The 85,154-nt window shown below is 54.2% G+C and carries 66 protein-coding genes and 1 pseudogene (1 of these 67 only partly in view); 36 read left to right on the forward strand and 31 right to left on the reverse strand.

Going from position 1 to position 85,154, the window contains the following annotated elements:
- The 4 genes from AC2T28_RS19110 to AC2T28_RS19125 all read left to right on the forward strand — a co-directional run.
- A protein-coding gene (locus AC2T28_RS19110; RefSeq protein ID WP_486750244.1) for an ABC transporter ATP-binding protein crosses the window boundary here: on the forward strand, nt 1-1,188 show its 3' portion. It extends 330 nt beyond the left edge of the window; only the last 1,188 of its 1,518 coding nucleotides appear in the window; its start codon lies beyond the left edge, outside the window; the stop codon is at nt 1,186-1,188.
- A gap of 66 nt (nt 1,189-1,254) precedes the next feature.
- A complete protein-coding gene (locus AC2T28_RS19115) occupies nt 1,255-2,337 on the forward strand; it encodes an ABC transporter permease (RefSeq protein ID WP_486750245.1) in 1,083 nt (360 codons plus the stop codon).
- Between the two features lie 295 nt (nt 2,338-2,632).
- Nucleotides 2,633-3,553, forward strand: coding sequence for an ABC transporter permease (locus tag AC2T28_RS19120; protein WP_486750246.1), 921 nt, complete (start codon nt 2,633-2,635; stop codon nt 3,551-3,553).
- A 95-nt stretch (nt 3,554-3,648) separates the two neighbouring features.
- A complete protein-coding gene (locus AC2T28_RS19125; protein WP_486750247.1) occupies nt 3,649-4,722 on the forward strand; it encodes a BMP family ABC transporter substrate-binding protein in 1,074 nt (357 codons plus the stop codon).
- A 133-nt stretch (nt 4,723-4,855) separates the two neighbouring features.
- Here the strand turns inward: AC2T28_RS19125 and AC2T28_RS19130 are convergent, their stop codons facing one another.
- Nucleotides 4,856-7,420 (reverse strand): CHASE3 domain-containing protein, encoded by a 2,565-nt coding sequence (locus AC2T28_RS19130; protein ID WP_486750248.1) that lies wholly within the window; start codon nt 7,418-7,420, stop codon nt 4,856-4,858.
- On the opposite strand from AC2T28_RS19130, the gene AC2T28_RS19135 reads away from it, so the two are divergent.
- From AC2T28_RS19135 to AC2T28_RS19145, 3 genes are all read left to right on the forward strand, one after another.
- Nucleotides 7,419-7,772: a hypothetical protein gene (locus AC2T28_RS19135; protein WP_486750249.1), complete on the forward strand. Its 354-nt coding sequence runs from the start codon at nt 7,419-7,421 to the stop codon at nt 7,770-7,772. The genes AC2T28_RS19130 and AC2T28_RS19135 overlap by 2 nt on opposite strands.
- 223 nt (nt 7,773-7,995) lie before the next feature.
- Nucleotides 7,996-9,393, forward strand: coding sequence for an MATE family efflux transporter (locus AC2T28_RS19140; RefSeq protein WP_486750250.1), 1,398 nt, complete (start codon nt 7,996-7,998; stop codon nt 9,391-9,393).
- Nucleotides 9,394-9,858: 465 nt separating this feature from the next.
- Nucleotides 9,859-11,988 carry a hybrid sensor histidine kinase/response regulator gene (locus tag AC2T28_RS19145; protein ID WP_486750251.1) on the forward strand — a complete coding sequence of 710 codons (2,130 nt, stop codon included), beginning with the start codon at nt 9,859-9,861 and terminating at the stop codon, nt 11,986-11,988.
- A gap of 63 nt (nt 11,989-12,051) precedes the next feature.
- Here AC2T28_RS19145 and AC2T28_RS19150 read toward each other — a convergent pair whose 3' ends face one another.
- The 4 genes from AC2T28_RS19150 to AC2T28_RS19165 all read right to left on the reverse strand — a co-directional run bounded on the left by AC2T28_RS19150 (nt 12,052) and on the right by AC2T28_RS19165 (nt 15,340).
- The gene (locus AC2T28_RS19150) at nt 12,052-12,837 is read right to left on the reverse strand and encodes an alpha/beta hydrolase (RefSeq protein ID WP_486750252.1); all 786 of its coding nucleotides are present in this window, start codon (nt 12,835-12,837) and stop codon (nt 12,052-12,054) included.
- A gap of 124 nt (nt 12,838-12,961) precedes the next feature.
- Complete coding sequence (locus AC2T28_RS19155; protein WP_486750253.1) at nt 12,962-13,573, reverse strand: CDP-alcohol phosphatidyltransferase family protein; 612 nt, start codon at nt 13,571-13,573, stop codon at nt 12,962-12,964.
- Between the two features lie 68 nt (nt 13,574-13,641).
- Nucleotides 13,642-14,877 (reverse strand): HlyD family secretion protein, encoded by a 1,236-nt coding sequence (locus AC2T28_RS19160; RefSeq protein ID WP_486750254.1) that lies wholly within the window; start codon nt 14,875-14,877, stop codon nt 13,642-13,644.
- Nucleotides 14,870-15,340, reverse strand: coding sequence for a hypothetical protein (locus AC2T28_RS19165; RefSeq protein WP_486750255.1), 471 nt, complete (start codon nt 15,338-15,340; stop codon nt 14,870-14,872). The genes AC2T28_RS19160 and AC2T28_RS19165 overlap by 8 nt, the downstream gene beginning before the upstream one ends.
- A gap of 198 nt (nt 15,341-15,538) precedes the next feature.
- Here AC2T28_RS19165 and AC2T28_RS19170 point away from each other — a divergent pair, with 198 nt between their 5' ends.
- Nucleotides 15,539-16,615, forward strand: a complete 1,077-nt coding sequence (locus tag AC2T28_RS19170; protein WP_486750256.1) for an NAD(P)/FAD-dependent oxidoreductase — start codon at nt 15,539-15,541, stop codon at nt 16,613-16,615.
- Complete coding sequence (locus AC2T28_RS19175) at nt 16,615-17,271, forward strand: DUF938 domain-containing protein (protein ID WP_486750257.1); 657 nt, start codon at nt 16,615-16,617, stop codon at nt 17,269-17,271. The genes AC2T28_RS19170 and AC2T28_RS19175 overlap by 1 nt, the downstream gene beginning before the upstream one ends.
- A gap of 17 nt (nt 17,272-17,288) precedes the next feature.
- Here AC2T28_RS19175 and AC2T28_RS19180 read toward each other — a convergent pair whose 3' ends face one another.
- Nucleotides 17,289-17,882 carry a hypothetical protein gene (locus AC2T28_RS19180; protein WP_486750258.1) on the reverse strand — a complete coding sequence of 198 codons (594 nt, stop codon included), beginning with the start codon at nt 17,880-17,882 and terminating at the stop codon, nt 17,289-17,291.
- A 178-nt stretch (nt 17,883-18,060) separates the two neighbouring features.
- On the opposite strand from AC2T28_RS19180, the gene AC2T28_RS19185 reads away from it, so the two are divergent.
- A complete protein-coding gene (locus AC2T28_RS19185) occupies nt 18,061-18,399 on the forward strand; it encodes a carboxymuconolactone decarboxylase family protein (RefSeq protein ID WP_486750259.1) in 339 nt (112 codons plus the stop codon).
- Nucleotides 18,400-18,423: 24 nt separating this feature from the next.
- Here the strand turns inward: AC2T28_RS19185 and AC2T28_RS19190 are convergent, their stop codons facing one another.
- From AC2T28_RS19190 to AC2T28_RS19205, 4 genes are all read right to left on the reverse strand, one after another.
- Nucleotides 18,424-20,106: an alkaline phosphatase family protein gene (locus AC2T28_RS19190; RefSeq protein WP_486750260.1), complete on the reverse strand. Its 1,683-nt coding sequence runs from the start codon at nt 20,104-20,106 to the stop codon at nt 18,424-18,426.
- Nucleotides 20,107-20,274: 168 nt separating this feature from the next.
- Entirely contained in the window at nt 20,275-20,901 is a 627-nt protein-coding gene (locus tag AC2T28_RS19195; protein WP_486750261.1) for a class I SAM-dependent methyltransferase, read from the reverse strand.
- Between the two features lie 4 nt (nt 20,902-20,905).
- On the reverse strand, nt 20,906-21,652 hold the full coding sequence (gene pssA, locus AC2T28_RS19200) for a CDP-diacylglycerol--serine O-phosphatidyltransferase (RefSeq protein WP_486750262.1): 747 nt from the start codon (nt 21,650-21,652) through the stop codon (nt 20,906-20,908).
- Between the two features lie 3 nt (nt 21,653-21,655).
- The gene (locus AC2T28_RS19205; RefSeq protein ID WP_486750263.1) at nt 21,656-22,348 is read right to left on the reverse strand and encodes a phosphatidylserine decarboxylase; all 693 of its coding nucleotides are present in this window, start codon (nt 22,346-22,348) and stop codon (nt 21,656-21,658) included.
- Between the two features lie 265 nt (nt 22,349-22,613).
- Here AC2T28_RS19205 and AC2T28_RS19210 point away from each other — a divergent pair, with 265 nt between their 5' ends.
- Together AC2T28_RS19210 and AC2T28_RS19215 are read left to right on the forward strand one after the other, a co-directional pair.
- A complete protein-coding gene (locus tag AC2T28_RS19210; protein ID WP_486750264.1) occupies nt 22,614-23,099 on the forward strand; it encodes a hypothetical protein in 486 nt (161 codons plus the stop codon).
- The gene (locus AC2T28_RS19215) at nt 23,053-23,715 is read left to right on the forward strand and encodes a Hint domain-containing protein (RefSeq protein WP_486750265.1); all 663 of its coding nucleotides are present in this window, start codon (nt 23,053-23,055) and stop codon (nt 23,713-23,715) included. The genes AC2T28_RS19210 and AC2T28_RS19215 overlap by 47 nt, the downstream gene beginning before the upstream one ends.
- 99 nt (nt 23,716-23,814) lie before the next feature.
- Here the strand turns inward: AC2T28_RS19215 and AC2T28_RS19220 are convergent, their stop codons facing one another.
- The 3 genes from AC2T28_RS19220 to AC2T28_RS19230 form a co-directional block, all read right to left on the reverse strand.
- Entirely contained in the window at nt 23,815-24,747 is a 933-nt protein-coding gene (locus AC2T28_RS19220) for a GGDEF domain-containing protein (protein WP_486750266.1), read from the reverse strand.
- Nucleotides 24,748-24,939: 192 nt separating this feature from the next.
- Nucleotides 24,940-27,438, reverse strand: a complete 2,499-nt coding sequence (locus AC2T28_RS19225) for a GcvT family protein (RefSeq protein WP_486750267.1) — start codon at nt 27,436-27,438, stop codon at nt 24,940-24,942.
- 230 nt (nt 27,439-27,668) lie between these two features.
- Nucleotides 27,669-28,040: a hypothetical protein gene (locus AC2T28_RS19230; RefSeq protein ID WP_486750268.1), complete on the reverse strand. Its 372-nt coding sequence runs from the start codon at nt 28,038-28,040 to the stop codon at nt 27,669-27,671.
- 358 nt (nt 28,041-28,398) lie between these two features.
- Between AC2T28_RS19230 and AC2T28_RS19235 the strand changes: the two genes are divergently transcribed.
- Complete coding sequence (locus tag AC2T28_RS19235; protein WP_486750269.1) at nt 28,399-29,580, forward strand: hypothetical protein; 1,182 nt, start codon at nt 28,399-28,401, stop codon at nt 29,578-29,580.
- A gap of 373 nt (nt 29,581-29,953) precedes the next feature.
- On the opposite strand, the gene AC2T28_RS19240 is transcribed toward AC2T28_RS19235, so the two are convergent.
- The 5 genes from AC2T28_RS19240 to AC2T28_RS19260 form a co-directional block, all read right to left on the reverse strand.
- Complete coding sequence (locus AC2T28_RS19240) at nt 29,954-30,955, reverse strand: VOC family protein (protein ID WP_486750270.1); 1,002 nt, start codon at nt 30,953-30,955, stop codon at nt 29,954-29,956.
- A gap of 100 nt (nt 30,956-31,055) precedes the next feature.
- Nucleotides 31,056-32,459, reverse strand: a complete 1,404-nt coding sequence (locus AC2T28_RS19245) for an FAD-binding oxidoreductase (RefSeq protein WP_486750271.1) — start codon at nt 32,457-32,459, stop codon at nt 31,056-31,058.
- A 172-nt stretch (nt 32,460-32,631) separates the two neighbouring features.
- Nucleotides 32,632-34,416: a gamma-glutamyltransferase gene (gene ggt / locus AC2T28_RS19250; protein ID WP_486750272.1), complete on the reverse strand. Its 1,785-nt coding sequence runs from the start codon at nt 34,414-34,416 to the stop codon at nt 32,632-32,634.
- A gap of 133 nt (nt 34,417-34,549) precedes the next feature.
- Complete coding sequence (thpR, locus tag AC2T28_RS19255) at nt 34,550-35,098, reverse strand: RNA 2',3'-cyclic phosphodiesterase (RefSeq protein WP_486750273.1); 549 nt, start codon at nt 35,096-35,098, stop codon at nt 34,550-34,552.
- A gap of 13 nt (nt 35,099-35,111) precedes the next feature.
- Nucleotides 35,112-36,098 carry a 2-hydroxyacid dehydrogenase gene (locus tag AC2T28_RS19260; RefSeq protein ID WP_486750274.1) on the reverse strand — a complete coding sequence of 329 codons (987 nt, stop codon included), beginning with the start codon at nt 36,096-36,098 and terminating at the stop codon, nt 35,112-35,114.
- A gap of 280 nt (nt 36,099-36,378) precedes the next feature.
- On the opposite strand from AC2T28_RS19260, the gene AC2T28_RS19265 reads away from it, so the two are divergent.
- The 5 genes from AC2T28_RS19265 to AC2T28_RS19285 all read left to right on the forward strand — a co-directional run bounded on the left by AC2T28_RS19265 (nt 36,379) and on the right by AC2T28_RS19285 (nt 40,382).
- Nucleotides 36,379-36,837: an SH3 domain-containing protein gene (locus AC2T28_RS19265; RefSeq protein ID WP_486750311.1), complete on the forward strand. Its 459-nt coding sequence runs from the start codon at nt 36,379-36,381 to the stop codon at nt 36,835-36,837.
- Nucleotides 36,838-37,079: 242 nt separating this feature from the next.
- The gene (locus AC2T28_RS19270; RefSeq protein WP_486750275.1) at nt 37,080-38,099 is read left to right on the forward strand and encodes an ABC transporter substrate-binding protein; all 1,020 of its coding nucleotides are present in this window, start codon (nt 37,080-37,082) and stop codon (nt 38,097-38,099) included.
- Nucleotides 38,100-38,174: 75 nt separating this feature from the next.
- The gene (locus AC2T28_RS19275; protein WP_486750276.1) at nt 38,175-38,942 is read left to right on the forward strand and encodes an ABC transporter ATP-binding protein; all 768 of its coding nucleotides are present in this window, start codon (nt 38,175-38,177) and stop codon (nt 38,940-38,942) included.
- Nucleotides 38,935-39,744 (forward strand): ABC transporter permease, encoded by an 810-nt coding sequence (locus AC2T28_RS19280; RefSeq protein ID WP_486750277.1) that lies wholly within the window; start codon nt 38,935-38,937, stop codon nt 39,742-39,744. Before AC2T28_RS19275 ends, AC2T28_RS19280 begins: the two co-directional genes overlap by 8 nt.
- Before the next feature lie 29 nt (nt 39,745-39,773).
- Nucleotides 39,774-40,382, forward strand: coding sequence for a carboxymuconolactone decarboxylase family protein (locus AC2T28_RS19285; protein ID WP_486750278.1), 609 nt, complete (start codon nt 39,774-39,776; stop codon nt 40,380-40,382).
- A 70-nt stretch (nt 40,383-40,452) separates the two neighbouring features.
- Here the strand turns inward: AC2T28_RS19285 and AC2T28_RS19290 are convergent, their stop codons facing one another.
- A complete protein-coding gene (locus AC2T28_RS19290) occupies nt 40,453-41,145 on the reverse strand; it encodes a nitroreductase family protein (protein WP_486750279.1) in 693 nt (230 codons plus the stop codon).
- Between the two features lie 179 nt (nt 41,146-41,324).
- Here AC2T28_RS19290 and AC2T28_RS19295 point away from each other — a divergent pair, with 179 nt between their 5' ends.
- Nucleotides 41,325-42,101, forward strand: coding sequence for a helix-turn-helix transcriptional regulator (locus AC2T28_RS19295; protein ID WP_486750280.1), 777 nt, complete (start codon nt 41,325-41,327; stop codon nt 42,099-42,101).
- An 18-nt stretch (nt 42,102-42,119) separates the two neighbouring features.
- Here the strand turns inward: AC2T28_RS19295 and AC2T28_RS19300 are convergent, their stop codons facing one another.
- Together AC2T28_RS19300 and nrtS are read right to left on the reverse strand one after the other, a co-directional pair.
- The gene (locus tag AC2T28_RS19300; RefSeq protein WP_486750281.1) at nt 42,120-43,400 is read right to left on the reverse strand and encodes an adenylate/guanylate cyclase domain-containing protein; all 1,281 of its coding nucleotides are present in this window, start codon (nt 43,398-43,400) and stop codon (nt 42,120-42,122) included.
- A complete protein-coding gene (gene nrtS / locus AC2T28_RS19305; protein WP_486750312.1) occupies nt 43,390-43,650 on the reverse strand; it encodes a nitrate/nitrite transporter NrtS in 261 nt (86 codons plus the stop codon). The genes AC2T28_RS19300 and nrtS overlap by 11 nt, the downstream gene beginning before the upstream one ends.
- A gap of 433 nt (nt 43,651-44,083) precedes the next feature.
- On the opposite strand from nrtS, the gene AC2T28_RS19310 reads away from it, so the two are divergent.
- The 4 genes from AC2T28_RS19310 to AC2T28_RS19325 all read left to right on the forward strand — a co-directional run bounded on the left by AC2T28_RS19310 (nt 44,084) and on the right by AC2T28_RS19325 (nt 53,337).
- Nucleotides 44,084-45,976: a methyl-accepting chemotaxis protein gene (locus tag AC2T28_RS19310; RefSeq protein ID WP_486750282.1), complete on the forward strand. Its 1,893-nt coding sequence runs from the start codon at nt 44,084-44,086 to the stop codon at nt 45,974-45,976.
- 290 nt (nt 45,977-46,266) lie between these two features.
- Nucleotides 46,267-48,480: an NADP-dependent isocitrate dehydrogenase gene (locus AC2T28_RS19315; protein ID WP_486750283.1), complete on the forward strand. Its 2,214-nt coding sequence runs from the start codon at nt 46,267-46,269 to the stop codon at nt 48,478-48,480.
- Nucleotides 48,481-48,815: 335 nt separating this feature from the next.
- Nucleotides 48,816-51,170 (forward strand): methyl-accepting chemotaxis protein, encoded by a 2,355-nt coding sequence (locus tag AC2T28_RS19320; protein ID WP_486750284.1) that lies wholly within the window; start codon nt 48,816-48,818, stop codon nt 51,168-51,170.
- 220 nt (nt 51,171-51,390) lie between these two features.
- Complete coding sequence (locus tag AC2T28_RS19325; RefSeq protein ID WP_486750285.1) at nt 51,391-53,337, forward strand: methyl-accepting chemotaxis protein; 1,947 nt, start codon at nt 51,391-51,393, stop codon at nt 53,335-53,337.
- 843 nt (nt 53,338-54,180) lie between these two features.
- Here AC2T28_RS19325 and AC2T28_RS19330 read toward each other — a convergent pair.
- The gene (locus tag AC2T28_RS19330; RefSeq protein ID WP_486750286.1) at nt 54,181-56,385 is read right to left on the reverse strand and encodes a methyl-accepting chemotaxis protein; all 2,205 of its coding nucleotides are present in this window, start codon (nt 56,383-56,385) and stop codon (nt 54,181-54,183) included.
- A 604-nt stretch (nt 56,386-56,989) separates the two neighbouring features.
- On the opposite strand from AC2T28_RS19330, the gene AC2T28_RS19335 reads away from it, so the two are divergent.
- From AC2T28_RS19335 to AC2T28_RS19370, 8 genes are all read left to right on the forward strand, one after another.
- On the forward strand, nt 56,990-57,394 hold the full coding sequence (locus tag AC2T28_RS19335) for a rhodanese-like domain-containing protein (protein ID WP_486750287.1): 405 nt from the start codon (nt 56,990-56,992) through the stop codon (nt 57,392-57,394).
- 190 nt (nt 57,395-57,584) lie between these two features.
- On the forward strand, nt 57,585-59,291 hold the full coding sequence (locus tag AC2T28_RS19340) for a methyl-accepting chemotaxis protein (RefSeq protein WP_486750288.1): 1,707 nt from the start codon (nt 57,585-57,587) through the stop codon (nt 59,289-59,291).
- A gap of 222 nt (nt 59,292-59,513) precedes the next feature.
- Nucleotides 59,514-62,354 carry a DUF2339 domain-containing protein gene (locus AC2T28_RS19345; RefSeq protein WP_486750289.1) on the forward strand — a complete coding sequence of 947 codons (2,841 nt, stop codon included), beginning with the start codon at nt 59,514-59,516 and terminating at the stop codon, nt 62,352-62,354.
- Nucleotides 62,355-62,520: 166 nt separating this feature from the next.
- Entirely contained in the window at nt 62,521-62,991 is a 471-nt protein-coding gene (locus tag AC2T28_RS19350) for an OmpA family protein (protein ID WP_486750290.1), read from the forward strand.
- On the forward strand, nt 62,988-63,644 hold the full coding sequence (locus AC2T28_RS19355; RefSeq protein ID WP_486750291.1) for a hypothetical protein: 657 nt from the start codon (nt 62,988-62,990) through the stop codon (nt 63,642-63,644). The genes AC2T28_RS19350 and AC2T28_RS19355 overlap by 4 nt, the downstream gene beginning before the upstream one ends.
- A gap of 2 nt (nt 63,645-63,646) precedes the next feature.
- Nucleotides 63,647-65,335, forward strand: a complete 1,689-nt coding sequence (locus AC2T28_RS19360; RefSeq protein WP_486750292.1) for an ABC transporter substrate-binding protein — start codon at nt 63,647-63,649, stop codon at nt 65,333-65,335.
- 105 nt (nt 65,336-65,440) lie between these two features.
- Complete coding sequence (locus tag AC2T28_RS19365) at nt 65,441-66,172, forward strand: vWA domain-containing protein (protein WP_486750293.1); 732 nt, start codon at nt 65,441-65,443, stop codon at nt 66,170-66,172.
- Entirely contained in the window at nt 66,169-66,777 is a 609-nt protein-coding gene (locus AC2T28_RS19370) for a hypothetical protein (protein WP_486750294.1), read from the forward strand. The genes AC2T28_RS19365 and AC2T28_RS19370 overlap by 4 nt, the downstream gene beginning before the upstream one ends.
- Nucleotides 66,778-66,872: 95 nt before the next feature.
- Here AC2T28_RS19370 and AC2T28_RS19375 read toward each other — a convergent pair whose 3' ends face one another.
- Nucleotides 66,873-67,652 (reverse strand): HalD/BesD family halogenase, encoded by a 780-nt coding sequence (locus tag AC2T28_RS19375; protein ID WP_486750295.1) that lies wholly within the window; start codon nt 67,650-67,652, stop codon nt 66,873-66,875.
- 111 nt (nt 67,653-67,763) lie between these two features.
- Here AC2T28_RS19375 and AC2T28_RS19380 point away from each other — a divergent pair, with 111 nt between their 5' ends.
- The gene (locus AC2T28_RS19380) at nt 67,764-68,702 is read left to right on the forward strand and encodes a LysR family transcriptional regulator (RefSeq protein WP_486750296.1); all 939 of its coding nucleotides are present in this window, start codon (nt 67,764-67,766) and stop codon (nt 68,700-68,702) included.
- 145 nt (nt 68,703-68,847) lie between these two features.
- On the opposite strand, the gene AC2T28_RS19385 is transcribed toward AC2T28_RS19380, so the two are convergent.
- The 7 genes and pseudogenes from AC2T28_RS19385 to AC2T28_RS19415 form a co-directional block, all read right to left on the reverse strand.
- Nucleotides 68,848-70,227 carry an ATP-binding protein gene (locus tag AC2T28_RS19385; RefSeq protein ID WP_486750297.1) on the reverse strand — a complete coding sequence of 460 codons (1,380 nt, stop codon included), beginning with the start codon at nt 70,225-70,227 and terminating at the stop codon, nt 68,848-68,850.
- A gap of 5 nt (nt 70,228-70,232) precedes the next feature.
- On the reverse strand, nt 70,233-70,454 hold the full coding sequence (locus AC2T28_RS19390) for a histidine kinase dimerization/phospho-acceptor domain-containing protein (RefSeq protein WP_486750298.1): 222 nt from the start codon (nt 70,452-70,454) through the stop codon (nt 70,233-70,235).
- A 132-nt stretch (nt 70,455-70,586) separates the two neighbouring features.
- A complete protein-coding gene (locus AC2T28_RS19395) occupies nt 70,587-71,048 on the reverse strand; it encodes a hypothetical protein (RefSeq protein ID WP_486750299.1) in 462 nt (153 codons plus the stop codon).
- The gene (locus AC2T28_RS19400; RefSeq protein WP_486750300.1) at nt 71,009-71,509 is read right to left on the reverse strand and encodes a molybdopterin-dependent oxidoreductase; all 501 of its coding nucleotides are present in this window, start codon (nt 71,507-71,509) and stop codon (nt 71,009-71,011) included. Before AC2T28_RS19400 ends, AC2T28_RS19395 begins: the two co-directional genes overlap by 40 nt.
- A gap of 124 nt (nt 71,510-71,633) precedes the next feature.
- On the reverse strand, nt 71,634-72,599 hold the full coding sequence (locus AC2T28_RS19405; protein WP_486750313.1) for a response regulator: 966 nt from the start codon (nt 72,597-72,599) through the stop codon (nt 71,634-71,636).
- Nucleotides 72,588-72,872, reverse strand: a pseudogene (locus tag AC2T28_RS19410) (ATP-binding protein); the annotation flags it as partial. The gene AC2T28_RS19405 and the pseudogene AC2T28_RS19410, both read right to left, overlap by 12 nt.
- Complete coding sequence (locus AC2T28_RS19415) at nt 72,776-73,822, reverse strand: sensor histidine kinase (RefSeq protein ID WP_486750301.1); 1,047 nt, start codon at nt 73,820-73,822, stop codon at nt 72,776-72,778. The gene AC2T28_RS19415 and the pseudogene AC2T28_RS19410, both read right to left, overlap by 97 nt.
- 796 nt (nt 73,823-74,618) lie before the next feature.
- Here AC2T28_RS19415 and AC2T28_RS19420 point away from each other — a divergent pair.
- From AC2T28_RS19420 to AC2T28_RS19430, 3 genes are all read left to right on the forward strand, one after another.
- Nucleotides 74,619-75,686, forward strand: a complete 1,068-nt coding sequence (locus tag AC2T28_RS19420) for a TIGR03032 family protein (protein ID WP_486750302.1) — start codon at nt 74,619-74,621, stop codon at nt 75,684-75,686.
- A gap of 128 nt (nt 75,687-75,814) precedes the next feature.
- Nucleotides 75,815-79,639, forward strand: coding sequence for an autotransporter outer membrane beta-barrel domain-containing protein (locus AC2T28_RS19425; RefSeq protein ID WP_486750303.1), 3,825 nt, complete (start codon nt 75,815-75,817; stop codon nt 79,637-79,639).
- Between the two features lie 470 nt (nt 79,640-80,109).
- Nucleotides 80,110-80,862 (forward strand): substrate-binding periplasmic protein, encoded by a 753-nt coding sequence (locus tag AC2T28_RS19430; protein WP_486750304.1) that lies wholly within the window; start codon nt 80,110-80,112, stop codon nt 80,860-80,862.
- Between the two features lie 49 nt (nt 80,863-80,911).
- On the opposite strand, the gene AC2T28_RS19435 is transcribed toward AC2T28_RS19430, so the two are convergent.
- On the reverse strand, nt 80,912-83,620 hold the full coding sequence (locus AC2T28_RS19435) for a hybrid sensor histidine kinase/response regulator (protein WP_486750305.1): 2,709 nt from the start codon (nt 83,618-83,620) through the stop codon (nt 80,912-80,914).
- Nucleotides 83,621-84,298: 678 nt separating this feature from the next.
- On the opposite strand from AC2T28_RS19435, the gene AC2T28_RS19440 reads away from it, so the two are divergent.
- Nucleotides 84,299-85,123, forward strand: coding sequence for a tyrosine-type recombinase/integrase (locus tag AC2T28_RS19440; protein ID WP_486750306.1), 825 nt, complete (start codon nt 84,299-84,301; stop codon nt 85,121-85,123).
- Nucleotides 85,124-85,154: the final 31 nt, after the last annotated feature.

Raw genomic sequence — 85,154 nt, forward strand, 5'->3', positions numbered from 1 at the left:
ATGGCCGATCTCGCCTCGCGTATTCGCGAAGTGTCGGAAAACTACGGCCTGCCGCTGGATCCGTATCGCACTGTTGGTGACCTGTCTGCCGGTGAACGCCAACGGGTCGAGATCATCCGCTGCCTGCTGCAGGATCCCAAGCTGTTGATCATGGACGAACCCACATCCGTGCTGACCCCGCAAGAGGTTGAGATCCTGTTCCAAACGCTGCAGAAACTGCGGTCCGAGGGCACCTCGATCCTGTATATCTCGCACAAACTGGAAGAGATCCGCACCCTGTGTGATCATGCCACCATCCTGCGACTGGGCAAAAACGTCGGTGAATGTACACCTGCTGAAACATCAGCCCGCGATATGGCTGAACTGATGGTTGGCTCCACCCTGCACACCCCTGAAAAATCAGGTCGTGAGTTTGGCGAAGTTGCGCTGGATATTTCCGGACTGTCGGTCCCGTCACCGTCTGAATTTGGCACCGCGTTGAAAAACGTGCACTTGAGCGTGCGCAAAGGCGAAGTGCTGGGCATTGGCGGCGTTGCTGGCAACGGTCAGGATGAATTGCTGAATGTGCTGTCGGGTGAAACCACCACCCAAGCAGATGCTGTCAAACTGAACGGTGCACCAATTGGCAACCAAGGGCCCGTCGCCCGCCGCCGTCTTGGCGTACTGGCCGCGCCCGAAGAACGTCTGGGCCACGCCGCCGCTCCGGACATGAGCCTGACCGAAAACGCCATGCTGACTGGATCAGTGCGTCAAGGGCTGGAAAACAACGGCTTTCTCGATTGGGGCAAGACCCAAAGCTTTGCCGAAAAAATCATCGAAGCCTTTGATGTACGCACTCCTGGCCCCGAAAACGCTGCGCGGTCGCTATCCGGCGGCAACTTGCAGAAATTCGTAATTGGTCGTGAGGTGCTTCAAGACCCTGATGTGTTGGTGGTGAACCAGCCAACCTGGGGTGTTGATGCCGCTGCGGCTGCTGACATTCGCCAATCCCTGTTGGATCTGGCTGCCAAAGGCGCAGCAGTAATCTGCATCAGCCAGGATCTGGACGAGTTGATGGAAATCTCGGACAGCTTTGCGGCGTTGAACGAAGGTCGGTTAAGTGCGTCACGCAGTGCCGTTGGCCTGACAGTGGATGAGATCGGCATGATGCTGGGCGGCGCCCATGGCATGGAGGTGGCGCATGTCTGATCTGTCACCTGCGACAATCGCCTTTGGCGAGAGTATTTTTAGCAAAAAGAAGCAAGGGGTCGCGATATGATCGTGCTTGAGAAAAGGCCGCAGCCATCGCGCGCCTGGTCACTGGCGACGCCGCTGGTGGCGGTGCTTGCCACGATGGTGTTTGGTGGATTGCTGTTTGCGACACTTGGCAAGAACCCTGTAGAGGCCATCGCGACAATTTTCTGGGAGCCGCTGTTTGGCGAGTTTTCATTTTACTATCGCCCGCAATTGCTGGTCAAAGGCGCACCACTGGTGTTGATCGCCATTGGCCTAAGCCTTGGCTTCAAGGCTGGCATCTGGAACATCGGCGCCGAGGGGCAATACATCATGGGCGCCATTGTCGGCGCTGGTATTGGCCTGGCCTTCTACCCGATGGAAGCCTGGTACATTTTCCCGCTGATGGTAATCGGTGGCGCACTGGGCGGCTGGATCTGGGCAATGATCCCGGCCATTCTGAAAGTGCGGTTTGGCACCAATGAAATTCTGGTATCCCTGATGCTGGTCTATGTCGCCGAACAGCTGCTGGCCTCGGTCTCGCTTGGTCTGCTGAAAAACCCCGAAGGCTTTGGCTTTCCGGGCAGCCGCAACCTACAAAGCTACCCCAGCGCCTTTAACGCCGACCTGATCGAAGGATCCGGTATGCACTGGGGCGTGGTCGCAGCGCTGATCGCGGTGATCTTTGCCTATATCCTTCTGAACCGTCATATGCTGGGCTTTCACATCCGCCTGACCGGTGAAGCACCCCGCGCCGCCCGCTTTGCTGGCGTGAACCCTTCGCGCCTGATCCTACTGTGTTTGGGCATGTCGGGCGCACTGGCCGGATTGGCTGGCTTGTTCGAAGTTGCTGGACCTGCAGGGCAAATCAGCATCGACTTTAACGTCGGCTACGGTTTCACTGCTATCATCGTAGCCTTTCTGGGCCGCCTGCATCCTGTTGGCATCCTTCTGGCCGGTGGCCTGATGGCGCTGACCTATATCGGCGGCGATATTGCGCAATCTAATCTGGGCCTGCCTTCGGCGGCGATCCAGGTGTTCCAGGGCATGCTCTTGTTCTTCCTGCTGGCGCTGGACCTATTGACCAATTACCGCGTGACTTTGCGCAAATCGGAGGTGGCGTGATGAAGGCCATCTCTCAACGTTTCGCGAAAGCCGCTGCTATCAGCTTTGTAGCCCTAGCTGTTCTTTCACTAACTCCCCTCGCGTTTCTTCCGGCTTTTCTAGGCACCGCCGGATCTAGCTGGGGAGGTTTCGCTTTCCTACTCGTGGTATGTGGAGCCCCCTTTGCCGGTTTCCTGTTCGCCGCAATCTTCTCTCGCTCAGGTGAACGACTTGGCGAAAGGGCTGCTCTGGCCGGGACCTGGACTGGGGTAATCACCGGCTCGCTATTCGGTATAAAATTCTTGGGAGCCGTGTAATGGACCTTTCTGCAATTAATCCCGTCCTGCTGATCGCCTCGCTTATGGTGGCAGCAACCCCTATCCTGCTGGCCGCAATTGGCGAACTGGTGGTGGAAAAGTCCGGGGTGCTGAACCTTGGTGTCGAAGGCATGATGATTGTCGGAGCGATCAGCGGCTTCGCCATTTCCGTGGAGAGCGGCTCACCTTGGCTTGGGTTCCTCGCCTCGGCCGTGGCAGGCGCCGTGTTTTCCCTGCTGTTTGTCATTCTGACTCAGTTTGCACAGGCCAACCAAGTGGCCAGCGGCCTGGCGCTTACGCTGTTTGGTCTAGGCCTGTCAGCCCTGATGGGGCAAAGCTATGTGGGTATTCGCCCGCCACAGATGGGCACCCTGGATATTCCGGTGATCAGCGACCTGCCGGTGATTGGCCCCATTCTGTTCAGCCATGACCCGATCCTGTACCTTGGTATTGCACTGACCGCTGCGGTCTGGGCTCTGCTGAAATACAGCCGGGTCGGACTGGTGCTGCGGGCTGTGGGTGAAAATCACGAAGCCGCCCATGCGCTGGGATACAAAGTGATCCGCATCCGTACCATGGCCATCCTGTTTGGCGGTGCCTGTGCTGGTTTGGGTGGTGCCTATATCAGCCTGATCCGGGTACCACAGTGGACCGAAGGCATGACTGCCGGTGTGGGCTGGATTGCCCTGGCCTTGGTGGTGTTTGCCAGCTGGAAACCATGGCGCGCACTACTAGGTGCCTATCTTTTTGGCGGTGTTACAGTTGTGCAGCTGAATCTGCAGGCTGCAGGCGTTGCCATCCCGGTCGAGTATCTGGCAATGTCGCCCTATGTGATTACAATCATTGTGCTTGTCATCCTTTCGGCCGACAAGAGCAGTGCGCCCGCCTCGCTGGGCCGCAACTTCCACGCCTCGCGATAAGAGGCCCGAAATTCCCACCCTCCGACCTGTTCGGGGGGTGTTCCAAACTGCCCCACCACTTGGGGCCAACTAAAAACCAACCTGGGAGACTTTTGATGAAACTAACCAAACTTCTGACAAGCGCTGCGATGGCTTTAGGCCTGGCAACTGGCGCAATTGCCGAAGACAAAACCAAAATCGGTTTTGTTTACGTTGGCCCCGTGGGTGACGGCGGCTGGACCTATGAGCACGATCAGGGCCGCAAGGCTGTTGTTGCGGAATTTGGCGACAAGGTTGAAACCTTCTACGTTGAAAACGTAGCAGAAGGCCCCGACGCCGAGCGTGTGATGACTCAGATGGCACTGGAAGGTGCAGACCTGATCTTTACCACCTCGTTTGGCTATATGGATCCAACCATCAACGTTGCGAAAAAGTTCCCGAACGTTCGGTTTGAGCACGCTACCGGTTATAAAACCGCACCAAACGTGTCGACCTATTCGGCTCGTTTCTACGAAGGTCGCGCCGTTCAGGGCACCATCGCGGGCAACATGACTAAAAGCAACATTGTTGGCTACATCGGCTCGTTCCCGATCCCCGAAGTGGTCCGTGGCATCAACTCCGCCTATATCCACGCCAAAAAGGTCAACCCTGATGTAGAGTTCAAAATCGTTTGGGCCTTTACCTGGTTCGACCCAGCCAAAGAAGCAGATGCCGCCAAGGTTCTGATCGAACAGGGCGCTGACGTGATCCTGCAGCACACCGACTCCACCGCTCCACAGGCTGCGGCGCAGAAGGCTGGCAACGTGATCACCTTTGGTCAGGCCTCCGACATGGCCGAATACGGTCCACTGCCACGCGTGTCCTCAATCATCGATGACTGGGGCCCCTACTATGTTGCCCGTACACAGGCTGTAATGGACGGCTCATGGGAAACCGTGATGACATGGGACGGCATCGGCGCTGGCATGGTTGGCATCGGCGAAATCTCTGACGCGGTTCCGGCTGACGTCAAAGAAGCTGCTCTGACTCTGAAAGCCTCGCTGGCTGATGGCTCCTACCACGCCTTTACCGGCCCGATTAACAAGCAGGACGGTTCTGCCTGGTTGGCCGAGGGTGAAGTTGCTGATGACGGCACACTGGCTGGCATGAACTTCTTTGTCGAAGGCATAGAAGGCGACATCCCGCAGTAAGCGGATCGCTTGTGAAATACACAAAGGCCCGTCATTTTGGCGGGCCTTTTCTATTTAAACAAATGGGCAAAATACTCTGCGCGCTGCAAACATTGGTTGGCAATCGCTTCTGCTGGTCCCAACCTCTGGCATGCTATTGAGCGATGACCCTTGGTAGTTCACTTCGCCACAAAGGAACGGATTGTCCGCCATTGCCTTCCCTTGCTGACCAAAGCGAAATCACGTCCAGCAAGTCCCCTTTTCTAACGGGTTTGCTCAGATAATCGTCCATTCCATTATCAATAAACTTCTCCCGGTCTCCGGCCATAGCGTTTGCGGTTAATGCGATAATCGGACAGCCCGGCAACCCATGTTCCGCCTCATAAAACCGGATCTCCTTGGTCGCCTCTATACCGGTTAATTTTGGCATCGAAATATCCATAAAAATAAGGTCTGGATGATGGGCCACAAATTGCCGCACAGCATCGCTGCCATCCTCAGCAATGATAATTTCTGTATCGGGGAGCTTCAGCATCTTTTGAAGTACAAGCCTGTTGGTACGGTTATCATCTGCAATCAAAATCTTTCGAGGCACCGACTTCGCTTTATCTTCAGCCATAGCCAGGTCGTGCTTGATTACCGCCGGTGCTTCACAATCCTCATTCTGCGAAAAGAGCTCTATGTTTTGCGCAATTTTGAATCCGCATCTGAAGGTGAAGGCTGACCCCTTGTTCACTTCGGATTGCACCTGAATATCTCCGCCCATCAAGCGCGACAGGTCAGACGCAATTGCCAACCCTAGTCCGGTCCCACCAAAGTTTCGACCGTCACCTTCATTCACTTGTGCAAACCTGTCAAAGATGTGGCGCAGCTTGTCTTCCGGAATGCCGATCCCGGTATCCCGTACCGCGATTTCTAACGCTGCGATCCCTTGTTCCGTTGTACCAGTGACTTGCACTGTGACGCTGCCATCTGAGGTGAATTTCTCGGCGTTTCCAACCAAATTGGTAATGATTTGCCTGATGCGCCCTTCATCTCCAATCAGATGCCTGGGAAGTTCGGCATCATAATCCATCACCAACTTTACATTCTTGTTTGATGCCCGCTGTGATAGCAAATTTAGAACACTTTGTACCAAACGCTCGAGATCAAAGGCCCCTTCATCCAGCTCAACTTTTCCGGCCTCAAGCTTAGAAAAGTCCAAGATATCATTGATAATCACCAACAGAGACTGACCAGAATCTGAAATAGTCTGAACAAACAGCTCTTGCTCCTCGTCCAATTCAGTCTCCTTTAACAGCGACGTCATTCCCAACACGCCGTTCATTGGAGTGCGGATTTCATGGCTCATAACCGCAAGAAATTCGGACTTGGCCTTGTTACCGGCCTCGGCAGCAACCGTGCGTTCCTTTACTTCCTGCTCCAGCTCTCTTTCGCGTATCATCGCCTCACGAAAAACGCCCAGAGCCCTTACCATCGCGCCAATTTCATCGCGACGCTCTTGTCCTGTGATAGGGTTCGAGGTTTCACCTTTTGCAAGGTGCCCCATGGATCGGGTAACGGACCTGATTGAATTGGCAATGCGAGACCCGATGAACCATGCCAAGCTGGTACCAAGGATCAAAGCTATCATAACTGAAATCGAAAGTGCCGCTTTAGTGGTCTGGGCAGTACGCTCGTTCTGAGAGCTCCGTATTTCCATCAGTCTGGCTTCCACGGTCGTAAAGGCGGCCATGATCTCACGGAACTGATCAAAAAACATTTTCCCGCGGGCCTCGCCGACATGGATTGCCATATCATCCATGGTCTTAGCAGTGCCAATCGCGCGACGCAGGTCCAGCGCGGGTTCAACGATGTTGCTACGCCACTCGGTATTGAGACGTAGAATTTCTTTAACTCGGACGGCCTGCGTTCGATTTTTTTGAACGGCCAAATACAGTTCATTCACAAGCCGATGAAAAACCACCTGCCCTGCTTCAAAAGGTTCAAGAAATTCCGGATCGCCCGCGAGAAGAAACCCGCGCATACCAGTCTCCATGTCAACGGCCGCCGCTAGGGCGCCCAGTGCCATCTCTATCACGTGGTGGCTTTGTTCAGCCAACTTAGCCACCTTGTCGGCAATCTCGGCATTGGTTAACCCCTGAGCGCTTTGGCGTGAAAGCACTTTGATTCTCTTTTGCAGAAGCACCTCCTCTGCGGCGATGAAAACCCCGACCTGCAGGCGAAAGGTATCAAAATACACCTTGCCTTCGCCCTTCCTGACCATTCTTGCCATTGTGTTCATTGTTGCGGCAGTATCGATTTCACGCCGCAGCAAAATTTGCTGTTCAGCGACCTCTGTTTGCCATTGCTTCAACACCTGCTCTGCCTCAAGTAGCCTTGCCACTTGGTTCGGATCATCGCTGACTTGATCTCTCAGCTGGGCCATGGCTGCGTAGGCCTCATTTAAACCCTGCTCGTACGGTTCCAGAAAGGTTTCTTTGCCTGCCAAAAGGTAACCGCGCATGCCGGTTTGCATATCCACCGCTGCCGCAATAATTATTTGGGCCTGTGCCATTGCCGCCTGACTGTGATGCACCCAGCGGGCAGTTTCTGACATTCGGTTCAGGTTCAGACTGGCAACAATGCCAATCCCAATCGTAAGGAATAGAGGGGCCGCAGCCACCATCATAACTTTGGTCTTGGTGTTAAAATTTGAAAATGAAATTAGTTTCTTCATGCCCAAAGGGTATTTTCCGTCAATCATTGATGCAGATTCCTTTTTAGGCTTCGACGACAAACAATGTACCCAAACATTAACTATTCCATTTACAGCCAAGGAACGCATCGCGCGCGTCACCCGCACCATAAACCGGATTTTTGATCACCATTTCAAAATGATAGTCGGATTGCATAATGCTTACGTCAATTTTGGAACCCAATGTCCTTTTACATTTATTGGATTTTTTACACTTCCCCTAATGATCGCTGCATTCAATCTGTTGTTGATCGCTTTAATGGGTACCGTTGACGTTATACTCCCACCGGATGTCAAAGGGTTCCTCATGAACCACCCGTCACGGACAAAGTGATTATCTTCACTTGATCCGCCAGTCGGGCATAGCAGCCAATCGCTTGACAGCCTGCTGCCAATCCCGCATCAAACGCGCACAGGGACTGAGCCCCTGCCGCTCGCGGGTCTGTCCCTTGGTGAAGCCTCAATCACACAAACAAAACCAACTTCCGTTTCTTGCGGTCTGTTGAAATGCGAGCACCAGCCTGAAATCCGCACCTGAACACTGAACGAGGTTTTAGATGTCTGAAAAATTACCCCCCGCACCCGCTGCGGGGCCAGATCACGACGGTCCGCAGGTTGATAATATCTATCTGTCCGGGCCGATCCTGCCACTATTCCTGAAAACCGCGCTGCCTATCGTGTTGGTCATGGTGGTGAACGGGCTGTTTACCGTGGTTGATGCCTATTTCCTGGGGATTTATGTCGGCAAAGATGCCGTTGTCTCGGTCACGCTGATGTTTCCGCTTTATGTGATGCTGGTGGCGCTTTCGACCCTTGTGTCCAACGGGTTTTCATCAATCTATGCGCGCCGCATCGGCGCAGGCGAACACACCGAAGCACAGGTAATTTTTGGCAGCGCGCTGCAACTGGCGCTGCTGGTCTGTGCGGTTCTGGTTATCGGGTTTTCAGCATTTGGATCGCAACTTGCCCTATGGATCGCAAATGGATCACAGACCCTTGCCGATCTGGGCTGGGGCTATATGGCAATTTTGATCTTCTGCTCGCCGCTGGCCTTTGTGCTGGCAATCAACATTGATGCCCTGCGCGCCGAAGGCTTGCTGCCAGCGATGGCTGCAGTCACCTTGCTTGCGGCGCTGTTGAACATCCTGTTTGATTGGTTGTTTGTGGTGAAGTTTCACTGGGGAGTGAACGGATCGGCCTATGGTACGGTGCTGTCGCAGATCTGTGGCCTGGCCGCGATCTTGATATTCCGCGCCCGGACCGGCACCGGCCAACGCTGGTCGATAACAAAACTGGTGCATCGCTACTGGCCTGAACTGCTTGCCCTCGGTGCACCCTCTAGCTTGGGATACATCGGTCTGTCTTTGTCGGCAGGCATCACCCTGTACAGCCTGCAGGTTTGGGCCGGCGATCAGTTTGAACCGATCAGTGGCGCCTTTGGTATCCTGACCCGTTTGCTGACATTCACGTTTCTGCCGTTGCTGGGCCTCAGCTTTGCCTATCAGTCAATCGTCGGAAACAACTTTGGTGCCAATCGACAGGACCGGGTTCGGTCCACGAATAAGTTGGTGATTACAATTGCGTTTGGTTACTGCGTCGTGGTGCAGCTGATGTACCTAACAGCAGCCCCGTGGCTAGGGGGCGTGTTTGTTGATGACGCACAGATCCAACGTGAACTGGCGCGCATTCTGCCAATCGCAACCCTCACCACGGTTTTGTTTGGCCCGTTGATGATGATTGCCACCTATTTTCAGGCCATCGGAGACGCCGCTCGGGCCGCAGTTCTGGGGCTTTCCCGGACCTATTGCTTTTCGATACCTTTGATCCTCGCGCTCCCCTACCTACTGGGAGAGCCTGGCATCTGGTACGCCGGAGTCATAGCCGAGTGTATGGTTCTGATCCTGACCATCACTGTGCTGGTCCGGTTACCGCGAAAATCCACGGCGCTGTCATAACTAACCCCGTCAGGCCTCGTAACTGAGGCCTGATAACCCTGCCAAAGCCACCCTTTCACACAGTATTTAGCCAGTGTCGAAGAGTGCTTTCCTTCCTTGATCTCGTGCAGCCCACGCTCACTTGGGATGGCCCCGTTATGGGTGGTACGGCAAGCCCTAGGTAAGACTGCAGTTGACAGCACGCTGGCGGGTTCTTTTTGTTTAAAAGCTGGGTGTGCGAAACAATCCCCACACAACGGTAATTGTCCAAAAAGTTCGACGATGGCACCCGTCATGCAAAGCATATGCTTGAACGCCCAGTTGAAAAAACGGCGCCTTTTGCGACACAATTTTCAAACAAGCCTATGTAATAGGTGAGCCATAGTGCCTTGTTGAACTGCAAGAAATCCGGGTGCCGCACCAATAAGTTGAGCTCGTGCGCCTTCGGCTGTTCGGACCAGCAGTTGGTCGACAGAGTGTCAAGCAATGCAAACGTATGTAGACGAACAAAATATCCAGGAAGCCGAGTTGAAACGGAGCATCAACTTTGGTCGTTTCATGGCACTTTGCAATATTGTCTTGGTCGTCCCTTGGACCATCTACTTCCTTTACCAAGGTGACTGGATCAGCCTCAAGCATGTAACGCTGACAGCAATCCCGGCGTTTTGCTTACTCGGTATGATGTTCACCAGTTTCCACTACCTCGGCCGTTTACTCTGGTTAATCATGCTCGTCGTGTTCACCATGCAGCGGTCTTATTTCCTCGGCATCTATGTTGATGTCGAGCTGACCTCATTGGCGCTTCTGGCACTGCCCTATATGCTGTTTTCATCGCTTAAAGAGCGCAGAACACAAATCATTATGTCGGTCGTGGTGGTTCTCTGTGCAACTGTATCGCTGAGCTTTGATTTGTTGGGATGGCATCCCAACCGCCCCATACTGCCAAACGTCGTGCCGGAACAAAGCGATTTTGGTATTCGGATAACCATAATCGCGCTGCTCATGGCGCAGTTGTCTTACTTTGTGTACCTCAATCGCAAACTAACCGAGGGGCTGCCAGAAACACTGCGCAAAGCCGACCAAGCCGCCAAAGCAAAGAAGCAATTCCTTGCCAATATGAGCCACGAGATCCGAACGCCAATGAACGGTATGATCGGCATGCTTGAGGCGCTGGAAGTAGAGGGGCTACGAGAAAGTCAGCGCCCGCTTGTCGGCACCATTCGAAATTCTGCTCTCTCACTCTTGCGCATAATTGACGACATTCTGGACGCCAGCAAGATCGAAGCCGGCAAAATGGATGTTGCCCAATCCAGGATGGAGCTCGTTCCTATTGTCGAAGGCGCATCGCAAACACTGCGGGTGATGGCCGATGACAACAATGTACAAATTATGCATTATTTTGACACCAACCTCCCCCATTGGATCGTCGGAGACTCTGGCCGTTTGCGGCAGATATTGCTGAATATGCTCAGCAACGCAGTGAAATACTCCTCGTCAAAGCTGACCAATCGCCACGGCGTCATCTGGTTTCTGGTTGGTCTAAATGGTGATGGAGATTTGCAGTTTTCTGTCCGCGACAACGGTATCGGTATGAATGCCGAGACGCTTGACGCTATTTTTGATCCCTTTGTGCAGGGAAAAAAGCAGACGAGAATGCAGGTTGTGGGAACCGGTTTGGGTTTGGAAATCACCCGCAATCTTGTCACACTAATGGGGGGAACAATCACCGCCGAAAGCACCGAAGGCGAAGGATCAGAGTTTATTGTTGTCTTACCTCTGATCAGGGCAGAAGGACCACCAAGCTACCCTGATATCGCAGATCGCAAAATTATCTACTTCCAAAATGAGCGCGACACTTCCCAGAGCTTTTTACGGGACTTTTTCCAGGCGTGCAAAGTAGAAGCGACACTTGCTCGGTCATTTGCTGACGCACTCGCAATAGGCCATCAGCAGGAACGGCCATTGTTTTTGCTGCGACCCAATGATCTGGACGCCTCTCAAAGTACCCACGAAGCCCTGCGCACAGAACTACCAAGCGCTCGGTTTCTCATTCTGTCTGCGTCGCGTGCAGCTCGCTATGGCCACGTTTCGGATGATACATACCGGATTCAGGTCCGGCCAATTATGGTCTCAGAATTCGTTAAGGGCATCGACGTGATGACCCGGCCGGATACATACAACGGAGAACGTTCTGAACAGTCAAAGCCCAATGAACACACTGGGACTAATACACTTGATCTGAACATGCGGGTCCTTGCAGTCGAGGACAACGAAATTAATCAGGCCGTGTTGTCCAAGCAATTAGAGCTGCTTGGTATTTCCTTTGACATCGTCTCCAATGGCCAGGAAGGGTTCGATCACTGGAAGGCAAAAGATTATGATTTGATCATCACAGATTGCCAAATGCCGATTATGGATGGCTTTGAAATGACCGAAGCAATACGAACCGAAGAGGCGCAAACAAAATTGCCTCGAACCCCCATTATCGCCATCACAGCAAATGTAATGGAGGTTAATGCAGAGGCATGTCGGCAAGCAGGCATGGATGGGACACTACGTAAGCCAGTTGAATTGAACGAACTCCGACGCAAGCTAACCAGATTTCAGCAGGTCTGATCTGCCCGTTGGCCAAGTCTCACGGCTGCTATGGCGCCGATCTATGATCCAGCAGGCCCGCCACTACCCATCCACACAATACTTGGCCAAGGTCGAATAGTGCTCGCCATCCTTGATCTTGTGCAGTTCACAGTCACCCGGGATCGTGTCGGCCAGGGCCAGTGACATTTCCAACGGTGCCCAGCTGTCCTTGGTGCCGTGCCACAGATCCACCGGGCATTTGATTTGCTCCAGCACCTCGGACCAGTCGCGCACATAGGCCTTAACGATCCGGCGATAGTCCCAGGGGTAGCGGCGATAGCTGTTGTCCAGCGACTGTTTCAGCGCCTGCCGAAACGCAGCATCTTTGAGCAGTTCCTTTTCCTGCCAGCCGCATTTGGCAAACAGGGACTTGATCAGGAAATCAGGGAACATCCAAAAGATAAGCCCCTGCAGCATGGTTGCCCCGGCAAAGACCAGCGGCAGTTTACTCGCCATTTTAAACACCGGTGCCCCGGCCATATGCGGCAAGAACTCTCCCATCTGCAGCGGAGCCGCAGGTGAGATCAGGCTCAGCCGTTTGACCCTTTCGGGGCGGTTTGCGGCGATATGGCAGGCCACCATCGCTCCAATAGAAAACCCGATCAGGTACACGGGCGCATCATTATCCGGCACCATCTCGTCAAACTGGGCGGTCACGGTTTTGCCCAGATCATTCCAGCTCTTGGTGCCTTCGAACAAATTGGGAGTCAGCAGCTTGGCCCCACTTGGCAATCCATCAACAACCAGTTCCGCATCAGCCGGACTGCCCGGTACACCGTGGCAAAAATAGTAGATTGGCGCGGATGGCTCCCGGGTGACTGGGCGCATGGTGCATTCCTTAGATGGTTGGTGCCTACAGCCTTGCTAAAATTTTCACCAAACCGCAAGCCATTGTCCTGCGGCTTTTTTATGTGGTGCTCATAAACAGGCCGTGATGACCTTGGACCTGGGGTCACTCGGACCTAAAAACCTGCCAGGCCAACAGGACCCGCGACGCTGCAGTGACAAAACATAGGCCCCCAAAGATCCAAGCGAGTACCGAGAAGGACGCAGGCCAGAGCAACAGGATCGTGAAGAACAGGATTGTTTCCGCACCTTCCAGCAGCCCACCCGTGAAATACAGAGTTTTCACACCGCGCGCCGTGCTGATCATTTTGCGTTTTTCGGCCAGCACCGCATAGCCCAAAAAGCTGGCCCCATTCACATAGAACGAAGTCAACAGGAACGCGCCTGCCGCCCCATTAGTCACCGGGTCCAGCAGGACAAAGGCTAACGGAACCGCGCCGTAGAACAGGAAATCGCAGGTGATATCCAGATAGCCACCAAAATCGCTGGGCGCAGTGGCGCGGGCAACCGCACCGTCCAGACCATCGGCCAATCGCGACAGAAGCATCGGAAGCAATGCCCAGAATGTCAGCCCCTTGGCAATCAGCACGGCTGAGAACAGACCAAGACACAGCCCGGCCAGCGTCACCTGATTGGCACTTATGCCCACACGGGCCAAAGCGCGTCCCTGAACATTCAGGACAGGGTCAATAAGGGGGCGGATCTGCGCGTCAAACATGGTGTCTGGTAGCCCAAATCAAGGTCAGGCCACCAGACACTTTTTTGCACGCAGCGGGCACGTCTGCGTCAGTGACCCGAGAACACCAGGGTCTGCACCGGTAGCATGAGCATCTGAATACGCAGCAGCAGCGCGTGAACAATGCCCACCGTGTCAACCATATGTAGGAACAGCCACTCGCCCGTCTCAAGCTCAGGGTTGTCCAGAATATCGTGGTTGTTGGTATAGGCATTGGCCAGACATTTGCTGCCCGGAGGAATATCGTCAGCCTGCCCCTCGTAGAGCGGTTCCATAAACACGGTTATCGTCCCCGGCCGGGCGGTGTCTTGCACATCGCGCAAAGAATCCGACGGCCGCATCTGACCGGCAGAAATGACATCCTGAACGCCAACCACAACCATCGGGATGATTGTGAAAGGCTTCGACAAGCAGCCCATCTCTGCATACATGCCCGGCTTGATCACATTGGCTGTCAGTTGGCCAAACCCGGCAGCAAAACGTTCCCGTTCAACAAACTCGGTTGGCACCAGAATACCGGCAGGCCGCAGGATAGGATTGATATAATCCCCTTCCTGCAGCTCAAATTGTTCGACTCGCCCTGGAACACTTGCCTTGACCACAGTTTTTGCCAGTTCAGCCTCGGCCTGTTTCAACGCGGCCTCGGCACTGGCCATCTGGGCTGGGATCAGAACCGAGATGTTCTCCTGAACAGACGCTTTACTTGCTTCGGCGGCATCCAGTTCTGCCTCACGCTTGTTGACGAGATTCTCCAGTCGGTCGATCTCGGTCTGACGCACAGCGCTGGAACCGCGTTCCTTCAGTTCAAGATTTCGGTCCAGATCATCCTTGGCCTGCTGTAAAGCGGCCTGGACCTGGGCGATACCCGCATCAGCGGCGGCCAGATCAGTGGACGCAACAGCGAGTGAAGCAACGGTTTCGTTGACCCTGGCTTCGGCGGTGCCAACTGCGGCAGCCTGGCTGGCGTCATCAAGGCGGAAAATGATCTGGCCTTCTTCGACCAATTCATTGTTGTCTACGGCGACTTCAACAACGCGGCCACTGGTCTCCGGTAGGATGGTCACGGTGCGGAAAAAGGAGCCAACATTGGTCGTGGCGGGATGGTAGTAGAAAATCGTGGTGATCAGCGAGATGGTCAGGATTGCACAGGCGGTGATCCCCCAGCGCAGTTCATACCAAACCGAAAACAGGTTGATCTCTTCGCCAATCCGTTTGCCTTGCACATAGCGGCGGAACAGGAAGTCGGGCAATACGGTCAACATGGAACAGAATAAAAGCTCAAGCATTGGTCTCACCCCGGGTCTGTTCCTGTGCCTGCTCCGGTGTGGGCTCAAGCAACGGACTCGGCGCCAGATCCGCGGCAAGTTTTGCGCTTTCCAGCTTGATAGCTTCTTGCTCGCTCCGGTTCAGCGAGTCCAACGAGTTGGCAATCGACTGTAACGGTGTCAAAAAATCGGGCATGCGGAACGCAGCAACCAGCAGGGCGATCACCCAGAATATGTTGTTATGGGTAAACAGTGCCAAAAGCGCCAGAATGCCAATCACCTGCATCTGCGTGTGATTGTCTTCATGCGCCATATGTTCGGGAATTGCGTGCAGCTTGAAATAGAAGGCCCCAATCAGGAGCACCAGCAAGATGGTGAATACCACCATCCCAGTAAATAACGGATCGCTGCCATCGGCTCCCGGCAGATAACCGGGGACATGCCCGGTTGCCATGGCATGGGTGTTCGCACTGGGTGTTGACACGGCTCATACTCCAAAATTGAAATTATTAACTAATGCTCGCCCCACCATGGCATTGGAACCAGTTGAAAACCAAGTTGTAATTTCTCGACTCAGGCGATTGTCTTTCTGCTTTCGCACTTGGATTGGCCATGCCATGCTCGCCCATAACACCTTGCTCGCGGCATGAGCGACCATCCGATTGAACCACAGGACCATTGAATGACTGACTTTATCATCATCGGCGGTGGCATCGCCGGCATCAGCGCTGCGGCGCAGCTCTCGGAGCTTGCCACGGTAACTGTGCTGGAAATGGAAGAGGCCTTGGGCTACCACGCCTCGGGGCGCTCAGCCGCGCTGTTTGAGCAGGATTATGGCAGTGCCTCAACCGTCGCGCTGAGCCGGGCAAGCGCCGACCACCATCACAACGCCAATGGCGGATATCTCACTCCACGTGGCTTGCTGATGGTGGCAAACGCCGATCAGGGCAAGGTGTTTGAAAGTGATATCAAAGCACTGGATTTGGGCGAGATCAGTCTGGACGAGGCGATCACACGGGTGCCAATCCTGAACCCCGAAACAACCACCCGCGCGGCGTTTCACGACACGGCTCAGGACATCGACACCGATCGGTTGATCCAGGACTATGCCAAGGTGGTGCGCGCAAATGGTGGGCAGGTGATCACCCGTGCCACGGTTTCCGAAATCACCCAGACCGCCTCGGGCTGGCAAGTGATTGCAGGCGGCACATCCTATGACGCCAAACAACTGGTCAACGCCGCTGGCGCCTGGGTGGATCAGATTGCCGAGATGGCCGGAGTTGCGCCCATTGGCATTCAACCTCTGCGCCGTTCCATGGCCCGCCTGCCCGCGCCCGGCGGTCACGATGTCAGCAGTTGGCCCATGCTGATTGGTGCCGGTGAATGCTGGTACGCCAAACCAGATGCAGGCAAGCTAATTGTCTCGCCAGCGGATGCCGAGTTGATGACACCCCATGATGCCTATGCCGAAGACATGGTCCTGGCCGAGGGCCTGGCCCGCTACGAGGAAATGGTCACAGAACCCGTCACTCGCGTCGAAAGAAACTGGGCAGGACTGCGCAGCTTCTCCCCCGACAAGGCTTTGGTGCTGGGGCGGGATCCTGATCAGACATCCTTTATCTGGTGTGCCGCGCAAGGCGGCTATGGCTTCCAAACCGCCCCCGCTGCTGCCCGCTTGGTTGCGGATCTGGTGGCGGGGCGCAAACCCGAGCTTGAGGCGGAGATCGTCGCCCAGCTCTCTCCTGAAAGGTTGCGCTAATGCCTGTACGCTCCGTTCCCGGCACGGCCTCGGTTGCTCAGCCCCAAGGTGGCAAGCTGTTTGCCCCGTCCGCTGCGCGCAATGTTGCCGCCCTTTCTGAACTTTTGGAACGTGTTGCCCCCGCTCAGGGACAGGCGCTGGAGATCGCCAGTGGGACGGGCCAGCATATCGTAGAATATGCCACCCGCCTGCCCGGCCTGATCTGGCAGCCAACCGAAGTGGAGCCGGTCCGGCGCAACAGCATTGATGCCTACGTGGCTGAGGCGGGCCTGAACAATGTCCACCCGGCAGCAGAACTGGATGCCACTGCATCTGGTTGGGGCGCGCAGCAAACCGGTCTTGATCTGATCGCGCTCAGCAATCTGTTGCACCTTATCAGCACCGCCGAGGCCATGACCCTGATTGCCGAAGCCGCAACCGCACTTTCGCCTGGCGGTCAATTGGTCATCTATGGCCCCTTTATGCGCGATGGAGCGCTGACCAGCCAAGGTGACGCCGCTTTTCACGCAAGCCTGACTCAGCATGATCCAGAAGTCGGCTACAAGGACATCTCGCAGGTCTTGGATTGGTTTGAACAATCCGGGCTTCGTCTGATTGAAACGATGGAAATGCCTGCGAATAATCTAGCTCTGGTGGCAGAGAGGCGGAACAAGTAGCTAGCAGCGAGAAAGCATCAAAAACCGATGAAATAGCCCCAGCTGCTCGTTGACTGCATGGTGGTTTTCTTGTCACCGTTTTCTTTCAACATTTCAGCAAAGCAACCGTCTGAAACGCTCAAGTATTTCACCTGCTGAATTTCTTTTGCCAAACCGTCTAAGAGACAGTCTGAAAAATCTTGGCTGAAATTAATATATTCTTCCTCCGGATAGTTGTGTTCGACTAACTCACCAACGCTCAAGAAGACCCACTTTTGATAAGAGAACAGATTTCTGAAACTGTTCATGCGTACTAAAACTTGCTCGCTGTCATCGGCGCATGGCTCTCCACACAGCTCTCGCAGCCCTTCGATCTCGTCAAGTTGGTCCCAGTTTAGAACCATAACCACTGCTACATCGGATTCTGTTGCCACCCGCTCATAAAACGCCGTTCTTTGGTGAAGCTGACCGTTAATTGGATCATGTGCAATCCCGATATAGGCGGCGCTTGGCGCCCCAATCAACTTCACCGGTCGACCGCTCCAGAAAAAACTAACGTACCAAAGCGCAGCCAGAGCCGAGCAGACCAGCAGCAAAGTTTTTTGACGAATAACAATTTTTCTATCGGACATAGGCATCCCTTCAAATTTGGCGCAAGCTGCAAGTTCGACTAGCAAACGTCAACCTAAAAGAGAGTAGCGGCTTGTAGCCAGCAACGAATTCTTGCGGCGACTGACTTAAATCAAAGTCCGTGAAGCTCTGTGCAAATACACATTCGATAACTGGAATGCATTTATCGAAGGAACCACAATGAGCTGGCAGGATAAGCTGAAAGACACCCGCGCCGGGCTGCGCAATCTAAATGGGGCGATCCCCGAGGTGGCACAGGCCTTTGGTGGCTTGGGCAAGGCGGTCAAAGAAGGCGGCGTGCTGGAGTTCAAAACCAAAGAATTCGTCGCGCTTGGCATTGCGGTGGCAGGCCGCTGCGAGGATTGTATCGGCTTACATGTCGAAGCGCTGGTCCGCACCCAGGCCACCCGCGACGAGGTCTCCGATGTGCTGGCCATGGCGATTCAAATGGGCGGTGGCCCGGCGATGATGTACGCCGCCAAGGCCATGACCTGCTATGACGAGTTGACGAGCCGGTAGCACACCGGCTGCCCGCAACTTGAGCTACTCAAACACCTCGACCAGCGGCAGCCCTGTGGCACCGCTGGGGGGCTTGGTGCCCAGATAGGCGGCAATGGTTGGGGCGGCGTCCACTGTATGGACCCGGCGCATAACCCGGCTGCGTTTGATCCCCGGCCCCATAAATATCAGCGGCACATGGGTGTCATAAGACCAGGGCGAGCCATGTGCCGAAGCGACCTCTAGCCCATCAAAATCGGCGACAAACCAATGGGGCTGGAACACGATATAGATGTCGCCGGATCGGTCCTTGTGGAAATTGGCCAGAACCTGATCGGTCAGTGGTCCCGGTGCAATTGCCCCACTGCGCAGTGCAGAGCTGGACACAGCAAGGGCAATCCCGGGCAGTTTCTCTAACTCCTCGGCCACCGCTGACTCAACCTCGGCCAGATCCAACCCGGTGCCCTCTATGACCTCGTGATCCAGATAGACATAGGGGTTCGAGAAATTACGGATTAGCCCCCGCCCCGTACCAAACTGCCGTTTGAGCCGCTCAAAACCGGGTTCAAGATCGCGGTCCGCAAAGTTAAAGGTGCTGGCTTCTATGCCAAGGGTTTTCAGGTAACCGGGATGTTCAGGTGCACCATGATCCGCAGACAGCACCACCAGCACGTTATTCAGCCCCACTTCTTGGTCAACGTAGTCCAACAGATCTGCCAAAGTACGGTCCAGTTGATGCAGGTTGTCTTCCGCTTCGAGACTGGAGGGGCCAAAGATATGGCCAACATAGTCAGTGGACGACAGGCTAACTGATAGATAGTCGGGCACGTCGTCCTGCCCCAGCCCTTCGGCAGACATCAGCGACTTGGCAAAGTCGACGGTTATTTCGTCCCCGGCGGGGCTCAGGGTTAGACGGGTGGTGAAATACTTGTCGTCGGCGGTGCCCCAATTGTGCGGAAACACCCGGCCAAAACCAGGAAAATCAGTTTCCCAGGGTTGATCATCCCGCGTTCCAAATTGGTACTTGTCGACATCTCCCAACAGCGTCCAAGCCTCTCCGGAATAAGAGGCGACCACGCCTTTGTCCTGCCACTGGCCCACCCAGTCAGGATAGTCACTGCGGTAAAAGGTACTGGTCACAAACCGCGCCTCGGCTTTGGAAAACCAATAGGCCTGCCCAGCGTGGCCGGCCATGGCAATGGCACCTCGGTCTTTAACTGAAACTCCGAAAATCTTAGACGCGGGGCCGAAATGGAGGGCAATCTCATCCGCAATGGTCGAGCTGAGGATATTACGGGGTGAACGGCCATCGGTTGTGGCGGCACGTTGGGTTGGGTCAATCTCGGCCGAGGCATCAACACCCGCAGCGCTAACAAGTGGATAGTCAGCATCTTGAACATTATAGAACTGCGTGCCTGCGGTGCGGTCAAACCATAGGTTGGCCACCATCCCATGCACTGATGGCGTGGCCCCGGTGGAAAGCGTTGTGTGGCCTACGATTGTCTCAGTATTGGCATGGCTGTGATGTGCGTCCGCAAACACCACGCCGCCTTGGCGCAACCGGGCAAAGCCACCGTCCCCCCTGCCCAAACCATAGCGATCGATCAAATCACCCCGGAGTTGGTCAACCGTAATTTGCAAGATCAGCTTGGGTCGTTCTTGGGCGAGGCTCGGCCCGGCAATCAAACAGGCGGTGGTCAGCCCAAGTACAATAGATAAACGCGCCATAATCAGCTCCACTAGTCTCAAACAATGGCCTGAGACTAGACAGGTGCCTTGCGCCGAGCAAGTGGCCGCTTTGCTGTGGCTAAACTCACCGCGAAACAGATTTTTCGAAAAATCTGGTCAAGAAAAATCGAATTTTCTTGGTGCCGTTCTTCTTGGTATGCGAGTTGGCTAGGCCGCCTTTGATTTCTCCAGCACCAGGAATGTCATCATCCCCATCGGCGGCAGCGTTTGCCGTTCGACCACGGACAGGCTCGGCTCTTTCAGGATGGTGCCCACCTCAAAATCTGAGTGCCAGCCCAAGATATTGGAAAACGGGGCCGACAGTTTTTCAACAGCAGACAAGATACCTTTGTCGCGGGCAAAATGGTTGGTGATCACGATATGACCACCAGGTTTGCAAACCCGGGCCATCTCTGACACGACCTTCTCTGGCTCAGGCACAACAGACACGATGTGCATAGCCGTAATTGTGTCAAAATGGTTATCCGGAAAATCCAGATTACGGGCATCCATCTGCCGCAAGCACTCCACGTGCTCCAGATCTTTTTCCCGCACCTTGGAACGCGCTTTTTCAAGCATGTCCGTGCTGAAGTCGATGCCTGTGACGTTTAACCTTGGATCATAATGTGGCAGGGCCAGCCCGGTTCCAACACCAACCTCAAGGACCTTACCAGCGCTGCGCTTATTGACATAGGCAACCGAACGACGGCGGCCAACGTTGGTGACTGCGCCAAATGTCTTGTCGTAAACTGGTGCCCACCTCGCGTATGAGGTTTTCACAGCGTTGATGTCCATGGATCTACCCTTGTTTTGACTTTCTGGACGCCCGCAACGCCCAAAGAATACCAGCTATGTAAATTACGTTTAACAGCACCAATGTGGCCCAAAGATACGTTAGCAGCGCCCCGGCCAGCAAAACGACTCCCAGCACGAAAAACTTCGCTTGATCCCGCATGATCGCAAGGTTCTTGAAGGAGTAAGTGGGGATGTGGCTGATCATCAACAACCCCACTACAACCGTAAATATAGCAACAACCATCGGTGGGACCCGCGGCATGTCGGGGAACAGGAACGATACAAACATCGGCAACATAACCAAAAACGCCCCGGCTGGTGCAGGCACGCCAACAAAGTAATTGCTGTCGGCCTCGTCCTCGCCTGACTTGCTGGACACATTAAACCGCGCCAGCCGCATCACACAGCAGACCGCATAGATCAACACTGCGATCCAGCCAATGCGGCTCAGATCTTCAAGTCCCCAAACATAGAGGATCAGTGCTGGAGCCACCCCGAAGTTGAGAAAATCCGCCAGCGAATCCAGCTCGGCCCCGATCTGCGACTGCGCCTGCAGCAGCCTCGCAATGCGTCCATCAAAGCCATCCAGCACGCAGGCCAACAAGATCAGATAAACCGCCAGCTCAAAATTGTGTTGAAAGCCAAATTTGATGGCTGACAGCCCCGCACAGATGGCGGCAATGGTCAGCAGGTTCGGCAACAGGTGCACGATGGGCAGTTTGGATTTGGGGCTTTGGGAACTCTCGGTCATCGATCAAGCAGTCCGCGCGACGCGGGCACCTTCGTCAGATGTGAAATCCGCAATCACTGTTTCACCCGCCACCATGGTCTGCCCCAGGCTCACCATCGGCTCGACACCTTCGGGGAGGTAAACATCCAGACGCGAGCCAAAGCGGATCAAACCAAAACGCTCACCGGTCTGCATCAGCTGACCCTTGCTGACAAAACAAACAATGCGACGGGCCACCAAACCAGCGATCTGCACCACCGCAATCTGACGACCATCAGACATCTCGATGCACAGGCTGTTGCGCTCGTTATCTGCGCTGGCCTTATCCAGCGAGGCATTGAGGAACTTGCCGGGGCGATAGGCAATGGCGGCAACCTTGCCCGCAATCGGGGTGCGGTTCACGTGGCAGTTAAAGACGCTCATGAACACCGAAACACGGGTTAGCGCCTTGTCTTCCATGCCCAGCTCAGCCGGGGGCACCGCCTTTTCGATCAGCGACACAATGCCATCGGCCGGGCTGACCAACAGCCCTTCACGCGCCGGAGTAGCCCGTTTTGGATCGCGGAAAAAATAGTAGCACCAAACGGTCAAACCAACGCCAATCCAGCCCAGGAACTCGGCCAGCAGGAACAATACAAATGTGATTGCCGCAAAAATGGCCACAAACTTGCGCCCCTCGGGGTGCATCGGTTTCAGAAAAGTATCGCGCATCCGCATGGTGCATGTCGCCTTTTGGTAAAGGATGGTCGTTTTTTGCCCCATTCACGCGAAAGGTACAATACGATTTAATCCGGTTTTCATTCTTACCGCCCTTTCGGCGGCTTGTTCCCCCGCTCGATACCTGTGTCAGACCTATTGGGGAAGCGTATTTTCGCCAGCGCTGTGCCACCTGGGCTCCTTGAAGTTGCCACATGGCCATGAAACTTTATCTTAAAGTTGAGCGAGTAGACACAGCTTTAGTTTTGTCGCGTAGAGGTTTGTTATGCCTGTCACCACGCTGTATTTCCAAGGGGATCACGTCGCATTCATTTCCGATGTGTCCTCGCCCGATGGAGACGTGACCACCGAACTAACAGTGTCCGAACAGCCTTTCCTGCCCACAGACATCATTGAAATCGACATCGACGACAGCGGCATACGCCCGGATGGGGAGTTCGATTTCGACGAGGTGGTTTTTACCAGCATCCGGGTCACCCGTGATGGGGTGACCTATGAGTTTGAGGTCGGCGACGGCTCTAAGGTCAAGGAATCCGGCGCCACCGACAGCGACCCGGGACAGGCGGTTGAACAGGGCGATAAGTTTTTTGTTCTCAACGACGACGTGGATGGTCCGGCGTCTGGTCCCTTTGCCGGTCTCAGCGGCCAGATGGCCTTTGCGCTGAACGCCACCTTTGAAGATGGCGGCGTGACGTCGATCACGCGTGAGCAGGACATTTACCGATTCAGGTGGCGATGTTGTTGGAACTGAGAATGCCAATTTCTACACTGGTGAATCGCTGGCACCGCCGGTCCCGTGTTTTGCCAAAGGGACAAGAGTTCTGACCCCAACCGGCCCCCGGCTTATTGAAGAGCTCAAGATCGGCGATCTGTTAGTGACGCGCGACAATGGCGCACTGCCCATTCGCTGGGTTGGATCCAGTCACGTGCGGGCCCAAGGCGATCTGATGCCCTACCGGGTGCGAAAAGGTGCATTGGGGAACGCCTACGATCTGGTGTTATCACCGCAGCACAAAGTGCTGATTTCGGGATGGCGCGCCGAACTGTTGTTTGGTGTCCAAGATGTATTGGTCGCGGTGAAACATCTGGAGAATGATCAGACCATACGCCGCTGTGGCCGTTTGCGCATGGTCGAGTATTTTCACGTTATGCTTGACGCGCAGGAAGTGATTTTTGCCGAAGGCTGCCCGGTTGAAAGTCTGGACCCACAGGGCGTGGAGAATTGGCCCGTAGATCACCCAACCCGCATGGAAATTGAAGCCATTTATCCAAGTGTTTTCCTCCCCAAATGTACGCCATTGATGCCTGGCTATAGCGTTGCCAAGTCTTTTGAGGCGACTGTGTTGCAAGGCTTGATTGCGACCTGAGCCAGCTGATCCAGATTGTGATTTCAGGTTTGCGTCACGCTTTGCGAGTCGCCCGGTTCGTACATTCTCTGCTGATTAAATGAAATTGGCCGACCCGTTTCAGCCCACAGAAACCCTGTTCCGCCCCTGTTGTTTTGCAAGATATAGTTGCTCATCTGCTCGCCGCTGAGCGTCCTTCAAAGTTTCTCTGTGTGTCTTCTGAACCACTCCGATGCTGACCGTAATTACTCGGTCCGGCAGTATCTCAGTTTCGCTGACCCGATTGCGAATAATTTCTGCCAGGATCAGGCCATCACTGCGAGACTCGAGCAGGATCAGAAACTCTTCGCCTCCGACACGAAACAATGTCCCCCTGTTCCCCAGCACGTTACCCATCAGGTGCGCCACTTGCTTCAGAACCAGATCCCCTCTGGCATGCCCAAGACTGTCGTTCACCTCCTTGAAGTGATCAATGTCGACCAACAACACCGACGCCCGCTTGCCGTTGGTTTGCCCGGCAACCCAGTTAAGATAGCGACGGTTGTAACTTCCAGTCAGCGGATCTCGGGTGCTGGCAGCCAGCAACTTCTTTTGCAACGCCCTGGTTTTAGTGACTGAAAACCACATGTACGCCGCAGTCAGCGAGAGCGATAGAAAGAGCCGGATCGCCAAGGTCATTTCGCCCTGCCACATCACCAACAAGGAGACTGTGAAAATCAGGGGCACGGAAAAGAAAACACCAGCTCTGCGTTCTTCGACCAAGCTACCTCCCACAATCGCAGGAAAGGCCCACAAGGCGCCCTGTGGACCACAGTACCAGATTGTCGCCAATATGGTCGCGGCCAACACAGCCAAAATGGCTGACACCGGAATTGGCAACGGATCACCACGTATGGAAGACAACACGTCAACCCACAGCGTTGCCATCAGGGTGCCAATAAAAACGGCCAGTACATAATACCCAACAACTAGGTTTTTGATTGCAAGAAGGAACAACAACGCAATGCAACACAGAGCAATGAACCGTTCGATCCTGGATGAAATATTCCACATAGGCGACGTATAAGGAGCGCCAATCTCCTGCAGTTTTTCAACAGCCAACTGAACTCATACTTTCACAGATACACACTCGAATTTACACGCAACAACACGAAAAATAGGACGCTATTAATGGGAAACGCCCCCGGGAATTCCCCCGGAGGCGCATCTGTTTTTTCATTCACTTCGGCCTAGAGCCGACGCGGATCAACCAGTCACACGAATAGTTTCGTTTTTCGGATCATAAGGGCTGTCTACCGTCACCTCGGCATCCCATAGCTGGTCCATGATCTTGACCTTCAGCTTGGTGCCCGGCACCGCGAGTTCGGGTTTGACATAGCCCATGCCAATCGACTTCTCGAAAGCCACCGAATAGCCGCCCGAGGTCAAACGCCCTACCCGCTCACCTTCGGGTGTGTACAGCACTTCGCGGCCCCATGGGTCGGCATCCTCTGGCCCATCAATCAGCAGGGTGCAGCATTTCACCCGAACGCCAGTTTCCAGCATGGCCTCTTTACCGTGGAAGTCTTTCTCCAGGTCGATAAAGCGCGGCAGGTCGGCCTCGGCTGGGGTGGCATCGCGGCCCAGCTCAGTGCCAAAGGCACGATAGCTCTTCTCCTGACGCAGCCAGTTCTGGGCACGAGCGCCGACTAGTTTCATGCCATGCTTTTCACCGGCTTTTTCAAGTAGATCGAACAGGTAGTTCTGCATCTCGATCGGGTGGTGCAGCTCCCAGCCCAATTCACCGGTATAAGCCACACGGATCGCATTCACTGGGCACATGCCCAGTTCGATCTGACGAGCAGATAGCCAAGGGAAGCGTTTGTTGGACAGCGCGGTGTCGGGATCAGCGTCCACGATGATCTCTTTCAGCACGTCACGCGACTTGGGGCCGGCGATGGCAAAGACGCCCCACTGGGTGGTGACATCCTGGATCTCGATATAGCCGAATTCTTCCATTTTGTCTTCGGCAGCCTTACGCAGGAAATCGGCGTCGTACTCGGTCCAGGCACCAGCCGAGACGAGGTAGTAGTTGTTCTCGCCGTTGCGCACGATGGTGTATTCCGTGCGGGTGGTGCCAGCCGAAGTCAGCGCATAGGTCAGGTTGATGCGACCTACCTTGGGCAACTTGTTACAAGTGAACCAGTCCAGGAACTGGGTCGCACCGGGGCCCTTGACCACATGCTTGGTAAAGGCGGTTGCGTCGACCAGACCAACGCCTTGGCGGATTGCTTTGGCCTCTTCGACCACATGTTTCCACCAGCCTCCGCGACGGAAGCTGCGGGACTCAGCGTCGTTGAAACCAGCAGGTGCGTAATAGTTCGGACGTTCCCAGCCGTTGACCCAGCCAAATTGCGCACCGCGCTCTTTCTGGCGGTCATAGGCTGGCGAGGTACGCAGGCCTCGTGCTGCGGGGCGCTCCTCGTCCGGGTGGTGCAGGATGTAGACGTGCTCGTAGCATTCTTCGTTCTTGCGGGCTGCAAACTCGGTGGTCATCCAGTTGGAGGAATAGCGTTTCGGATCCAGCGAGGCCATGTCGATCTCGGCTTCGCCATCAACCATCATCTGCGCCAGATAATAACCGGTACCGCCAGCGGCGGTGATGCCAAACGAGAAGCCCTCGGCCAACCACATGTTGCGCAGGCCCGGTGCCGGACCAACCAGCGGGTTGCCGTCAGGGGTGTAACAAATCGGGCCGTTGAAATCGTCTTTCAGGCCGGATTCAGCACAGGACGGCACACGTTCGGTCATCGCCATGTACTGTTCGGCAATCCGGTCCAGATCGAGCGGGAACAGGTCGGCGCGGAAACTGTCAGGCACGCCGTGTTCAAACCGCGCTGGTGCGCCGTGTTCATAGATCCCCAGGATCCAGCCACCGCGTTCTTCGCGGGCATAGGATTCAGAGTCGGCATCACGCACCACCGGGTGCTCGGGGTTGCCTGCTTCGCGCCATTTGACCAGCTCGGGGTCCTGATCCATGACAATGAAAGTGTGTTCAACCGGAACAGCCGGCATTTTGATGCCCAGCATCTTGGCGGTGCGCTGCGCGTGGTTGCCCGATGCGGTCACAACATGTTCGGCGGTGATCACGAACTGTTCGTCGCTAGGCACCAGGTTGCCGCCCTTTTCCACCATCTTGGTGCAGGTGACTTCCCAGTGAGTGCCGGTCCAGTGGAAGGCATCAGCCTGAATCTTGCGCTGAATGTCCACACCGCGCTGACGCGCGCCCTTGGCCATCGCCATGGTCACGTCAGCCGGGTTAATATAGCCGTCCTCGGTGTGATAAATTGCGCCCTTCAGATCATCGGTGCGGATCAACGGCCAGCGTTCTTTGATCTGGTCTGCGGTCAGCCATTCGTAATCCACGCCACAGGTTTCAGCGGTCGAGGCGTAGAGCTTGAATTCATCCATACGCTCTTCGGTCTGAGCCATGCGCAGGTTGCCAACCACTGCAAATCCGGCATTCAGGCCGGTTTCTTCCTCGAGCGATTTATAGAAATCCACCGAGTATTTGTGAATGTGGGTGGTGGCATAAGACATGTTGAACAGCGGCAGCAAGCCAGCAGCGTGCCAGGTCGAGCCCGAGGTCAGCTCATCCCGCTCGATCAGCATCACATCATCCCAGCCTGCCTTGGCCAGATGATAGGCAATCGAGGTCCCAACGGCACCACCGCCGACGACCAATGCTTTGACTTGGGTTTTCATGAGGCCCGCTCTCCGACAAATATGACTCGCTTGCACAGTGTTATGCCCAAGCCAAACCCAGCGCGCGAAATTCTTCCGACGTATAAATCACCAAAACCGACCTTCGGGGCCAATCGCTGGGCTGTTTTTGCGGAATCAGTTGGAAAATGAGTGTTTTTGGCAAAAAGAAACAGGGCGTTGGTGCGAAGTTGCAAACGTGGCGAACGGTGGAAATCCGAGCAGGTCCGGGGTCAACAGCTGAGTATGGTGCCGCGACGCACACAGCCACGGCCAGCCGCATTGGCGTTCAGCCCCTTGTTGACACGCACGCCGGTTCTGTCTTCGCGCGCAATCGGGTCGGCCATCACCTGAGGTAAGGTCGGGGCGACGGAAGGTTCATCCTTGTCACCCCCCCAGAAGGCGGCCACATCGAATATTGAGCCCAGATCAACTTTGTCGCTGTGATCGGATGATACAAACCGGCTGCTGAAAATCTGACCATATCGCTTTAGTCCCATCTGCCCAAATGGCATCTGCGCGCGGCGCGACTGCTGGCCATAGTCGGCACCCAGAACCACAAGGCCACACAGGGCAGCAAAGCAGGCATTTTGAGCGATCGCCATGTGGTCTCTCCTAAAGGCGCGACGTAAGGGGGACGGCCCCACGCCGTTGTAAACCCGATAAATCCGGCAAATTTGAGGCATATTTTGAGCTTTCGAACATTTACGGCCCTTGATGGGCATATGGGAATTGGCAGTCGCAGCAGATCGTTAGGACCGGGTGCTGTCGCTGCTGTTTTTTTACCGCAGCGGTTCCTTCCGACAGGGTCGGAGTTCTCGGGACCGGCAGGGCTGCGAGAGTAGAGCGAACACGCGGCTTGATTAGGCAGTAAATCGCGCCAAATTCGAACAATGGACGCTCTACTCGGGGAGTATTGATCCCGGGACTAAATCGAAAATTATTTTACATCAGGAGAATCCGATGCCCGGCCAAAACCATGCGTTTAAGTTCGAAAAGAAGTTCAAAGTTAAGGGCACTGCGGACCTGACACCGTCCTTAGACGTCAAGCTTGATTGCGAATTCCCACTTGAGGGAATCGAAGTATCCCTGGCGAAGAAAATCGAGAAGAATTTTGCGAAGGAGTACGAAAAACTGATCAAGGGTCAATTGGCCCATTTTGAAAAGTGGCTGAAAGAAAAGCAGAAAAATATCGATGACGCCAAGGCGCTCGAAAAAGCTATTGTTAAAATGGGCGTGCCTGAGGATGAGGCAGGGTGCAAAGCTTTGGCCGCTGAACTGAACAAGCTTTCCAAAATGAAATCCGCGATTGAAAGCCTTGAAAAAGACTTCGATGACTTGTCGAGCAATTGGGCAAAGAATGTTGTCGACCAACAGGCCGAAATCGCAATCATGAAGGCGCGAAAGCAGGCTGGTGCACAGCTATTGAAAGACAAAAAACGGCGACTTGTTTTGGGTAAGGTCGTCAAGGGCATCTTATTGGTATCAGCAATTGCAGTTGGCATCGCCGCAATTGTGCTGACCGCTGGCACGGCGGCTCCACTGGTTCTGGGCCTTAGCATAGCCGCCGCATCCATCAGCACTGCAACAGGGGTATATAGTTTTGCTCAAACCGTAAAACGGGACAACGATCTTGAGAAGAAGGCACTCAAGACGGTTCAGGATGAAGTAAAGGCCTTGGCCACTGCAATGAAGCCGATCGAGGCAAGCTCGCTCGCCAAGCATGTCCTTGAACTTGAGAATATGATCAAGCTGCGAAAATCTGAGCTGGCCAAACTGAAGATGGAGTTGAAAAAGATCATTGTAGCACTGGACAGGCAGATCAAAGCAATAAACTCTTTGCAATCGGGTGCTGATGGATTGTTAAACGCCAAGGATCTGAAAAAGCAGCAGAAAAAATATGACAGCATGCGCAAAGGCGCGACTGAAGTTGCCACAAAGATTGAAAAAGCCAATAGTATTGTTTCTCAGGGCGAAAAGCTGATCGGCACCCTGAGAGAGTTTGGGGTCAAGATGGATGAGTTTGCCAAATACTACAAATCCAACTCGATCGGGGGCAATCTGAAGAGGTATTTCACTAGCGTCGATGGGTTCAAAGACCTGGCTGGATCGTTAGGTACTTTCAAAACGGGCGCCGGTTTCTAGGCTGAATAACCCAACTGGCGTCGCGTCTATGCCGATGTGGGAAACACGTCACCGAACAGTACAGCTGCGAGGCGCAGTTTTGGGCACCGGCAGGGTGTGCCCCTGCGGTCTTTTGCTGTGTAACTGTTGTAATCCGGGTCAAAAGCCCTGAAGCATTTGGATGAAAAGGTGGCGCCACCAATGCGGAGACGGACGGGGGATTGCCCCGTGCATAGAACCAGTTCCAAAGCGCCCCGGCGCAACCCGGAGCCCAATTTCCAATGCCGGGGGTGTAAGGCCCGACGGTGATCATGATCGGGTATCAACGTGCCACAAGCAGCTTAATTTCGCGCTAGCGGGGCGTACGCCCGGTGCGCAACACCCCAGGATCGCATTATCCGGTCAGGCCAAGCGCCTCGGCAATGAGCCAGAGACTGAGCCCGACCCAAGAGCCTGCCAACCCCCAGAAGAGCAGCGGATTTTTCTGGCGATGCACGGGTTCGATGAAGTCTGCACGCCCGGTTCGAATGGCGGGCCAGCTCCACAGCAGGAACAGCACACCCCAGAACAGGTTCAGATCCAAAAACACCGCCAGCCAAATGCAAACCAACCCCAGTGCAGCCCGCCATGGGATCTGGTTTACGCCGGAACTGGGAGCGTTAGAGACTTCTTCAGCTTCAACCATCTGGACCATCAGCCCAGCGCCTTGTGGGTCCTGTAGCATCAAGCGGCCATCATCCATGTCGTTGGTCACCTCAAGCGCGTGCTGGGACAGTGTTTCCGGGGTTACGGCGAAACACGGCATCCAATAGCGGAACTTGCCGCGGACATGCTTGGGCACCTCTTCGGCCTGGGCTACCAAGGTGCCGTCGGGATGGCGGATATCAAAGACTGGCCATGGGTGTTCCGCTGTTTTGTGAAAGATCCAACCAAACAGGTCTTGGTAGAACGACTGGATCAGTGATATCTCGGGCAGATGGTGATAGCGGCGGATCACATGGCCGGGGCGGATCGGCCCGGTTGGCGGAGTGATCTCATCCCCTTGGACCATGGTGAACCCTGCACCAGACGGGTCACGCACCAAGGCGATACGGCTGCGTTCTCCAAAGGGTTCGGGTTCAACCTCGATAATCACGCCCTCGTGCCGGCGCGCCTTGGCGACCATGTCATCAAGATCTTCAACATGCACATAAGACATCCAGAAGGACGGCATGTTGATCTTCACCAGCGGCTCCGGCATCAGAAATACCGCCGCAACTGGTGCCTGTCCATCATGGGCAAAGTCATAGGCACTGTCGCCGCCAAACTGCCAGCCAAACAAGCCCGCATAGGTCTTGCGCGCAAGCCCCATGTCAAAGGTGGAAAGGTCGGTCCAGACAAAATGTCCAATGGCCATGATGGGCTCCCTTAATCTGTGTCATCACAGACCTAGGCATCCGACAGGCGCTGTGGAATATACAAATCTTGCTGTTTTGCTCCCCCTGCCCGATGGGTGTCTACATCTCCAGGATCTTACCTGGGTTCATGATATTATCAGGATCCAGTGCAGCCTTGATCGCTGCCATGTAGCGCGTGGTCTCACCCAGTTCGGCCCGCAGATAAGGTCGCTTGCCCTGCCCTATGCCATGTTCACCCGTGCAGGTGCCATCCATCGAGATCGCCAGCTGGTTCAGCCAGGCGACATAGTCATCGGCGCGGGCGCGCTCTTCGGCGTTTTCCATATCGATGAGCAGCAGAGCATGAAAATTGCCGTCGCCCACGTGGCCGACAATAGGCGCGATCAACCCGAGGGCGGCGGCTTTCTCCTGTGCCGCAGCAACGCATTCGGCCAGCCGTGAGATCGGCACGCAGACATCGGTTGAAATGCCCTTAGCACCGGGACGGATCTGCAGGCTAGCCCAGTACATGTCATGACGTGCCTGCCACAGCTTGTTGCGCTCTTCTGTGGTCGAGGTGGTGGCGGTGTCAAAGCCGCCGAACTCTTCGGCGATCGAGGCAAAGGTTTCGGCCTGTTCCGCCACACCGGCCTCGGACCCGTGGAACTCAAGCAGCAGCAGGGGCGTTTCCGGCAGCTCCAGCTTGGAATAGGCATTGGCCGCCCTGACGCTCATCTCGTCCAGCAATTCGATCCGGGCAACCGGGATGCCGTATTGGATGGTCATCATCACCGCACGGCAGGCGTCATCAACTGTGCGGAAAGAACAGCGTGCTGAACTAATCGCCTCGGGGATCCCCTGCAGTTTCAGAGTAATCTCCGTGATCAGGCCCAATGTGCCCTCAGACCCAACCAGCAGGCGGGTCATGTCATATCCGGCCGAGGATTTTTTGGCCCGCTGCGCGGTACGGATCACGCTGCCATCGGCCATCACTACCTCAAGCGCCAGAACATTCTCCTTCATGGTGCCATAGCGCACTGCATTGGTGCCTGAAGCACGGGTGGCCGCCATGCCACCAAGCGAGGCATTGGCTCCGGGGTCAATGGGGAAGAACAACCCCTGATCGCGCAGGAAAGTGTTGAGTTGTTCGCGGGTCACGCCGGGCTGCACAACAACATCCAGATCCTCGGCGTGGACCTCGATGATCTTATTCATCTGGGCGGTGTCGACTGAAATACCACCTGCCGGCGCATTCACGTGCCCTTCGAGCGAAGTACCAGTGCCATAGGGGATGATCGGCACCGCATATTCGGCGCAGCATTTGACGATCTGCGAAACCTCATTGGTATCCACAGGGAACACCACCGCGTCGGGCATCTGGTTTTTGATCCAGGTGGTGGTGTGGCCGTGCTGCTCGCGGATGGCCTCGCCGGTTTGCAGCCGGTCACCAAACAGCTGTTTCAACACGCCAATGGCGGCTTTTATCCCGGCGTCGTTACGCGGCAATGCGGCTGCTTGCACCATGATCGGCTCCCTAAAAATTGCTGCTTCATGGTGTCAGTTTGGCTGTACAGGTACAATAGGGGCACGAGCGAAATTCCATGCAAAGCTTAGGTCAGCGCCCGACCGAGGTGGGGGCATCAGCCCCCGCCTGGGGGTCGGCGGGGGCTGACCGGCCTACCGGCCGGGGGATAGCTTACTCACCCAGAGCAATTCCCTCGCGGCGTGGGTCTGCTGCGCCTTTTAGACCCTCGCCAATCTCGATAGCGTGCAGACCCGAGTTCAACCCGCGCAGGTTCACCTCAAACCCGATTTGCGTCAGGGTTTCTTCGAGCATCTCGGCATCCGTGCCCTCTTCCAGGTCATACTTGCCAAAGCGGTTCACTGCATGGGGAAGAGCCACGGCCTGTTGTACGTCCATACCCCAGTCGGCCCAGGCAATAATCGACTTGGCGACATAGCCGATGATCCGGCTGCCACCGGGGGAACCGATGACCAGAACCGGCTTGTCGTCTTGCATCACGATGGTTGGCGCCATCGATGAACGAGGCCGCTTGCCCGGCTCTAGCCGGTTGGCAATGGGCACACCGTCGCGATGGGTGCGGAACGAGAAATCGGTGAGCTCGTTGTTCAGCAGGAACCCATGCACCATCAGCCGTGACCCAAAGGCGTTTTCGATGGTCGTGGTCATCGACAGGGCGTTGCCGTACTGATCGACAATCGAAATATGCGAGGTTGAGGGCAGTTCGATCGACTCGTCATCGGCCCAGAGCGCGTGGTCAAACTCGGGCGATCCGGGGGAAACTTCGGGCAAAGCATCATCGCCCGCCAACAGTTCGGCCCGCAGCGCCAGGTACTTGGGGTCGACCAGCCCTTCGGTGGGCATTGGCACATAATCGCTATCGGCCATGTAGCGGCCCCGATCTGCAAATGCGAGCCGCGAGGCATCACCGATCAGGCGCCAGCTTTCCGGATTGTCCGCGCCCAGCGCCGCCAGATCATATTGCCCCAGCATGCCCAGGATCTGGCCCACGGTCAGCGCGCCCGAGGATGGTGGCCCCATGCCACAAACGTCAAATTCGCGGTATGTCACGCAGACGGGTTCGCGCTCTTTGACCTGATACAGAGCCAAATCGGCCAGCGACAACACGCCCGGATTGCCCGGTGCGTGGGTTACCGCGCCAACGATCTCATCCGCGATACGCCCCATATAGAAGCCTTCGGCGCCCTTTTCGGCCAGTACCTCTAAGGTGTGGGCATAATCCTTGTTGATGAGCAGATCACCGGCTTGCAATGCGTTGCCATCAGGCATGAAGTAATCGGCAGTTCCAGGGAAGCGCGACAGGCGTTCGGCGTCGCGTTCGATCAGGCCTGCCAAACGGGGAGAGACTGTAAAGCCGTCTTTAGCCAGTGCTATCCCTGCGTCGAACAACGAAGGCCAATCTGCGCGGCCCCAGAGACGGTGCGCCTCGGCCATCAAGGCGGGGGTGCCGGGGGTGCCCACGGACCGCCCCCCAACCACTGCGTCAAAGAACTTGAGCGGTTCGCCGTCTTCATTCTGGAACAAAGTGGGAGTGGCATTCAACGGCGCGGTTTCTCGGCCATCCAACGTGGTCAGTTTTCCGCTTTCGGCGTCATACCAGACCAGAAAGGCCCCACCGCCCAGCCCCGAGGACTGCGGCTCGACCAATCCCAGCACGGCCTGCACCGCGACCATGGCATCTGCAGCAGTGCCACCCGCACGCAAGACTGTGGCGCCCGCCTCAACCGCGTGGGGGTTGGCGGCGGAGATCATCCAATTGTCAGCTTCAACCGGCTGGCCTGCCTCCTTCATCTCAAGAGAAGTGACAACAGCTGGTGAGATTGCCTCAAACGCGCCAGTTGTGGCCGCTTCGGGTGCAACCGCATCTGCAGCTTGTTGTGACAGAGCCTGAGACGAGATGGCGGTGCTGGCCAATAGGCCCAGAAAAACGTGACGCATAATACCCTCCGAACAAAAACTCAGGTCAGACTACAGATGTTTTGCAAGATTGGGAGTCGTTTGCTTTTAACTTTAGGTCAGCACCCGCCTTGGGAGCTCTAGGGTACTGACCGGACTATCGGCCGGACAAAACTTAGACGGCGCGGAGTCCATAGCTGGCCAGTTCTTCGTGAACGGCCCCATCGGGATGCAGAACAGATTGGAACAGGGAAAACCCCGACACGCTGAAGGATGGCAGTTCGACCCGTGCGTGATCGGCAACAAAGGTCTCGAGCCGTTCGGCATCGCGCCACTGTAGCCCGCGGTTGAACCGGGCCAGCGTGACATGTGGTTTATAGCGTTCGCGGGCCAGAGTAATGCTAGAGCGATGGCAGGCGCTCCTGATTTTCTTGTGCAGCTCTTTCAGCAGTTTGCTGTCTTGTACAGCAGCAAAGAGTACCTTGGGCACCTCGCCGCCAAAGCTGCCCAAGCCCTCAAACCCCAAGTCAAACCCCTGCCCTGCCAGGCTTTCGAGGTGGTGGTGCAATTCCTCCAAAACCTCCTCGGGCTGTTCGCCCAGAAAGGCAAGGGTCAGGTGCAGGTTTTCTTGGGGTGTGGGCTTGCCAACCGGGACAGCGCCTGCCAGCTGGGCAAACGCTGAGGCCACATCGGCGGGAAGTTCGATTGCTAGGAATGCGCGCATACCTACCCACCCCTCAGAGCATCGCCGGAACCACCTGATCCGGCGGGCGGTGGCCATCCTCAAAGGTCTTGATGTTCAGCAGAACCTTTTCGCCCATCTCATTGCGGCCCTCAACCGTGGCTGAGCCCATATGCGGCAGCAGCACCACATTGGGCTGTTCGCGCAGGCGCGGGTTGATATTGGTGCCATGTTCGTACACATCCAGCCCGGCCCCAGCGATCTCGCCCGAGCGCAACATCCTGGTCAGCGCCATCTCGTCGATGACCTCGCCGCGTGAGGTGTTCACGATCACCGCGTCCGGTTTCATCAGTTTCAAACGGCGGGCGTTCATCAAGTGAAAGGTCGAGGGCGTCGAGGGGCAGTTGATCGAGATGACATCCATCCGTGCCACCATCTGATCCAGACTCTCCCAATAGGTTGCCTCGAGCTGTTGTTCGGTTTCGGGGCGCAGACGACGACGATTGTGGTAATGCACCTGCATACCAAAGGCCGATGCCCGTCGCGCCACAGCCTGGCCGATGCTGCCCATGCCAAGAATACCCAATCGACGTCCAGCTAAGCGCCCACCCAGCAGCGCTGTAGGCGCCCAGCCCTGCCAGTCGCCTTTTTGCATGGTTGCCAGACCTTCGGGGATACGACGCACCACAGCCATGACCAGCGCCATGGTCATGTCAGCGGTATCATCCGTTAGAACGCCCGGCGTGTTCGAGACCAAAATGCCGCGTTGTCGGGCGGTAGCCACATCGATGTGATCAACGCCGGCGCCATAATTGGCAATCAATTTAAGGCGTTCCCCAGCCTGCCCCAACAGGCGCGCATCAATTGTATCTGTGACCGTAGGCACCAAAACATCGGCATTTGCCATCGCTTCGACCAACTCAGCCCGGCTCAGCGGCGCGTCCTCGGTTCGCAGGGTGACATCAAACAATTCGCTTAGCCGTGTCTCGACCGGCTCTGGCAACCGTCGCGTTACAACAACACTCAGACGTTCTCTTGCCACTTGCCCACTCCTATTGCATTTCATTATAGCCTGTTTGGTGGCATCGTGGCGCAGGATGGCAGAGGGCACAAGAACCCTTCTATCCCATCGGCGCCAAGTGACGCAGTTTTCTGGAACCAGTCCGCGGGGAAACCTGACAGAGACAACGGCAAGAAAACGCTCAGGCCTCGGTGGTAAACAGGCAACGATAACAAAAAGCGAGCAGGCAGTGACAGTTTCGGTTTCATTTTTGCGCCCATGGGTGGCGGCACTTTGTGTGCTGCTGGCAACTTCGGTATCCATGGCAGCTGGAAATCCTGCCCCAGATAAGGTTCGCGGACCCGTTACCAACCTCCCCCTGCCCCGATATGTTTCGATGAAGGCCGCCGAAGGCAACGTGCGACGCGGTCCGTCGCTGACACACCGGATCGACTGGGTATTCAAGCGCCGCAATATGCCGCTGGAAATTACCGCCGAGTACGGCCACTGGCGCCGGGTCCGTGACCGTGATGGAGCTGGCGGCTGGGTTCATTACGCATTGCTGTCGGGTACACGCACCGTATTGATCGAAGAAGACATGCTGACGCTGCGCGCGCAGCCAAATGAAAACGCGCCGGTCACCGCTGCGTTTGAACTGGGTGTCGTGGCGCGACTAGGCTCGTGCTCCCTAGACTGGTGCCGCATTTCGGCCGGCGGCTATCGCGGCTGGGTGCCCAAGCAAAAACTCTGGGGTGTAAACCCTGACGAGCTGCGCGACTAAGCTCAGCCTGACTTACCCCTACGACCTTGGCATACCTCGTTGCCAAACCAAGCAGGGCCCGGCCAAACAGCCGGGTCTTTTCAGTGCGCAAAACGCACAATGAAAACAACGCCTTTCCCAACCACTAAATCCCGCTTCGATGCATTGACTCCACCCCCAACGCGGTTGAGAAATGCTCTTAAATACCGGTGGTGACCCGCGACAGGTCACCAGAGAGCAAGGTCATTTCGGGAGGGAAATCCATGATTACATTGAACCGCCGCAAGGCACTGGCATTGATGGGCGGCACGGTTGCCGCTGCTGGCCTGTCGACACCAGCCCTGTCGCAGGGTCGCAAGATCACCGTTGGCGCGCTGCGCTTTACTAGCCATTCCGCCAGCTTTATCGCGCTGCAGCGTGATTATTTCAAAGAGGCCGGATTGGATGTTGAGCTGAAGTTCTTTCAGGCGGCAACTCCGATGGCGGTGGCCATTGCCTCGGGCGACGTGGACTATGCCGTGACTGCGATGTCCGGCGGCTTGGTATCACTGGCCGATAAGGGCGCGATCAAGATCATCGGTGGTGCACTGTCCGAAGAAGAGGGCATCGACGGGCAGAAATACCTGGTGTCGGACGCTGCGTTCCAAGCGGGTGCAACCAGCCCGGCGATGCTGGATGGCAAGACCTATGGCATTTCCAGCGCCGGGTCGTCGTTCCACTATATGGGTGCCAAGTTAGCTCAGAGGGAAGGCATTTCGCTGAAGTTCAAGCCGTTGCAAAAGGTTGGGGCCATCATCGGCGCGCTGAAGTCTGGCCAGATTGATGCATGGTCGATTGTGCCGCATATCGCCAAGCCGCTGGCAGGATCAGGCAAGGTACATATCATCGGCAATGTGTCGGACGTTATCCGGAACTATCAGGTTACCACTGTGTTCACCTCGGCCAAGAACGCGGCGGATGAACGGGGCATGACCGGTGATTTCCTGGCTGGCTTCTCCAAGGGTGTGGCCGACTATAACACCACCATGATCGACCGCGCCCACGGTGACGACGGCGTGAACGAGATGGTCGATCTGATCCATCAATATGTCTATGCCGACCGCCCACGCGAAAAGGCCGCCAAGTCGATCATCAACGGCACTATGCGGTTGAACGAGGGTGCGGCGATGAACAAAGCTTCGCTGCAAGATCAGCTAAGCTGGTTCCAGTCCGAGGGTCTGGTGGGTGGCGACATCACGCTGGATACAGTGGTCGACGACAGCTACGTCAAAACACTGGGCTAATGCCTCTTTGGGACGGGGCGATGAAAACCGCCCTGTCCCTGTCCTGTTTCCAAGAAAAATAGTTGGGCCTAACCCATGGACATTCGCCTCTCAGGCGTCAGCCATTTCTATGACCAGACCGAGGTCCTGCGTGACATCTCACTTGAGATCCCATCTGGCAAAATCGTCTGCATCGTCGGGCCTTCGGGCTGCGGCAAGTCCACTTTACTGCGATTGATTGGCGGGCTGGAACGGCCCAGCGCGGGCGAGATCCTGCAGGTTGGCACCCCACCCGCAGACTGCGTGAACCCGCTGACCTATGTATTTCAGGATTTTGCCCTGCTGCCGTGGCGCACGGTGCGCGGGAATATCTCGCTGGTGCTAGAGGACCACGGCATTCGCGGTGCGGCAGCGGATGAGATCATCCATGGCGTGCTGGCCCGCACCAAGCTGAGCGATTTTGCCGATGCTCTGCCAAAACAGCTATCCGGTGGTATGAAACAGCGGGTGGCCATCGCCCGCGCCTTGGCAGTGAACCCGGCGGTGATGCTGATGGACGAGCCCCTGTCGGCGCTGGACAGCCAGACGCGCGAGCTGTTGATGGACGATCTGGTGAACCTGTGGACCCGCACGCCGTTTACCGCCGTTTACGTGACCCACAATCTAGCCGAGGCGGTGCGGCTGGGCCATTCCATTGTTGTAATGTCCCGCCGTCCCGGTGAGATCCGCGAGATTGTGCATCTGGACCAACCGCTGGAGAAGCGCGGATTGGGCAATGCCGAGATGGAAGAAAAGCAGAAATACCTGTGGCAGCTGATGCGCGAAGAGGCGCAAGCAGCGGATGCGGAGCTAATCCATGTCTGACCAAGTCAACACCGGCCAAATTCGCAACGTTCCGTTTCGTGGCGGCGGCTTTGCGCCCACCGCGCGCCGAGGGGTGGGCCTTGTGGTCTTTGTCTTACTGATCGCTCTGGCCGAAATGGGGACTCGTCAGGGATGGATCTCTCCTCTGACCCTGCCAAAACCCTCAGATGTGCTGAAAACCTTTGGCGAGCTCTACAGCAGTGGCATGCTGTGGAAGCACTTGAGTGTATCGCTGTCGCGACTGATCGTTGGCGCGGCACTAGGGGCCAGCGTCGGTATTGCTGTCGGGGTGATGATCGGGCTGTTCTCCTATGTCCGCGCCGGATTGGTGCCCCTCGTGGCCGCCCTATTCCCAATCCCCAAGATCGCCCTGCTGCCGCTGTTCGTGATCTGGTTTGGCATTGATGAGGGGTCAAAATACGCGCTGATCGCCTTTGGCACCTTTACCCCCACCGTTGTCGCCACCTATGGCGCGGTGGACAATGTAGACCGCAATCTGATCCGCATGGGGCAAAGCTTTAACCTTGGCTGGTGGTCGATTGTGCGCAAGATCGTACTGCCTGGCGCCATGCCTGGTATCCTGTCCGGGCTACGGATCAGTCTAGCGATTGCCATCATCTTGCTGGTCGCCGCCGAAATGCTGGGCGCGGAATATGGTATTGGTGCCTATATCCTCGAAGCCGGGTCTCTGTATGACTTAGAGCGGCTATTTGCCGGGGTTGCCATTCTGTCGATCCTTGGCGTGAGCTTGAGCGCCTGTATCGGAATAATCGAACGTCGCCTGCTGCGCTGGCGTGTATAATTCAATTCACATCCCACAAGGAGCCTTTCATGGCCTGGATCCAAACCATCCCCTATGACGACGCCGACGGTAAATTGAAGATGCTGTATGACCGGGTCAAAGGCCCCGACAACAATGTCGACAACATTATGATGATGCATTCGCTTCGCCCTCATTCCATGGAGGGGCACATGGCGATCTACAAATATGTGCTGCATCACACTGGTAACACGGTTCCCAAGTGGTTTCTGGAAACGCTAGGCGTGTGGGTCAGTCGCTTGAACGACTGCGACTATTGCGTTGAACACCATTTTTCTGGATTGAAACGCCTGCTGCAGGACGATGAAAAAGCCGATGCGATCCGCGCTGCGATCGAGGCCCGCAACACCTCAGCCGCCCCACTGGATGAAGGACAGCGCCTGGCAATGGACTATGCCCGTCTGCTAACGCGGGATCCCGGCGGCATGACCCAAGAGATCATCCTTCAGCTGCGCGCAACCGGCTATACCGATGGTGAGATCCTTGAGATCAACCAAGTGACGGCCTACTTCAACTACGCCAACCGCACGGTGCTGGGCCTGGGCTGTTCGACCAAGGGCGACATTCTGGGGCTTTCGCCCAACAAATCTGATAACCCTGACGATTGGAGCCACACCTAAGTCGTCTCCAAAAAAAGCCCCGGCGGTTACGCCGGGCTGCGCCTGTAATCACGGGTTTCGAGGTAAGGTACTACTCGGCCACCGTCAAAATCTCTTCCAATGGCTTCTTCATCTTGGCCACCTTGGGCACTTTGGCATCCGCCGAGGGATGGCCAACCGCCACGATCATAATTGGTTTTTCTGAAGCCGGACGTCCCAACATATCATTCAGAAAACGCATCGGGTTTGGGGTATGGGTCAGCGTGACCAGCCCGGCCTGATGCAGCGCAGTCAGCAAGAACCCCGAGGCAATGCCAACGCTTTCGGGTACATAGTAGTTCTTGAATCGCTCGCCATCATCAAAGTGCCCCCACCGCTGGGCAAAGACCACAATCAACCACGGCGCTTCGTCCAGATGCGGTTTTTCATAATTGGTGCCAATCGGCTCTAGCGCTCTTAGCCACTCATCCCCTGCCCCACCGTCATAGAACTTTCGTTCTTCTTCTTCGGCTGCCAAGCGGATGCAATGTTTGAAGTCGGGGTCCGAGATCGCCACAAAATGCCAAGGCTGGTGATTGGCCCCCGAGGGCGCAGTGCCGGCCGCGCGGATACACTCTTCGATTACCCTGCGCGGCACAGGCCGGTCTGCATAGTCGCGAACCGTGTGGCGACGTTTTATGTTGTCGTAAAATGCCAAAGCTGACCCTAACATCTCTTCGTCGCTCATTTCCATGCGATCTGGCAGATCCACGGCTTGGTATTCGATGTGTTCCTTCGAAAACACCGGTGCTCTCCCTGCTTCTTGTTATTTTGGCCTTCATTTAATGATACAATTACGACCTAGCTTTGATCATTCCTCATTAATGAGGAACTTTGACGCCACCCCCGATATCATGAGAAGATCGTTGGCAAGGCATCACGCGGGCCCAGCGCGGAATGCCCGAGGATGGGTTGGAGCCAACAATGATCGTTGACGAAAAATTAGAGTCACCTCTGCCACCAGCGCAGTTCGAGGCCGAAGCCGTGGTGCAGCTCACCAGTGCGATTGGAACACCAGACTATGTCAACTCGGCTCTCGACTTTGCCCAGCCGATAACCGGGGCAAGCTTCATATCGCTGTTTTGCCAAGGTGACAGGGATACCCCCTTACTGGTTGGTACCACCAGTGTGCTGGATCAACGCCGGGCCGAGCGCGCTGCTAAAGGCTATAAGCGTCATATCAAAGAAGACCGGAATGCATCATATTTGGCCGGGAGTGCGGGCAATGGTGATTTTCTTACTATTCAGCACGCCGAGGGTATCAAGTCCTTCACTTACCGGAGAGACTGCTACGAGAAGCCGGGATTGTCCGCACGTATTTCCCTGATCAGGCGAACGCCCGCGTTTGGTCTATCCGTCAGCCTGTATTCAAGCGCTGAAGACGGTCCGTTTTCGTCCGAGGTACATGACAGTGCCACAAGCGCCTTAAGGCTGCTGCTTGCCACAACCGAACGCCATGTCGCGTTCTCACTAAAAGGGAACACCTGGCAGGGACAAGACGTGCAAACACGCCTGGCTGTCAACTTTCCGAACCTGACCCCGCGAGAGCGCGAGGTCGCTGCAATGACGATAAAGGGGCGCACTGCAGGTGAAATTGCTGAGATTTTAGGGTTAGCAGAAACGACTGTAATCACTCACCGCAAACAGGCCTATAAGCGGGTCAACGTGACCTCGTTACGTGAGCTGATTGCAAAGATTTGAGCAGCTAAACCCTTTAGCCTAACTTCCCAACTGCTGTTCAAATTCTTTCTGAATGCGCCGCAATTCTTCAATTGCGGCGCGAATATCGCTGCTGTCGATTACGTTCACTTCAACATGGTCGCCACTGCGGGACAGCCGCCTGCGCTGGAGCTGATCGCGGTGTTCGGAGGACCGAAATTCCAGTACTTTGAACACCTCAACTGGGCGGGTGAAACCTTTGGGGGTTAGCTCGCCCACCGGTTCGCAAGAAACATATTCTGAAACCAGATTACAGGTGCTATCCGAAATCAGGATCGACCCCGGCTCGGCCAAGCCTTCAAGCCGCGACGCAAGATTTACCGGTCTGCCCAACACCGTGTAATCCAGACGCTTTTCGGAACCAAAATTCCCAACTGTGCAATAGCCCGAGGTGATGCCCATTCGGACCAGCATCGGCTTGGGTACGCCCAGCTTTTTCCAGTGGCTTTGCAACTCTCCCACACGTTGCTGCATCAGCATTGCCATCTCGACCGCCTTCAACGCGTCTTCGACCTCGCCATCACTTTCTGGATCACCAAAGAACACCATCACGGCATCCCCGATGAACTTGTCAATTGTGCCACCGCACCGGATAGCGATTGCCGACATTTCGGACAGGTAGGAATTGATCACAGCTGTCAGGCGTTCAGGTTCAAGTGTTTCAGAAAGGTCGGTGAACTGTTCGATGTCTGAGAAGAAAATCGTTAGATTCTTGCGCTTTGTAGTGGCCCCACTCTCCTGTTTTCCCGAAAAAATGCTCTCGTAAATCTGTGGCGACAGGTATTTTGCCAATCGCGTGGCCAGATGTTCAAGCTGGGCGCTTTTTTCCTCGATGATTTCGCGGTCGCGGATCTTCTGCTCCAGCAGCTCTTCACGTTCGTGCCGCAGCTCCCATTCTTCAGTGCGATCTACAAACTGGCCCTGGATGCCATTCAGGTAACTAAAGCTGGGGTCTTCGGTTTTGGCGGACATCAAAGCGTAAACCCGATGATTGCCGTTATCAGAGATATGGATTTCGGGGATCCGCACCGCGCCGTGTTCGTGAATGCCAGATATCCAAGTGTCAATCTGAGCGCCAGGCACGCCCAACTGTTCCAACACATCCGGGAAATAGGCGTTCGACACGTTTCCCAGGATCGGGAAAAACTGCAGAAAATTATTGTTTACCTTGAGGATCTCAAAATCCTCATTGGCGAAATAGGCGGCGGTGATGGCGTTTCTGAAATTGAAGAAACTCAGATCAACGATGTTGTTCTGATTAAAGAGGTCCTCAACCTTCATGGCGATCTCCCGACGGTAAGCTAAGTTCCCTTTGGTGCTCGGCATGATCCAGTTTCCACTGTGCCCATTTTCCCGTGACAGCCCCCCATGTCGTCACACAATAGGGCGTTAGATAGGTCAGCATGACCTTCCATAATGGGGGAGAGGTTCCCGCGAAGAATTGATCTCCATGGTTTATCAACGTCAGAATGGAACCAACCACCAGCGCCGTTATCAGTGCCTTCTGGGGGGTTCCTTCACCAAATATCATATGTCTGATGGTTGGTGCGGTTTGGGTGTCGCCCTTGGATCTGGTGCTCAACTTGCCCCCCTAAATAATTGTCACTTATCAAAACACTCGGCTCACACACACTAACGGATTGAGAGTGCAGGTTCTTATATAGCTTAATGCCTTAATCCCAAAATGCTTGAACAAAATTCAGAAGGCCCCTGCTGCGCGGCGGGAGACGGAGTGTTTTGCGACTCACCTTGCCCCCGCCCTTTCAGATCTCATCAAGCAGCGATCATGTGCCCCTTAAAAATCCCGCAAAAGGAGAAAAGACGCAATTCATCCACACCTTTAACCGGAAGCTCGTGCGTTTTTTTGGCTTAAGTGGTAACTTTTTCGAACCAGATAAGGTTTTCTTAGGAGGCGGCGCCTAGCGGTGGTTCGGATTACGCACCCGAGAAGGAAGACACTTACGATGCCCGCTGCACTCTATCGCTTATCAACCCGTATTTATGCTGTGATTGCGCTTGCGCTGACCATTGTGTCGCTGCTGACTTTTTTCCTGCTGTCCCGGGCGGTCGATAATGCCTATTCGATGCGTGAACTAGAGCTTCACAACCAATCCGACACGGCGATCAGTCTGCTGGCTGCGCTGGAGGAGCGGGTTAAATCTGGTGAACTAACCCTCGAAGAAGCACAACAGTCCGGACGCGATCAACTAAACTCTTTGCGGTTTGGAACTGCCGGATATTTTTTCGTCAACAATCTCGACAACATCGTGCAAGCCCATCCGTTTAGGCCACAATGGGAAGGGACCGACCAGTCAGGTCTTGAAGACATCAACGGGCTCAAGATTTTTAAGGAAATGCATAAAGTTGCCACCGGACCAACCGGATCGGGACCAGTGCGGTATTGGTTTCAAAAACCCGACGCGGATGAACCTGAGTTGAAAATCGGCTATGTACAGATTTACAAGCCCTGGGGTTGGATTGTAGGCACCGGGTCCTATGTGTCTGATATTGAGTCCAGTTTGAGCTGGATGCGCCAAGCCGCATTTGCAACATTGGCGGTTTGTTTGGTTTTGTTAGCCGGGGCAGGCTTTATGATTGCCCGTAGCATTACTGGCCCAATGGCCGCATTGCAGACCCGCATGCAAGGCATGGCGGATGGCGAGGTGGACACTGACGTTCCCGCCACTGAAGATCGCAGCGAAGTTGGTGAAATGGCACAAACCGTCGAGGTGTTTCGTCAATCCTTGCTGAAACAGCAGGAAATGGAACAAGGCCAAGTTGCCCGTGATGAAGAGCGCCGTGGCGTGGTCGAAACACTGAGCCAGCAGTTGTCGTTGCTATCCGGTGGTGATCTTACCGTTCAGATCAAAAAGAAGTTCCCTGCTGATTACGAGAAGCTGCGTCAGGACTTTAACAAGTCGCTTGAGACGCTGAATGGCACTGTTGTTCAGGTCATTGAGGCCTCGGAGAGCATTCGCAACGGCGCATCTGAAATCAGCCAGGCCTCGGATGATCTGTCTCACCGGACCGAAAGTCAGGCGGCAACATTGGAAGAAACCGCAGCTGCGCTGGAAGAAATGACGGCCAGCGTCCGTTCGGCAGCCGAAGGTGCGCGCAGTGTCGAAGGCCTGATGGATGAGGCCAAGAGCGAAGCGCAAAGCAGTGGAACTGTGGTTCAGAATGCAGTTGAAGCCATGCATGAGATCGAAACGTCGTCTAATCACATTTCGCAGATCATCGGTGTGATTGACGATATCGCATTCCAGACCAACTTGCTGGCGCTGAATGCCGGTGTTGAAGCCGCACGTGCCGGCGAAGCTGGCCGGGGATTTGCCGTTGTGGCCTCTGAAGTGCGTGCTCTCGCACAACGGTCTTCGGACGCAGCCACGGAAATCAAGACACTGATCAGCGACTCGTCTCAGCATGTTGAGCGCGGTGTGGATCTGGTGGGCAAAGCCGGTGGCGCGCTGCAAAGCATTGTACAGAAGGTCACTGACATTTCTCAGCAGGTTTCGGGAATTGCCGAAGGCGCCAGCGAGCAATCAACTGGACTGAACGAAATCAACACCGGCATGAGCCAGCTGGATCAAGTGACGCAGCAGAACGCAGCGATGGTGGAACAGGCAACTGCCGCCGGGCACCTGCTGAACACCGATGCCACCAAACTGTCCGGGCTGGTCTCTCACTTTACGATCACTGGCGGCGGCAACAACACAGCCTTTGCATCCGCACCAGTGTCTGCCCCCACGGCTCCGACGTCGCATGGCTTGGATAACGAGTGGGAGGTCGAAGCCGTCCCTATGCCAACCGCAGCCTCCAAAGGCTCCGCTGCCAAGGACCTGTGGCAGGATTTTTGATCCGCCCCTTATTTATCGTCTGAAAAACCTCGACCACAACTAAAACAAAGCTCTCTTTTGCCTATGCAATGGGGGGCTTTTCTACAAATTCCCCTAGGCGCGGCAATATGTTCAGGCAAATATGGCCACTGGCAATTGAACGTCGGGGCAGCTTGTTCTACATGAGGCCCATAACATAAACCGTAAGAGTCGGACTCCATGACTCTCTTATGGCAATATGGGATCCTCCAGAGTGCAGTTGCGCTGCGCCAAATAACCACGCTTCCAAGATCGCTGAAAGGTTGTGAACTATGGCAGACAAATCAAACCCCGACGTATTGTATACCATCGTAGACGAAGCTCCTGAGTTGGCCAGTGCCTCGCTGCTGCCCATCATCCGCAAGTTTGCAGGGGCCGCTGGTGTAGACGTCGGGACCAAGGACATTTCCCTAGCAGCCCGTATTCTGTCGGCTTTCCCCGATAGCCTGACAGAAGAGCAGCGCCAGTCAAACGACTTGGCTGAACTTGGCACGCTGGTAAAAACACCAGAAGCCAACGTCATCAAGCTGCCAAACATCTCGGCTTCGGTTCCACAGTTGGTTGCCGCGATCACTGAATTGCAGTCACAGGGCTACGCCCTGCCCGACTACCCAGAAGAGCCATCGTCAGACGACGAAAACGCTGTTCGTGCCGGTTACGATGCCATCAAAGGTTCAGCTGTGAATCCGGTCCTGCGTGAAGGCAACTCGGACCGTCGTTCTGCCAAGGCTGTGAAAAACTACGCCCAGAACAACCCACATTCGATGGGCAAATGGGCTAGCGACAGCAAGACCAAAGTGTCGTCGATGCCGGGCAACGATTTCTACGCAAACGAGAAGTCCGCGACCATTACAGCTGCTCAGGCTGGCGACGCAAAAATTGAATTCGTTGCCAAGGATGGCTCTATCACTGCGCTAAAAGACAGCTGGCCACTGGAAGAAGGCACCGTTGCTGACGCGACATTCATGTCCGCCAAAGCACTGGCATCCTTCTTGGCTGGTGCGATTGAGGACACCAAGGCCGACGGCACCATGTTCTCGCTGCACATGAAAGCCACCATGATGAAGGTCTCGGACCCGATCATCTTTGGCCACGCGGTAAAGGCATGGCTGGCGCCAGTGTTCGACAAGTTCGGTGCTGAACTGGACGCACTGGGTGTAAATGCAAACTCGGGCATGGGTGACCTGCTGGACCGTGTTGCAGGCAACGCCGACATCATGGCCGCAATCGAAGCTGTAAACGCCGACCGCCCTGGTATGTACATGGTCGACAGCGACAAAGGCATCACCAACCTGCACGTTCCATCTGATGTGATCATCGACGCTTCTATGCCTGCTGTGATCCGCGCTGGCGGTAAAGGCTGGGATGGCGAAGGCAAAAAGGGCGACACCAACTGTGTTATCCCGGATCGTTGCTATGCAACCATCTATGATGAATCCATCAACTTCTTCAAAGCCAATGGCGCCATGGATGTAACCACTGTAGGCTCCGTCGCCAACGTTGGCCTGATGGCGCAAAAAGCCGAAGAGTACGGCTCGCACCCAACCACGTTTGAAGCCCCTGCCGACGGTGTGATCCGTGTGGTTCTGGCGAATGGCGACACGCTGCACAGCCACGACGTTGAGGCAGGCGACATCTGGCGCTCCTGCACCGCCAAGAAAGCTCCGATCCTGAACTGGATCGAGCTGGCAATGGACCGTCAGCGCCTGACAGGCTCCGAGGCGATCTTCTGGCTGGACGCAAACCGCGCCCACGATGCTCAGCTGATCGAGTATGTGAAACCTGTTCTGGACGCCGCCGGCGTTGCTGACAAGTTCCAGATCATGGCCCCGCGTGAGGCAACAGCTCAATCGCTGAAGACCATCACCGCTGGTAACGATAGTATCGCTATCTCGGGCAACGTGCTGCGGGACTATCTGACCGACCTGTTCCCAATTCTGGAACTGGGCACTTCGGCCAAGATGTTGTCGATCGTGAAACTGATGAACGGTGGCGGCTTGTTCGAAACCGGTGCTGGCGGCTCTGCCCCTAAGCACGTTCAGCAGTTGGTTGAAGAAAACCACCTGCGCTGGGACTCGATGGGTGAATTCTGCGCGCTGGGTGAAAGCCTGAACTTTTTGTCTGACAGCCAGGGCAACGCCAAAGCTGGTGTACTGGGTGTAGCCGCCGAGGCCGCGACACAGGGCATTCTGGACAACAACCGCTCGCCATCGCGCAAGGTTGGTGAGCCTGACAACCGCGACAGCCACTATTGGTTTGCCCGCTACTGGGCCGAGGCCCTGGCAGCACAATCGGATGATTCTGAACTGGCAGCTCACTTTGCGCCTATCGCAGCAGATCTGGCCGCCAAAGAAGAGCAGATCACAGGTGAACTGGCCGCCGCGCAAGGCAAGCCTGCCGATTTGGGAGGCTACTTCCACACCGATCCGGCTAAAACTGCTGCCGTAATGCGCCCAAGCGCTGCGCTGAACGCCATCATCGGCTAAGATCGATACGTTAAAAAAATGAGAGAAGGCGTCCGAAACCGGGCGCCTTTTTTCTTGGCAACAGACCTCTACCAACAACTATTGGTAACATACCAGACGTCACGCCAGGACCACTCTCCCTATAGGGTGAGTCGGTCAATGCGTCCAATTTTCAATTAATCCAACGTCCAATTTCCACTCCACAACTAATTGATTGCAATCTATAATTGAAAAATTCTCCATCAAGTTACACACCTTTAACGGCCTCGCAACATAATAAGCGCAACCTAACAGCAGGCCATTTGTTCGTTCGGCCCTGTAAATAGTAACACCTGTTAAAAGAGAGATCCGCTATTATGACCAGCCTATTCTCACTGTGGAACAATCTCCGACTGAGTAAAAAGTTACCACTCCTGATTGCGCTACCCACCATCATGCTGACCGTCGCGTCAGGTGCAATGTACACTTGGCAGGCTCATATGGCCCTTACTGCAGATCGAGAAGCTGCGTTTAATACCCTGCTGTCTGAGCGCCGCCATGCATTGAAAGATTGGCTGGGGCGGGTGGAAACTGAAACCCGTGCCCTAGCTGCAAGCAAAAGCATTGAAACAGCCTTGCGTGAATTTGATTCCGCTTGGCAAGAATTAGGGGATGCGCCGGGTGAACACCTGCGAAATGCCTATATTTTTGACAATCCCAACCCTTTGGGTGAAAAAGACGAGCTTCATAAGGCGACAGATCAATCGCAATGGTCCAATCTTCATCAAGAATATCACCAGGGGTTTCAAACGTTCCAACGTGAACTGGAATATTATGATCTATTTCTGCTGAACCCGCAGGGTGATCTGGTCTACTCTGTCTTTAAAGAAGATGACTTTGCAACCAATTTCCAATCTGGTCCCTACAGTACGTCGGGGTTGGGAGAGGCCTTTCGCGAGGCTCGATCGTTATCTGAAGGCGGTGTCCATCTGACTTCGATGGCGGCATATGCACCCAGCCATGGGGCGCCTGCCATGTTCATTTCCACTCCGGTCATCCGCAGTGGCGAACTGCTGGGTGTGTTTGTTCTTCAAATCCCGATTGATCACATGTCTGAGGTGTTGTCCCAATCCAGCATTTTGGGCGAAACAGGCTTGGTTTATCTGGTACGTGAAGACGGTGCTGCCTTAACTGCATCACCTCATCCTGACGGCCACAAAATACTGGATCCTTTGCCCAATTTGGTGCAAATTTCTGAATCCTTTCTCGAAGGGCACCATTCCTTGACCCAGGTTGAAGGGGTGTCTGGGGGCCTGGTTGAAGCTGAATCCATTCCTTTTACATTCAAAGGGAAAACTTGGGGCATCGTTCTGGAAATCGACAGCGCAGAAGCGCTTGCCACTGAAACCGCAATGCTCCGTACTTCTGTGATCCAGGTTCTCGTAGTCTCAATGATCGTTGCCCTTTTATCTTGGTTCGCCGCGCGCGGAGTCTCCCGCCGTGTTGCATCCCTTGCAAACAGCGTAGAAAACATTGCACAAAAGGACTATGACCGGCCCGTTGCAGACGCAGACGCTGGGGATGAGTTTGGGACTATTGCCCGCACGCTTGAAGGCTTCAAAACTGAACTGAAAGCTGCATCACTTGCGCAAGAACAAATAGCAATTCAGCAAGAGCAACAGCGCGATGTAGTGGAGCAACTAAGCGGTGGTCTGCTCAACTTGGCCAACGGCGACTTCTCAAAACCTTTGGCTGAACCATTTCCTGCTGACCATGAACAATTGCGCAGCGATTTCAACAGCACTTTGAATACGCTCAGCTCTACCATCTTCGAAGTGGTCAACTCGGCAGAAAGTATCCGTAGTGGGGCAACTGAAATCAGCCAAGCCTCGGATGATCTGTCGCAACGCACTGAAAGTCAGGCGGCCACCCTGGAGCAGACTGCAGCTGCGTTGGAGGAAATGACTGTTAGCGTCAAATCCGCTTCGGAAGGGGCGCAAAGTGTTGAGATCATTGTTAAGGAGGCCAAGATCGAGGCCGAGGAAAGTGACAAGGTTGTCCAACACGCGGTTTCGGCCATGACCGAGATCGAAGAATCTGCCAACCACATCAGCCAGATCATCGGTGTGATTGACGACATCGCCTTCCAGACCAATCTGTTGGCGTTGAATGCCGGGGTTGAAGCTGCCCGTGCAGGTGAAGCGGGTCGTGGATTTGCGGTTGTGGCCTCCGAAGTGCGCGCCTTGGCGCAGCGTTCGTCAGATGCGGCGATGGAGATCAAGACGCTGATCAGCGACAGTTCCAAGCAAGTGGAGCAAGGTGTTGATCTGGTTGGCAAGGCGGGCGAGGCGCTCAACAGCATCGTCAACCGTGTGGGCCATATCTCGCAGTTGGTGTCGGAAATCGCGGTAGGCGCTTCTGAACAATCCACCGGCCTGGGTGAAATCAACATTGGTGTGACCCAGCTGGACCAAGTGACCCAGCAGAATGCCGCCATGGTGGAAGAGGCCACTGCAGCCAGCCACTTGTTGAACACCGATGCTGGAAAACTGTCGGAACTGGTTTCCCACTTCAACATCGGCGGTCCTTCGGGCCGGGCATCTTCACCCAATACTGCAGTGGTGACAACTGCACCCTCAGCACACGGTTCAGACTGGGATCCGGAGTTCGATGCCGAGCCCCCGCGCCGTGTCGCGAACGAGGGTCGCGGCGAGGTTTGGCAGGATTTTTGAACGGCCCACTGCGCGACTACTTTCAAAAAACTTCAATAAGGCGCAGCACCTTAACAGGTTCTGCGCCTGAATTCGCTATATTTAAGGCCAAGGTAACAATTTTGCGATAGCTTTATTTCACAAATTGGAATGTGAGCCCAATATGTGCACGCCTTGGAAACTCTTTTCCCAGGCCCAGAATGGGCGCGGCACCTGTTTGGAGAACTACGGAGCATCAGACATGCAGAAGATGATACAGTCCATCGCCTTTAGACTGACCATGCCAATCCCACTTTTCGTCATATTGTGCCTTGGCATCACCTGGGTCTCTGTCCCGCGCGTACTGGAAAACAACACCGTCGCTTTTGCCACTTCTGCTGCAACCAATGTCGTCAATCAGATCAAAAAGATCCGTGGGTATTACACCAAGAATGTCATCATGGATGTCAAAGCGTCCGAAGACATGTCGGCTGGGATTAATCATGAGAACGACCCCAGTGTGATCCCCCTGCCAGCGACATTTGTGCATGACGTCAGCAGACTATTTGCTGAACAAGACCTCAGCCTTTCCCTGTACAGCGCGTTTCCGTTCCCGGGCCGCGCAGACCGTGAGATGGACAGCTTCATGCAAGAGGCCTGGGACTATCTGAGCCAAAACCCCGAAGGAACTTATAAACGCCAAGAAGTCGAAAATGGCGAAACATTTCTGCGTGTTGCTGTGGCCGACCGGATGGTGGCCGAGGGTTGTGTTTCTTGCCATAACGCCCACCCAGACACACCCAAAGCCGATTGGCAGGTTGGTGATGTGCGCGGTGTCCTTGAAGTGCGCGAAAACATTCAAGCCCCGCTGGCCGCTTCGCAAGCTCTGACGCGCAATATACTGATCGGCGTGGCGTTGGCGGGTCTCTGCCTAATGCTTATCGTATTGATCACCACCCGGACCATCACACAGCCCATCAAGCAAATTTGCAAAAGCATAGGCCAGGTTGCCAGTGGCAATTTAGAAGACCCCATTTGCTCGGCAACCCGCAATGATGAGCTGGGCCAAATTGGAAAATCCCTGACCAGCCTGCGCAATGACCTTGAACAAGCCAGCCGTGCAGAAAATGAACGTGCCGAACTGCAACGCGAGCAAGAAGAAGTTGTCGAGAAGTTGAGCCGCGGCCTGGATGTCTTGGCCAAAGGTGATTTCTCGAAACCACTGGAGGATCCCTTCCCTGCAGACCATGAACAGCTGCGTAGCGACTACAATCGCACCGTTCGGACGCTCAGCTCGACCATCGCCGAGGTCGTCAACTCGGCCAACAGCATCCGCAGTGGCGCCACCGAGATCAGCCATGCGTCGGATGACCTCTCACAGCGTACAGAAAGTCAGGCCGCCACATTGGAGCAGACCGCTGCTGCGCTGGAAGAGATGACCTCAAGCGTTAAGTCGGCAGCCGACGGTGCGCACAGTGTCGAAGATATCGTCAACGAGGCCAAAGTTGAGGCCGAAGAGAGCGACAAAGTGGTGCAGCAAGCAGTATCAGCGATGACTGAGATCGAACAATCTGCTCATCACATTAGCCAGATCATCGGGGTAATCGACGACATCGCCTTTCAAACCAATCTACTAGCCTTGAACGCAGGTGTCGAAGCCGCCCGTGCAGGTAATGCCGGCAAGGGATTTGCAGTTGTTGCCTCTGAGGTGCGCGCACTAGCGCAGCGTTCTTCGGACGCAGCGATGGAGATCAAGACACTGATCGGCGACAGTTCCAAGCACGTGGAGCAGGGCGTGGATCTGGTTGGCAAAGCCGGAGAAGCGCTGAACAGCATCGTAAACCGTGTTGGCCATATTTCGCAGCTGGTGTCGGAAATGGCGGTTGGATCGTCTGAACAGTCCACCGGTCTGGGTGAAATCAACATCGGGGTGACCCAGCTGGACCAGGTGACCCAACAGAACGCCGCCATGGTGGAAGAGGCCACTGCGGCCAGCCACTTGCTGAACTCGGACGCTACAAAACTGTCGGAACTGGTGTCGCATTTCAACATAGTCGGCGGCAACAATCCCCAACCACTTGCCAATGCAACTACGCCAAGCCCGAAACCGGCGCAGGCAGACGATTGGGATTTCGAACCAGAGATGCAATCACAGACCAAAACTGCAAACGCAGCTTCCGGTGCAACCGAGGTCTGGCAAGACTTCTAATCCTAAAGCGACGCCGGTAGTGGATAGTGAACACTACCGGCTTTCTCGCCTCTAGGCATACGGCGCCCAACGCATTGTCCTAGTGAAAATTTGATCATGCGCCCCCTGTCCCAATAGTCATAACAATCAGTTACAGATCTGGCTTTCATTTATTGTGTTGAAAATTGGCAAAGCGTGCATCGCACGGAGCCACAAAATCCCCAAACTGTCGGCAACTTCAAAAAGAGGCTCGATGATATTGCCGTCATATCATCGCCGAGCCCGTATATGTCGCGCACCATCCGGGCAGCGAAACTTCCCCGCGTTCAGATGACCACCCCCCGGCAGCCCTTCAACGTCTAGATTCGGTCATTGCGCCGAGCAATCCGTTGGGGGCTAGGCAACCTCATTCCGTATTGTTATCGCTTCCCGGCCTTCCTTAGCGTCGAATAAACGCATCCTCTTCGAGAGCCACACGGGCCGCCAAGTCTCCTAGCAACTGCCATTAACACAGGCTCTTGCAGCAATATTCATTGCTCACAGCCAGGTAGCGAAACCTGCGCGATGCACCGAACCGACCAGAGCGCATATCCGCAGACCATCACTCGCAAGGCGCTAAGGCCTTAGGCATCCGCACCCATCGCACACAACTCCGCTTACTGCCCAAGCTTCTGCAAAAGTAGCTTTTTTCGCACCTGCCTGCGCGACAAAATGGCTGCGCAAACACGGCTTCTCACTTCGGAGTTTCTGGAGGGGATCAGCCAAACGAGACTGGACTGTCACATAAATGGCCAATGAAAAAGAGAAAGCCATGGCGGATACTGATCCGCCATGGCTTTCATTAGGTGTCAGCTTGACTGAAGGTTAGGCTGCGCCATACAGCGGGTCCCCATCGGCACCCCACATCGACGATGCTGAATCATCCAGCTCCGCCTGGAAGCCAGGCGATGAATTGACATCGTCACTCAGCTTGAAGCCCGAAACGATCTGCACGAGATTGCTGGCCTCATCACGCAACATCTGACCAGAGGCTGCGGTTTGCTCCAGCATCGCGGCGCTTTTCTGCGAGTCTTGATCTAGAACCGTCACCGCAGTGTTCACCTCGGCCAAGCCGTTAGATTGCTCAACCGTTGTTTCTGCGATGTCGTTCACCTTCTCGACCACACGCTCGACCGACTCTTGGATCGTTGTCAAAGCGTCTCCGGTTTCGGTTACCAACTTGACGCCATCGGCAACGTCTTTCTCACTTGCGCGGATCAGTTCGTTGATCTCTTTAACCGCACCCGCTGAACGCTGCGCCAGCGCGCCGACTTCAGAGGCCACCACGGCAAACCCACGCCCAGCCTCACCAGCTCTTGCTGCTTCGACGCCCGCATTCAATGCCAGCAGATTAGTTTGGAAGGCAACATCTTCGATCAAACCCGTGATCTTGGCAATTGCGCCAGACGAAGCTTCGATACGCTTGATGGCGCCAACCGTCTTTTCGGCCACTGCTGCGGTCGACTTGGTCCATTTCTGGGCTTCGCTGACATAGCGCTCGGCCTGCTGAGCCCCTTCTGCCGTGCCACGAACGGTTTCATACAGGGTCTGAACAGCACCGGCTGTTTCTTCGAGAGAGGCAGCCGAGTTTTCACCGCGGCGAGAGGCATCATCAACAGCAGCAGAGATTTCACCAGCAGTATTCTTCAGGGTATCACTGCTTTGCGACAATTGCTGAACCATACCATTGAGGTTATCGGTCAGGCTATCAATCGAGGTTGAGATCTCGGCAAATACACCTTTTTGCCCTTCGGGCATGTGCTTGGTAAGATCGCTGCACGATAGCGCGTCAAGAATAACCAGAACATCGCCCAAGCCTTTTTCAGCAGCCTCGCCGATCTCGTTTACACCACGACCCATGTCAGCAAATGCACCCTCGTCATTTTCCACATCGATACGCTTAGAGAAGTCACCCTCGGCACATGCATTGATAACAACGGATATCTCTTGAGTGAGGCGCGCCTTTTGCTCCTCGTCACGACGGAAGTCTTCAACCGCACTGGTGATCGCCATGATCTCGGTGATCCGGGACTTCGACAACTTACGTGAGAAGTCGCCATCCATCATTTCCTTCAGCGCATTGTTTACACGCCCCAGTGGACGAGAGATGCTCATCGCTACCGCGATGGCAACAATTACAAACAGTGCCATACCAGCCCAACCGCCGATCTTCGAATTGCGTTGAAGCTGCGCGGAAGCCGCTGCCGCATTGGTCTGAATTTCATCAAGACGCGCAATGGCTTGGTCGTGGATACTTGTCAGAATTGGCGCTGCATCAGCAAACCGGGCGGACAAGGTGCCCCGAATTTCTTCCTCATTCATTGTTTCCTGAACAAAGTTGGCGAATGTCTCTTGATAGGTAGTCAGAAGAGCATCGATTTCTTTGTGCTGCTTGGCATCTCTGAAGAGCGAGTCCGGGAACTCACGGAACTCAGTCACCCGCGCGTTCAAACGGTCAAGATACTTGGTGTTATGGCGCATGATGAAATCTTTTTCGTGCCGACGCATCATCAACATCTTTACCTGCAATACAGGCTGATCGATTTCTTTCAACGCAGTTTCAACAGTTCGTACGGCTTCGCGCAGTTGCCCCTGCAACCCGGATTTTTCATCCAACCCTAACCGCTGATGTGTTGCTACAATTGCTGCGAATTGATCCTCGTATGCAGTGATCGATGTAGACAGCGCGTCAATTTCCGCAGCCGCACCTTCTAGCCCTTCGATTTGCGCCAATCGGGTTTTCGCTTCTTCAAGCACCGCAAAGAGGCGTGTCATCGTCCCGGCATGTCGCTGAACGTATTTATCATCAAGACGAAGCAAAAAATCCTTCTCGGCGCGACGGGCAAGTAGAAACTCGATTTCCAACTTGTCTAGCGTTGTATTCAAGTCCCCAACGCGCATAACACTGTCCTGCATTTCAGCGCTTTGTTTTTGCATGTAATTGGATATGCCGATGAGCGTGAACATGACCAAACCGGCCAGAACAACAATCGACAAAACCGCGGTGTTTATGGAGGTTTTGAGTTTCATGGTTTCCACATCTGTGATCGAAAAAGATGGCATTGTCCTACAAGAGCAAAATTAAGAAACTGTGTAGTAACGCTACATCCCCCAACACTGCCGGTTTTATTCCATGCCGCGACCGGATGTCTCGACAGTACATGCAAGTCGTTATTTTTATAGAGTATTTTTCGGCCTTTCGGTGAATGTTCAAATAAATCTGACTGAAATTCGGACAAGGTCAGTTTAAAAACCTCCACCAATTAGTCACGAGTATTTGCTTTATTGAAATCTACCGTCGCGTGTGAAGTGTAGAACACTCCGTCGATAAGTGCGCATTACGCGCAAATTCTTGGCCAAGAAACAGCTGGTACCCAAGCAAAACTACGGACGGTCAAACGTCGCCAGTTCACCAGACGTCGTGCATTCCCTACTGAGAGGCCACCCCATAACTGGCTCAAAACACAGCCAAGCACACCAGTTGAGACACTAGCTTCCCCTAAGTCTGTGACTGCTGCTTTACGGTGGTCTAACGGAAAATAGGTCGGATTTTCTTCAAAGCCGGGAGCTTCACAACATTTTAAGACAGCTACTGCATCCCTTGCCTGTACCGAACAACCCAGAAGGAATCAGAATGAAAGTTTTAGCTAGTCTAGCCTCCGCAACTCTGCTTGCCGCAAATGTTGCATATGCCGAAGTCTCCCCTGCCAGTGTAGATGGTGCAACCACAGTGTCTGTTGCAGCCGCAGCGGATCTGTTCGGCAATGGCGTTAAATTTGTTGACGTACGTAAACCAGCCGATGTCGAAGCGGGCCGTATTCCTGGCGCCATCCATCTTGATTCCAAAACAACTCTGTCAGAAGAAACACTCGCCGAGCACGTCGCCAAGACTGAGCCGGTTGTTTTCTACTGTAATGGCCATTCGTGCATGCGTTCGTCGCAGGCCACAGAAATGGCTGTTTCCTGGGGTTACTCCTCTGTCCACTATCTGCGCGATGGCTTCCCCGAGTGGCAAGCTTCCGGTCTGCCCGTCGAGTAATTTCAGCTCGACGCATAACACACCGTATGACGCAAGATAGACGCTAAGACCTCAAGAAGGCAGACAGACAATGCAAAAGCCAAAATTCTCCGGACTGTTCAACAGAATGTCCTTATTCGTAAAATGCATCCTGCTAACAGTTGTGAGCACTTTGACACTTGCATGCCTGCTTACTGTTGCAAACAACAAGATGCAGGAGCGCTCCATTGTTCATGGAGTGCAAAACCTGGGTCGCAACATGACAGTTGAGGTCGCAACTACCAGCGGGGGGTCTATTCGTTTCAAAAACACTGGCCCCCTCGCCGACCGCCTTGCGGGCGTTCTGGGACGAACTGAAGGACGCGCCACCTATGGCGTTGCCCTTAGCGTAGATGGTGAAGTTATCGCCGAAGCAGGTACGGTTTCCGAAGCAGATCGCAAAGTGCTGCAAGGTCTTGCCGCCTCTTCAGTGAGTTCGGGCGAAATGCAAAGCTCGGAAACGGGATTCATCACCGCAGCACCATCCAGAGTCGGCACCTCTGGCGACAATTATGTTGGCTCGGTTGCCTTTGTTTGGACACCTGAGGTCGATTTTGCTTCGCTTGGTCAGGGTAAGCTGATTGCGCTCGGCGTTGCGTCTGCCGCATTCCTAGCACTGGTCGCATTGTCCGCATTTGCGCTGCACCGCCTGATGGGTGTTCCACTGGCCCGCGTTGGTGAATCCATTACGGAAATCGCCGAAGGCAAGTATGACGAAGAGCCAATTTATCAGACACGTGGAGACGAGATTGGAAACATCGGTCGCCATCTGGAAGAGCTGAAAGAACAGCTGCAGATGGGCAAACGCGCCGAAGAATCCCAGCGTGAAGAGCAAAAACAGCAAGAAGCTGTTGTGGTCCAGCTGAGCGAAGGCTTGCAGAGCCTGTCAGAGGGTGATCTTACCCGAACGCTGGATACGCCGTTTGCAGAAAACTACGACGAACTGCGCTTGAACTTCAATACCACTGTCAGCAAGATGCTTGAGATCATTGGCACCGTAGTTGAAAGTTCAAGCCGCATTCAGGATGGCGCAACTGAAATCAGCCAGTCATCGGACGATCTGTCGCACCGGACTGAAAGCCAGGCAGCAACACTGGAAGAAACGGCTGCGGCCATGGAAGAGCTGACAGTAAGTGTAAAGTCTGCGGCTGATGGTGCACGCGAAGTCGAATCCATTGCAAACGATGCCAAGGTGACAGCTGAAAATAGTGATCAGGTTGTGACAGATGCGGTCAATGCAATGTCGCAGATCGAAGAGTCGTCCAGCAAGATCTCGCAGATCATTACCGTAATTGATGACATCTCGTTCCAGACCAATCTGCTGGCGCTGAACGCTGGGGTAGAGGCTGCCCGTGCCGGTGAAGCAGGCCGTGGGTTTGCCGTGGTTGCATCTGAGGTCCGCGCCCTGGCACAACGTTCCTCTGATGCGGCGATGGAGATCAAGAACCTGATCTCGGAAAGTGCCAATCAGGTGAACCAGGGGGTAGATCTGGTGGGTCGTGCAGGCCAGGAACTGAAGAAGATCACCGAACGTGTTGGTGAGATTTCTGAGCACATCACCGGAATTGCAGCGGGAGCCGCAGAACAGGCGATCACACTCACCGAAATCAACACTGGTGTGTCTCAGTTGGATCAAGTGACCCAACAAAACGCCGCCATGGTGGAAGAAGCCACCGCAGCCGGCCAGTTGCTCCGCAACGATGCCTCGGCGCTGGCCCAGCATGTTTCGGTATTCAACACCGGCCAAGGCAGCGCCACTGTAGTACCTATGGAACCAAACGAGCCATCGATGCCAACTGCGCATGGGTCGATGGAGAATGAGCTGGAGGTCCAATTTTCTGACATGCCAAAAGAAGCAAATCGCTGGGATGACTTTTAACTGAAGCCACTCAGCTAACAAACGCCAAAGCCAGCCTTGCAAAACAGGGCTGGCTCTTTCACGCTCGCGGCCAACTTACTTGAGCCAGGTCTGACGAGGCACAGGCCCTACCCGCACAATTTGCACCTGCATCTGACCACTTGTGCTGGTCAGTTTTGCCATACTTGCCAGTCGCTTTGATCCCTTATACCGTCTAGCAAATTATACAGAAAAGATCTCTTTATGCTCGAATTCGGTCTCTTACTGCTTGGCCTGCTGGGTTTGCTCATTGTGCTCGGCGTTCCCTATTTGTTGATATCACACACCAGGCTCAAGGCACGTGTGGCCGCTTTGGAAATTGACCTGGCAAAGGACAGGCTGCCAAAAACGGACAGCACCGTCTCTACTGCAAGTGACGCCATCAAACCTGAAACTCCTTGGGCAAGCAGCAAAGCAAAAGAGGCTGAGCCTCCCAAAGCTGCGCCTCAGCCCTCACCGCAGGTATCGCAAATACCGCACAAGGCTGAACCGGCCAAAGAGGACCGCGCAGCGACCTCGGTCCCACCAGTTAGAGCAAAAGAGGCACCTGCCCCGAAACCACCACGCGCCTTTGTCTTCCGCCAAGACACATTTGATAAACTCAGCGCTTGGCTTCGCGAAAACTGGGTGCTCGCTGCTGGCGCTGCCTCATTGGCTTTGGCCGGGGTGTTTATGGTGCAATACGGGGCTGAGAAAGGCCTACTAACCCCATTCTGGCGGGTTATGGCCGCGCTTTTATTTGGTGCTGCCCTGATCGCCGGGGGGGAAGTCATCCGCCGACGGTTTGGCGACGAAGCCGACGGCAGTATGCAGTACCTCCCCTCGGCCCTGTCCGGGGCTGGGCTGATTGCACTGTTTTCGGGGGTGCTGGCCGCAAAGGCCATGTATGGCCTGATTGAGCCTGGGACAACGTTGATCGCTCTGTGCTTGGTCTCGGTGCTGGCATTGGTTTTGGGATGGTTCTATGGGCCGTTTCTAAGCGCGCTTGGTATTATTGGCGCAACCGCATCACCGTTCCTGGTCGGTGGCCAATCCGATGCACCTTGGCTCTTCTACTATTATTTCGCCCTCGTTGCGTTGGTTGGGCTTGCGATTGACACAGTCAAACGCTGGGCCTGGGTTTCGGTGCTTAGCCTGGTGGCCACGCTCCCTGCCTGCTGGATGCTGTATCAATCTGGTGCGGGGGACGTGCACTTCCTGTTCGCAACATTTCTGATTGCTGGGGCCGCAATGGTCATTCCACAACGTAGCCTGTGGCCCACACATGGCGGTGCATCTTTGCTGGATTTGATGTTCATGCCCGTAGGAAAAAGCCTATTCCCCGAGTTCACCACACGGCTCTCCATAGCAGTTGTCGCGGCGGCAACAGCGGCGGCGACGCTGGTGATACTCGATGCCCCCAAACCCGAAAACGCCTATTTGGGTATCAGCGCTTTGGTTGTGTTGATGATTGCCACCCTAATCTGGATGCGCCGGGGCCCTGCCCTGTTTGATCACGGATTATTTCCTGGAGTAGCTTTTTTGGCAGTGCTGATGTTTGACGCCCTGCACCAAGGCTCGCTGTTTCGCACGTTCCGGGACGGAGTGGACCGCCTGCCCGAAACATCACCGCCCTCAACCGTTTGGGTCCTGGCTGCCATTGGTGTTTTGGGCTCAGCCCTTGCCTTTTATCGGATGCTACAGACTGACGGGATGCCCAAAAGCCGCTTTGACACGCCTGTATCCTGGGCTCTGAGTGCTGCCGTTTTTGCCCCCACTGTCATCATGGTGTTGGAATTTTTCTGGGCCCCTTCACCTGTTGTGGGTGCTTATCCCTGGGCACTGGCGACCATCCTGGTTGCGGCACTAATGACCTTGCTCGCAGAACGCACCGTGCGCGGGCCCGTTGCTGAGCAACGCCCGCTGCGGGTGGCCTTGTTTGCCATTGCAGCGCTGTCGCTTATCTCACTGGCCTTTTTCCTGCTGCTTGCAAAAACCGCACTTACGCTGGCGCTGGCGGCCATGGTTCTGCTGACGGTTCTGATCGACCGAAAGTATGACCTGCCTGCGTTGGGGCTGTTTGTGCAGGTTGGTGTCGCCGTTATCACCTATCGGCTTGTGATTGATCCGGGAGCCCCCTGGGCCACCCACCAAGAATATGTGGGGGATGTCTGGCAACCAAGCGCACCGCTATCGCAAGTCCTGCTGGCTTATGTGGGCACGTTGCTTCCATTGGTCGGCGCCTGGAAGCTTGCACAGGATACACGGCCTAAAACCGGGCTCATCCTGGAAAGTGCCATCGCCACTATTGGGGCCGTTTTCATCAGCGTCTTACTAATCAGGCTGCTGCCAGATTCCAGCAGTGAACACGCAAGCATTGGCTTGGTTGCGACAGTTTGGGCGGCCTCTATGGTCAATCAGCTGTACCGCATGCAAGGTAGCGGTCGTTTCTCTCGCCTAGTGCGCGGAGGGTTGGCCGCGGTTTATGGCTTAGCTGCAGGCGGATTGTTGATTGCGCTGTTTGTTGTTTCAAACCCGCTGGTCAACAGTGATGAGCTTGTCTTTGGGCCGCCGATCCTGGACTCCCTAGCCTCGGCCTATTTGCTTTTGGGCGGTGTCTTTGCAGTCGCGGCCTGGAAAGTGGCGCACTTTGGCCGCTACGTTCAAATCGGCTTTGCGGCATTGGCCAGTTTCCTGATTGCCTGGTACGTCAGCTTGGAGATCCGGCGCTTGTGGCGCGGAAATGATCTGACTGTTTCCGGTATAACCGACCCCGAGCTTTATTCGTACACGCTGGCCTTGCTGGTTGCATCGGCTATCATCCTGGTTGTCGCCTTCTGGACCCGCACAGATGCGCTGCGAAAGATGGCCATGGTGGGTGTGATCGCAACAATCGCCAAGGTGTTCCTGATTGATATGAGCGGACTGTCTGGGTTAACGCGCGTGTTTTCCTTTATGGGGCTGGGCCTGGCTTTGGTCAGCCTGGCATGGCTCAACCGCGTTATGACGGCTCAATGGGACAAGGGTAAGGCTGTGGAACGCCTCGATTCATCGGATGACACCTGATGACGGCACCAAAGTTGGGTAGCTGGGAGCGCTTCACACAGGGCCATCTGGGAGGGTTGCGGGCGCAAAACGGCACTCTCCCCCAGATTTTCCCCTGTGTTTTGAACAATTTCTGACCTATTTATGTTACCCAATCAGTTTTCGCACTTAGGACCAAAGACCAATCATGCCGAAAGACAAAAGCAACAAGCGTCTTCCTCTGCCATTTCGTAGCTACGTTGGCGCTGCTTTAACCGCCGCTATCGTCGCGCTTGCTGCCCTATTCGCCAATCTTGGCGCGATTGAGTCTCCAAAAGCCGAGGATTTTCAATTCTCACGCGGTGTTTCCTTTGCTCCGGGAGAGCAAGAACGCCTGAAGGGATACATAGCGTCGATTGCTCCGGATGATCGGGTTCTTATTCGGATAACCGGCCATACCGGCACCAAGGGGGACGACGCAGCCAACACTGAACTGTCGGGCAAACGCGCCAGAGCCGCCGAGGCAATCATTCTAGCCATGGGCATACCAATGGAGCGGATACAATGGGCTGGCGGCATTGGCAGTGGCAGTCCCCTGCCCCGAGATCAAGATGTCAGCGAGCGCACCTGGGAGCGCACCTTGGCGCGCGTTACGATTGATACCATGGTTGCGCCATGAAAATTCACCGGATCGCAACCGGGCTCACCGTGATCGGAGGAGCTGGGATCGCCATTGCCTATGGCGCCATGTTTCGCCTGCCTCATTTCTTTCCGTATTCGGATGTTGTTATTCTGGCGGGCCTTGGCGGTGTGCTGTCCATTCTACCTGATATGATGTTTCCCGACCGGCTTCTGCATGATCCCCAAGTCAGGTTGCGCCATGCATTTGTGCAGCGTCATCAAGTCAGCGAGGACCGTGCTGAAGTGACCCTGACGGCGATCAAGCGCATCCAGAATTTTTGCGATCGGTTGCTTGCCGCACAGCAGAACCTGTCCTCGGAACTGGCCGAGCAGATACAGGAAACCACCGAAAATCTGCAAGATATTGCCAAGTTACTCTTTTATGAACCCTCACATCTTCCTACATATCAAAAGGTCATTATCCGCTCCGAAAGCGTTGTTGAGGCCGCTGAAGGCCAGTCACGCCTTCGTAAAACCAAAGCAAGCGAACCTGAAATGCTGCAGTCTCGGGGCAAAGTCATAGAGTCTTTAAATGCCCTTCAAGGCGCTCTGGATCACACCGAGCAAAGGCGCATAGACGCAATTCTTTCCGATATCGACGTCTCGTCGAGCATCGCAGAAACCCTACTTCAATCCCCGAAAAGGAAATGAACATGAGGAAATTTTACAACAAGGCCCTGACATCCGCCGCAGCCGTGGCCGTAGCCATCAGCGCCGCCGGGCAGGTCGCGGCGCTTGGAGAGTCTCTGAATGAAATCGTAAAGAACGGTGTTGAAGATTGTCGCGTATCGCCCAGTAACGTCGATATGCCCTTTATCGCCTGGGGCGCAGACGCCATCGCCATCGAGGCCAACGGCGGCACGTTGAAAACCTCCAAAGGCAGCCATCTGGCCAATGCCGGTTGGCAGGTCAATCTAGGACTGGAAGACAATTTCAAGACGCAGTTGGAAAACTACCTGTCCTGCGATTCACCGTTTCTACGCGGGACTTTGGGCATGCTGACCGCAGCTGCTCCGGTTACCAATGCCGACGCCCGCTCAGAGCAGGTCATCATTTTCAAATACTCCTGGTCGGCCGGTGATGGCATTGTGGCAGGCCCTGGTATCAACAGGGTTAGCGATCTCGCGGGGAAACGCATCGCGGTTCAGGCCTATGGTCCGCATCTCGACTTTGTGTCGCGCATTCTGGATGACGCTGGATTGTCGCTGGATGATGTGAGCATCGTCTGGACCAAAGATCTGACGGGCACCAGTGACAGCCCTGCCGAAATCATCGCAAATGGCGATGCAGATGCTGCTGCGATGATCCTGCCGGATGCCCGCGCGCTGACTTCTAATGGCACTGTAGGAACCGGTGCAGAGGGATCTGTCAAAGGGGCCACAATCCTGTTTTCGACCCAGGAAGCCACGGCTGTTATTGGCGACTACATTTCCGTTCGCAAAGATTTCTTTGACGCCAATCGTGAGCAGATTGGCGAGATGGTTCATGCGCTTTTCCGTGCTGAGGAAGAAACACGAGACATCATGGGCGGCAGCGGTGGTGCTGACAAAAACCGTATCGGCGGCATGATTGCTGATGTCATGTTGGGTGGGCTGCCAGCAGAAGAAGGCGTTTTCCTGTGGCAAGATGCCATCACCGACGGCTGGGCCGGCAACGCCAAGCACTTCGGCGATCCAGCAGACCCACGCCGGTTTGCCATTCTAATGGATGAGGTCAACAAAGCTATGAAGGGCGCCAATATGATCGACCGTCCTATCATGCTGGAAACTGCTGGCTGGGATTACAGCCAGATGACTGCGGGTCTATCCAACCTATCGGACCGCCAGATTGCCTCGTTTGATCCACAGGCGGCCGCGGCGGCGGTACAACGACTGCGCAAGACCGGCCAGTTGGACGCCAACACCAAGATTGATTTTCAGGTCTATTTCGAGCCAGACACCAAAAACTTCCCGGTCGCGCTGTATGCGGATGACTTTGAGGAAATCATTCGCCTGGCGGCAACCTACTCCGGAGCCATCATTACCGTCGAAGGACATGCCGATCCGCTGCATTATCTTAAGCAGGAAAAAGCTGGAGCATCGGACCGTGAGTTGAAGGCCATCCGAACCTCGGCTCTGAACCTGTCAATGGACCGCGCCCTGTCGGTCGTGAACGCCCTGGAAGACTATGCTCAGGATGAGGCAATCACGATCAACCGCGCGCAGTTTACAGTTGATGGTGTGGGCATCACCGATCCGGCCTTTAATCCGCCCAAAAATGCCGAGCAATGGCGGCAGAACATGCGGGTGAAATTCCGCGTTCTGACAACCCAGGCCGAAGCCACCGAATTCTCTCCGCTTTAAGGACACCCACGAAGCACATCTGCACGCCAATTGGGGGCGTGCAGTCAATCCCATCTCGTCGCAAATTTTGAAGGCTGGCGGGATCTTATATTTGGGAGATGAAAGTTGAAACACACCTGGGTTAAAGCCGCGATTGTTGTAACGACCGCACTCGGTCTTGCAGCTTGCAAGGAAGAAGAAGCAGCACAAGACAATGGGATCTCTGCTGATTGGGCCGCAATTGCGGCCTGGCCTGGTGATATTCCAGAAAACGCTGAGCCAGAGCCGAACCCCCACCGCACGACCACGATCATCATTCTGGATGACAGCGGATCTATGGGAGAAGGCATCAATGCCGCAAAAGAAGCTGTTGTTACAAATGTCAAAAGCTTGAAAGACACGGATTACGTTGGTGTACAGGCCTTGAATGCTGGAGAAATTCTGCCGGTTATGGCGTCAGACGAAGCGTCAGATCAGATTACCCGAGCGATCAGGGGCGTTCGACCGGATGGCAAAACCCCCTTGGGATCCAGCTTGGAAGCGGCTTACAAGTTGATCCGCGAAGAAGCCTCGTATCAACGCGGGTTTGGGACTTATCGGATTGTTGTCACCACTGATGGTGCCGCCTCGGATGAAGACTATCTTGAAAAGATGATGACCGATATTCTGACAAACTCACCGGTTGAACTTGCCACCATTGGTTTAGGAATTGGTCCGGGACATATCCTGAACCTGCCCGGCAAAACCACCTATGTGTCGATCAATAACGTCGACGATCTGTCTGCTGCTCTGGCCCAGGTATCTGCCGAGCAGACCGATTTTCAACCGATCACAGATTTCGAGGAAATTACAAAATGAGCCGCTCTCTTTTGAGATGGAACGAATGGTCTCCCGGGCTGGACACTGACCACTTGACCATGCGCGAAGTCATGTCCACCCTTCCGGCCTCTCCGCCGGAGGATGTTCCAGAAATCATCCGTCGTTATGAAAACCCCGAAAGCCCTGAAGCCCTGCCGGGTGCGATATCGTTAGAGCGCCATGATTGCATTCACGCCATTCTGGGGCGTGGCCTGCACGTACAAGACGAAGCCTTTGTTATTGGTGCGACCATGGGCGCGGCCTCGGACATGACCGAGGACCACACCGAGACATTCATCCGTGTTTCAACACAAGACTACCCCGACCCCTGGCGCTTTACCGAAGACCACATAATGTCCTACCGACTTGGTGTCGGGTTCTCGATGGATAATCTTGCGGGTACTGATCTCCACCTGATCCCGTTCGAAGTTGAAGAATGGCAATCGCGTACCATTGGCGAAATCCGCAAACACTTTGGTCTCGTGAAGGAAGAAATGCGCGCCTATTACCGCTCGGAAGAGCTGTATACCCCTGGCACCCGCGCAACACGCAGGCTCGACACCTGCAAGAACCGGCATGACCACGACATTGTGCCGGACGAATGAAGACCAGGCTTTAGCGGCTCCACACTTGCACATGCTTGAACAATGGAAACGGGTGTTTGACGGCTCATAGCCTCACGCTTGTTGCTACAGAGCCTTCAGCTGAGGCGGCCGTAGAATGTCATTCGGGCGGTTTCTGACAGCGATACTCCTGGTTCAGCATTATAGGCCAGTACAGCAAGCATGCGCGTCCGAGCGCCCGCATTCGGCGCAACCCGGTGGATAGAGTTACGACCGCGAAAGAAAACCAGCGTACCTGCCTGCGCTTCCATGGATTGCACCTGTGTCTTGCCGTCAAGAATATTTGCGACGTCGCCAAAGCCCATCTCTCCGCTATCGGCATCACGCACCGCTGTTACGTATTCGAACTGTCCACCCGCCTCGGGAGCCTGAACCATCAGCGTGATAGAGAACGAAGAGTTGTCAAAGTGCCATCCAAGCTCCTGACCTTCTTCATGGAAGTGCAAATTGATCGACGAGAGCGGATCGGCATATTCGTGCAGTTGTTTTTCGCCAATTACATCGCACAGAAAGCTCCTGAAAACCGGATCATCATAGAGTTGACGCAGAGCTGACCCCAGCGGAACCTGATCATCGGTGAGGCAGCCCTTGGACGATGTGACAAGCCGGTTTCGGGCGTGATCTATGGCATAGGCTGGGTCTGCCTTGCTTAAGTACACAGTGTGCTGTTCGGTGTTTGCGTAGACATTGTTGCGGCTTGCCTCGCCTTCGTCTCGGATGGAATTGACTGCTTCGGGCACAACAAAACCCGGCATGATAAACACGCCATCTTCGTCAAACTCTTTTTTGCAGGCCTGTCGAAACTGCGGGTCGGCAATCGGGAACGAACTCAGGTCGACAATTTTGTTCAGGCTCATTTGGCTCTCCATATTCGCGGGAAACGTCACAAATCTGGCTATCGGGCTTTGCGGGATAAGCAAAACTGTATTAATCACTCTTCTGAATAAGAAAAACTTTTAAGCAGCACCATGACCCGGATAACACTAAGGCAATGCAGCTATTTTCAAGCGGTCGCTCGTAAAGGCGGCATTGCTGCGGCTGCGGACATTGTCGGCGTGTCGCAACCTGCCATCGCTCAGTCGATCACAAAGCTCGAGGATATGACCGGCCTTGTCCTGTTTCGGCGTTTGCATGCGCGTGGGATGGAACTGACGCCGCAAGGGAGCGAGTTTTTACGCTATGCCGACCAGCTTTTGGCATTTGCAGATCAAATGGACCTAGCAATTGATGACATCTCTCAACATCGAAAGGGCACTGTGCGCCTGGGGTGTTTCCAATCATTGGCGCCTTTTTTCCTAGCTCCTATCTTGAGCGGCTATCAGGCCAAAGAACCCGGTATTGTCTTGAACACCAGCGAGATGTTGCAAGAAGAGCTGACAACTGCACTTCAGAAGAACGAACTGGATCTCACAATTCTCTACGACCTTGGACTGGATACGCGAATTTTTGACCTGCATCCGTTTGCGGAATTGCGCCCCTATCTGATTGTTCCGCAAGGGCACAGATTGGCAGAGCAAGGCGCGGTTTCAATTCACGATATTGATGGCGAAGACTTCGTTCTTTTTGACGCCCCACAAAGCCGGGATTTCTATTATGCGCAATTTGCTCAGCACAGCATCAAACCTCGTATTGCCTGCCGCTCGGCTTCTATTGAAACGGTACGGAGCTACGTTGCCAACGGCTTGGGTGTTTCAATTCTCTCGATGCGACCTGCATCTAATCAGACCTATGCGGGAAAATCCGTTGTGCCGGTGTCTTTGATTGAGGATTACGGACCGACACGCATTGTGATCGCATCTTGTCCAGATCGCGAGGTCAATGAACTTATCACGCCTTTGATTTCCTTCTGTCAGTCTCTGTTTCCTGAGTTGTGCGGCGGTGCCACAGATAACGGCCAGCGGCCATGATCCGGTCCTGACCAAAGGGGTTGCCCCAGTCTTTTAACATCGCCCCTTGTGTTCCAGACCGCTGTGCACGGCACTGGTGCATTAGACGCCCCTATTCGGCGGCAACGAGACTTTGATTGGCAAAACCCTGTCTGATCAGGGCAACTTATACCTGATACACAGGTGGCTCGTTGTGTTTGCTGTCACGCCATTTTCGAATGGTTTTTTCCAACTCTTTTAGCCGCAAAGGTTTGGACAAATAGTCGTCCATCCCGGCCTGACGGCAACGTTCGGCTTCTTCGGCCAATGCGCTGGCAGAGACCCCTATGATTGGCGTGGCCGGTAGAACCTGTGCGGTCTCAAAAGCGCGAATTTTACGGCTCATCTCTAACCCATCCATTTCGGGCATCTGACAATCGGTCAAGACCATGCCAAAATTCCCGCTGCGCCATTTGTCAAAACCGTCGACGCCGTTCACCGCCGTTTCAAAATGATACCCCAACAACTCCATCTGGTGCCGCATCACCGAGAGGTTTAGCGGATTATCATCAATGATCAAAATGGGAAGCTGGCTGTATTCTGAGGCGACCACCAGAGGTTTTTCGTGTATTTTTGGCAAGTTGGCGTGCTGCTGAGCAGGATCCAACAGCTTGGCGATGCCCCGGAAAATATCGCTGTGATGGGCCGGCAAGCGAAACGAAATGTAGGTGTATTCGTCGGTAAAGCCTTTGGCGGTGTCGCGCCGTTGATCCATCACCACAACCTTTGCATCATGTTGCATAGCGCGGATCAGCCCTGTTGTTTTCATGCTTTTTTCATGCGTGGCGCGCGCTACGAGGAAGACAGCACGGGCTGGATTTTTGGCCACCATTTGCAACAGCTTCTTCTCGCTATCGACCTCAATAACTATAAGGCCGCGCGCTGAATACAGGAGCGGGTGGCTGCGATGAAAGCCTGTGATCTCGTTCAAGATAACCAAGCTTACGCCGCGCAGGTCCGGTGCAGGGATTTCTGCTGGGGCCTCTTCGATGGGAATATCTACGGTAAATTTTGACCCCTCATTCAGCACGCTTTTGACCGTTAGAGTGCCGTCCATCGCAGTGATCAGATTTCGGGCAATGACCAACCCCAATCCAGTGCCACCGTAACGGCGAGTTGTGGAGTGATCGCCCTGTTGAAAAGGTAGAAACACTTTTTCGATGATTTCGGCTGTCATGCCAATACCATCGTCAACCACGCTAAACTGAAGCCTGGATTGATCTTGCAGCATGACCATCTGCAACTCGACAGTGCCCTGGGTACCGTCAGGCTTTTGGGAAAACTTGATCGCGTTAGACAAAAGGTTGGTCAGGACTTGTCGCAAACGCACAGGGTCGCCATAAATCCAATCAGGCAGGTCACTATTGGGAAAAATATGTAGATCCACATCATATTCCTGCAACGATGTTACCAAGGTTTCTGCAGATTTCTCCACGATATCCAGCAATGGAAAAGGAATACGTTCCAACTGAATTTTACCCGCTTCGATCTTCGAGGCGTCCAGCACGTCGTTCAAAACCCGCAATAGAAATAGCGATGAGTCGCGTACTGGCTTTGGTCTTCTTTCAGCCCGGTTTTGCCCAATACCTCAATCATGCCAATGACACCGTTTAAAGGAGTGCGGATTTCGTGGCTTATGTTCGCTAGAAATGCCGATTTTGCTTCGCTTGCTTGTTCGGCCTCTAGGCGTTTGTCAAAATGCAACTGTCCAGAGCGCAGAAACGTCGCAATCAAGCCCGCCACCAGCATCGCTATGGCGAGCGTCGCAAAAATGATTTTCTGTTGCGCCTCATATTGGGCGTTTTCAATGCGGAAGTAGTAAAACTGTGTTTCTATCGCTTGATAGACCTCTTGTTCATAATTGTTCTATTGTCGAAAAATGGTTGTGAACACATCGTTTAGTTCGCTCGATTGCTCTTCAGTGGGCGATAATCCCGCAGATTCCACGATTTCAATGGCGCGCTGCAGCAAAGGCTGTTGAAATTCCGCCAATTTTTGAATGTGTTCATCAGGGCCGAGTGTAAAGCCAACCGCGGCCTCCAGCATATCCAATGTGTCATAGACAAGGTCTTCTGATTGGCTACCAAGAGCAAAGCGATAGCTCTCAGCTGCCCGCGACGTCATCTGCGAGACTTTAAAATTTGTGCGCATATGAATGATCGCGTCGATCGTGGCTTCGGCATTCTCCTGCGTACGCAACTCGGATCGATAGGCATAATAGGCATAGGATCCGACAATGAGCATGCCAGTTAAGATAACCGCAAACAGTCGCGCTGGGGAAAGAGCCGCTACTTTTTGAAGTCGATTTTTGTGATCATCCAGATCCATCTTGGTCGCGCATCCCTTTCGGTACCGTGTTCTGGGTCAAAATCCGGGAATATCACCCGCATCGGGCCTTTTTGATCAAACCCGATATGTTCGCCATCCATCTGTGTGGCGAGCAAAATCCGGATTTTGTCCCAATGCTCTTTCGGAAAGGTGATTTGATAATCGTCGATTGCCGTTAGCGTCACTTCGGTGATGCCGGGTTCGGCAAATTGCGTGACCAGATCTTCCAGCCACACGCCGGAATACTTGTGTATGGTCTCGTTCTGCGGCGTAAAGGCGTCCAGCTCGACCACGCCGATTTTCTCGATATCCGCTATGGTAACACGCGATTTTTGTTCAACCGCGACTGCGCCCGAGAGTCGGATTTTCTGATTGCTATCCTCAGCACTTGTGGGCGCTCCTGCCAGAAGGCCAAAGACCAAAACCGCACCTACAGTGGTTGTTCGAAGAAAGTTCAACATTATTCTACCTCCTATTTACATGGTGTGTTGATCTGTTCCTCTGCGTTACTGGTTCGAGCATTGAGAGCGTCGAAGGTTTACGTGGCTGGCCTTGTTGGCCACGAGGGGAGTTGCACTGTTCTTGTTAAACCGGAAGAGCGGGTGGATTCGAAGGTGCCTTGTCACGCCATTTGATGATGGTTTGTTCCAGCTCTTTCAGCTGCAGCGGCTTAGACTGATAGTCATTCATGCCTGCCTGGCGGCAACGTTCAGCCTCTTCCGACACAGCGCTGGCGGAAATGGCAATGATCGGGGTGGCAGGCAGCAGTTGTGCGGTTTCGAAAGACCTAATTTTCTGGCTTAGCTCTAAGTCGTCCATTTCGGGCATCTGGCAATCAGTGAGCACCATGGCAAATTTTCGAGTACGCCACTTGGCAAAACCTTCGGCTCCATTGGTAGCCGTTTCAAAAGGAAAGCCCAGAAGTTTCATTTGCCTGTGCATAACCGCCAAGTTTAGCGGATTGTCGTCGATAATCAGAACCATTGGCTGCGACTGCTCATCCAGCAGGTTCGCACCAAGCGGGTCTTGGCCTGGAGCCGCGGCCCGCTCGGAAAGCGTAGTTATTTCAACCATTTGCGCCGCACCGCCCGCCAAACCTAGCAGGATCGACACGCCGCGCAAAACGTCGCTGTGATGCGCTGGCAGACGATACGAGATGTAAATATCTTTGCTTACCAGCCCTTTGGGCGATTCGCGCTGCGGGTCCATGATCACAAGTTTGACCGTTGGGTTCATCTCTCGCAGCTTCTCTACCGCAATCAGGTTTTGCTCATGTGTGCGATAACCAATGATCAGCACAGAGTTTTTATCAGCGGCATTTGCCCTTTCAAACAATTCCTCTTCGGATTTTGGAAAGGTCGCATTGGCCCCGCGTGAGGAATAATAATGCGGATATTTGTCATGAAAGCCTTGGAGATCCACGTAAATTGTCAGGTCGGCGCTGGAAAAATCCGCCCGAGCGGTTCTAACCGGAGCTTCCTTGATGGGCAAAAGCACGGTGAATTTTGATCCAGTGCCTGGTGTGCTGTCGACCACCAATTCGCCGCCCATCAGCTCCACCAGATTGCGTGTGATCACCAAACCAAGGCCGGTGCCTCCAAAACGCCGAGTGCTGGTGAAATCCCCCTGTTAGAACGGTAAAAACACCTGCTTCAGCGTGTCCTGTGTCATACCGATACCGTTGTCCTGCACACTGATGGTTAAGGTGCTGCTGTTGGTCCGTCTGGTTAGCTCCAGCTCAACATCACCTTTTTCTCCATCGTCGCGCTTGGAAAATTTGATCGCGTTGGGCAAACGGTTGGTGACAATCTGGCGCAACCGCACCGGGTCACCATAAATGCGGTCGGGCAGGTTGTGATTGGGGTAGGTCTGCAGATTGATGTTGGCTTCTTGTGGTTGGATCGCCAACGTTTCCACCGACTTTTCAATCGTTTCCAGCAAGGGAAAGTCAATTTTTCGATTTTAATTTTGTCGGCCTCAATTTTTGAGGCATCCAATACATCATCCAGCACCTGCAGCAGATAGAACGAAGAATCTTTGATCGTATCCAGCATGCGGCGTTGATCGTCGGTCATTCCTGATTGTTCAAGGATTTCAACCAAGCCAATCACACCATTCATCGGGGTGCGAATTTCATGGCTCATATTGGCCAGAAAATCGGATTTGGCTTTACTGGCGTTCTCAGCCTGCAACCTTTTGCGAGTATGGACCTGTTCTGAACGCAGCAGGATCAAAACCAGCCCGGCCAGAACAATAGCAATGCCTAACGTGGTGATCGCAATTTTCTGGCTATCGACATTGTGCCGAGTTTCAGTTCGAGACTCCGCAAACTCCATCACAACATCGTTGTAAATGGTTTGATCGAAACCGTCACTTATTCGGTAAAGCTGCAATTGCATCGCACTTAGTTGCGCCAACTGTTCGGAACTAGGGCTCAACCCAGCACTACGGATGATGTCGATCGAGTTTTCCAAAACGGGCGGCACATCAGTGCGAAAGGCAGGCAAATATATATAGTGGCTGTGGGCAAAATTCTTCGCTGCGCCAAACAAGCGCTCGGATTCGTCAAACAGTGCCGAGTCTTGGTGCAGCACCGCATCGCGAAACGTTTGCAATGCGCGGTCATAAGACTGGACGAGCTTGAGATTAGTCCGCAACGCGTCAACGGATCGCACATTTGATTGCGGACCTTCGTTGCTTCGCGATTCATCGACAAAACTGTAAGCCATGTAGAGGCCAACCAAAATCAGCCCGGCTAGCAGAACGCCAACCATGCGAATAGGCGAAAAACCCGCACCCCAGCCGACTTAGTACTGAGGTCAAATGCGACGGTTTTGTTCTTTTTCTTCACGTTTGGACGTCCCTTGATTTCTCATCACGAGAAGCCATTCATCGGGCCATTTTGACGCTCTATGGTGGTTTCCGGTGCGGTGTGTGCGTCGGATTTCGGCACCTATCATTGTTGCTCTGTTTGATAAATCTGGAGTGGTTTTTACCAATGGCAACCGTGCTACACTGATTGATCAGCCAAAACTCTGACATAGGTGATACAGGGTAGCGTTTAGGTTAGCGGCGTTCTTTGACCCAAGACGCGGACCCTAGCCTCAAGCAGAAACGAACCAGAGACGCCGTTAAGATCCCCCCCAAGCGTTCTGAAAACTCTGCCGACGGGGCCGCACAGTTTGAACAAGCATGTGGGGTCTTTTGGGTAAATATGGGGCGACACCTCCGAACAGGCCCAGAGGCAGGCAATTAATCGGAGCACACTGAGGGCCGCAGCGAGGACTGAGGGGACAGTGACCTCAAAGGCAAAGCGTTTGGTGAGCCCCAAGTTCAAAGCGCATTGAAGGGCTAAACCGCCCGCTACAAGCAGTGGGAAGGAAGTAAATATCTATACACCTCCATGATGGTTTCTTTGTATAGATGCTTGGAACTTCTCAGTTTTAATGCCGCATGAATGAGTGGTAGTCTCCAAAAAATGAGCCCTAGAGAATTAAAGATAGCAAACTTTCTGTTGGATTTCAGCAGCTTGCACCGAAAGCCTTCTGCGCCAAGATCTGGAGAAACTGGATGACCAACCAACAGGAACAAAAAGCAGACCATCCCGTGGAATATTCTGTGTCCAACGGATTGGCGGCGCGGCTGGCGAATTTGGGCATTTCAGTCGCAGTTACGTCATACCAATCCGGGCTTTTGTATTTTGTTGGCCAAAATGCGCAGGGTGGTATCAATATTCATCAATCTGCGATGGCCAAGCCAATGGGGCTCTGCCTAGATGAAAGTGGCGGGTTAACTCTGACGGGTGGCTTTCAAATCATGCGGTTTGAAAATGTGCTAGAGCGTGATCAACAAATCAATCACAGGTTTGATGCCTGCTATGTACCACGCATGGTGCATGTGACCGGCAATCTGGATGCCCACGATGTTGGCATAGGTGTGGATGGAAAGCCCGTATTCATCAATACCCGCTTCAACTGCATTGCCACCACATCGTCGCGTCATAGTTTTGAAATGCTCTGGAAGCCTCCTTTCATTTCGGCACTGGTCGACGAAGATCGATGCCACTTGAATGGGCTTGCTATGCAGAACGGTAAGCCGCGCTATGTTACGGCGGTGTCACGATCAAATACAATTGATGGTTGGCGCGACCGGCGTGCGGATGGCGGCATCCTCATAGATGTTGAGAAAAATGAGATCATATGTGAGGGCCTGTCGATGCCGCATTCTCCGCGGCTGCACAATGGCCAGCTTTGGGTGTTGAATTCCGGCACCGGAGAACTCGGGATTGTAGCGTTAGATGCGCAGGGGAAAGGGCGTTTTGAGCCGAGAGTGTTCTGCCCGGGTTTCTTGCGGGGGCTGGCATTTCACGGCGACTATGCTTTTGTCGGGTTGTCCAAGCCGCGTTACAAACGATTTGAGGGGCTGGCCCTAGACAAAAAGCTGAAGGATGCGGATTCAGATGCTTGGTGTGGTGTTCAGATTATCGATTTAAAAACAAATACCTGCGTTGATTGGCTGCGCATTGATGGCAGCGTCGGTGAACTATACGATCTGGAATTGATCGAAGGCTATACATGCCCAATGGCGGTGCCACCACAGTCCGCTGAAGCGGCCAATCTTGTGACCTTCCAGCACTAGAAAACTGTGGCTCAACTACCAGACACCAGTCCGCTTTTAACCAGGCTTTGAAATGACACTTGTGCCGTTAACGTTTCGTTAATACTTCGAATTTCGATGGGTGATTTCAATATTGCAGGTGATTTTCAGTGAGCCAGTTTATTCGTGCGCAGCGCAATTCGTTGTCCGGGCGTCTTGCCGTTACAACGGCACTCGCCACTGTCTTTCTTGGTGGCTATGGGGCACGGAAATCTTACGCGGGTGACTGCACGGCATCCGCGCCAGGTGTTTATTCCTGTTCCGGTGCCGCTGGCGCAGATGTCACCCAAAGTCTGGGAGGGGGCCCGCTTGAGGTGACCACACAGAGTGATTTCGGTGTGGAAACCGCATCGGGCGACGCAATGACCCTATATGGCTATGGCGGTCTGACGCTTGTGGATGACAATGTCTCGACCATCACGGGGGCAGACAACGGCGTTTATGCAACCAATTTCGGAAACAGCCTGACGATTACCACAACAGGGTCTGTCACGGGGCAAAGCTCTGCCGGTATTGATGCTTCTAACTACGGGTCAGATCTGGCGATCAACGCCGTTGACGTAACCGGCGGAGACGTTGGGATCTATGCGGGGAACGCTGGGTCGGGTGCACTTTCCCTTACTTCGACCGGGACTGTGACCGGCGTCAATTCTGATGGCATTGTTGCCGTGAATGGGGCTGGGGAAGGCCCCGGTGCCACGCCTACGGCACTGACGATCAACGTAGCCGAAGTGTCAGGTGGGCATCACGGGATCTACGGTATCAATTACGGCAGCGGAGCCCTGTCCATTACATCGGCGGGCCTGGTTGAGGGGGGCGACTCTGATGGTATTGGAGCCATAAACTTTGGCACAAGTCTGACGATTGAGACGACCGATGTAACAGGTGCGGATCACGGTATTTATGCAATTAACCAGGGCACTTCTGGACTAACGATCACGACGACCGGCGATGTGACAGGGAATGGTGAAGACGGTATTTTTGCCTATAACAGTGCCAATGACACCACGTCATCTATGGTAATCACACAATCTGCAGGGACCACCACAAGTGGTCTGGGTCACGGCATCCACGCCAATAACCTGGGCGGGTCTTTAACGATCAACGCCTATGGCACCTCGGATGGTACAAATGGCGATGGCATCCACGCAGACAACCTTGGTACCAATCTGACGATCAACTCAAATGTCACTCAGGGTGGCGATGACGGTATCTCTGCTAACAACTATGGCTCTGGCGCAATTTCGGTCACGACCACGGGCACAGCAACTGGCGATACGGACGAAGGTCTCGACGTTTACAACAGCGCCAACGGAACTTCGTTGACGATTGTCGCTGGCGACAACGTGTCTGGCTACCAGGCCGGAATTCAGGCCGTGAACTTGGGAACTGCTGGCCTGTCGATAACGGCTAACGGTGATGTAACCAGTCAAGCCAACGACGGCATCAGCGCTTATAACAGTGCAAATGACACCACGTCCTCTATGGTGATTACCCAGGCTGCGGGCACGACCACCAGCGGAGCGATCAACGGTATCGACGTGAATAACCTCGGCGGTTCACTGACCATCACCGCAAACGGAACGTCAACGGGCGTCGCCGGTGATGGGATCCAGGCCGATAATCAAGCTGGCACCACCAACCTGACCATCACCGCCAATACGGTCCAAGGCGGCGATGACGGGATATCGGCAAATAACTATGGCACGGGCTCTGCTTCGGTCACGACGACCGGCACAGTCACCGGTGCAGCTGACGAAGGTATCGATGTCTATAACAGTGCCGCAGGCACCTCGTTAACGGTTGTCGCAGAGGGTGATGTCTCTGGCTACCAATCCGGCATTCAAGCGCAGAACCACGGCTCTGGAACACTGTCGGTAACAAGTAACGGCAGTGTCACCAGTCAAACTGTGGATGGCATCTATGCTACGAACAGCGCGTCAGGTACCAATTTAACCGTCATCGCCAATAATGTTTCCGGCGATGTCGATGGCATTGATGCACGCAACCTTGGCACCGGTTCAACCACCATCACTGTTGATGGTACCGTGCAGGGCGGCAGCGGCGCTGGTATTAGTATCAGCACAGCTTCAAGCAGCTCAACTGTTGTAACGCTGAACTCCGGAGCCGATGTCCGTGCGACATCGGGCTCTGCAATCAGCAATGACAGTGGCGATCTGAGCCTGAATATCAATTCAGGTGCCACTGTGATTGGGGCTGTCAGCCTGGGCGATGGAAGCGATACGATCTTTTTGGCAGACGGAGCAGATATTTCAGATCCAGCAACCGTTTTGGATGGCGGTGATGACGCTGGAACGGGCGATGGCTTCGTTGACCAGTTGTATCTTGAAGGGACGCACATCCTGACGGGCGCGAACTTGCTTAATTGGGAGGCTGTATCGATTTCGGGCGGTGTTGTTAGCTTTGCTGACAACGCGCTTAACACCGGGTCAGATAGCGGTAGTGGCCTTTACATTACCAACGGCGGAACCCTGTCTGGCGGCAGCTCTTTTGCTTTGACCGGAAATATGGATATCTCTTCAGGCGGCACGTTTTCCGGCGCTGGAGGCGGCACGGGCAGTTTCTCTGTGAGTGGAAACACCAGCAATAATGGTGTTATGTCCCTTGCCGATGGCATCACCGGTGACACTTTTACAGTTGGTGGCGATTACACAGGCGATGGGGGGCTGGAACTGGATGTGGATCAGGCCAGCCAAACCGCTGACGTTGTTGTTGTTGATGGTGATGTAACCGGTGGGACCACCACCATCAGCCTGAATGGGTTTGCCTCGGACGGCAACGCGACCGATATCCTGTTGGTCGACGTGGGCGGCAGTTCGGCTGCAACGGATTTTGATCTTGGCACAACGATATCAGGAGCCTTTACCTTTGGGCTCGAGCAGACCAACAGCGATTGGTATCTGCGCAATACGGGCTATAATCCCAACACGTCAGCCTATGAGAGCTATCCCCAGACCCTGTTGTCTTTCACTAAACCGCTAACCTTCCGGGACCGCTTTGGTAATGACCCTTGGGCGAAGGTATCCAAAGGGGCTGTTTCTGACCCCGGCGTAGGGTCTGGCCACGGCAGGCCCTCGCCACAATATGGCTGGGTAATCACCGATGCCTCGCATTCTCAGGTCGGATCGTCGACATCCACAACTCAGTCCAGCTACGCGCTAGACAATTGGAACCTGCGAAGCGGTTTCAAATCCCCGGCCTATCGCAATGGCAATGGCTGGTGGGTGTTTGGATTTGCAGCGCATTACGGGACAGCCAGAGCTGAGGTTACTTCGACTGCCGGTAATGGTTCAATTGATACAACCGGACTGGGCGCTGGGTTTTCGACCTCGTGGATTGGTGATGGAGGTTTCTACTTTGATTGGCAGTTTGAAGCGAACCGGTTCAAATCAGACTTATCCAGCGTATATTCAGGGACCATTGTCGAGGACAATCAAGGGCGTGGTTATAGCTCAAGCGTCGAAATTGGTCAGCGGATCAAACTTGATGATCATTGGGCAATCACACCTCAGGCACAGGTAACTTACGCCTCGGTTCGGTTTGACCAGTTCACGGCAACAACCGGGACCACAGTTTCATTGACAGATGGCTCCGCAACAACGGCTCGCTTCGGGTTCACCGTGGATCGCGAACAGGCCCATGACACTGGAAAAAGGGGCGCAGGACTGTCTCACATTTTTGGTGTATTCAACCTCTACTCCAATGCGTCCACGGGGACCTCGGTTGATGTGTCTTCGGCTTCTTTGCAGAGCGCCCGCGAAGATTTCAGTGCTGAAATTGGCCTTGGTGCGGCATACTCTTGGAACGATGGCCAATCTCGCATTTTTGGCACTGTAACGGCGGGCTCTGGACTGGATGACTTTGGTCAAAACACGTCGTCTAGTGTAAAGGCAGGTCTGGACATCCGATTCTAGAGCTCTCGCTACTCGGTCGAACTCTTCCAATCCAAGTACGGTGACATAAAACAGCGGCAGTTCACCCTCGCTCAGGGTAGAGAATTCGTGCCGCTGTAGGGCTGGGCCACGGGTTCGCCTGAGTTCTGCAGTCAGTACTGGGGGTAGAGAGACAGAAAGGCCCCAATAACCGCTGCAGTTCTGGTCACCCATGGTGAAAAATCCATGGTTTTCATCGATCGGCAAGGTCTCCTATACCCCAGCCAGTACTTCCTGCTATGATGTAACAGCCAGATTGCTGGCCCTCTGAGCCCCAGAATACCCCAGAAATGCATTCCAGGAGGGGGGTACGAGTGCTCTCACGTGGCCTGTGTTGGCGCTTTGCTGCTTATCCCGCAGCTTTCTTGATTGGCCATTAGAAAGCCCTATCATGACATTTCAAACTGGTCGTCAGGCCAGCCTTTTACGGTCTCAGCAAGTGGAGGACGAAAATGCATCCAAAATTCTCTCTGACCGCACTATCGTTGGCATTGCTGCTTTCTGTTTGTCCAGCTTTTGCCGAACCGGTGCGTTTTGCCACTATTGATTACGCCCCTTACGCGCTTCACGATGATCCCGATGGGCGCCTTGGCCTTATTGTTGACATCAATACAGCCATCGCAGAGCGGGCAGAGCTTTCGCATTCCAACAGCAATCTTCCAATCACACGCGTGATAAAGAACCTTGAACACAATGTTTCTGACTGTGGTGTCTTTCTCTTAACGCCTGTAAGCAAAGAGAGCTATATTCCAGTGGCCAAAATATTGGACAGGTTTGACACAGTCATCATTACCCGGCCGGGATTGAAAATTGCGCGTGTCGAAGACCTACACGAATATCGTCTAGGCCTGCCAAGGGGAAGCTTTGAAGGCTCTACCATCGCATCTGATCCGAAAATTGAGCTTGTCTTTACAAATGACACCAAGCAAGGTGTAAATATGCTGGAAGCCGGTCGTATCGACGCGGTTGCTGGAACTGCGCTAAGTGCCTTGTTTCTATTGACAGATAAGGGACTGAGCCGAAAGGACATTGGTGATATTTTCACCTATGAGAGCCAGCAGATGTGGCTGCAATGTGCCAAGGGGCAATTGCCTGACGAAACCATCATGAAACTCCAACAAGCGACGGATTCACTTAGAGATGAAGGGGCTTTTGACGCATTCATCACGCGCTATATCTCTGACACCTTTAGCGTGCAGAAATAATCAGCGCTATGTAAATCCAGCTGATTGGCCCCTCTAAGAGGAGGGTCTGCTAATCTGAGCGCTGCAGAGCCGTTTCGATGACTGAAAGTAGGTCACGACGTCGTACTGGCTTGGTCAAATGAAAGGACTGGCGTCCAGCCAAATGAGAGCGTTGATGGTGTGGACTATCACCCTCGGCATATCCTGACATCATTATCACTGGCAACTCCGGAAGTACCTCAGCTGCATGGCGTATTAAGTCAGAGCCCTGTGTCTCCCCGGGCATGACCATATCCGTGATCAGCAAATCATATTCAGACTTGGTTGAAAGTTGGGCTTTGGCCACATCGCCAGTCACTGCGGTCGATACTGTGTAACCGGAGCGCCGTAGGATCATCGTAATGACATCCAAGACATCCGGATTATCTTCGACAACCATGATGCGGGCCCCTGGCGTTGCCGAAACCATTTCTGGCATTGGTTTTTTCTTTGTTTTTGAAGCCACCTCGCTCCCAGCACTGAAATAGAGGGTGAATACTGTCCCTTTGTTGAGTTCAGACACCACCTGAACTGTGCCGCCGGATTGCCGCATAAATCCTTGTATCATTGATAGTCCTAGGCCCGACCCCAACCCGGCAGGTTTGGTTGTGAAAAAGGGTTCAAATATTTTCGAGAGGCTTTCATTGTTGATGCCATGTCCCGTATCAGCGACTTGAACCGTCACATATCGTCCCGGACGCAGTTCTCCAGAGCAGACTTCTGCAGATGACCCGTCGAGTTCCACATTGGTGGTTGCAACGCTCAGCGTTCCTCCTTCGGGCATGGCATCCCGAGCATTCACTATCAAATTCAACACAGCACTCTCTGCCGCACTCCGGTCAATTTCAACGTCCCATAGATTAGAATTCAGAGATGCAACAAATTCGATATGATCAGGAAGCACGCGGTGGATCCAATTCTTGGTGTCCTGAACAAGAGTGTTCAAGTTCGTGCTTTCAGGTGCCAATCTCGATTGCCGGGCAAACGCCAGCATGCTGCGTGTCAACTCCGAGCCCCGTTTTGTTGCGCCAATGCTAGCATCAATTAACTTCAACTGGTTCGGATCAGTGATTTCATCACGTAGCAGTTCTTGGTTGCCCATGATCACAGCAAGAAGATTGTTAAAATCATGGGCAACCCCACCTGTTAATTGCCCGATGGCTTCTAATCGTTGGGATTGCCTGAGTTTGTCTTCGGTAATTTTCTTCTCAGTTACATCAGTTTGCACAGCCACTGACAAACCCCCATGTATGGGGTGGTCAAATTTGGTCGCTGATACCTCACACCAGAATACCGTGCCGTCTTTTTTGACGTTCTGGACCTCGCCGGTCCAGCTGCCTTTCGCCTTAATTCCCGAATGAATATCGGCCGCTATCTCTTCTGGCGCTTTCTCTGTCTTCGCATATATCATTCCAACAAACTTACCGATAAGCTCGCCTTTGTCATAGCCAAACATCTCGTCATGCATCGCGTTCGTATACACAATAGCCCCATCAGAAAGCCGAGATGCCTGTACACCTTCGCCCATGCCATCAATGATTTCGCCACGAAATGTCAGCTCAGTTTCTGCTTTCTTGAATTCAGTAATGTCTAAAATACTGACTGGGATACTGCGGAAACCCTCTTCGGTTTCCGGAATGGGCAATGAAATCACACCGACAATTTCAACACCTGTAAGCGTTTGAAAGGTAGTTTCAGCCCTGTAAATGCTTCGCTTTTCCCAAATCGCACATAGCTGATCTTTGAACATTTCAATTGATAGAGGACCCAGGGTGTTGTGCGCCTTCCGAAAAAGCTGATTTTCCGAGGAGGCTCCAAACAGCCGTAGAGTCGCCCTATTGGCACTCAGAATGTTGATCGTTGCAAAAATCTCTAAAGTAACATGCTCATTGCTGTCGAGATAACGACGAAGGTCTGTCACGCCACTTTGCCGCAGCTTGGCCAGGATATCGTACACTTCGGAATAGTCGGCATTTGAAAGGGACACTTCACTATTTTCAAAAAGTCGACGAAATCGAGCTTCCTCCAGTTTTAGCTGCTCGATAGCTTGCGAATGACTTTTTGAAAGTTGATTGTATTCGGTGGCTATTGCGCCCAGCTCATCGTCCTGATGAGCGGAAGACACAGGGAGTTCCTGTGCGCCTTCTCGGATCAACCGGGAGAGCATCCTAAGCGGTCTGGTCAACATCTTGTGGAACAAAACAGTAAGAATTATTGCTAAGGAAACATTCCTCAAAATTCCAAAACTCAGGATCAAACCCGAACGACGAAAAAATGCTTTGGCAATCACATTTGTATCGACCCGGATACTCAAGTCACCGGCGTGGAAGCCTGATTTCGGGTCTGTAAGTTGTGCATGATATGATTTTGCGTCGCCAAATAGGCCGTTGGCCAACCAAGAAAGTGACTTCTCTTGCGAGGGTCGACTCCTGGAAAACATCACATCGCCATAGCTATCAACGATCACGGCCTCAACGATTGCTGACTGTTGGAACAAGCCATTTACAACTGTTCTGGCAAGTTCGCGGTCCAGTGCAAACGCGGCCTGAAACGCAGTCTCTTCAAAAGCCCTAAGAGATTGATCAAATGTTTTGTCGATCTGCTCAATCTCGTTGCGCATATCGATCATGATCTGGATGAAGCTAAATCCAATTCCTAAGATGAAGCCAGTAATGACCGCAGCGCGGGCCTGTTTAAAAGACAGACTGTTGGTTATTCTTTGTGGCAACGAGCTTTTCATAACCAATTCAACAGAACCCGGCAGGATTGCAGCGTTTGACCACCCCACCAATTGCGCTGAGCGGTTGCGATACTTTCGGTACTTGCCCTCTGCCGCTCACTTCACCTTCTTTTGCGCAGTACGCCCTCGATAAGGCGTAACACACATTAGGTGGGCTGTCAGAAGGTGTTAATATGATAGTCTTAGCAAAAGCAGGGCAAACAAGAAGTGGTTGGGCCGATGTTAGTGCGGTCAGAGAGAATTGTAGGCGCATTCTCGCCCTCCACCTGCAGAGATCGTAAATGGCTGCCTTGGCAACCAGTCTCAACCGTTATGATAGGGGCTTTCTTACAGCCAATCAAGAAAGCTGCGGGATAAGCAGCAAAGCGCCGACACAGGCTACTGAGAGCCCCTATTACACCGAACCACACCATCCATGCGAGGGGCATAAACAGGGGCATTCTGAGCCACAAAGGCCTGCAATCAGGCTGCTACATCATGTTGGGAATTACTGGCTGGGGTGGTACCAGCCATGTTGAAGTCTAGTGCTTACCGACAAATACCTACAATACATTGCGATATTGGAGATTTCCTACTGCTCTCGCTCCAGGATGTTCCAACATGTTCTACTGCCTTCCCACTTTTCTTGTGGGAAGTAGCGTGGGAAGCCCATCGTTGGCGAAAATTAGGTGATGCACTATGGGAAAGCCCCTGACAGTAAAAACCGTAGAGAACCTGGGTCCGGGAAAATACTCGGATGGCGGAGGGCTAGGCTTGCTGTTGTGGGTGGCCAATACCGGAGCGCGCTATTGGGTGCAGCGCCTAACAATCAACGGAAAGCGGCGAGACTTGGGTTTAGGCGGGTTTCCAATCGTCACGTTGGCAGAAGCCCGCGAGCAGGCGCTTGACAATAAGCGGGCTGCGCGAGCCGGACAGGACCCTTTAGTCGAAAAACACAAAGCGCGGGCCGAATCTAGAAAGCGTATCACCTTCGCAGAGGCCGCAAACATGGCTTGTGAAGAATTGACCCCAACCTGGAAAAGTCCGAAGGAGCCGAAGGCTTTTCTGTCCAGTCTGAACACCTATGCTTTCCCCAGTTTCGGACGAACATATGTGGCCGACATAACTCCGGCTGAAATACGCCGTGCGGTGCTCGTTTGCCGGGCAAAGGTGCCAAACTTGTCAATGAAAGTGCAGCATCGAATTTACGCAGTATTCAAATGGTCGGTGGCTGAGGGCTTGCGAGCCGACAATCCAGCAACTGGCGGTGCTCTGGCCCTACCCAAGCTGGAAGTTCAGAAAAAGCAAAACCGGGCTCTACACTATTCCGAGGTGGCCGACGCTATTTCGAGGATTAGGGTTACACGCGCATGGACATCCGCCAAACTGGCATTGGAATTTGCCATTCTAACCGCCGCTCGTTCAGGCGAGGTGCGCGGCGCGATGTGGGACGAAATCGAGCTTCACGCCAGCGACAGTCTGTGCGTCGGCAGAGTTTTTGGGTCCAAAGGCAGCCTAAACTAAGAGAAAGTTTGGCTCATCTGGTTGGTTTGAT

This window comes from Parasedimentitalea nitratireducens (assembly GCF_057444295.1).

Coding starts and splice junctions, on each gene's coding strand:
- AC2T28_RS19115 (WP_486750245.1), top strand. CDS start 1,255: ATGATCGTGCTTGAGAAAAGGCCGCAGCCATCGCGCGCCTGGTCACTG.
- AC2T28_RS19120 (WP_486750246.1), top strand. CDS start 2,633: ATGGACCTTTCTGCAATTAATCCCGTCCTGCTGATCGCCTCGCTTATG.
- AC2T28_RS19125 (WP_486750247.1), top strand. CDS start 3,649: ATGAAACTAACCAAACTTCTGACAAGCGCTGCGATGGCTTTAGGCCTG.
- AC2T28_RS19135 (WP_486750249.1), top strand. CDS start 7,419: ATGCCCAAAGGGTATTTTCCGTCAATCATTGATGCAGATTCCTTTTTA.
- AC2T28_RS19130 (WP_486750248.1), bottom strand. CDS start 7,420: ATGAAGAAACTAATTTCATTTTCAAATTTTAACACCAAGACCAAAGTT.
- AC2T28_RS19140 (WP_486750250.1), top strand. CDS start 7,996: ATGTCTGAAAAATTACCCCCCGCACCCGCTGCGGGGCCAGATCACGAC.
- AC2T28_RS19145 (WP_486750251.1), top strand. CDS start 9,859: ATGCAAACGTATGTAGACGAACAAAATATCCAGGAAGCCGAGTTGAAA.
- AC2T28_RS19150 (WP_486750252.1), bottom strand. CDS start 12,837: ATGCGCCCAGTCACCCGGGAGCCATCCGCGCCAATCTACTATTTTTGC.
- AC2T28_RS19155 (WP_486750253.1), bottom strand. CDS start 13,573: ATGTTTGACGCGCAGATCCGCCCCCTTATTGACCCTGTCCTGAATGTT.
- AC2T28_RS19160 (WP_486750254.1), bottom strand. CDS start 14,877: ATGCTTGAGCTTTTATTCTGTTCCATGTTGACCGTATTGCCCGACTTC.
- AC2T28_RS19170 (WP_486750256.1), top strand. CDS start 15,539: ATGACTGACTTTATCATCATCGGCGGTGGCATCGCCGGCATCAGCGCT.
- AC2T28_RS19175 (WP_486750257.1), top strand. CDS start 16,615: ATGCCTGTACGCTCCGTTCCCGGCACGGCCTCGGTTGCTCAGCCCCAA.
- AC2T28_RS19180 (WP_486750258.1), bottom strand. CDS start 17,882: ATGTCCGATAGAAAAATTGTTATTCGTCAAAAAACTTTGCTGCTGGTC.
- AC2T28_RS19185 (WP_486750259.1), top strand. CDS start 18,061: ATGAGCTGGCAGGATAAGCTGAAAGACACCCGCGCCGGGCTGCGCAAT.
- AC2T28_RS19190 (WP_486750260.1), bottom strand. CDS start 20,106: ATGGCGCGTTTATCTATTGTACTTGGGCTGACCACCGCCTGTTTGATT.
- AC2T28_RS19195 (WP_486750261.1), bottom strand. CDS start 20,901: ATGGACATCAACGCTGTGAAAACCTCATACGCGAGGTGGGCACCAGTT.
- pssA (WP_486750262.1), bottom strand. CDS start 21,652: ATGACCGAGAGTTCCCAAAGCCCCAAATCCAAACTGCCCATCGTGCAC.
- AC2T28_RS19205 (WP_486750263.1), bottom strand. CDS start 22,348: ATGCGGATGCGCGATACTTTTCTGAAACCGATGCACCCCGAGGGGCGC.
- AC2T28_RS19210 (WP_486750264.1), top strand. CDS start 22,614: ATGCCTGTCACCACGCTGTATTTCCAAGGGGATCACGTCGCATTCATT.
- AC2T28_RS19220 (WP_486750266.1), bottom strand. CDS start 24,747: ATGTGGAATATTTCATCCAGGATCGAACGGTTCATTGCTCTGTGTTGC.
- AC2T28_RS19225 (WP_486750267.1), bottom strand. CDS start 27,438: ATGAAAACCCAAGTCAAAGCATTGGTCGTCGGCGGTGGTGCCGTTGGG.
- AC2T28_RS19230 (WP_486750268.1), bottom strand. CDS start 28,040: ATGGCGATCGCTCAAAATGCCTGCTTTGCTGCCCTGTGTGGCCTTGTG.
- AC2T28_RS19235 (WP_486750269.1), top strand. CDS start 28,399: ATGCCCGGCCAAAACCATGCGTTTAAGTTCGAAAAGAAGTTCAAAGTT.
- AC2T28_RS19240 (WP_486750270.1), bottom strand. CDS start 30,955: ATGGCCATTGGACATTTTGTCTGGACCGACCTTTCCACCTTTGACATG.
- AC2T28_RS19245 (WP_486750271.1), bottom strand. CDS start 32,459: ATGGTGCAAGCAGCCGCATTGCCGCGTAACGACGCCGGGATAAAAGCC.
- ggt (WP_486750272.1), bottom strand. CDS start 34,416: ATGCGTCACGTTTTTCTGGGCCTATTGGCCAGCACCGCCATCTCGTCT.
- thpR (WP_486750273.1), bottom strand. CDS start 35,098: ATGCGCGCATTCCTAGCAATCGAACTTCCCGCCGATGTGGCCTCAGCG.
- AC2T28_RS19265 (WP_486750311.1), top strand. CDS start 36,379: ATGGCAGCTGGAAATCCTGCCCCAGATAAGGTTCGCGGACCCGTTACC.
- AC2T28_RS19270 (WP_486750275.1), top strand. CDS start 37,080: ATGATTACATTGAACCGCCGCAAGGCACTGGCATTGATGGGCGGCACG.
- AC2T28_RS19275 (WP_486750276.1), top strand. CDS start 38,175: ATGGACATTCGCCTCTCAGGCGTCAGCCATTTCTATGACCAGACCGAG.
- AC2T28_RS19280 (WP_486750277.1), top strand. CDS start 38,935: ATGTCTGACCAAGTCAACACCGGCCAAATTCGCAACGTTCCGTTTCGT.
- AC2T28_RS19285 (WP_486750278.1), top strand. CDS start 39,774: ATGGCCTGGATCCAAACCATCCCCTATGACGACGCCGACGGTAAATTG.
- AC2T28_RS19295 (WP_486750280.1), top strand. CDS start 41,325: ATGATCGTTGACGAAAAATTAGAGTCACCTCTGCCACCAGCGCAGTTC.
- AC2T28_RS19300 (WP_486750281.1), bottom strand. CDS start 43,400: ATGAAGGTTGAGGACCTCTTTAATCAGAACAACATCGTTGATCTGAGT.
- nrtS (WP_486750312.1), bottom strand. CDS start 43,650: ATGATATTTGGTGAAGGAACCCCCCAGAAGGCACTGATAACGGCGCTG.
- AC2T28_RS19310 (WP_486750282.1), top strand. CDS start 44,084: ATGCCCGCTGCACTCTATCGCTTATCAACCCGTATTTATGCTGTGATT.
- AC2T28_RS19315 (WP_486750283.1), top strand. CDS start 46,267: ATGGCAGACAAATCAAACCCCGACGTATTGTATACCATCGTAGACGAA.
- AC2T28_RS19320 (WP_486750284.1), top strand. CDS start 48,816: ATGACCAGCCTATTCTCACTGTGGAACAATCTCCGACTGAGTAAAAAG.
- AC2T28_RS19325 (WP_486750285.1), top strand. CDS start 51,391: ATGCAGAAGATGATACAGTCCATCGCCTTTAGACTGACCATGCCAATC.
- AC2T28_RS19330 (WP_486750286.1), bottom strand. CDS start 56,385: ATGAAACTCAAAACCTCCATAAACACCGCGGTTTTGTCGATTGTTGTT.
- AC2T28_RS19335 (WP_486750287.1), top strand. CDS start 56,990: ATGAAAGTTTTAGCTAGTCTAGCCTCCGCAACTCTGCTTGCCGCAAAT.
- AC2T28_RS19340 (WP_486750288.1), top strand. CDS start 57,585: ATGCAGGAGCGCTCCATTGTTCATGGAGTGCAAAACCTGGGTCGCAAC.
- AC2T28_RS19345 (WP_486750289.1), top strand. CDS start 59,514: ATGCTCGAATTCGGTCTCTTACTGCTTGGCCTGCTGGGTTTGCTCATT.
- AC2T28_RS19350 (WP_486750290.1), top strand. CDS start 62,521: ATGCCGAAAGACAAAAGCAACAAGCGTCTTCCTCTGCCATTTCGTAGC.
- AC2T28_RS19355 (WP_486750291.1), top strand. CDS start 62,988: ATGAAAATTCACCGGATCGCAACCGGGCTCACCGTGATCGGAGGAGCT.
- AC2T28_RS19360 (WP_486750292.1), top strand. CDS start 63,647: ATGAGGAAATTTTACAACAAGGCCCTGACATCCGCCGCAGCCGTGGCC.
- AC2T28_RS19370 (WP_486750294.1), top strand. CDS start 66,169: ATGAGCCGCTCTCTTTTGAGATGGAACGAATGGTCTCCCGGGCTGGAC.
- AC2T28_RS19375 (WP_486750295.1), bottom strand. CDS start 67,652: ATGAGCCTGAACAAAATTGTCGACCTGAGTTCGTTCCCGATTGCCGAC.
- AC2T28_RS19380 (WP_486750296.1), top strand. CDS start 67,764: ATGACCCGGATAACACTAAGGCAATGCAGCTATTTTCAAGCGGTCGCT.
- AC2T28_RS19395 (WP_486750299.1), bottom strand. CDS start 71,048: ATGGATCTGGATGATCACAAAAATCGACTTCAAAAAGTAGCGGCTCTT.
- AC2T28_RS19400 (WP_486750300.1), bottom strand. CDS start 71,509: ATGTTGAACTTTCTTCGAACAACCACTGTAGGTGCGGTTTTGGTCTTT.
- AC2T28_RS19405 (WP_486750313.1), bottom strand. CDS start 72,599: ATGGGCGGCGAATTGGTGGTCGACAGCACACCAGGCACTGGATCAAAA.
- AC2T28_RS19415 (WP_486750301.1), bottom strand. CDS start 73,822: ATGGTTGGCGTTCTGCTAGCCGGGCTGATTTTGGTTGGCCTCTACATG.
- AC2T28_RS19420 (WP_486750302.1), top strand. CDS start 74,619: ATGACCAACCAACAGGAACAAAAAGCAGACCATCCCGTGGAATATTCT.
- AC2T28_RS19430 (WP_486750304.1), top strand. CDS start 80,110: ATGCATCCAAAATTCTCTCTGACCGCACTATCGTTGGCATTGCTGCTT.
- AC2T28_RS19435 (WP_486750305.1), bottom strand. CDS start 83,620: ATGAAAAGCTCGTTGCCACAAAGAATAACCAACAGTCTGTCTTTTAAA.
- AC2T28_RS19440 (WP_486750306.1), top strand. CDS start 84,299: ATGGGAAAGCCCCTGACAGTAAAAACCGTAGAGAACCTGGGTCCGGGA.